This window comes from Burkholderia sp. SRS-25 (assembly GCF_004343765.1).
Taxonomy (GTDB): Bacteria; Pseudomonadota; Gammaproteobacteria; order Burkholderiales; family Burkholderiaceae; genus Burkholderia; species Burkholderia contaminans.
Genome location: NZ_PTXM01000013.1, coordinates 56,464 through 169,899, shown reverse-complemented (window position 1 = coordinate 169,899; position 113,436 = coordinate 56,464). Strand labels below are relative to the sequence as shown.

The 113,436-nt window shown below is 67.9% G+C and carries 103 protein-coding genes and 3 pseudogenes (2 of these 106 cut by a window edge); 61 read left to right on the top strand and 45 right to left on the bottom strand.

Annotation, left to right across the window (positions count from 1 at the left end; translation table 11 throughout):
- The 5 genes from C5O79_RS18985 to C5O79_RS18965 form a co-directional block, all read left to right on the top strand.
- On the top strand, positions 1-140 hold the 3' portion of the coding sequence (locus C5O79_RS18985; protein ID WP_122475695.1) for a substrate-binding domain-containing protein. Its footprint begins 889 nt before the window's first position; the window shows 140 of its 1,029 coding nt (coding positions 890-1,029); its start codon lies beyond the left edge, outside the window; the stop codon is at positions 138-140.
- 416 nt (positions 141-556) lie between these two features.
- A complete protein-coding gene (locus tag C5O79_RS18980) occupies positions 557-1,243 on the top strand; it encodes a type 1 glutamine amidotransferase domain-containing protein (RefSeq protein ID WP_046547696.1) in 687 nt (228 codons plus the stop codon).
- 142 nt (positions 1,244-1,385) lie between these two features.
- A complete protein-coding gene (locus C5O79_RS18975) occupies positions 1,386-2,495 on the top strand; it encodes an NADH:flavin oxidoreductase/NADH oxidase (RefSeq protein WP_122475697.1) in 1,110 nt (369 codons plus the stop codon).
- 129 nt (positions 2,496-2,624) lie between these two features.
- Positions 2,625-3,695, top strand: a complete 1,071-nt coding sequence (locus C5O79_RS18970; protein ID WP_122475700.1) for an AI-2E family transporter — start codon at positions 2,625-2,627, stop codon at positions 3,693-3,695.
- 221 nt (positions 3,696-3,916) lie between these two features.
- A complete protein-coding gene (locus C5O79_RS18965; RefSeq protein WP_122477419.1) occupies positions 3,917-4,291 on the top strand; it encodes a hypothetical protein in 375 nt (124 codons plus the stop codon).
- Positions 4,292-4,315: 24 nt separating this feature from the next.
- Here the strand turns inward: C5O79_RS18965 and C5O79_RS18960 are convergent, their stop codons facing one another.
- Complete coding sequence (locus C5O79_RS18960; RefSeq protein WP_122475702.1) at positions 4,316-5,110, bottom strand: SDR family NAD(P)-dependent oxidoreductase; 795 nt, start codon at positions 5,108-5,110, stop codon at positions 4,316-4,318.
- A gap of 182 nt (positions 5,111-5,292) precedes the next feature.
- Between C5O79_RS18960 and C5O79_RS18955 the strand changes: the two genes are divergently transcribed.
- Positions 5,293-6,138 (top strand): AraC family transcriptional regulator, encoded by an 846-nt coding sequence (locus tag C5O79_RS18955; protein ID WP_047850064.1) that lies wholly within the window; start codon positions 5,293-5,295, stop codon positions 6,136-6,138.
- A 10-nt stretch (positions 6,139-6,148) separates the two neighbouring features.
- Here C5O79_RS18955 and C5O79_RS18950 read toward each other — a convergent pair whose 3' ends face one another.
- The 7 genes from C5O79_RS18950 to C5O79_RS18920 form a co-directional block, all read right to left on the bottom strand.
- Positions 6,149-6,736 (bottom strand): LysE family translocator, encoded by a 588-nt coding sequence (locus C5O79_RS18950; RefSeq protein WP_046547701.1) that lies wholly within the window; start codon positions 6,734-6,736, stop codon positions 6,149-6,151.
- Positions 6,737-6,843: 107 nt separating this feature from the next.
- On the bottom strand, positions 6,844-8,283 hold the full coding sequence (locus C5O79_RS18945; RefSeq protein ID WP_047850060.1) for a heavy metal sensor histidine kinase: 1,440 nt from the start codon (positions 8,281-8,283) through the stop codon (positions 6,844-6,846).
- Positions 8,280-8,975, bottom strand: a complete 696-nt coding sequence (locus C5O79_RS18940; RefSeq protein ID WP_021159240.1) for a heavy metal response regulator transcription factor — start codon at positions 8,973-8,975, stop codon at positions 8,280-8,282. Before C5O79_RS18940 ends, C5O79_RS18945 begins: the two co-directional genes overlap by 4 nt.
- Positions 8,976-9,003: 28 nt before the next feature.
- Positions 9,004-10,518 carry an efflux transporter outer membrane subunit gene (locus C5O79_RS18935; RefSeq protein WP_122475704.1) on the bottom strand — a complete coding sequence of 505 codons (1,515 nt, stop codon included), beginning with the start codon at positions 10,516-10,518 and terminating at the stop codon, positions 9,004-9,006.
- Positions 10,519-10,523: 5 nt separating this feature from the next.
- A complete protein-coding gene (locus C5O79_RS18930) occupies positions 10,524-11,753 on the bottom strand; it encodes an efflux RND transporter periplasmic adaptor subunit (protein WP_122475706.1) in 1,230 nt (409 codons plus the stop codon).
- A gap of 36 nt (positions 11,754-11,789) precedes the next feature.
- The gene (locus C5O79_RS18925; protein WP_122475708.1) at positions 11,790-14,957 is read right to left on the bottom strand and encodes an efflux RND transporter permease subunit; all 3,168 of its coding nucleotides are present in this window, start codon (positions 14,955-14,957) and stop codon (positions 11,790-11,792) included.
- 228 nt (positions 14,958-15,185) lie between these two features.
- Positions 15,186-15,941 (bottom strand): Crp/Fnr family transcriptional regulator, encoded by a 756-nt coding sequence (locus C5O79_RS18920; RefSeq protein ID WP_039356700.1) that lies wholly within the window; start codon positions 15,939-15,941, stop codon positions 15,186-15,188.
- A gap of 168 nt (positions 15,942-16,109) precedes the next feature.
- On the opposite strand from C5O79_RS18920, the gene C5O79_RS18915 reads away from it, so the two are divergent.
- Positions 16,110-17,765, top strand: a complete 1,656-nt coding sequence (locus C5O79_RS18915) for an acyl-CoA synthetase (protein ID WP_046547711.1) — start codon at positions 16,110-16,112, stop codon at positions 17,763-17,765.
- 36 nt (positions 17,766-17,801) lie between these two features.
- On the opposite strand, the gene C5O79_RS18910 is transcribed toward C5O79_RS18915, so the two are convergent.
- The 4 genes from C5O79_RS18910 to C5O79_RS18895 all read right to left on the bottom strand — a co-directional run bounded on the left by C5O79_RS18910 (position 17,802) and on the right by C5O79_RS18895 (position 22,389).
- Positions 17,802-19,784 (bottom strand): methyl-accepting chemotaxis protein, encoded by a 1,983-nt coding sequence (locus C5O79_RS18910; protein ID WP_039356694.1) that lies wholly within the window; start codon positions 19,782-19,784, stop codon positions 17,802-17,804.
- A 158-nt stretch (positions 19,785-19,942) separates the two neighbouring features.
- Positions 19,943-20,374 carry a YqaA family protein gene (locus C5O79_RS18905; RefSeq protein ID WP_046547713.1) on the bottom strand — a complete coding sequence of 144 codons (432 nt, stop codon included), beginning with the start codon at positions 20,372-20,374 and terminating at the stop codon, positions 19,943-19,945.
- A gap of 69 nt (positions 20,375-20,443) precedes the next feature.
- Positions 20,444-21,619 (bottom strand): voltage-gated potassium channel protein, encoded by a 1,176-nt coding sequence (gene kch, locus C5O79_RS18900; protein ID WP_047851061.1) that lies wholly within the window; start codon positions 21,617-21,619, stop codon positions 20,444-20,446.
- Between the two features lie 122 nt (positions 21,620-21,741).
- Positions 21,742-22,389 carry a LysE family translocator gene (locus tag C5O79_RS18895; RefSeq protein WP_122475710.1) on the bottom strand — a complete coding sequence of 216 codons (648 nt, stop codon included), beginning with the start codon at positions 22,387-22,389 and terminating at the stop codon, positions 21,742-21,744.
- A gap of 285 nt (positions 22,390-22,674) precedes the next feature.
- Between C5O79_RS18895 and C5O79_RS18890 the strand changes: the two genes are divergently transcribed.
- Entirely contained in the window at positions 22,675-23,157 is a 483-nt protein-coding gene (locus C5O79_RS18890; protein WP_021159229.1) for an Lrp/AsnC family transcriptional regulator, read from the top strand.
- A gap of 814 nt (positions 23,158-23,971) precedes the next feature.
- Here C5O79_RS18890 and C5O79_RS18880 read toward each other — a convergent pair.
- Positions 23,972-25,627, bottom strand: a complete 1,656-nt coding sequence (locus C5O79_RS18880; RefSeq protein WP_122475712.1) for an IclR family transcriptional regulator C-terminal domain-containing protein — start codon at positions 25,625-25,627, stop codon at positions 23,972-23,974.
- Positions 25,628-25,804: 177 nt separating this feature from the next.
- Here C5O79_RS18880 and C5O79_RS18875 point away from each other — a divergent pair, with 177 nt between their 5' ends.
- The 3 genes from C5O79_RS18875 (at position 25,805) to C5O79_RS18865 (ending at position 29,714) form a co-directional block, all read left to right on the top strand.
- Positions 25,805-26,764 carry an MBL fold metallo-hydrolase gene (locus tag C5O79_RS18875; protein ID WP_046547717.1) on the top strand — a complete coding sequence of 320 codons (960 nt, stop codon included), beginning with the start codon at positions 25,805-25,807 and terminating at the stop codon, positions 26,762-26,764.
- Positions 26,765-26,943: 179 nt separating this feature from the next.
- On the top strand, positions 26,944-28,287 hold the full coding sequence (locus C5O79_RS18870; protein WP_122475714.1) for an MFS transporter: 1,344 nt from the start codon (positions 26,944-26,946) through the stop codon (positions 28,285-28,287).
- Positions 28,288-28,373: 86 nt separating this feature from the next.
- Positions 28,374-29,714: an MFS transporter gene (locus tag C5O79_RS18865; protein WP_122475716.1), complete on the top strand. Its 1,341-nt coding sequence runs from the start codon at positions 28,374-28,376 to the stop codon at positions 29,712-29,714.
- A gap of 20 nt (positions 29,715-29,734) precedes the next feature.
- Here C5O79_RS18865 and C5O79_RS18860 read toward each other — a convergent pair whose 3' ends face one another.
- The 3 genes from C5O79_RS18860 to C5O79_RS18850 all read right to left on the bottom strand — a co-directional run bounded on the left by C5O79_RS18860 (position 29,735) and on the right by C5O79_RS18850 (position 33,091).
- Entirely contained in the window at positions 29,735-30,031 is a 297-nt protein-coding gene (locus C5O79_RS18860) for a hypothetical protein (protein WP_122475718.1), read from the bottom strand.
- 111 nt (positions 30,032-30,142) lie between these two features.
- Complete coding sequence (locus C5O79_RS18855; protein WP_236862382.1) at positions 30,143-31,963, bottom strand: diguanylate cyclase; 1,821 nt, start codon at positions 31,961-31,963, stop codon at positions 30,143-30,145.
- Positions 31,964-32,290: 327 nt separating this feature from the next.
- Positions 32,291-33,091, bottom strand: a complete 801-nt coding sequence (locus C5O79_RS18850; protein WP_122475722.1) for an SDR family oxidoreductase — start codon at positions 33,089-33,091, stop codon at positions 32,291-32,293.
- A gap of 136 nt (positions 33,092-33,227) precedes the next feature.
- Here C5O79_RS18850 and C5O79_RS18845 point away from each other — a divergent pair, with 136 nt between their 5' ends.
- Entirely contained in the window at positions 33,228-34,187 is a 960-nt protein-coding gene (locus tag C5O79_RS18845; RefSeq protein WP_047850047.1) for a GlxA family transcriptional regulator, read from the top strand.
- Between the two features lie 76 nt (positions 34,188-34,263).
- Positions 34,264-35,412 carry an epoxide hydrolase family protein gene (locus C5O79_RS18840; protein WP_122475724.1) on the top strand — a complete coding sequence of 383 codons (1,149 nt, stop codon included), beginning with the start codon at positions 34,264-34,266 and terminating at the stop codon, positions 35,410-35,412.
- Positions 35,413-35,505: 93 nt separating this feature from the next.
- Here the strand turns inward: C5O79_RS18840 and C5O79_RS18835 are convergent, their stop codons facing one another.
- Positions 35,506-35,997, bottom strand: a complete 492-nt coding sequence (locus C5O79_RS18835) for a 2,4'-dihydroxyacetophenone dioxygenase family protein (protein ID WP_047850045.1) — start codon at positions 35,995-35,997, stop codon at positions 35,506-35,508.
- A 168-nt stretch (positions 35,998-36,165) separates the two neighbouring features.
- Between C5O79_RS18835 and C5O79_RS18830 the strand changes: the two genes are divergently transcribed.
- From C5O79_RS18830 to C5O79_RS18820, 3 genes are read left to right on the top strand one after another with little or no spacing between them, the layout of a single operon-like run.
- Entirely contained in the window at positions 36,166-36,636 is a 471-nt protein-coding gene (locus tag C5O79_RS18830; protein WP_089427573.1) for a MarR family transcriptional regulator, read from the top strand.
- Positions 36,637-36,684: 48 nt separating this feature from the next.
- Positions 36,685-37,020, top strand: a complete 336-nt coding sequence (locus C5O79_RS18825) for a hypothetical protein (RefSeq protein WP_046547726.1) — start codon at positions 36,685-36,687, stop codon at positions 37,018-37,020.
- On the top strand, positions 37,017-38,255 hold the full coding sequence (locus tag C5O79_RS18820) for an MFS transporter (protein ID WP_046547727.1): 1,239 nt from the start codon (positions 37,017-37,019) through the stop codon (positions 38,253-38,255). Before C5O79_RS18825 ends, C5O79_RS18820 begins: the two co-directional genes overlap by 4 nt.
- 146 nt (positions 38,256-38,401) lie before the next feature.
- Here C5O79_RS18820 and C5O79_RS18810 read toward each other — a convergent pair whose 3' ends face one another.
- Positions 38,402-39,352 (bottom strand): LysR family transcriptional regulator, encoded by a 951-nt coding sequence (locus C5O79_RS18810; protein WP_046547728.1) that lies wholly within the window; start codon positions 39,350-39,352, stop codon positions 38,402-38,404.
- A gap of 105 nt (positions 39,353-39,457) precedes the next feature.
- Here C5O79_RS18810 and C5O79_RS18805 point away from each other — a divergent pair, with 105 nt between their 5' ends.
- Together C5O79_RS18805 and C5O79_RS18800 are read left to right on the top strand one after the other, a co-directional pair.
- Positions 39,458-40,813 carry an aspartate aminotransferase family protein gene (locus C5O79_RS18805; protein ID WP_122475726.1) on the top strand — a complete coding sequence of 452 codons (1,356 nt, stop codon included), beginning with the start codon at positions 39,458-39,460 and terminating at the stop codon, positions 40,811-40,813.
- Positions 40,814-40,863: 50 nt separating this feature from the next.
- Positions 40,864-42,381: a CoA-acylating methylmalonate-semialdehyde dehydrogenase gene (locus C5O79_RS18800; RefSeq protein ID WP_046547730.1), complete on the top strand. Its 1,518-nt coding sequence runs from the start codon at positions 40,864-40,866 to the stop codon at positions 42,379-42,381.
- 158 nt (positions 42,382-42,539) lie between these two features.
- On the opposite strand, the gene C5O79_RS18795 is transcribed toward C5O79_RS18800, so the two are convergent.
- The 3 genes and pseudogenes from C5O79_RS18795 to C5O79_RS18785 all read right to left on the bottom strand — a co-directional run bounded on the left by C5O79_RS18795 (position 42,540) and on the right by C5O79_RS18785 (position 44,457).
- Positions 42,540-42,914: a hypothetical protein gene (locus C5O79_RS18795; RefSeq protein WP_021159211.1), complete on the bottom strand. Its 375-nt coding sequence runs from the start codon at positions 42,912-42,914 to the stop codon at positions 42,540-42,542.
- 290 nt (positions 42,915-43,204) lie between these two features.
- Positions 43,205-43,354 (bottom strand): annotated as a pseudogene (locus tag C5O79_RS38945) (EamA/RhaT family transporter); the annotation flags it as partial.
- Positions 43,355-43,512: 158 nt separating this feature from the next.
- Positions 43,513-44,457 (bottom strand): helix-turn-helix domain-containing protein, encoded by a 945-nt coding sequence (locus C5O79_RS18785; RefSeq protein ID WP_047850041.1) that lies wholly within the window; start codon positions 44,455-44,457, stop codon positions 43,513-43,515.
- An 87-nt stretch (positions 44,458-44,544) separates the two neighbouring features.
- Between C5O79_RS18785 and C5O79_RS18780 the strand changes: the two genes are divergently transcribed.
- Complete coding sequence (locus tag C5O79_RS18780; RefSeq protein ID WP_122475728.1) at positions 44,545-45,972, top strand: cytochrome P450; 1,428 nt, start codon at positions 44,545-44,547, stop codon at positions 45,970-45,972.
- Positions 45,973-46,204: 232 nt separating this feature from the next.
- Positions 46,205-46,510, top strand: a complete 306-nt coding sequence (locus C5O79_RS18775; RefSeq protein WP_039367252.1) for a hypothetical protein — start codon at positions 46,205-46,207, stop codon at positions 46,508-46,510.
- 80 nt (positions 46,511-46,590) lie between these two features.
- On the opposite strand, the gene C5O79_RS18770 is transcribed toward C5O79_RS18775, so the two are convergent.
- Both C5O79_RS18770 and C5O79_RS18765 read right to left on the bottom strand, forming a co-directional pair.
- Positions 46,591-47,094: a hypothetical protein gene (locus tag C5O79_RS18770; protein ID WP_236862384.1), complete on the bottom strand. Its 504-nt coding sequence runs from the start codon at positions 47,092-47,094 to the stop codon at positions 46,591-46,593.
- A gap of 18 nt (positions 47,095-47,112) precedes the next feature.
- Complete coding sequence (locus C5O79_RS18765; protein WP_122475730.1) at positions 47,113-47,913, bottom strand: helix-turn-helix transcriptional regulator; 801 nt, start codon at positions 47,911-47,913, stop codon at positions 47,113-47,115.
- 141 nt (positions 47,914-48,054) lie between these two features.
- Between C5O79_RS18765 and C5O79_RS18760 the strand changes: the two genes are divergently transcribed.
- Positions 48,055-49,461 (top strand): APC family permease, encoded by a 1,407-nt coding sequence (locus C5O79_RS18760; protein ID WP_122477421.1) that lies wholly within the window; start codon positions 48,055-48,057, stop codon positions 49,459-49,461.
- 71 nt (positions 49,462-49,532) lie between these two features.
- Positions 49,533-50,642, top strand: coding sequence for a P1 family peptidase (locus tag C5O79_RS18755; protein ID WP_122475732.1), 1,110 nt, complete (start codon positions 49,533-49,535; stop codon positions 50,640-50,642).
- A gap of 144 nt (positions 50,643-50,786) precedes the next feature.
- Here the strand turns inward: C5O79_RS18755 and C5O79_RS18750 are convergent, their stop codons facing one another.
- Both C5O79_RS18750 and C5O79_RS18745 read right to left on the bottom strand, forming a co-directional pair.
- On the bottom strand, positions 50,787-50,999 hold the full coding sequence (locus C5O79_RS18750; protein ID WP_039367272.1) for a hypothetical protein: 213 nt from the start codon (positions 50,997-50,999) through the stop codon (positions 50,787-50,789).
- 137 nt (positions 51,000-51,136) lie between these two features.
- Positions 51,137-53,320 carry an FUSC family protein gene (locus C5O79_RS18745; RefSeq protein WP_131931569.1) on the bottom strand — a complete coding sequence of 728 codons (2,184 nt, stop codon included), beginning with the start codon at positions 53,318-53,320 and terminating at the stop codon, positions 51,137-51,139.
- A gap of 200 nt (positions 53,321-53,520) precedes the next feature.
- On the opposite strand from C5O79_RS18745, the gene C5O79_RS18740 reads away from it, so the two are divergent.
- Entirely contained in the window at positions 53,521-54,468 is a 948-nt protein-coding gene (locus C5O79_RS18740; protein ID WP_039367279.1) for a LysR family transcriptional regulator, read from the top strand.
- 126 nt (positions 54,469-54,594) lie between these two features.
- Here the strand turns inward: C5O79_RS18740 and C5O79_RS18735 are convergent, their stop codons facing one another.
- Positions 54,595-54,897 carry a DUF4148 domain-containing protein gene (locus C5O79_RS18735; RefSeq protein WP_039367282.1) on the bottom strand — a complete coding sequence of 101 codons (303 nt, stop codon included), beginning with the start codon at positions 54,895-54,897 and terminating at the stop codon, positions 54,595-54,597.
- 215 nt (positions 54,898-55,112) lie between these two features.
- Positions 55,113-56,255 carry a porin gene (locus C5O79_RS18730; protein WP_122475736.1) on the bottom strand — a complete coding sequence of 381 codons (1,143 nt, stop codon included), beginning with the start codon at positions 56,253-56,255 and terminating at the stop codon, positions 55,113-55,115.
- A gap of 429 nt (positions 56,256-56,684) precedes the next feature.
- Here C5O79_RS18730 and codA point away from each other — a divergent pair, with 429 nt between their 5' ends.
- From codA to C5O79_RS18705, 5 genes are all read left to right on the top strand, one after another.
- Complete coding sequence (codA, locus tag C5O79_RS18725) at positions 56,685-57,926, top strand: cytosine deaminase (protein WP_122475738.1); 1,242 nt, start codon at positions 56,685-56,687, stop codon at positions 57,924-57,926.
- 175 nt (positions 57,927-58,101) lie between these two features.
- Entirely contained in the window at positions 58,102-59,436 is a 1,335-nt protein-coding gene (locus tag C5O79_RS18720; RefSeq protein ID WP_046547741.1) for a chloride channel protein, read from the top strand.
- A gap of 300 nt (positions 59,437-59,736) precedes the next feature.
- Positions 59,737-60,174, top strand: coding sequence for an STM2901 family protein (locus tag C5O79_RS18715; RefSeq protein WP_122475739.1), 438 nt, complete (start codon positions 59,737-59,739; stop codon positions 60,172-60,174).
- Positions 60,167-60,514, top strand: a complete 348-nt coding sequence (locus tag C5O79_RS18710; RefSeq protein ID WP_053060228.1) for a DUF1493 family protein — start codon at positions 60,167-60,169, stop codon at positions 60,512-60,514. The genes C5O79_RS18715 and C5O79_RS18710 overlap by 8 nt, the downstream gene beginning before the upstream one ends.
- Positions 60,515-60,872: 358 nt before the next feature.
- Complete coding sequence (locus C5O79_RS18705) at positions 60,873-62,195, top strand: TIGR00366 family protein (RefSeq protein WP_046547743.1); 1,323 nt, start codon at positions 60,873-60,875, stop codon at positions 62,193-62,195.
- 65 nt (positions 62,196-62,260) lie between these two features.
- On the opposite strand, the gene C5O79_RS18700 is transcribed toward C5O79_RS18705, so the two are convergent.
- The 4 genes from C5O79_RS18700 to C5O79_RS18685 form a co-directional block, all read right to left on the bottom strand.
- Positions 62,261-63,589: an MFS transporter gene (locus C5O79_RS18700; RefSeq protein ID WP_122475741.1), complete on the bottom strand. Its 1,329-nt coding sequence runs from the start codon at positions 63,587-63,589 to the stop codon at positions 62,261-62,263.
- 222 nt (positions 63,590-63,811) lie between these two features.
- Entirely contained in the window at positions 63,812-64,744 is a 933-nt protein-coding gene (locus C5O79_RS18695; protein WP_122475743.1) for a 3-keto-5-aminohexanoate cleavage protein, read from the bottom strand.
- A gap of 35 nt (positions 64,745-64,779) precedes the next feature.
- Positions 64,780-65,586, bottom strand: a complete 807-nt coding sequence (locus C5O79_RS18690; RefSeq protein ID WP_122475745.1) for an SDR family oxidoreductase — start codon at positions 65,584-65,586, stop codon at positions 64,780-64,782.
- Between the two features lie 71 nt (positions 65,587-65,657).
- Positions 65,658-66,368 (bottom strand): GntR family transcriptional regulator, encoded by a 711-nt coding sequence (locus tag C5O79_RS18685; protein WP_039367302.1) that lies wholly within the window; start codon positions 66,366-66,368, stop codon positions 65,658-65,660.
- Between the two features lie 46 nt (positions 66,369-66,414).
- On the opposite strand from C5O79_RS18685, the gene C5O79_RS18680 reads away from it, so the two are divergent.
- Together C5O79_RS18680 and C5O79_RS18675 are read left to right on the top strand one after the other, a co-directional pair.
- A complete protein-coding gene (locus C5O79_RS18680) occupies positions 66,415-66,846 on the top strand; it encodes a type VI secretion system amidase effector protein Tae4 (protein WP_082138653.1) in 432 nt (143 codons plus the stop codon).
- On the top strand, positions 66,843-67,295 hold the full coding sequence (locus C5O79_RS18675; protein WP_047850030.1) for a type VI secretion system amidase immunity protein Tai4: 453 nt from the start codon (positions 66,843-66,845) through the stop codon (positions 67,293-67,295). Before C5O79_RS18680 ends, C5O79_RS18675 begins: the two co-directional genes overlap by 4 nt.
- 54 nt (positions 67,296-67,349) lie before the next feature.
- On the opposite strand, the gene C5O79_RS18670 is transcribed toward C5O79_RS18675, so the two are convergent.
- Positions 67,350-68,141: an IclR family transcriptional regulator gene (locus tag C5O79_RS18670; RefSeq protein WP_122475747.1), complete on the bottom strand. Its 792-nt coding sequence runs from the start codon at positions 68,139-68,141 to the stop codon at positions 67,350-67,352.
- Positions 68,142-68,302: 161 nt separating this feature from the next.
- Between C5O79_RS18670 and C5O79_RS18665 the strand changes: the two genes are divergently transcribed.
- From C5O79_RS18665 to C5O79_RS18645, 5 genes and pseudogenes are all read left to right on the top strand, one after another.
- Entirely contained in the window at positions 68,303-69,079 is a 777-nt protein-coding gene (locus C5O79_RS18665; protein WP_047850028.1) for an ABC transporter substrate-binding protein, read from the top strand.
- A gap of 88 nt (positions 69,080-69,167) precedes the next feature.
- Positions 69,168-69,824, top strand: coding sequence for an amino acid ABC transporter permease (locus tag C5O79_RS18660; protein ID WP_046547751.1), 657 nt, complete (start codon positions 69,168-69,170; stop codon positions 69,822-69,824).
- Positions 69,821-70,576 carry an amino acid ABC transporter ATP-binding protein gene (locus C5O79_RS18655; protein WP_046547752.1) on the top strand — a complete coding sequence of 252 codons (756 nt, stop codon included), beginning with the start codon at positions 69,821-69,823 and terminating at the stop codon, positions 70,574-70,576. Before C5O79_RS18660 ends, C5O79_RS18655 begins: the two co-directional genes overlap by 4 nt.
- A complete protein-coding gene (locus tag C5O79_RS18650; protein ID WP_122475749.1) occupies positions 70,573-71,883 on the top strand; it encodes an FAD-binding oxidoreductase in 1,311 nt (436 codons plus the stop codon). The genes C5O79_RS18655 and C5O79_RS18650 overlap by 4 nt, the downstream gene beginning before the upstream one ends.
- A 79-nt stretch (positions 71,884-71,962) precedes the next feature.
- A pseudogene (locus C5O79_RS18645) lies at positions 71,963-72,582 on the top strand (methyltransferase domain-containing protein).
- 34 nt (positions 72,583-72,616) lie between these two features.
- On the opposite strand, the gene C5O79_RS18640 reads toward C5O79_RS18645, so the two are convergent.
- Both C5O79_RS18640 and C5O79_RS18635 read right to left on the bottom strand, forming a co-directional pair.
- Positions 72,617-74,038: a cytochrome c peroxidase gene (locus C5O79_RS18640; protein ID WP_131931567.1), complete on the bottom strand. Its 1,422-nt coding sequence runs from the start codon at positions 74,036-74,038 to the stop codon at positions 72,617-72,619.
- A 95-nt stretch (positions 74,039-74,133) separates the two neighbouring features.
- Positions 74,134-75,807, bottom strand: a complete 1,674-nt coding sequence (locus C5O79_RS18635) for an alkaline phosphatase family protein (protein ID WP_122475753.1) — start codon at positions 75,805-75,807, stop codon at positions 74,134-74,136.
- Between the two features lie 350 nt (positions 75,808-76,157).
- On the opposite strand from C5O79_RS18635, the gene C5O79_RS18625 reads away from it, so the two are divergent.
- Complete coding sequence (locus C5O79_RS18625; RefSeq protein ID WP_046547757.1) at positions 76,158-77,069, top strand: EamA family transporter; 912 nt, start codon at positions 76,158-76,160, stop codon at positions 77,067-77,069.
- 30 nt (positions 77,070-77,099) lie between these two features.
- On the opposite strand, the gene C5O79_RS18620 is transcribed toward C5O79_RS18625, so the two are convergent.
- On the bottom strand, positions 77,100-77,573 hold the full coding sequence (locus C5O79_RS18620) for an Lrp/AsnC family transcriptional regulator (RefSeq protein ID WP_039367332.1): 474 nt from the start codon (positions 77,571-77,573) through the stop codon (positions 77,100-77,102).
- Between the two features lie 319 nt (positions 77,574-77,892).
- Here C5O79_RS18620 and C5O79_RS18615 point away from each other — a divergent pair, with 319 nt between their 5' ends.
- From C5O79_RS18615 to C5O79_RS18590, 6 genes are all read left to right on the top strand, one after another.
- Positions 77,893-79,278 (top strand): amino acid permease, encoded by a 1,386-nt coding sequence (locus C5O79_RS18615; protein WP_046547758.1) that lies wholly within the window; start codon positions 77,893-77,895, stop codon positions 79,276-79,278.
- Between the two features lie 46 nt (positions 79,279-79,324).
- On the top strand, positions 79,325-80,527 hold the full coding sequence (locus C5O79_RS18610; protein ID WP_122475755.1) for an amino acid aminotransferase: 1,203 nt from the start codon (positions 79,325-79,327) through the stop codon (positions 80,525-80,527).
- 163 nt (positions 80,528-80,690) lie between these two features.
- On the top strand, positions 80,691-81,089 hold the full coding sequence (locus C5O79_RS18605; protein WP_047850022.1) for a DUF488 family protein: 399 nt from the start codon (positions 80,691-80,693) through the stop codon (positions 81,087-81,089).
- A gap of 138 nt (positions 81,090-81,227) precedes the next feature.
- Positions 81,228-81,518 carry a DUF1488 domain-containing protein gene (locus C5O79_RS18600; RefSeq protein WP_046547761.1) on the top strand — a complete coding sequence of 97 codons (291 nt, stop codon included), beginning with the start codon at positions 81,228-81,230 and terminating at the stop codon, positions 81,516-81,518.
- A 16-nt stretch (positions 81,519-81,534) separates the two neighbouring features.
- Complete coding sequence (locus C5O79_RS18595; protein WP_122475758.1) at positions 81,535-81,774, top strand: UDP-glucose 4-epimerase; 240 nt, start codon at positions 81,535-81,537, stop codon at positions 81,772-81,774.
- A 155-nt stretch (positions 81,775-81,929) separates the two neighbouring features.
- Complete coding sequence (locus C5O79_RS18590) at positions 81,930-82,280, top strand: metal ABC transporter ATPase (protein WP_131931565.1); 351 nt, start codon at positions 81,930-81,932, stop codon at positions 82,278-82,280.
- A gap of 39 nt (positions 82,281-82,319) precedes the next feature.
- Here C5O79_RS18590 and C5O79_RS18585 read toward each other — a convergent pair whose 3' ends face one another.
- The 3 genes from C5O79_RS18585 to lhpI form a co-directional block, all read right to left on the bottom strand.
- The gene (locus tag C5O79_RS18585; protein ID WP_046547763.1) at positions 82,320-83,099 is read right to left on the bottom strand and encodes a helix-turn-helix domain-containing protein; all 780 of its coding nucleotides are present in this window, start codon (positions 83,097-83,099) and stop codon (positions 82,320-82,322) included.
- A gap of 16 nt (positions 83,100-83,115) precedes the next feature.
- Positions 83,116-83,520, bottom strand: a complete 405-nt coding sequence (locus tag C5O79_RS18580; protein ID WP_122475760.1) for a response regulator transcription factor — start codon at positions 83,518-83,520, stop codon at positions 83,116-83,118.
- Between the two features lie 168 nt (positions 83,521-83,688).
- Positions 83,689-84,624, bottom strand: coding sequence for a bifunctional Delta(1)-pyrroline-2-carboxylate/Delta(1)-piperideine-2-carboxylate reductase (gene lhpI / locus C5O79_RS18575; protein WP_122475762.1), 936 nt, complete (start codon positions 84,622-84,624; stop codon positions 83,689-83,691).
- A gap of 263 nt (positions 84,625-84,887) precedes the next feature.
- Here lhpI and C5O79_RS18570 point away from each other — a divergent pair, with 263 nt between their 5' ends.
- The 7 genes from C5O79_RS18570 (at position 84,888) to C5O79_RS18540 (ending at position 92,876) form a co-directional block, all read left to right on the top strand.
- Positions 84,888-85,625 (top strand): GntR family transcriptional regulator, encoded by a 738-nt coding sequence (locus C5O79_RS18570; RefSeq protein WP_046547766.1) that lies wholly within the window; start codon positions 84,888-84,890, stop codon positions 85,623-85,625.
- A gap of 120 nt (positions 85,626-85,745) precedes the next feature.
- Entirely contained in the window at positions 85,746-86,867 is a 1,122-nt protein-coding gene (locus C5O79_RS18565) for a branched-chain amino acid ABC transporter substrate-binding protein (protein ID WP_046547767.1), read from the top strand.
- 65 nt (positions 86,868-86,932) lie between these two features.
- Positions 86,933-87,940: a trans-3-hydroxy-L-proline dehydratase gene (gene lhpH, locus C5O79_RS18560; protein ID WP_046547768.1), complete on the top strand. Its 1,008-nt coding sequence runs from the start codon at positions 86,933-86,935 to the stop codon at positions 87,938-87,940.
- Between the two features lie 174 nt (positions 87,941-88,114).
- Positions 88,115-90,709 (top strand): transglycosylase domain-containing protein, encoded by a 2,595-nt coding sequence (locus C5O79_RS18555; protein WP_046547769.1) that lies wholly within the window; start codon positions 88,115-88,117, stop codon positions 90,707-90,709.
- Positions 90,710-90,788: 79 nt separating this feature from the next.
- Complete coding sequence (locus C5O79_RS18550; protein ID WP_122475764.1) at positions 90,789-91,670, top strand: PilZ domain-containing protein; 882 nt, start codon at positions 90,789-90,791, stop codon at positions 91,668-91,670.
- A 223-nt stretch (positions 91,671-91,893) separates the two neighbouring features.
- Positions 91,894-92,223, top strand: a complete 330-nt coding sequence (locus tag C5O79_RS18545; RefSeq protein WP_039367376.1) for a DUF4148 domain-containing protein — start codon at positions 91,894-91,896, stop codon at positions 92,221-92,223.
- A 248-nt stretch (positions 92,224-92,471) separates the two neighbouring features.
- Complete coding sequence (locus C5O79_RS18540) at positions 92,472-92,876, top strand: lysozyme inhibitor LprI family protein (RefSeq protein ID WP_046547772.1); 405 nt, start codon at positions 92,472-92,474, stop codon at positions 92,874-92,876.
- Between the two features lie 100 nt (positions 92,877-92,976).
- On the opposite strand, the gene C5O79_RS18535 is transcribed toward C5O79_RS18540, so the two are convergent.
- Both C5O79_RS18535 and C5O79_RS18530 read right to left on the bottom strand, forming a co-directional pair.
- Entirely contained in the window at positions 92,977-93,624 is a 648-nt protein-coding gene (locus tag C5O79_RS18535) for a response regulator transcription factor (RefSeq protein WP_039367385.1), read from the bottom strand.
- A complete protein-coding gene (locus C5O79_RS18530; protein WP_122475766.1) occupies positions 93,621-95,729 on the bottom strand; it encodes a PAS domain S-box protein in 2,109 nt (702 codons plus the stop codon). The genes C5O79_RS18535 and C5O79_RS18530 overlap by 4 nt, the downstream gene beginning before the upstream one ends.
- Positions 95,730-96,053: 324 nt before the next feature.
- On the opposite strand from C5O79_RS18530, the gene C5O79_RS18525 reads away from it, so the two are divergent.
- The 5 genes from C5O79_RS18525 (at position 96,054) to C5O79_RS18500 (ending at position 101,590) form a co-directional block, all read left to right on the top strand.
- A complete protein-coding gene (locus C5O79_RS18525) occupies positions 96,054-96,524 on the top strand; it encodes a universal stress protein (protein WP_046547774.1) in 471 nt (156 codons plus the stop codon).
- Positions 96,525-96,891: 367 nt separating this feature from the next.
- A complete protein-coding gene (locus C5O79_RS18520; protein WP_046547775.1) occupies positions 96,892-97,398 on the top strand; it encodes a cupin domain-containing protein in 507 nt (168 codons plus the stop codon).
- A gap of 185 nt (positions 97,399-97,583) precedes the next feature.
- Positions 97,584-98,609 (top strand): DedA family protein/thiosulfate sulfurtransferase GlpE, encoded by a 1,026-nt coding sequence (locus C5O79_RS18515; RefSeq protein ID WP_122475768.1) that lies wholly within the window; start codon positions 97,584-97,586, stop codon positions 98,607-98,609.
- 443 nt (positions 98,610-99,052) lie between these two features.
- Entirely contained in the window at positions 99,053-100,435 is a 1,383-nt protein-coding gene (locus tag C5O79_RS18505; RefSeq protein WP_047850010.1) for an amino acid permease, read from the top strand.
- A gap of 219 nt (positions 100,436-100,654) precedes the next feature.
- A complete protein-coding gene (locus C5O79_RS18500) occupies positions 100,655-101,590 on the top strand; it encodes a universal stress protein (RefSeq protein WP_047850009.1) in 936 nt (311 codons plus the stop codon).
- 556 nt (positions 101,591-102,146) lie between these two features.
- Here C5O79_RS18500 and C5O79_RS18495 read toward each other — a convergent pair.
- Positions 102,147-102,581 (bottom strand): hypothetical protein, encoded by a 435-nt coding sequence (locus tag C5O79_RS18495; RefSeq protein ID WP_131931562.1) that lies wholly within the window; start codon positions 102,579-102,581, stop codon positions 102,147-102,149.
- A gap of 555 nt (positions 102,582-103,136) precedes the next feature.
- Between C5O79_RS18495 and C5O79_RS18490 the strand changes: the two genes are divergently transcribed.
- Together C5O79_RS18490 and C5O79_RS18485 are read left to right on the top strand one after the other, a co-directional pair.
- Positions 103,137-103,391 (top strand): DUF3562 domain-containing protein, encoded by a 255-nt coding sequence (locus C5O79_RS18490; protein ID WP_046547780.1) that lies wholly within the window; start codon positions 103,137-103,139, stop codon positions 103,389-103,391.
- A 326-nt stretch (positions 103,392-103,717) separates the two neighbouring features.
- A complete protein-coding gene (locus tag C5O79_RS18485; protein WP_046547781.1) occupies positions 103,718-105,517 on the top strand; it encodes a methyl-accepting chemotaxis protein in 1,800 nt (599 codons plus the stop codon).
- Positions 105,518-105,547: 30 nt separating this feature from the next.
- Here the strand turns inward: C5O79_RS18485 and C5O79_RS18480 are convergent.
- A pseudogene (locus C5O79_RS18480) lies at positions 105,548-106,595 on the bottom strand (sigma-54 dependent transcriptional regulator).
- 383 nt (positions 106,596-106,978) lie between these two features.
- Between C5O79_RS18480 and C5O79_RS18475 the strand changes: the two are divergent.
- Entirely contained in the window at positions 106,979-108,970 is a 1,992-nt protein-coding gene (locus C5O79_RS18475; protein ID WP_131931560.1) for an ATP-binding protein, read from the top strand.
- 106 nt (positions 108,971-109,076) lie between these two features.
- Positions 109,077-109,688 (top strand): DUF4142 domain-containing protein, encoded by a 612-nt coding sequence (locus C5O79_RS18470; protein WP_046547783.1) that lies wholly within the window; start codon positions 109,077-109,079, stop codon positions 109,686-109,688.
- 12 nt (positions 109,689-109,700) lie between these two features.
- Here C5O79_RS18470 and C5O79_RS18465 read toward each other — a convergent pair whose 3' ends face one another.
- From C5O79_RS18465 to C5O79_RS18455, 3 genes are all read right to left on the bottom strand, one after another.
- Positions 109,701-110,216, bottom strand: coding sequence for a PRC-barrel domain-containing protein (locus tag C5O79_RS18465; RefSeq protein WP_124471953.1), 516 nt, complete (start codon positions 110,214-110,216; stop codon positions 109,701-109,703).
- A 59-nt stretch (positions 110,217-110,275) separates the two neighbouring features.
- A complete protein-coding gene (locus C5O79_RS18460) occupies positions 110,276-110,707 on the bottom strand; it encodes a CBS domain-containing protein (protein ID WP_039367417.1) in 432 nt (143 codons plus the stop codon).
- A 377-nt stretch (positions 110,708-111,084) separates the two neighbouring features.
- Positions 111,085-111,333, bottom strand: coding sequence for a hypothetical protein (locus C5O79_RS18455; RefSeq protein WP_047850006.1), 249 nt, complete (start codon positions 111,331-111,333; stop codon positions 111,085-111,087).
- 138 nt (positions 111,334-111,471) lie between these two features.
- On the opposite strand from C5O79_RS18455, the gene C5O79_RS18450 reads away from it, so the two are divergent.
- The 3 genes from C5O79_RS18450 to C5O79_RS18440 all read left to right on the top strand — a co-directional run.
- The gene (locus C5O79_RS18450) at positions 111,472-111,771 is read left to right on the top strand and encodes a hypothetical protein (protein ID WP_046548529.1); all 300 of its coding nucleotides are present in this window, start codon (positions 111,472-111,474) and stop codon (positions 111,769-111,771) included.
- 303 nt (positions 111,772-112,074) lie between these two features.
- Positions 112,075-112,386, top strand: a complete 312-nt coding sequence (locus C5O79_RS18445; protein WP_046547786.1) for a hypothetical protein — start codon at positions 112,075-112,077, stop codon at positions 112,384-112,386.
- Positions 112,387-112,589: 203 nt separating this feature from the next.
- Positions 112,590-113,436: the 5' portion of a MipA/OmpV family protein gene (locus C5O79_RS18440; protein ID WP_122475770.1), read on the top strand. 32 nt of this gene lie beyond the right edge of the window; only the first 847 of its 879 coding nucleotides appear in the window; its start codon is at positions 112,590-112,592; its stop codon lies off the right edge, out of view.

Here is a 113,436-nt window from a genome sequence, read left to right as displayed (position 1 = left end):
TCGTGCAGCCGACCGGCCACGCGTCGGGGCGCGCGCTGGCGGAACTGATGCTGCGGCTGCTGGGCGACGGTGTTCGCGAGCAGCGGCTCGAAGCACCGGCGATCGAGGCGGGTGACACGGACGGTCCGTTGCGCGGCTAGCCGCCACGGCGCAGGTGAGGGGCGCGAGCGACGGCAGATGCCGGCGGTTCGCGCTCCACCGAAAAGGCCATGACGACGGCAGGGGCGATTGTTCGTTTACTAGACGACCGGTCTAATCCGGGGCTATCATCCGTTCCGATGAATGCGACGACGTCCGCGGCGCATGCAACGAAGACACGAAAATGCCATCCGGATGCCATTTCGCGCTGTGATGCTGATGATGCAGCGAGACGCCGTCGTTTTATTTCGAATTGTTCTAGACGACTGGTCTAATAGATGCGGGCCGCATTCGGATGCACGGGTCGCACGTTGACGCGTCACAGCTGACTAACCGACAGGCGTGCCGCGCCGACCGGGCGGATTTGCCGGTCGAGCGGCCCCGTTCCCGTCATCCATTTTCGAAGGAGTGTCCGATCATGAAGATTCTGGTTGTCCTGACCTCGCACGACACGCTCGGCGACACCGGCAAGAAGACCGGCTTCTGGCTCGAGGAACTGGCCGCGCCGTATTACACGTTCAAGGATGCGGGCGTCGAGCTGACGCTCGCGTCGCCGAAGGGCGGCCAGCCGCCGCTCGACCCGAAAAGCAGCGACCCGACGGCCCAGACCGACGCGACGCGCCGCTTCGACGCCGACGCGGCGGCCAAGGCCGAGCTGGCTTCGACGCGCAAGCTCGCCGACGTGTCCATCGACGACTACGACGCCGTGTTCTATCCGGGCGGCCACGGCCCGCTGTGGGATCTTGCCGAGGATCTGCATTCGATCGGCCTGATCGAGCGCGCGCTGGCGGCCGGCAAGCCGGTCGCGGCCGTGTGCCACGCGCCGGGCGTGCTGCGTCACGTGAAGAACCCGCAGACCGGCGAATCGGTCGTGCGCGGCAAGCGTGTGACGGGCTTCACCAACAGCGAGGAAGCGGCCGTCGAACTGACGGAAGTCGTGCCGTTCCTGGTCGAGGACATGCTGAAGACCAACGGCGCGGAGTTCGAGCGCAGCGCCGACTGGGCGCCGCATGTCGTCACCGACGGGCTGCTGATCACGGGGCAGAACCCCGCGTCGTCGGAGCCTGCCGCCGAGGCGCTGCTCGCGCAGCTCGGCCGCCGTTGAGCCAGGGGCGCCGGCCGGGCCGGCGCCATCCCGCATCCGTCGTCGGGTGCAAGCCGGCCCGTCGACGGCCCGAATCGTTCCGTCGTGCACGTTGCACGACGTGTTCCCAGTCGTTTTGCAGAACCAAGCAAAGGAGCCGTGGATGTCTGCCCTGTTCGAACCGTTCAAACTCAAGGATGTCACGCTGCGCAACCGCATCGCGGTGCCGCCGATGTGCCAGTACGTCGCCGAGGACGGCGTCGTCAACGACTGGCATCACGTGCATCTGGCCGGCATCGCGCGTGGCGGTGCGGGCCTCGTGATCGCCGAGGCGACGGCCGTGTCGCCGGAAGGGCGCATCACGCCGGGCTGCGCGGGGCTGTGGAACGATGCGCAGGCCGAAGCGTTCGCGCCGTCGGTCGCGGCGATCAAGGCGGCCGGTGCGGTGCCCGGCATCCAGATCGCGCACGCGGGCCGCAAGGCGAGCGCGAACCGTCCGTGGGAAGGCGACGACCATATCGCCGACGGCGATCCGCGCGGCTGGCAGACCATCGCGCCGTCGGCCGTGCCGTTCGGCGCGCATCTGCCGAAGACGCCGCGCGCGATGACGCGCGACGACATTGCACGCGTGCAGGCCGACTTCGTTGCGTCGGCGATGCGTGCGCGCGACCTGGGCTTCGAATGGCTCGAACTGCACTTCGCGCACGGCTATCTCGGCCAGAGTTTCTTCTCGGTGCATGCGAACCAGCGTGACGACGAATACGGCGGCTCGGCCGAGAACCGCGGCCGCTTCCTCGTCGAGACGCTGGCGGCCGTGCGCAAGGTGTGGCCCGAGCATCTGCCGCTGACCGCGCGCTTCGGCGTGATCGAGTACGACGGCCGTGACGAGGAGACGCTCGCCGAATCGATCGCGCTCACGCAGCGGCTGAAGCAGGAAGGGCTCGACATGCTGAGCGTGTCGGTCGGTTTCTCGACGCCCGACGCGCAGATTCCGTGGGGCCCGGCGTTCCTCGCGCCGATCGCCGAGCGCGTGCGCCGCGAGGCCGGGCTGCCGGTGTCGTCCGCGTGGGGGATCGACACGCCGCAACTGGCGAACCGCGTGGTGGCGGAAGAGCAGCTCGATCTCGTGATGGTCGGCCGCGCGCATCTGGCCGATCCGCACTGGCCGTACTACGCGGCCAAGCAACTCGGCGTCGAGCGTCCGTCGTGGACGCTGCCCGCGCCGTACGCACACTGGCTCGAGCGTTACCGGACCGCCGACAAGGTGGCCTGAGCGGGCGGGATGCCGGGGCGGCGCGCGCATCACATGCGCCGCCGATCCGGCGCCGATGGATAGAATGGCGGTTCGCGCAGGCCGGTTGCCTGCGCGGACCGCCTTTTTTTTCATTTCGACAGAGGTGCCATGGGCGCACATGTCCCGTCGTCTCCCGAGCCCGCCGCACGGCCGCGCACGCAGCAGGTCTCCCGCGCCGTGCTGGTTGCGGCGCTGCTGGTCATCGCGCTGTGGGTGATCCGCGATTTCATTCCCGCCATCGCGTGGGCCTGCGTGATCGCCATCGCGATGTGGCCGATGCTCAAGCGCTTCGAATCGCACCGGCTGTTCCGCAACCGCCCGACGCTCGTCGCGCTCGTCATCACGGCGGCGATCTCGTTGCTGGTCGTGCTGCCGGTGGCCGTCGCGGCGACCCAGGCGATCGGCCAGGTGCATGACCTGCGCGAGTGGCTGCGCACGATCCAGGAAAACGGCATCCCGGTACCGGACGTGGTCGCGAGGCTGCCTTACGGTGCGGCGCAGATCACCGAATGGTGGCAGGCCAACCTTGGCCATCCGCTGCATGCGGCCACCGCGATGCACGGCGTCAACAGCGAGAAATTCCTCGCGTTCGGGCGGCAGTTCGGCACGAAGCTCGCGCACGCGCTGCTCGAATTCGGCTTCATGCTCGTCACGCTGTTCGTGATCCTGCGCGCCGGCCACAAGCTGTCGGGGGCGTTGCTGCAGGGCGCACGGCGCGCGTTCGGGCACAGCGGCGCGGAGCTGATCGAACGGATGGTGTCGGCCGTGTTCGGCACGGTGACGGGGCTCGTCGTCGTCGGGCTCGGCGAGGGCGCGCTGCTCGGTGTCGCGTATGCGCTGGCCGGCGTCCCGCATGCGGCGCTGCTCGGCCTCGTCACGGCGATCGCCGCGATGCTGCCGTTCTGCGCGCCCGTCGTGTTCTGCAGCGCGGCGCTGTGGCTGTTCGTACAGGGCGCGACCATGTGGGCCATCGTGGTGGCCGTGCTCGGGTTCGTCGTCGTGTTCGTGGCCGAGCACTTCGTGCGGCCGGTGCTGATCGGCAGTTCCGCGCGGCTGCCGTTCCTGCTGGTGCTGTTCGGCATCCTCGGCGGCGCCGAGACGTTCGGGCTGATCGGGCTGTTCGTCGGCCCCGCACTGATGACGGTGCTGACGATGCTGTGGGCCGAATGGATCGCGTGACAATGCGTGACGATGCGTGTCGAGGCCGCAGGAAGCGATGGTACGGATGCGTGTTCACGCGCGCATCGGCCGCCGCGACGGGCGTCGATCATGCTCGTGCCGAAGCATGCAATGCGAGGATTCGGATAAAGATCTCTACATTTCTTTTCGATCCGGACCCAAAGGTCGAGTAGCATGGGGCTTTCGATGACGCCGGCATGGCGCGGCAGATTTTCCCAAGCATGCGATTGATTACGATGTCCCGTCCCGCAGCGGCGCTGTCCCTGGCCGCCAGCTGCCTGATGTTGCACGGTTGCGCGTGGTTCGACTCGTGGCTGCCGTTTTCGTATTCGCGCACGCCGCTCGCGAGGGCCGCGTCGCGACACGGCGCGACGCGCGCCGATGTCGTCCGGGCCGCAGGCAATCCGCGCAGCGTATGGATGGTCCGCAACGGCAACGGCGTCTGCTACAACTATTTCATCGAGCACGGCAACGATCACCGCGAGTATTTCGTCGTGTTCGACAGGGCCGGCGTCGTCACGCAATACGGCTTCGATTCCTGCATGAATGCCGACCGCAAGGGCACGCTCCAGCCGGGCAAGGCCGCCTCGCGCTAGCGCGGCGGCCTTGCCCGTTCGCCGTTACGCGATCGTGTCGACTACGCCGCCGTCCACCCGCAACGCGGCGCCCGTCGTTGCCGACGCGAGCGGCGAGCACACGTAGACCACCAGGTTCGCGACTTCCTCCGGTGTTGCCGGCCGCTGGATGATCGAGCTCGAGCGGTGGTTGCGCACGAAATCCACGGCCACGTCCTCGACGCTGCGGCCGGTTTCGTCGGCCGTTTCCTTCAGTAGCGCCCGCACGCCGTCCGACATCGTCGGCCCCGGCAGCACCGAATTGACGGTCACGTGGGTGCCCGCCGCGAGCTTCGCGAGGCCGCGTGCGATCGACAGCTGCGCCGTTTTCGTGAACCCGTAATGAATCATGTCGACCGGGATGTTCAAGCCGGATTCCGACGAAATGAACACGACGCGCCCGGCATTGCGTTCGATCATCCCCTTCAGGTAATGCCGCGCGAGCCGCACACCGGACATCACGTTCGTCTGGAAGTAATGTTCCCACTCGGCGTCGTCGATCTCGAAGAACGCCTTCAGGCCGTAGATGCCCGCATTGTTGACGAGGATGTCGGCATCCGGCGTGTGCTGCGTGATGCGCGCGACGCCGGCGGCATCGGACAGGTCGGCCGCGACGCCGTCGAAGTCTGCATTGGGGATGGCGGCGCGCAGGTGCGCGAGCGCGGACTGCACCGACGCATCGCTGCGGCCGTTGACGACGACGCGCGCGCCGGCGCGCGCGAGCCCTTCGGCTATCGCGAGCCCGATGCCGGCGGTGGAGGCGGTGACGACCGCGGTCTTGCCTTTCAGATCGATATGCATGTGCGTGACGGGAGAGGAATGAACGGAATCGCTGCGGGTGCCGCGGCGGACGGAATTCAAAGCTTAGGCGAAACGGCGCGATCCGGTATTGAAGCTGCAACTGGCGATCCGCCGATCCGGTTGCGCGGTGTCGCACAGTCTTGTACGGTGAGCGTTCGCCGTCCGAACCGGGAGCCCGCCGCGTGAGCCGTACCGCCAACCGATCCGTCGTACCGTCGCCGTTCTGGCGTAATGCCGCGCTGCCGTTCATCGAGGCGCGCACCGTCGACGACGGCCGCGCGATCTGTTATGCGAAGCACACGCACGACACGTTTTCGGTGGGCGCGATCGTCGGCGGCACGAGCACGTACGTGAACGGCGCGACGAACGAGCAGGTCGGGCGCGGCGTGCTCGTGATCATCGATCCGGAACAGGTGCATGCGTGCAATCCGTACGGTCCCGACGCATGGGCGTACCGGATGGTCTATGTCGACGTGCCGTGGCTCGCGCGGCTTCAGCATTCGCTGGGCCGCGATCCGAACAGCGATTTTCACGGCTTTTCGCAGAAGTTGACTGAACGGCGCGACCTGTTCGCGCAATTTGGCGGCTTCTATCGCACGCTCGTCGCACCCGGCATCGATCCGCTCGGCAAGGAGAGTGCGGCGGTCGAGTTCTTCACGGCGTTGCACGGCGCGCTCGATCGCGAACTGCCCGGCCCGCGCTCCGGTGATGACAACGCGCGGCTCGCGCGCGCGGCCGACTACATCGCCGCACACTGCCGTGAGGGCGTCACGCTCGATGCGATCTGCGCGGCGGCCGATCTGTCGCCGTCATACCTGATCCGCGCGTTCAACGCCCGCTACGGGATGACGCCGCATGCCTTCCTGATCGATCGCCGCGTGCAGTACGGCCGCACGGAGCTGCGCCGCGGCCGGCCGATCGCCGACGTCGCGCTGGACGCGGGCTTCGCCGACCAGGCGCATTTCCAGCGCGCGTTCCGGCGGATCGCAGCCGCGACGCCCGGACAGTACCGCAGCGCGACGAGCTGAACGGCAGGCACTAGACGTCGAGCAGGAAGAGTGCGCTGCCCGCGAGCAGCAGCGCCATCAGCCGGTTGAACACGCGCATGTGCCGCGCGTTCGCGAGCCGGTGCCGCAGCGACGCGCCCGCATACGACCAGCACGCGATCGACGCGAAACAGATCACCAGGTACAGCGCGGCGAACTGCCAGACCTGCGCGCGGTCACCATCGGTCGCATAGGCGCCCATCGCGGCCACGCATGCGAGCCACGCTTTCGGATTCAGCCACTGCATCGCCGCGCCGGCGGCCGCCGACGGGCCGGCCACGTCCGGGTCGGCCGACAGCCGCCCGTCGTCGAGCGCGAGCCGCAGCGCCATATAAAGCAGGAACGCGATCCCCGACCACTGCGTGGCGGTCGTCAGCACCGGCCAGCGCGCGAGCGCCGCGTGCAGCCCGAGGCCGATCAGCAGGAACAGCGCGACGAAGCCGAGCGTCGCGCCGGCCGCATAGCGCAGGCTCGCGCCGAGGCCGTGGCGTGCGCCGGCACTGAGCGCGACGATGTTGACGGGACCGGGGGTGATCGACGAGGCGAGCGCGAACGCGGCCATCGAAACCAGCATGCTCATTGGATGTCTCCATGCGAAATGTCGAAAGTCGCATCGAGACTACGGGCGCCGCACGGGCCCGTATTGAAGAAAACTGCCCTCGGCGGGCGGCCTCGTCGCGCCGGCCGTCAGTGCAGCGCGCGCGGCGCGTGGGCCGGCCGCGCATCGCGCGCGTCGGCCGGGCGCAGCGGGGCGCCTGCGCGGGCTTGGGTCGATACCGAGAACCCGAACGTATTGACGCCGCCCGAACACGCGACGAATACGCTGCCGCCGTGCATCTCGGCCACGGCCTTGACGATCGACAGCCCGAGCCCGTGGTTCTCCTTGCTGTTCGCGCGCGCTTCCTCGAGCCGGTAGAAGCGCTCGAACACGTGCGAGCGCTGCACCGGGTCGATCGGCTCGCCGGGGTTCGATACCGCCATGTCGACGAGCGTGTCGCGGCGCGTGATCGTCACGTTCACCGTCGCGCCGGGCGCCGAATGCTGGATCGCGTTGATCAGCAGGTTCGTCATCGCGCGGCGGAACAGCGACGGATCGACGGCCGCGCGCGCATCGCCGTGCAGCTCGGCGCGCAACTGCGCTTCGTCCAGCGGGATTTCGAGGAAGTCGAGCATGCGCCGCACTTCGTCGGCGAGCGACACGTCCTTCAGGTCGGTCGCGCGTTCGCCGCGGTCGCTGCGCGACAGGAACAGCATGTCGTTGATGATCACGCGCAGCCGCTCGAATTCCTCGAGGTTCGACTGCAGCGTCCGCTCCATCCGCTCGACCGTGCGGTCGCGGCTGGTCAGCGCGACCTGGGTCTGGCCGATCAGGATGCTGATCGGCGTGCGCAGCTCGTGCGCGACGTCCGCGTTGAACGCCTCGAGCCGCGCGTAGGTTTGCTGGATGCGGTCGAGCGCACCGTTGAACGACGTGGCGAGGTCGCGCAGCTCGGGCGGCAGCGCGTCGGTCTGCAGCCGCTGGCGGCGGTTCGCGAGACTGATCGCCGACGCGTCCTGCGACAGCCGGTCGAGCGGCGCGAGCCCGAAGCGGGCCACCGCGCGGCTCAGCAGCAGCGTGATGATCGTGGCGATCGTGATCAGCCCGGCGAGCGTCCAGCCGAAGCGGCGCAGCATCCGCTGCGTGCGCTCGCACGAGCTCGCGACGATCAGCTTCAGCGCCGGCCGCTCGCCGTTACCGGCCACCGTGACGGTCTTCGTCATCACGTCGTAGGTGCTGTGGTTCAGCGCGTAGCGCTGGAACGCGCCGAACGGTGCACCGACGGGCACGCCGTCGACGGGCGTGCCGAAGCGGAAATCCGGATTCGGGCTGTCGACCTGGTAGTGCGTCGAGCCGTCGGGCGGTTCGAGGTCGGCGAGCTTTTCCTGCATGAGACGCCCGCGCATGGCCGTGGTCGCATGCGACACGATCATCTCGGCCACCTTGGTGCGCGTGTCGAGCGTCGCGCGCAGCTCGGCGAACAGCTGGCGCTCCATGATCACGAACAGCCCGCAGCCCACCAGCGTGAACACGAGCAGCGACACGATGCCGAACATCGCCGACAGCCGCAGGACGATCGAGCGTTTCATGCGGGCCTCTCGGTGTCGCCGTCCTCGCGCGCCTCGAGCACGTAGCCCATGCCGCGGATCGTGTGCAGCAGCTTGTCCGCGAACGGGCCGTCGAGTTTCGCGCGCAGGCGCTTGATCGCCGTTTCGACGACGTTTGCGTTGCTGTCGAAGTTCACGTCCCACACGAGTTCGGCGATGGTCGTCTTCGACAGCACCTCGCCGCTGCGGCGTGCGAGCACGCCGAGCAGCTGGAATTCCTGCGCGGTCAGGTCGAGCCGCGTGCCGTCGCGCGTCGCGCGGCGGCCGATCAGGTCGACGCGCAGGTCGCCGATCGAGATCAGCGTCGATTCCTGCACGCGTGCGCGGCGCGTCAGTGCGCGCAGCCGCTCGATCAGCTCGAGGAACGAGAACGGCTTGGTGAGGTAGTCGTCGGCGCCGCCGCGCAGCCCGCGCACGCGGTCGTCGACGCGGTCGCGCGCGGTCAGCATGATGACGGGCGTCTGCTTCTGCGCGCGCAATGCACGCAGCACGCCGAAGCCGTCCAGCTTCGGCAGCATCACGTCGAGCACGACCACGTCGTAGTCGAATTCGACGGCTTTCCACGCGCCGTCCTCGCCGTCGAGCGCGGTGTCGACGACCCAGCCTTCCTCGGTCAGGCCGCTCTTCAGGTATTCAACGACTTTCGGTTCGTCTTCGACGATCAGGACTTTCATGTTCGAATCCGTTGTCCGGGTAATCCGGTTAAGGGCTCGGGTGCGCCGCGGCCGCCGCCGGCGCTGTCGTGGCGACCTCGGCCGGTGCGGCGCCGCCCGCGGTATGGCCATCCCAGCCGCCGCCCAGCGCCTTCGCGAGAAACACGACGAGCGCCGCGCGCTGGCCCTGGATCTGCACGGCCTGCCGCTCGCTCGTCAGCAACTGCTGTTGGGCCGTCAGCACGTCGATGAACGGCGTCAGGCCGCCCGCGTAGCGATCCTGCGCGAGCGACACGAGCTTGCGCGCATCGTCGACGGCCGCGGAGGCCTGCTGCGCGGCGTCGGCGAGCACCGACAGTCCCGTGACCGCATTCTGCACCTCCTGGAACGCGGTGAGTACGGTCTGCCGGTAGCTGGCCTGTGCGGCGACATAGCCGGCCTGCGCGAAATCGACGCCGGCTTTCAGCTTGCCGCCTTCGAACAGCGGCTGGCTGAGCGACCCGCCGACCGACCACAGCAACGCCGGCACGGTGAACAGGCCGGCGAAGCGCGTCGCGTCCCAGCCGATATCGGGCGACAGCGTGATGCGCGGGAAATACGCGGCGCGCGCGACGCCGATCTGCGCATTCGCGGCGGCCATCGCGCGCTCGGCCGATGCGACGTCGGGGCGCCGCTGCAGCACGTCGCTCGGCAGGCCGGTCGGCAGCGCCGGCGCGTTGATCGGCACGACGCGCGGTGCGATCGAGAAGGCGGGGGCCGGCGTGCCGACCAGCGTCGCGATCGCGGTTTCGACCTGCACGCGCTGCTGCAGCAGCAACTGCGCCTGCGTTCGCGTCGCGTCGAGCTGCGCGCGCTGCTGCAGCAGGTCGAGGCCCGATACCGCACCGAGGTCGTGGCGCGCGCTCACGTAGTCGAGCGCTTTCTGCTGCAGGTCGATCGAACGCTTGACGACGTCGATCTCGGTGTCGAATTCGCGCAGCGCGAAATAGCTCGACGCGAGATTCGCGGTCAGCACCAGGCGCGCGTTCGCGAAATCGTCGCCGGCCTGCTCGGTGGTCGCCTGCGCCGATTCGACGCTGCGCCGCACGCGGCCGAACAGGTCGAGCTCGTAGCTGACGGCCGCGCCGACCTGGATCTCGTTCTGCACGGTCGACGCGCTTTTCGTCGCGTAGTTGGTCTGCGGCCGGTCGGCGGAGATCTTGAAGCGCTGGCCGCTCGCGTTCAGGCCGACGGCCGGATACTGCGCCGAGGCGACCGACGCGAGCGTCGCCTTCGCCTGGTCGTAGCGCGCGGCGACGGCTTTCAGGTTCTGGTTGTTGCGCAGCGCTTCGGCTTCCAGCGCATCGAGCTGCGGATCGCCGAACGCGGTCCACCACGCCGGGTCGAGCGGCGCGCGGGCCGGCGCGGCCGGGTGCCAGTACGCATCCGCCGGATCGAGCCGCCACGCGGCCGGCGTGTCGACGTCGGGCCGCTTGTAATCGGGGCCGACCGTGCAGCCGGCGAGCGCGGCGGCGAGCGCAACCGACGTGATGGAGACGGCGGCGGGCCGCCGGCGGACGCGCATCGCGATCACGATTTCGCCTCCGCAGCGCCGGAGGCCGGCTTCGCGGCCGGCGCCTTGACGATCACCGGGTCGCCGTTCGCGAGCGCGTCGCTCGGGTTCGTGACCAGACGGTCGTTCGGCGTGAGCGGGCCGTCGACTTCGAGCGTCTGCCCGATCGTGCGCACGACCGTCACCTGCTTCAGGCGCACCTGGCCATTCGCATCGACGGTGGCGACCGTCGGGCCTTCGGCGCGGAACAGCAACGTATTGGCCGGCACCTGCAGGCGGCCGACCGGCGTCATCGGCAGTGTCGCCTGCACGTACGAGCCGGGCAGCAGCCGGCCGTCCGGGTTCGGCAGCGTGATCTCGATCTGCAGCGAGCGCGTCGCGACGTCGATCGCCTCGGACGTGCGCGTGACCGTCCCGTCGAAGGTCCGGCCCGGCAGCTCGGCCTGCGCGACGCTCACGTGCTGGCCGACCTTCACCTGCTGCGCATACGCCTGCGGCACCTGCACGTAGAGGCGCAGCCGGTCGGCCTGCACGACCGTGAACAGTGAGCGGCCCGCGTTGCCGGAGCTGACGAGATCGCCCACGTCGACGTTGCGCTGCGTGACGATCCCGTCGATCGGCGCGACGATCCGCTGGAAGCCTTTCAGCTCGGTGAGGCGGCGCATGTTCGCATCGGCCGCCGCGAGGTTCGCGGTGCCCTGGTTGAACGCGCCTTGCCGGTCGTCGAGTTCCTGCTGCGAGACGGCATCGCGCTGGCGCAACTGCTGCGCGCGGTCGAACGACGTCTTCGCGAGCGCGAGCGCGGCTTGCGCCTGCTGGCGCTGTGCGGTGGCCTGCGCGAGTTCCTGGTTCAACTCGGGCGTGTCGAGTTCGGCGAGCGTCTGGCCCTGCTTCACGTGCGCGCCGATGTCGGCCTGCCAGCGCAACACGTAGCCGCTCGCGCGGGCGTAGATCGGCGCCTCGACGAAACCGCGCAGCGTGCCGGGCAGCGTCAGCTTGCCGCCGGTGGCGGCATCGGCCGGATGCGCGATGGTCACGTACTGGCGCGTGTTCTGCTCGGCGACCGCGTCGAGCCGGTTGTGGTTCAGCACGTTGACGACGACCGTTCGCGCGGCGCCGGCGGCCAGCAGCACGCCGATCACGATCAGGACGATTTTCCCGCGTCGCGATACCGACGACCGTGTCGGCAGGTGCATGCCGTGTTCGTCCACCTGGATGCCGACGGCGCTGTGATGTTTCTCTTCCATGAATTCAACCAAATCAACCGGGTAGTGGGACGAAAGTCAGTGGCCGGCCGGGCGCGCACGCCGGCGGGCCAGCCGCGCATGCACGCCGCCGAACACGAGCGGCACGAACAGCAGGGTCGACACGGTCGCGAACAGCAGCCCGCCGATCACTGCGCGGCCGAGCGGTGCATTCTGCTCGGCGCCTTCGCCGAGACCGAGCGCCATCGGCACCATCCCGATGATCATCGCGAGCGCCGTCATCAGCACCGGCCGGATCCGCGTCGCGCCGGCTTCCAGCGCGGCCGTGAGCGGCGGCGCGCCGTCTGCGAGGCGCTGGCGCGCGAACGACACGACCAGGATGCTGTTCGCGGTCGCGACGCCCACCGTCATGATCGCGCCCGTCAGCGCGGGCACGCTCAGGTGCGTGCCGGTGATGAACAGCATCCAGACGATGCCGGCGAGCGCGGCCGGCATCGCGCTGATGATGATCAGCGGGTCGAGCCACGACTGGAAATTGACGACGATCAGCAGGTAGACCAGCACGATCGCCATCGCGACGCCCGCGCCGAGGCCGATATACGACGTGCGCATCGTCTCGATCTGGCCGCGCATCGTCAGCTCGGTGCCGCGCGGCAGCGTCGCGCGCGCGTCGGACACGATGCGGTCGATCTCGCCGGCCACCGCGCCGAGGTCGCGGCCTTCGACGCTCACGTACACGTCGATCGCCGGGCGGATGTTGTAGTGCGTGATCACGGCGGGGTTCGCGGTGCTGCGTACCTGCACGAGATTGCCGAGCAGTTGCGGCGGCATGCCCGTGCGGCCGCTCGCCGAGATCGGCGTGCCGAGCAGGTCGTCGACCGACGAGATGTTGTATTGCGGGGTCTGGATCTGCAGCGGGTACTGGACGCCCGTGCGTGGGTTGATCCAGAACGACGGCGTGGTCTGGGAACTGCCGGACAGCGAGATCAGCATGTTCTGTGCGACGTTCTGCGCGGAGAGGTTGAGCTGCTGCATGCGCGTACGGTCCATGTCGGCCAGCAGGGTCGGTTCGTCGTTACGTTGCAGCACGTGCACGTCGACGGCGCCGGGGATTTGCCTGATCTTTTTCATCAGGCTGCTCGCGATAGTCATGTTACTCGCGAGATCGTTGCCGAGCACCTGCAGGTCGATCGCGGCCGGTTGGCCGAAGTTGAGGATCTGCGTGATGATGTCCGACGGCTGGAAGAAGAACTCGACGCCCGGGAAGCGCCCGGGCAGCACGTTGCGCAGCGCCTGCACGTAGCGCTGGGTCGCGCGGTGGCCGGGCTTCAGCGCGATCAGCAGCTCGCCGTCGAGCGTGCCGATCGTGCCCGCGTTGCTGTACGACAGGTTGATGCCGCTCACCGGCAGGCCGAGGTTGTCGACGATCGCGCCGAGTTCGTCGGGCGGCACGGTTTCGCGGATCACGCGCTCGACCTGGTCGGCGAGGCGCGCGGTTTCCTCGATCCGGTAGCCGGTCGGCGCGCGCATGTGCAGCCGGATGTTGCCGGAATCCGCATTCGGGAAGAAGTCGCGGCCGAGCACGAACACGAGGCCCGTCGACAGCACGCAGAAGCCGAGGAAGCACATCGCGTAGAAGCGGCGGCGCACCAGCAGGATGCTGAGCAGCACGATGTACCACGCGCGCAGCCGCTCGAACGCCGCGTTGAACGCGTGATGGATGCGCGCGAAGCGCGACGTCGCTTGATCGGGGCCGGTGCTCGCCTGCTGCGGGCGGAACAGCAGCATCGCGAGCGTCGGCACCAGCGTGCGCGACAGCACGTACGACGCGAGCATCGCGAACACGACCGCTTCCGCGAGCGGCACGAACAGGAAGCGCGCGACGCCGGTCAGGAAGAACATCGGCACGAACACGATACAGATGCACAGCGTCGACACGAACGCCGGCACCGCGATCTCGCCGGCGCCTTCGAGGATCGCGTCGTGCAGGTTCGTACCGAGATGCAGGTGCCGCTCGATGTTCTCGATCGTCACCGTTGCATCGTCCACCAGGATCCCGACCGCGAGCGCGAGGCCGCCGAGCGTCATGATGTTGATGGTCTCGCCGAGCGCGGACAGCGCGATCAGCGACGTGAAGATCGACAGCGGGATCGAGATCGCGATGATCAGCGTGCTGCGCCAGTTCCCGAGGAACAGCAGGATCATCATCGCGGTCAGCACGGCGGCGATCAGCGCCTCGTGGATCACGCCCTGGACGGCCGCGTTGACGAACACCGACTGGTCGAACAGCGGCGTGATCGTGAGCCCTTCCGGCAGCGTCGGGATCACCTTCGGCAGCAGCGCCTTCAGGTCCGCCACGACCTTGAGCGTCGACGCGTCGCCGCTTTTCAGGATCGAGATGAGCACGCCGCGCTGGCCGTTCTGGCGCACGACGTTGGTTTGCGGCGCGAAGCCGTCGCGTACCGACGCCACCTCGCGCAGGTAGGTCGTCGCGCCGTTGATCGTCTGGACCGGCAGGCTGCTGATGTCGGCGACGGTGTCGGCCGACGCGTTCGTGTCGATCCGGTATTCGGTCTGGCCCATCTTCGCGGTGCCGGTCGGCAGCACGAGGTTCTGCGCGTTGACCGCGTTGACGATGTCGGCGGGCGTAAGCCCCTTCGCCTGCAGCGCCTGCGGATCGAGGTCGATCGCGACCACGCGCGTGCGGCCGCCGTACGGGAACGGGATCTGCACGCCCGGCACCGTGATCAGCTGCGGGCGCAGGAAGTTGAGCGCGATGTCGGCGAGCGACTGTTCGCTGAGCGTGTTGCTCGACAGCCCGAGCTGGATCACCGGGATGCTCGACGCCGAATAGGTGATCACGAGCGGCGGCGTCGCGCCTTGCGGCATCTGCCGCACGATCGCCTGCGCGGACGACACCGTCTGCGCGATCGCCGTCTGCACGTTCGCGCCCGGCTGCAGGAACACCTTCACGACCGCGATGCCGGGCAACGACGTCGATTCGACGTGCTGGATGTTGTTGACGGTCGTCGTCAGGATCCGCTCATGCACGGACGTGATGCGGTTCGTCATCTCGGTCGCGGAGAAGCCGCTGTAATTCCAGATGACGCTGATCACGGGAATGTTGATCGCGGGCAGCACGTCGACCGGCGTGCGCATCAGCGCAAGCGGGGTGGCCAGCACGATCATGATGGCCATCACGATGAACGTGTAGGGGCGCTTGAGCGCGAGATTGACGATCCACATGGAGGCGGCGGGACAGGCGGTGATCAGGCGTGGGTAAATGGAACCCGAATGATAGGCGTCGGCGTGGAACGGGTTACTGTCGCGAAACTGGCGGAATTGTCAGGTGGAGGCGGAGCGGCCGATGGCCGATTCAGCAGAGGAAACGCAGCGCGGCGCGATGGCCGGAAAACGGCCGCGATACCGGATGGGCACGCTGCGTCGGCGGCGATTCCGTTCATCGTCTCGCGCTCAGATCTGCTCCATCCCGACGCGCGCGAGCGCACCGAGATCGACGACGTCGATCTGGTTGTACGCGAGCCGCAACGCGCCGAGCTTCTCGAGCTGCTGCAGCGCCTGGTTGATGCGCTGTCGCGATACGCCGACGAGCATCCCCAGTTCCTCCTGCGAGATCGACAGCGACGGGCCGGTGTCCGGGTACAGGTCGGGATTGAAGAGCTGCGCGAGCGCCTGCGCGACGCGCGCATCGACGTCGAGCAGCCGGCTGTTCTGGATCGACGCGATGAACTCGCCCATCCGGTTGTTCAACTGGTGGATCACGAAGCGCGTGAACGGCAGGCTCGTGTCGAGCAGCGCGTGGAACGTGTCGACCGGCACGAACAGCACGGTCGAGCGCTGGATCGCGACGACCTCGTACTTGCGCAGCTCGCGCTTGATCACGCTGCCTTCGCCGAACCAGCCGCCCGACGGCACGCCGGAGAACGTGCAGCCGCGCCCCGACGCGTTGAAGATCGCGAGCTTCAGCAGCCCGCGGTGCACGCCGATCCAGTATTCGGACGGCGCGAGCCGATGGGCGATCACGTCGCCGGCCTCGCACTGCTCGACGCGCGATTGCGCGAGCACGAGCGCCTGGTGCTCGGGCGCGAGCGTGCGGAACCACGCGCACTGGCCGAACAGCGTGGCCAGCGCCGGCAGCGGGCCCGGTTCGGGCAGGGCGTCGGCAGGGGCGGCGGGCGCGTCGGGCGGGGCAACGAGAGGGTCGTGCATGGGTGCGGGTTTGCGAGGATAGGGATAACACGCAGCGCGTGAAAGGCACTCTGTCGTTTCGATGACAGACGGCTCACAATAGCGCCCGTTAGGCTGTCGGCAATTGAACCACATCAAAACGATCCGGGGTGGATGCGCCCCGGTCGACAGGACACGGGAGACAGGATCATGACGCAGATGTTCGAGGCCGGACTCGGCCGCCGCGACGCGAATTACGTGCCGCTCACTCCGATCGACTTCCTGGTCAGGACGGCCGAAGTCTACGGCGAGCGCCTCGCGATCGTGCACGGCGACGTGCGGCGGACCTGGGGCGAGACCTACACGCGCGCGAAGCAACTGGCGAGCGCGCTCGCGCGGCTCGGCGTCGAACGTGGCGACACGGTCGCGGCGATGCTGCCGAACATTCCGGCAATGGTCGAGGCGCACTTCGGCGTGCCGATGGCCGGCGCGGTGCTGAACACGATCAATACGCGGCTCGACGTCTCCTCGGTGCTGTTCATGCTGCGTCATGGCGAGGCGAAGGTGCTGATCGTCGACACCGAATACGCGGAGTTCGCGCATCGCGCGGCGCTCGAGGTGCCGGGCCTGAAGATCGTCAGCGTGGCCGATGCGATGCCGGCGGATCCCGCACGCTTCGCGGGCGCGACCGACTACGAGGCGCTCGTCGCGAGCGGTGACGCCGACTACGCATGGACGCCGCCCGCCGACGAATGGGATGCGATCGCGCTGAACTATACGTCCGGCACGACCGGCGACCCGAAGGGCGTCGTCTACCACCATCGCGGCGCGTATCTCGCGGCGATCAGCAACCTCCTCGAATGGGACATGCCGAAGCACGCCGTCTACCTGTGGACGCTGCCGATGTTCCATTGCAACGGCTGGTGCTTCCCGTGGGCCGTCGCGGCGCGCGCGGGCGTGAACGTCTGCCTGCGCAAGTTCGATGCGAAGACGGTGTTCGACCTGATCCGCCGCGAGCGGATCACGCACTATTGCGGCGCGCCGATCGTGCAGAGCGCGATCGCGAACGCGCCGGCCGAGTTCCGCGAAGGCATCGGCCACACGGTGCACGCGATGGTCGCGGGCGCTGCGCCCGCGCCGGCCGTGATCGCGAAGATGAAGGAGATCGGCTTCGACCTGCTGCACGTGTACGGGTTGACCGAGGTCTACGGCCCGGCGACCGTGTGCGCGAAGCAGTCGCACTGGGAGGAACTGAGCGACGAGGAGCGCGCGCGGCTCAATGCGCGCCAGGGCGTGCGCTACCACCTCGAAGCGGGCGCGACGGTGCTCGATCCCGACACGATGGCGCCGGTGCCGGCCGACGGCGAGACGCTCGGCGAGATCATGTTCCGCGGCAACATCTGCATGAAGGGCTACCTGAAGAACCCGAAGGCGACCGACGAGGCGTTCCACGGCGGCTGGTTCCATACCGGCGATCTCGCGGTGCTGATGCCGGACGGCTATATCCGCATCAAGGACCGCAAGAAGGACATCATCATCTCGGGCGGCGAGAACATCTCGAGCATCGAGGTCGAGGATGCGCTGTACCGGCATCCGGCGGTGGCGGTCGCGGCCGTCGTCGCGATGCCCGACCCGAAATGGGGCGAGGTGCCGTGCGCGTTCGTCGAGCTGCGCGAAGGCGCGAACGTGACCGAGGAGGAGATCGTCGCGCATTGCAAGGCGCTGCTCGCGGGCTTCAAGGTGCCGAAGGCCGTGCGGTTCGGCGAGCTGCCGAAGACGTCGACCGGCAAGATCCAGAAGTTCCAGCTGCGCAACGCGGTGGGATCGGACAAGGCGATCGATCTGGCGGGCGACGACAAGAAGTAGCTGACGGGCCGGCCTGGGCCGGCCATCCGCTCTCCGTCATGCACTCCGTTCGAGCCGGAACACGCTGACCGCGTCCGACAGGTGCGCGGCCTGGTCGCGCAGCGCGACGGCCGCGCGTTCGGCATCCGAAATCAGCATCGCGTTCTGCTGCGTCGCGTCGCCGATCTGCGTGACGGCCAGGTTGACCTGCTCGATGCCGGTCGACTGTTCGCGCGACGCGGCGCTGATCTCGCCGATCAGCGTGCGGACCTGGTCGACGCGCGCGACGATGTCGCGCATCGTGCCGCGGGCGGCCTCCGCGATCCGGTAGCCCTGTTCGACGGTTGTCGACGATTCGGCGCTCAGCGTGTCGATCTCCTTGACCGCGGCCGCGCTGCGCTGCGCGAGCGCGCGCACTTCGGCCGCGACCACCGCGAAGCCCTTGCCGTGTTCGCCCGCGCGCGCGGCCTCGACGGCCGCGTTCAGCGCCAGGATGTTGGTCTGGAACGCGATGCCTTCGATCGCGCCCGTGATCTCGGCGATCCGGCGCGTCGCGCGACCGATGTCGTCCATCGTCGTGACCACGCGCTGTACCGCGGCGTCGCCGTTCGTCGCGGCGGCCGACGCATCCGCGACCAGCGCATTGGCTTGCGCCGCGTGCTCGGCACTCTGCTGCACGGCGGCGGTGATCTGTTCCATGCTGGCGGCCGTCTGTTCGACGCTGCTCGCCTGCGTCGCGATCCGCGCGGCGATGTCGCTGCTGCCGGCTGCAATGTCGACCGTGCCGCGTGCGATGTCGGCGGAGCTGTTGCGCACCTGCGCGACGATCCGCGCGAGGCCGTCGCCGATCCCGTCGACCGCCTGCACGAGCCGGCCGATCTCGTCGTCGCCCGCATGGCCGCGCGTGGCCGCGCCGTCACGGATGCGCACGCTGAGATCGCCCGCCGCATAGCGCTCGGAGGCCCGTGCCGCCGCATCGAGCGGCCGGCTCACGACGCGGCGTACCACGATGACGAACAGCGTCGCGAACGCCGCGACGAGCACGGCGCCGATCATCAGGAAGCGGTTGCGGGTGGCGCGCATGGTGGCGAGCAGTTCGTCGTCGAGCGCGATGCCGCCGACGAGCCACTGCCACTGCGGAATCGTCGTGAACGACACGAATTTCGCGGTCGGGCCGCCATCGTGCGCGGCCGGGTCGGTCGACGTGTACGCGAGCCGCCCCTGGCCGGCCGCGAGCATCTGCGCATACGGCGCACGCGTGTCGTCGGCAGGCCGGCCGTCGGCATCCGGATGCACGACGAAGGTGCCGCGCGACGGGCCCTGCGACGCATCGAGCACGAAGTAGTAGCCGTTGTCGCCGATCTTCAGCGCGCGGATGCCGTCCTCGACGAGCTTGAGTTCGGCGCCGATGTCGAGGCCGACGAACAGCGCGCCGATCACGCGGCCGGTCGCATCGGTCACCGGCTTGTACTGCGTGATGTACGACCGGCCGAACAGCTTCGCGAGGCCCGTGTAGCTGCGCCCGGCGACGAGCGGTGCGTACGCGGGCCCGGCGCGGTCGAGCCTGGTGCCGACGGCACGCGCGCCGTCCTGCTTCTTCAGCGACGTCGTGATGCGCACGAAATCGTCGCCGTCGCGCGCGAAGATCGTCGCGATCGCGCCGCTTTTCTTCAGGAACTGGTCGGGAATCGAATAATCGAGGTCGAGCGGCTGGCCGCCCGCGAGCAGGGTCGGCGCGGCGACGCCGCCGATGTCGACGGTGCGCGCCGGGTCGAGCGAGAAATCAGGCGGGAGGAAGCTCGCGAACAGCGACATCGAGCGGTTGGCTTCGGCCGTCAGCGCCTTGTCGAACAGGTCGACCATCGCGCGGATCGACTGTTCCTTGTCGACGATCCGCATGTGTGCTTCTTCAGCCAGCTGCTGGCCGGCGAAATGAGCGAGCGTCCACGCGAAAACGGTAAACAGTACGGCGACGAGTGCGCACGCCAGCGCCGCAAGACGCGCGCCGACGCTCACCCGGCCCAATTGGGTCAATCTCATGGAACATCCTGAGTGGGGAGGGAGAGGGGGCGGAACGCACGCGTCACCGCTAGTCGCCCGGTTAATACGGCAACTTCGGCGAAATCTTTAGCGGCGCGTCGTCGATGGCGGCGGCAGCCGGTGCCACCGTCGCGCGAGTGGGCGACGAGAAGCGCGTGTCAGTGCGTCACGAGCCACGCGATCACGAGATACCGCGCGACCTTCGCGACCGTGACGATCGCGAGGAACGACGGCAGCGGCTCGCGCAGCACGCCGGCGATCATCGTCAGCGGATCGCCGATCACGGGGGCCCAGCTCAGCAGCAGCGACCAGCGGCCGTAGCGCGCATACCAGCGCTCGGCGCGCGCGAGCGCGGCGGGCTTGACCGGAAACCAGCGGCGTTCGCGGAAGTGCTCGATGCCGCGCCCGAGCGCCCAGTTGATCACCGAGCCCGCGACGTTGCCGATGCTAGCGACGAGCACCAGCGCCCACACGGGTTCGCGCCCGGCGATCAGCAGGCCGGCAAGCACGGCTTCGGACTGGAGCGGGAACAGGGTCGCGGCGACCATCGACACGGCGAACAGGCCGCCGTAAGTGAGCAATTCGGACATCGCGCGATTGTACCGGGCGCGTGCCGGCCAATCCGCGGCACAGCGTCATGCGCTCATGCGTTCAGGCATTCAAGCGGCGTCGGCCGTGCCGAACAGCAGGTGCGAGATCAGCGACTTGTCGACGGGTTCGTCGTTGAGCGTGCTGGCCAGCAGTTCGCCGGCGAGTTGCTGCGGCGAGAACACCATGTCGGGCTTCAGCAGGCGCAGCCGTTCGAGGTTGCGCTGGTGGTTCACGAGCGCGACCGTGCGCACCGTCGGTGCGATCTCGCGGATCGCGAGGATGATGAACGCGTTCTCGGCATCGTCGGAGCGCAGTGCGAGCACCGCACGCGCGGTCGCCGCGCCGGCGCTTTCCAGCAACGCGTGGTCGGTCGCATCGCCGACGATCAGGTCGGTCGTCGCGGGATAGTTGTGCTCGACGCCGGCCGGCACGACGACGGTCACCGCGTAGCCGCGCTTGCGCAGCCCGTCGTGCACCGCATGCGCGACGGGTGTCGCGCCGACGATCAGGTAATGATGCTTGCGGATCACGTTCGAAATGCCTCCCTTGACGATTCGTTTCAGATTGCCGCCGATCACGGGGCCGACGACCGCGCTGATCGACGTCGCGAATACCGTGATGCCGAGCACGATCACCGATGCGGTGAACAGGCGCGCGGTCGGCGCGTGCGGAACGATGTCGCCGTAGCCCACCGTCGACATCGACACGATCGAGAAATAGACGGCCGTGGCGAGATCGTGGACGGGCGGCGTGAATTCGTCGCCGAGATACAGCACGCCGAAGGTCGCGTAGATCAGCAGCGACACGATGCTCAGCAACGCGAACAGGCTGCTCGCCGCGACGCTCGCGCGGTCGAAGTGCCGCCAGTAGTACAGCAGCGCGACGGCCAGCACGGCCGTGTAGACGAACACCGCGTGGCTGCGGTAACCGCCGAGCACGCTGATCGCGGCGGCCGCGACCAGCAGCAGGATCGACAGCACCCACGCGACGCGGGCGCGCAGCACGATGCCGATGGCCATCGTCGCGAGGCCGGCGGCGACGACCACTTGCGGCAACACGACGAGCCCGGCGTTGTCGACGAGATTCAGCGCATCGGCGAGCCACGCGTGATGCACGCCGAGCTTCGCATGCTCGACGACGGGGCGCAGCACCATGAGCGCATCGAGCGCGAGGAGGAGAGCGAGATACCAGTGCAGGCCGATCGGCGCGAACAGGCGCCGCAGGCGGGGAGTGAGGGGCTTCATCCAGTCGCCCGGCTGGCGGGGCATGTCCAACGAAACAGCCGCTACCCTAAAGCATTCGGCGATCGGCTGCTTTTTCGAGGGGCTTTGCGGCGGCCGCGATGGAGCCGGCCGCCCGGCCGCTTTCAGTTCCAGCCGACCATGATCGCGCCCATCCCGACGAGCAGGCCGCCGGTGACGCGGTTCATCGCGCGCATCCGTGCGGGCCGCTGCAGCGCGCGGCTCAGCCGGTGCGAGAACAGCGCCATCGACGCGACGCCGCCCGCGAACAGCACCGCGAACGTCGCCGCGAGCAGCAGGAACTGCTGGTTCAGGCTCCAGTCGGCGCTCGGGATGAGGAACTGCGGAAAGAACGACGGGAAGAACAGCAGCGTCTTCGGATTCAGGCCCGAGGTCGCCACGCCGCGCCAGAACAATGCGCGGTGCGAGTCGGTGTCCGGCGCGGCCAATCCGGCAGGCCCGGCCGGGGCGGCGGGTGCGCCGGCCGGCGTACGGCTGAGCCATTGCTTGCAGCCGAGCCAGACGAGGTAGGCCGCGCCGGCCCAGCGCAGCACGGTCAGCGCGCGCTCGTCGAGATGCACGAGCGAATTCAGGCACAGCGCGGTCAGCGCGAGTTGCAGCAGCACGGCGAGCGTGCCGCCCCAGACGCACGGCAGCGCGCGGCGCCAGCCGGCGCGTAGCGCGTGGTTCATGGTGAGGAGGTTGACGGGGCCGGGGGCGTAGACGAGAACGGCGGAAGCGGCGAGAAACGAGAGGTAAAGCCTGAACGACATGACGGGTAGGGCGGGAACAGGAGCACGGGCGCCGAAACCGCGCGGCCGGATAGGCGCGCGGACGGCGGGGAATCGCATGCCTGCTGGCCGGCACCGCAACTCGTGATTGCGGCCGTGCGTCCCGGTGCGAAGGGGTTGTCGCGGGGAGCGTGCCGGACAGCAGGCATGGGTAAAAATATATCAAGGGGCCGGATTAAAAGGCTTCCGCTTTTCCACACAAACCGACACGAATCAGGAATGTCGTTCAGATAGAATTCCGGTTTTCAGTAGAAGATTCTTTTTGCCATGGCCACACGTGAACGCTCGCCGAAAACGCTCGACAGCCAGGACCGCAAGATCCTCGGCGCATTGCAGAAAAATGCGCGCCTGTCGAACGCCGAACTGGCCGAACAGATCGGCATGTCGACTACCGCGTGCTGGAACCGCACGCGGCAACTGGAGGTGGACGGCTACATCGACGGTTACGTCGCGCTCGTCAACCAGCGGAAGCTGGGCTATGCGGACATCGTGATCCTCGAAGTCACGCTCGATCGTCACGAGGACGACGCGCTCGCGCGCTTCGGCGAGGAACTCGCCGCGTTGCCCGAGGTGCTCGAGGCCTATCTCGTGTCGGGCGAGTACGACTACTGGATCAAGGTCGCGGTGGACGGCACGGCCGGCTACGAGCGGTTCCTGCGCGAAAAGCTGTACAAGATTTCGAGCATCCGTCACAGCCGTTCGATGTTCGCGCTGCGCTGCATGAAGGACGTGCCGTCGATCCAGGTGTGATCGGGCGGGGATGGGTGTGCGGCCGTCGTTGATACGACGGCGCATGGGGTTGCGCATGTGCGCGGAGCGAGCCGGCAATCGCGCGAGGAGCCACGCATGAGGCGCGGTTCGGCGCCTGGCCTGCAACGCGGATGAATCTTCCGTCCGCGGCGATCCGGCGTACTCACGCGCTGGCGAGACAACGGCTGTCCGCCCGGGCAACCGGCAGACAAAACCGCGCCGAGGTTGATCGGCGCCGGCATCCGCTTTGAAGCAACTTCAGGGCAACTTCAACGCGCGCCCGAAACAGGGCGCGCATTCAACAGGAATACCCGGCCTGTTTCCGAAGACTTGCCTTGCAACCCGTTGCCGGACACCGCGGCCTCATGGCGCGCGTCCGGGCAGGGCATCGTGCGGCCAACCTGTTGGCGGCTGGCCATTCCGCGTTCAGCGCGGCAGGCGTGCGTGTGCTTCAGCGATGACTTCGCAGTTCTCGAGGTGGAGTGCCCAAGCTTCTGCAATCAGCTCGCCCATACGTGCGAGCCAGCCAGCGGATTCGGTGGAACGGTCGGAGGTGTTAGACGTTTGCATGACGAAGCCCCATATAGGTGGCGAGTTAGGGATAACCCTAATCATAGCGAAACGGCTTCGCTTTGTGAAATGCGATTTCGTTATATGAGAATTACTGACAATCTGTGTTGCTGCTTCGCAACATGAATATCGGCTGCCTGCGCGCGGCTCACAGGCGTGACGAGGCCGCGCCTGCACGGCCTCGCATGGAATAAGAGAGGGGATTCGACCGGTCGGGAGAATGAGGGGCGGGGCGGCCGGCGGCTTACCCGCCGATCCACCCGAACCGCCACGACAGCCGCCGCGTCGCGGCGAGCAACGCCTGCGCGAGGTCGCTGTCCGGCCCGCGCGGAAAGCCGCGCGATGAGCCGATGATCGCGATCACGAGCCGGATGCTGCCGGTGTGATCGAACACGGGCGCGGCGACCGTTCCGATGCCCGGCACCGGCGCGTCGAACGCGAAATCGAGTTCGTCCGTGCGGATCGTCGCGAGCCGCGCGCGGAAGGCCGCGTCGTCCGGCGCGGTGGGGCGGCCCGCGAGGCGCACGGGCTCGTTGGCGAGGAGGTCGGCCAGCACGTCGTCGGACATGCCGGCCGCGAAGATCCGGCCGATCGCCGTATTGACGAGCGACATCACCGTGCCGACCTGCAGGCTCACGTGCTGCGGTCGCGCTGACTCTTCGAGGCGGATCACGGTCGGGCCGAGCGGCCCGAGCGTCGCGGCCGCCACGCTCATGTCAGTCGCGCCGGCCAGCGCGACGATCTCGGCTTCCGCGTCGCGTGTGGGCGACACGCGCTGCATCGCGATCAGGCCGAGCGCCTGACCGAGCGGGCCGCCGCCGAAGCAGCCGGCGTCGTCACGGCTCAGCAGGCCGATCTTCTGCAGGCTGACGAGATGCGGAAAGGCCTTCGCGGCCGGCATGCCGGCCGCCGCCGCCAGATCGCGCAGCGGCAGCGCGCGGCCCGCCGAGACCAGCGCGAGCAGCAGCTCGCCGGTGCTGTCGAGCGCATTGATCCCGCGCTGCGCTTTCGCATCGTCGGCGAGCCCGGGCGGCACACGCGGGGCGACCGGGGCCGAGGCCGGGCCGGACGCCGGCGGAGGCGCATCGTGCGCCGCGCCCAGCGATGCGCTGGCCTGCCGTGCGGCCTCGCGCAATGCCGCTGCGATCGGGCCGTCCCAGTCGACGTCGATCGAGCCCGTCGAACCGATCACCGTCAACGCGAGCTGCAGCTTGCCGTCCGCATCGAACACCGGCACGCACATCGCGCTGACGCCGGGGCTCGGCAGATCGACGCCACGCTCGATACCGCGCGCGCGGATCGCGTCGAGTTCCGCCTGCGGCACGCCGGCGTCCGGCACGGGCTGCTCGGCGCCCGCGAGCGTGGCGCCCGCGCCGGCCTGGCTGGCCGCCATCGCGTCGAGTTGCGCGGGATCGCCGAATGCGCGGAACACGCGGCCGGTCGCCGTGGTGTCGAGCGACATCACCGAGCCGACGTGCAGGTTCACGTGCAGCGGATAGCCGCCGTGCTCGATACGCACGATCGTCGGGCCGAGCGCGCCCGGCACCGACAGCGCGACGCTCAGGCCGACCGCTTCCGCGAGCCGTGCCGCATGCGGCAGCGCCGCGCGATAGGCCGGCTGGCGCTCGATCGACATCAGCCCGAGCCGCAGCGACAACGGGCCCGGCTCGTAGTTGCCGGTGATCGCGTCGCGCTTCACGAGCGCGAGCCGCGTCAGGCTGACGAGATAGGTGTGCGCCTGCGCGGTCGACAGGTCGGCCGCCGCGGCCAGCTCCGACAGGCCGAGCGGCTTGCGCCGGCGCGCGAGCGCGTCGAGCAGCCGGCCGCCGACCTCGACACTCTGGATCCCGCGCTGCGCCTTGGGCGGCGCGTCGTCCGCGCTGACTTCGTGGTTCTGCACGCGATGATTCTTCCGTTGACGAAACCCCGCATGGTATCCGACGCCATTTATCGCGCCAGCCCGCAGGTTTACCCGTATTAAACAATAGCAAGCGACTTTGTCATTGACAAATATTCGGCGCGGGAAGATGATCCGCTCACTCCCCTCAACACATGGCTCGCAGCCACGGAACGCAACATGGCCAAAGCATTCGCCTCCCAAGCCGATCTGGAAGAGAAGAAAGTCACCTGGACGAAGCTGTCCGAGAACGCCTACGCGTACACCGCCGAAGGCGACCCGAACTCGGGCGTGATCATCGGCGACGACAGCGTGCTGATCGTCGACACGACCGCGACGCCCGCGATGGCCCAGGACCTGATCGCGAAGATCCGCAGCGTGACCGACAAGCCGATCAAGCACGTGGTGCTGTCGCACTACCACGCGGTGCGCGTGCTCGGCGCGTCCGCGTATTTCGACGAAGGCGCGCAGCACGTGATCGCGAGTCGCGGCACGTACGAGATGATCGTCGAGCGCGGCGAGGCCGACATGAAGTCGGAGATCGAACGCTTCCCGCGCCTGTTCGCCGGTGTCGAGACGGTGCCGGGCCTGACCTGGCCGACGCTCGTGTTCGAGCGCGAGATCACGCTGTTCCTCGGCAAGCTCGAAGTGAAGATCATGCACGTCGGATCGGGCCACACGAAGGGCGACACGATCGTCTGGATCCCGTCGCAGAAGGTGCTGTTCTCGGGCGACCTCGTCGAATACGACGCCGCGTGCTACTGCGGCGATGCGCAGCTCGAACAATGGCCGGCCACGCTCGAGGCGCTGCGCGCGCTCGGCGCCGAGAAGCTCGTGCCGGGCCGCGGGCCCGCGCTGCTGAACCCGGCCGACGTGAACAAGGGCCTCGACTACACGAAGGATTTCGTCACGACGCTGCTCGCACAGGGCCGCAAGGCCGTCGAGCAGCAGCTCGACCTGAAGGCGTCGATGGCACTGACGCGTGAAGCGATGGATCCGAAGTTCGGCCATGTGTTCATCTACGAGCACTGCTTGCCGTTCGACGTGTCGCGTGCATTCGACGAAGCGAGCGGCATCACGCATCCGCGCATCTGGACCGCGGAGCGCGACAAGGAAATGTGGGCCGCGCTGCAGGACTGAGCGGCTTGCATGGGCGGGGTGTCCGGCAGGGCGCTCCGCCTTTTTTCTGAAGCGGCGACTGGCCACGGCTTCCTGCCGGCTTTCCGTCCGCCGTATCCGATCCCACAAGAAAGCAGGGCGCACGTACGCCCCGGGAGACGGTTGCGCGCTCGAATCGCGCAGCCTGTTTGGAGAGAGACATGCCTCAATCGCTTCCCGCCGAAGCGACGCTCGCGCACGCGAGCGCTTCGGCTTCCGCCGCCACGGACGACGCGCTGCTGTTCCGCAAGATCGCCTGGCGAATCGTGCCGTTCCTGTTCCTCTGCTACGTCATCTCGTTCCTCGACCGGATCAACATCGGCTTCGCGCAGTTGCAGATGAAGCACGACCTCGGCTTCAGCGACGCGATGTACGGCCTCGGCGCCGCGGTGTTCTACGTCGGCTACGTGTTCTGCGAAGTGCCGAGCAACCTGCTGCTCGCGCGTTTCGGCGCGCGCCGCACCTTCACGCGGATCATGCTGCTGTGGGGCATCGCGTCGACCGGGATGATGTTCGTGTCGCAGCCGTCGCATTTCTACGTGCTGCGCTTCCTGCTCGGCGTGTTCGAAGCGGGTTTCTTTCCCGGCATCGTGCTGTACCTGACCTACTGGTTTCCCGCGAACCGGCGGGCGGCCACGATCTCGGTGTTCTTCGCGGGCGTCGCGGTGGCCGGCGTGCTCGGCGGCCTGATGTCGGGCTGGATCATGCGCGACATGAGCGGCGTGCTCGGGATGCACGGCTGGCAGTGGATGTTCGCGATCGAAGGCGCGCCGGCGATCCTGCTCGCGTTCGCCGCGTTCACGTTGCTGGTCGACCGGCCGCAGGACGCCACGTGGCTCACGCCCGATGAAAAGGCGCGGGTTGCCGCGCTGTGCACCGACGGCCGCGGGCACGGCCACGCGCACGACGGGCGCAGCCTCGTGGCGGCGCTCGCGAACCCGCGCGTGTACCTGTTCGCGTTCATCTATTTCTCGCTGACCTGCGCGTCGCTGACGCTCAACTTCTGGATGCCGCTGATGATCCGCGACTTCGGCGTGACCGACGTCGTGGCCGTGAGCCTCTACACGGTCGTGCCGAACGCGGTCGGCGCGGTGGGGCTGATCCTGATCGCGCGCCGGTCGGACCGCACCGGCGAGCGGCGCAAGCACTTCGCGTGCTGCACGATCGGCGGCGGGCTCGCGCTCGCGGCATTGACGCTGCATCTGCACAGCTTCGCGGCGATGCTCGCGTGCCTGTCGGTCGCGGCGACGCTGATCTTCGCCGCGCTGCCGATCTTCTGGGCCGTGCCGACCCGTTACCTGTCGGGCAATGCGGCCGCGGCCGGGATCGCGCTGATCAGCAGCATCGGGATCACGAGCGGGATCGTCAGCCCGTGGGTGATCGGGATGATCCGCACGCGCACCGGCAGCATGGATCTCGCCGTGTATCTGCTGGCCGCGCTGCTGGTGGCGAGCGGCGTCGCGCTGATGCTCGGCGTGAAAGGCGAAGCCGCGCCGCGCGACTAGGCAAGCCAACGCCGGTCGCCGCTGGCGGGCAGTGGCGACCGGCGCTACGCATGGACCCGTATCCGAATTCATCGAGGAGACGATCGATGTCAGCCCCTCTTCAAGCGGACGCCGCGCGTGCCGTCGCGTCCGGTGTCGCATCAACGGACGACGACGCGCTGTACCGCCGCATCGGCGCACGGATCGTGCCGTTCCTGTTCATCTGCTACATAGTGTCGATCCTCGATCGCAGCAACATCGGCTTCGCCCAGTTGCAGATGCGGCAGGACCTCAGCCTGACCGACGCGATGTACAGCCTCGGTGCGGTGTTGTTCTTCGTCGGCTATGTATTGTTCGAGGTGCCGAGCAACGCGCTGCTGCGCCGCTTCGGCGCGCGCCGCACGTTTGCGCGGATCATGTGCCTGTGGGGCGCGGTGTCGGTCGCGATGATCACCGTCGACAGCGCGAAGCATTTCTACGTGCTGCGCTTCCTGCTCGGGCTGTTCGAGGCAGGATTCTTTCCGGGTGTGGTGTTCTACCTGACGTACTGGTATCCGGCACGGCGGCGCGCGTCGGTGCTGTCGATCTTCTACGCGGGCGTCGCCGTGGCGGGGATGGTCGGCGGGCTGCTGTCGGGCTGGCTGATGCGCGGGATGTCGGGCGTGCTCGGGCTGCACGGCTGGCAATGGATGTTCGCGATCGAGGGGGCGCCCGCGATCGTGCTCGGCGTGATCGCCTGGTTCTGGCTGTGCGATCGTCCCGAGCAGGCGAGCTGGCTGTCCGACGCCGACCGCCAGCGGCTCGCGGCCGACCTGGCGGCCGACCGCGCCGGTACCGATACGCCGGCGCCGCATTCGCTGCGACAGGTGCTGGCCGAACCGCGCACGTACCTGTTCGCGTTCATCTATTTCTCGCTGACCACCGCGCTCCTGATGCTGCTGTTCTGGATGCCGCTGATGATCCGCGAATTCGGCATTCACGACGTCGTGCAGATCAGCCTGTTGTCGGTCGTGCCGAACGCGATCGGCGCAGCCGGCCTGATCGCGATCGCGCGGCGCTCCGATCGCAAGCGCGAACGGCGCTGGCATTTCGCCGCATGCGCGTTCGGCGGCGCGGTGGCGCTCGCGCTGCTGACGCTGCACCTGTCGAGCATCGTTGCGATGATGGCGCTGCTGTCGGTCGCGGCGATGCTGATCTTCGCCGCGCATCCGGTGTTCTGGGCCGTGCCGTCCGCGTATTTCTCCGGCGCGGGCGCGGCGGGCGGGATCGCGCTGATCAGCAGCATCGGCGTGTCGAGCGGCATGATCACGCCGTGGCTCGTCGGGCTGATCCGCACGAGAACCGGCAGCATGGACCTGGCGATGCTGATGATCGCGGCGCTGCTGGCCGCGTGCGCGGTCGCGATGATGCTGGGTGTGCGGGCGGCGCCGCGTGCGGAATCGGCGTGACGCGGGCGGGGCGGTGCGCGTCAGTGGAAGTACAGAAACAGCCCGGGCAGGACGATCAGGCCGTGCAGCGCCAGCGCCCAGTAGATCGTGCCGCCGCGCGCCTGCTGGTCGATCGACAGGCACGCGATCGTCGCAATGACCCCAATGATCGACAGGCCTGCCGCCCAGAAGAGCGCGGTGATGAGCACGCGAAGGCCCATGTACGGATCGTCCATCGAACTGGCGAACCCGTAGCCGAACAGCAGCGCCAGCAGTTCGATGACCGCAATGACGAGAAGACCTGACGCGAGACGCGCGGTCAGTTTGGTATTGTCCATGGCAAATCGCGGTGAGTAGGGCCCGGAGCGCTAGCCTACACGATCGGTCCCGAATATGTCGCGCAATGGAGGCGGGACGCCGGACAGGAGCGGGCGCTGCCTGCCCGAAATCTACGCCCGATACACCTCGATCCGGTTGCGGCCGCGCTCCTTCGCGAGATAGAGCGCCTTGTCGGCGCGCGACAGCGGCTGGTAGGCGCCGAAGTCCGACGCCCGCATCGCGTCGATGCCGATGCTGACGGTCAGCGTGACCTGCTGGTCCTCGTGCATGAGCCGCGCCTGCATCGTGCGTTGTTGCACGCGCTGCGCGAAGGCCAGCGCGCGGTCGAGATCCGCGCCCGGCAGCACGACCGCGAATTCCTCGCCGCCGACGCGTCCGACGATGCCGTCCGGCCCGGTTTCCGCGAGCAGCAGCCGCGCGAAATGCCGGAGCGCGCGGTCGCCGACCGGGTGGCCCCAACGGTCGTTCAGCGCCTTGAAGTGATCGAGATCGAGCATCAGCACCGCGGCGGCCTGGCCGGTCGTGCGCACGGCGCGCAGCGCGGCTTCGCTTTGCCGCATGAACGCGTGGCGGTTCGACAGCTGCGTGAGGTGATCAGTCGTGGCCATCCGGTGCAGTTCGGCCTCGATATGCTTGCGGTCGGTCGCGTCGGTGATGAAGCCGTGCCACACGGTGCCGCCGTCGGGCGTGCGCTGCGGGCGCGCATCGCCTTCGCGCCAGCGCAGGCCCTGGCCCGGCAGCAGCACGCGATAGTCGAGGCGCCACGGCGTCAGTCGCACCGACGACTCGTGCAGCGACAGCCGGTAGGCGACCAGGTCGGCCGGATGGATGCGCGTCTCGACCGTCTCCGCGCTGCCGGCGATCTGCTCGGGCGTCAGTTCGTAGATGTCGCCGACACCCGCGCTCGCGTACGAAAAGAAGCGGCGCCCGTCGGGCGCCTGTCGCAACTGGAACACGAGCCCGGGAACCTGGTCGGTGAGGTCCGTGACGAGCGCGGCCGAGTCGCGCAATCGCGCGGCGAGCTCGCGCAGCGCGGTGATGTCCGTGGTCGTCCCGACCATCCGGAGCGCGCGGCCGCGACTGTCGCGGTCGATCACCTTGCCGCGGCTGCAGATCCATTTGTACGAGCCGTCCTTGCAGCGGATGCGGTGCTCGACCGCGTAATGGTCGGTGCGGTGCTCGAAGTGCGCGAGCATCGCGGCCTTCACGTCGGCGACGTCGTCCGGATGCAGCCGTTCGTACGCATCCTCGATCCGCGTGCTGAGCTCGTGCGGCGCGTAGCCGAGCAGCGCCTTCCAGGCCGGCGAGTAATGGATCTCGCCGGTTTCCACGTTGCGATCCCACACGCCGGTGCCGCTTTCGGTGAGCGCGAGCGTGGTCAGCGTGCTGTGTTCTTCGACGGAGCGGAGGCGTTCGCGCAAGGTCACGGTTTCGATTGCGCGGCCCAGCGCGCTCGAGGCAAGTGTGGCGAGGTCACGTAGCAGCGCGCGTTGCGTGGCATCGAGCGCCGCTGCTTTATCGTCCACGACGCACAGCGTGCCGAAGGTCGCGCCATCGGGCGCGGCGAGTTCGCAGGCCGCGACGACCCGAGGCGCGTGACGCGCACCGTCGTTGCGTTTCCCGCTGGCGTGCGCGCGCCACGGGGCGAACCGCGAATCGGCGGCCGGCGTCGGCTCGGCTTCGGGCGGCAAGAGATCGGCGGCCAGCGGGTCGGGAAGCGGATCGGGCAATGCGCCGTCGGCGGCCAGCACGCGTTGCGCATCGGCGTCGGCGCGCGCGATGAACGCGCCGGCCGCACCGAAATGCGCACGCGCGACACGGCAGACGGTGTCCAGTTCAGGCAGGGTTGGGAGCGCGGGCCGACGGTCGGCCGACCCGCGTGCGGAGGCCGGCGCGTCGCCGGTCTCGGTGATGAACATACGGGCCTGCATGGTCGAATTCCGCAACGGACGATTGCCCTCGTGATCGGACGAGGGCCGGTCGAACGAGGTCGCTTGGGGACTGCAATCGCAGAGCTTACTGTTGCGCGGAATGCGTGGCAAGCGAACCGGAATCGTCGGTCGGCGCGCGACATTTATGCCGACCGGGAAACAATCCGGCGCGTGTTTCCGCAGACGAATTCACCCATCCGCATCTGCCCGTAAATGTGCCGCGGAACCCCGGATGATGGCGGCCGGTTCGCCGCGTATCACCGTGTTCCGCAACTGCTCCCAGGGTTCGACGTGCGTGGTGCTTGCGACCGGCGAGGCGTAGCGTTATCAGCCTGCCGTCGAATAGCGCGGCGCGGGCGTGTCGGCCGACAGGTGCGGCGCCATCGTGTGGCGGGCGGCCTCGTACGCGGCCCATTCGTCACCCGCGTGCAGCGACGGGATCGTCACGAGTTCGCCACGGTCAAAGCCGACCAGCGCCGCGTCGACCATGTCGGTCGCCGACATCACGATTTCCTTCGGCAGGTGCTCGAGCGGCAGGCCGCCCGTCTGCCAGAAATCGGTGGCGGTCGCGCCGGGGAGCACGGCCTGCACCTGCACGCCCTTGTCGGCGAGTTCGTGATGCAGCGACTGGCTGAACGCGAGCACGAACGCCTTGCTGCCGCCGTACACGCCGTTCAGCGTTTCCGGCGAGATCGCGACGATCGACGAAATGCTGATCACCGCGCCGTTGCCGCGGGCGACGAAGCCGGGCACGGCCGCGTAGGTGAGGCGCGTCAGCGCGGTTACGTTCAGGTCGATCATCCGCGTCATCGCGTCGACGTCGCTGTCGAGCAGCGGCGTGTGCGTGCCGATGCCCGCGTTGTTCACGAGCAGCGTGATGCTCGCATCCTGCTTCAGCTTCGCCTCGACGGCGGCGAGTGCCGCGCGGTCGTTGAGGTCGGCGTCGACGATCTCGACGCTGCGCTGCGTATCGTTCGTGATGCGGTCGGCGAGGGCGGCCAGGCGGTCGCGGTTGCGCGCGACCAGGATCAGGTCGTAGCCGCGGCGCGCGAGGCGGTCCGCGTAGACGGCGCCGATGCCCGACGAGGCGCCGGTGATGAGGGCGGTACCGCGATGTGCTTGCGTCATGAGGTGCTCCGTTTCGATGGAAATGGCCGGATGGCGTGAAGCCATTCTGGTCCCGAATCGCTGCGACACAAATGACGTAGATGGGTATGATTCAGGACATCGGGCCGATCCATTCGCCCGGGACGGGAGAACCCACATGCACCGCATCGGCTTTCTGATCAGCGACGGCTTCCAGATCATGGCGCTCGCCGCGCAATCGGTGTTCGAGTACGCGAACATGGGCATGAGCGAGCCGTTCTACGTGATGGCCAACTATTCGGTCGACGGCGGCGACGTGCGCTCGTCGCTCGGGCTGCCGGTCGCCACGCACGCGCTGCGCGGGCGGATCGCCGTCGATACGTGGATCGTCGCGGGCGTCAACGATCCGCTCGCTTCGCCGGCGCCGGCCGGCGTCGTCGCGTTCCTGCGCCGCACCAGCGCACGCGCGCGGCGGATCGCCGGCATCTGCACGGGCGCGTTCGTGCTGGCCGAAGCCGGGCTGCTCGCGCAGCGCCGCGCGACGACGCACTGGGCGTTCGGCCGCGACATGCAGCGGTGCTATCCGGAGATCCGCGTCGAGGACGACCGGATCTACATCGTCGACGGCCCGATCTGGACGTCGGCGGGGATGACGGCCGGCCTCGACCTCGCACTCGCGATGGTCGAAAAGGATCTCGGCGCCGATGCCGCCCGATCGGTCGCGCACAAGCTCGTGATGCACCAGCGGCGCGCCGGCGGCCAGTCGCAGCATTCTGAAATGCTGGAACTCGCGCCGAAATCCGACCGGATCCAGAACGCACTGAACTACGCGCGGCAGAATCTCGGCCGCGCGCTGACCGTCGAGGATCTCGCCGAAGCGGTCCACCTGAGCCCGCGCCAGTTCAGCCGCGTGTTCACGCACGAAACGGGTCAGTCGCCGGCGAAGGCGATCGAGCGGCTGCGGCTGGAGGGGGCGCGGCTGATGATCGAGCAGAGCCGCCATTCGCTCGACGTGATCGCGAAGGAAAACGGCTTTCGCGACCGTCGCCACATGCGCGAGGCGTTCGTGCGTGGGTTCGGCGTCCCGCCGCAGGCGATGCGGCGCGATGCGCGTGCGGACGAGCGGGAAACGGGCTGACACCCGTGGGCGCGAGACGCCTGCAGCCAGCGGAAAAATCGCGCAGAATCTCCGGCACGTTTCGAGAGGAGACACCATGCACGCCGAGCCGTTCGACATTGCGATACCCGATCAAGCGCTGGATGACCTGCGTCGGCGCCTGCGCGCCCGTCGCCCGCCGGTGCTCACGCCCGCCGAGCCGTGGCAGCAGGGTGTGGACGGCGCGTGGCTGAGCGAACTGACCGAGTACTGGGCCGAGCGCTTCGACTGGCGCGCGGTGGAGCGTGCACTGAACCGGTTGCCGCAGTTCGTCGCGGATGCAGGCGGGCAGCGCGTGCATTTCATCCATCGGCGTGGGGCGGGACCGAAACCTTATCCGCTCGTCATCACGCACGGCTGGCCGGGCTCCGTATTCGAATTCGACGCGCTGATCGATCGCCTTTGCGATCCGGCGGCATTCGGCGGTGATCCTGACGACGCATTCGACGTGGTCGTCCCGTCGCTGCCCGGTTTCCTGTTCTCGCCCGCGCCAACGGCACCCGGCATGTCGGCATTGCAGGTCGCCGACTGCTGGGCGGCGTTGATGTCCGGCCTCGGCTATCGACGCTTCGGCGCACAAGGCGGCGATCTCGGCGCAGGCGTGTCGATCGCGCTCGGCGCGCGGCATGCCGACAGGGTGGACGGCATTCATCTGAACTACCTGCCCGGCAGCTACGAACCGCCGACCGACGCGGCTGCGCCGCTGACCGACGACGAACGGGCCTTCCTGACGCAGCGCGGCGAATGGGCCGCGCTGGAAGGCGGATACGCGCATTTGCACATGACGAAGCCGCAGACGCTGGCCGTCGCGCTCAACGATTCGCCGGCCGGACTGGCCGCCTGGATCGCCGAGAAATTCCGTGCATGGAGCGATTGCGACGGCGACGTCGCACGGCGGTTTTCGCACGATGCGCTGCTGACCGGCATCTCGCTCTACTGGTTCACCGGCTGCATCGGCTCATCCATGCAGATGTATTGGGAAAACCGCCTGCAGCCCATGCGCTTCGCGGCCGGGCAACGCGTGAAGGTGCCTGTCGCGTTCGCGCGCTTTCCGAAGGAAATCAGCCGTCCGCCGCGCAGCTTGCTCGAACGCGTGTTCGACGTCGTGCAATGGACCGACATGCCGAGCGGCGGCCATTTCGCGGCGATGGAAGAGCCGGATCGGCTGGCCGACGATATTCGGACATTTTTCCGGCGCTTTCGGTGATGATCGGGTCGGCCGGCGAAGCGCGCCGGCGGCCATCCGGTCGACAGGAAGCGCGAGCGCCACGCGGATCGTGACGCGACGGTGGCGCGTGCGCTACCGCGTGACGAACGGCGCGGCGTCGTCCGGCGCCGTACGCGCATGCTTGCGCTGGCGCAGCAGCGCGACGCGGCAGTTCTCGCGCGCGGTTTCGCGGCCGTCGTCGTCGAGCAGCACGAGATCGCCGCGCATCACGTTGAGCGTGATCACGTCCTCACCCGGTGCGCCGAGCGTTTCCGGCGTATGCACCGAGCCGGCCGGTTCGAGCACCGTCGAGCCGGCGTGCGCCACCCAGTCGTATTCGCGGTAGCGCCACGCCCCCTGCAACGTATGGACGAACACCTCGCCCTCATGACGGTGGCGCGGCAGCGTGCCGCCGGCCGGCATCTTCAGCAGCGCGGTGAGGGTGTCCTCGGCCGCATTGATGTGCAGGTACTTGATCGCCAGACCCGGCAGGTCCGCGCTCATCGGCAGCCACGGCAGCGCGTCGCCGGGCAGGCACGAGATCGGCGGCAGGTCGGTGGAGAGCGGGGCGGACGGCTGCGTCATGGCGGGCGGCGGAGCGGAAATGGGGAGCCCGCATTATCGCAGAGCCGGCTCGCGCAGCCGAACGGGGCATTTCGCATCGGCGCGAGCGCATGCGACGACGCGCTCCTTACAGCTTGAAATATGCAGCTAAACTGTACAGTTTGACTGTATATCTGCTATCTTGATTTCATGAACACGCCATTGCCTCCCTCCGAAGCGCTCCCGCTGGCCGGCCTTGCCGGCGAACTCCGCATCTCGGTCGGCAAGCTGATGCGGCGGATGCGCGAGCAGGTCCACCCGAACGACCTCACGTCATCGCAGAAATCGGTGCTGTTGCGGCTCGACCGCGACGGCCCCGCGACCGTGTCGGCGCTCGCGCGCGCCGAAAGCGTGCGCCCGCAGTCGATGCGCGTGACGGTCGCGACGCTCGAGACGCTCGGCGCCGTCAGCGGCGAGCCCGATCCCACCGACGGCCGGCAGACGCTGATCGCGCTCACGCCCGGTTTCCGCAAGGCGCTGCAGGCCAACCGGGCGGCCAAGGACGACTGGCTGTTCCGCGCGCTGCATGCGCAACTGTCGGAGGCCGAGCAGGCCGAGCTCGCGTCGGCCGTGAAGCTCCTGCAGCGGCTCGCCGAATTCCAGGAGCCGGCGCGTCCGTAACCGCTGTCGACCCGCATCGACCCGTTAGCCGAAAAGGACCACCCGCACATGAACCTCCCGTATCTCGTGTCGTATTTCTTCGGCGGCGCGTTTCTCGCGAACGTCGTGCCGCATCTCGTCAGCGGATTGCGCGGCGAGCCGTTCCAGACCCCGTTCGCGAATCCGCCGGGGCGCGGGTTGTCGTCGTCCACGGTAAATGTCGTGTGGGGCGTCGCAAACCTGGTGATGGCTTATGTGCTGGTGTGCCGGGTCGGCGATTTCGACCTCCGGGTGACGGCAGACGCGGCAGCGTTCGGCCTCGGCATCCTCGCGCTCGGCCTGTTCCTCGCGCGGCACTTCGGCGCGCTGCACGGCGGCAACGAGCCCGACCGGGAGCGGCCATGAGCGTGCCGGCGGCGGGCGTCTTCCGCTCGCTTCGCAGCTTCAACTATCGCGTGTGGGCGATCGGCTCGCTCGTGTCGAACATCGGCACGTGGATCCAGCGCACCGCGCAGGACTGGCTCGTCCTCACGCAGCTCACGCATCACGACGCGTCGGCCGTCGGCATCGTGATGTCGCTGCAGTTCGGCCCGCAGCTTCTGCTGCTGCCGTGGACGGGTTACGCGGCCGACCGTTTCGACCAGCGCAAGCTGCTGATGGCGACGCAGGCGCTGATGGGCGGGCTCGCGCTTTTGCTGGGGCTGCTGACGGTGACCGGCGTCGCGCAGCTGTGGCACGTGTATCTGTTCGCGTTCCTGTTCGGCTGTGCGTCGGCGTTCGATGCGCCGGTGCGGCAGACGTTCGTCGCCGAGCTGGTCGCCGATCGGGAGCTGGCGAACGCCGTCGCGCTCAATTCGACGTCGTTCAACGCGGCGCGGATGATCGGGCCGGCGGCGGCCGGCTTCATCATCGCGTCGGTCGGCACCGGCTGGGCGTTCCTGCTCAACGGCCTCAGCTTCGTGGCGGTGCTGGCGTCGTTGTCGATGCTGCGTGCCGACGAGCTGCGTGCCCATGCGCGGGCCGACCGCACGCGCGGGAGCCTGCTCGACGGGTTCCGATACGTATGGCAGCGCCCGGACCTGAAAGCGATCCTCGTGATGCTGTTCCTGATCGGCACGTTCGGGCTCAATTTCCCGCTGTTCATCTCGACGATGGCCGCCAGCGTGTTTCATGTCGACGCGCGCGGCTTCGGCGTGCTGTCGTCGATGATGGCCGTCGGCACGATCACCGGTGCGTTGCTTGCGGCGCGCCGCGACCGGCCGCGCTTCCGGCATCTGTGGATCGGCGCGGCGCTGTTCGGGCTCGGCTGCACTCTGGCTGCGCTGGCGCCGGGATATTGGCTGTTCGGCGCCGCGCTCGTGCTGACCGGGATCGCGGCGATCACCTTCATGAACTCGACCAACAGCCTCGTGCAGCTGTCGACCGAGCCGGCGATGCGTGGCCGCGTGATGGCGCTGCGTCTCGCGGTGGCGCTCGGCGGCACGCCGATCGGCGCGCCGGTGGCCGGCTGGGTCGCAAATCATCTCGGCCCGCGCTGGGCGCTCGGCGTCGGCGCGATGTCGGGTTTTGCGGCGGCGCTGGTCGCAACGCATTTCATGAAGCGGATGCGTGCGCAGGCGGGCAGCAGCGAGGGTGTCTGATTGACCGCTGAGCCGTCGCAGGCTGCGTAGCCGACTACTTCGCCAATCAGCCAGCCACTCGGCCAGCCAATCAGCCAGTCAGTCAGCCAATCAGCCAGTCAGCCAGTCAGCCAGTCAGCCAGTCAGCCAGTCAGCCGCGACAGTCGTTACGCAGCCGGCCGCGCCGCAGCATGCGCGGCTTCGAGACACGACTGAAACAGCAACGCCGCCCGCGACGGCCGCGGCGAGCGCCGCAGCAGGCTCACGAACCGGCACCGGTAATTGAACCGGTGCGGCGCGATCGGCTGCATCAGCCCCTTGTTTTCGAAGCTTTCCGCGTAATGATCAGGGAGGAAGCCGAGATAGCGGCCGGACAGGATCAGCGTCGCGATCGACTCCTGGTCCGACGCGGTTGCGCTGCGCGTGAGCTTCGCGCGATGGCTCAGCTCCATGTTCGGCGAATGGAAACCGAGGCCCGCGAACGCATGGTTGCGGATCGTCGTCCACGTGAGCTTGCCGTGCGGTGCATCGTAGAGCGGATGCTGGCGGCCGCAGTAGAGCAGCATCCGTTCGTCGAACAGTTCCGAATACACGAGGCTGCCCGAGTTGCGGTGCGCGGGAATGATCCCGACCTGATAGCTGCCGTCGATGATTCCGCGCTCGACCTCGTTGATCGACGCGACATGCAGGTTCAGCGCGACGTCGGGCGCTTCGTCGGTGAACTGGCGGATTGCGTCGCCGAGCCGGGCGTTCGCGTTGGTGGCCGTCTTGTCGAATACCGCGATGTGCAGTTCGCCGCCCATCCGGTCGTGAATGCCGTCGATCCTGCTGCGAAATGCTTCCATCGACGCGAGCAGCCGCAACGTCTCCTCATACACGGTCTGGCCCTCGGGCGTCAGCGTGAAGCCCGCTCGCCCGCGCCGGCACAGCACGAGGCCCAGGCGCGTTTCCAGATCCTTCACGTGCCGGCTGATCGTCGAGATGCCGATATTCAGTTCCAGTTCGGCGGCCGCCATCCCGCCGCACTGCACGACGCCCTTGAAGACCCGCAGCAGGCGGAGATCCATGTCGCTGAGCTGCCCGAGCAGCGCGCGACTCTTCGGTTTCTTTGCTTGCATGAATGCGCAAGTGAACATTGATATTGCGATATTCAAAAGACTAATTGGCCTACCGACAATGTGCAATATCAACATAAGGAGGAGGGGCGCCCCGCGCCGACCGACATGACCGACATCACCACCGCCCAGCAGGACGAAACCAACCTCCGCACCGACGCCGCGTGGCTCGACGCGCACTGGATGCCGTTCACGGCCAACCGCCAGTTCAAGGCCGATCCGCGCATGATCGTGTCGGGCAAGGGCGCGTATTACACGGACGCCGAAGGCCGCAAGATCTTCGACGGCCTGTCGGGTCTCTGGTGCACGGGCCTCGGTCACGGCCGCACGGAAATCGTCGAAGCCGTGAGCCGCCAGGTCGCGCAGCTCGACTACGCGCCGGCATTCCAGTTCGGCCATCCGAAATCGTTCGAGCTCGCGAACAAGATCAAGGACCTGACGCCGGCCGGCCTCGACTACGTGTTCTTCACGGGTTCGGGCTCGGAAGCGGCCGATACCTCGCTGAAGCTCGCCCGCGCTTACTGGCGCGCGAAAGGCAAGGGCACGAAGACGCGCCTGATCGGCCGAGAAAAGGGCTATCACGGCGTGAACTACGGCGGTATCTCGGTCGGCGGGATCGGGCCGAACCGCAAGCTGTTCGGCCAGGGGATCGACGCCGACTTCCTGCCGCACACGCAACTGGCCGAGAACAAGTTCTCGCGCGGGATGCCCGAGCACGGCGCCGAGCTGGCCGATCGCCTGCTCGACCTGATCGCGCTGCACGACGCATCGAACATCGCGGCCGTGATCGTCGAGCCGTTCTCCGGTTCGGCGGGCGTGGTCGTGCCGCCGAAGGGCTATCTGAAGCGCCTGCGCGACATCTGTACTGCGCACGACATCCTGCTGATTTTCGACGAAGTCATCACGGGCTTCGGCCGGGCCGGCGCGATGACGGGCGCCGACGCGTTCGGCGTGGTGCCGGACATCATGAACTTCGCGAAGCAGGTGACGAACGGCGTGCAGCCGCTCGGCGGCGTGATCGCGACGAAGGAAATCTACGACACGTTCATGGCCGCGGGCGGCCCCGAGTACATGCTCGAGTTTCCGCACGGCTACACGTATTCGGCGCACCCGGTGGCGTGCGCGGCCGGCGTCGCGGCGCTCGACCTGCTGGTGAAGGAAGACGCGGTAGCCCGCGTGCGCGATCTCGTGCCGCATTTCGAAGCCGCGGTGCACGGGCTGAAGGGCCAGCGCCACATCACCGACATCCGCAACTACGGGCTGGCCGCCGGCCTGACGATCGCGGCGCTGCCGGGCGAGCCGGCGCGGCGCCCGTACGAGATCGCGATGCGCTGCTGGGCGAAGGGCTTCTACGTGCGCTACGGCGGCGACACGATCCAGCTCGCACCGCCGTTCATCTCGGAGAAGCGCGAGATCGACAACCTGGTCAACGCGTTGTCCGATGCACTGAACGAAGTGGACTGAGCCGCCGCGCGTCCCCCGCGATCACCGAATTCACGAAAGAGCCTCAACTGATGAAACACGACAGCAACGTAACCTCCACCGTCGGCCACCTGATCGACGGCAAGCGCGTCGACGGCGGCAGCCGCGTCCAGCCGGTGTTCGACCCGGCCACCGGCGAATCGCACAAGAGCGTCGCGCTCGCCGACAAGCTGACCGTCGAAGCCGCGATCGCGTCCGCACAGGCCGCGTTCCCGGCGTGGCGCAATACGCCGCCGCTGAAGCGCGCCCGCGTGATGAGCCGCTTCAAGACGCTGCTCGAAGAGCATGCCGACGAGCTGTGCGCGCTGATCACCGCCGAGCACGGCAAGGTGCTCGCCGATGCGATGGGCGAACTGCAGCGCGGGATCGAGAACGTCGAATATGCGACCTACGTGCCCGAGCTGCTGAAAGGCGAGCACAGCAAGAACGTCGGCCCCGCGATCGATTCGTGGAGCGAGTTCCAGGCGCTCGGCGTCGCGGCCGGCATCACGCCGTTCAACTTTCCGGTGATGGTGCCGCTGTGGATGTGGCCGATGGCCGTCGCATGCGGCAACACGTTCGTGCTGAAGCCGTCGGAGCGTACGCCGTCGTCGACGTTGCGCATGGCCGAGCTGGCGCTCGAGGCCGGCCTGCCGCCGGGCGTGCTGAACGTCGTGAACGGCGACAAGGAAGCGGTCGACACGCTGCTGACCGACCCGCGCGTGAAGGCCGTGAGCTTCGTCGGCTCGACGCCGATCGCCGAATACATCTATTCGACCGGCTGCGCGCACGGCAAGCGCGTGCAGGCGCTCGGCGGCGCGAAGAACTTCGCGGTGGTGATGCCGGACGCCGACATCGGCAACGCGGTGAACGCGCTGATGGGCGCGGCATACGGCTCGTGCGGCGAGCGCTGCATGGCGATTCCGCTGGTCGTCGCGATCGGCGACGAGACGGGTGATCGGGTCGTCGCGGGCCTGAAGGCCGAGATCGAGAAGATGAAGGTCGGCCCGGGCAACGGCGCGGGCGTCGACATGGGCCCGCTCGTCACGCAGCAGCATTTCGAGAAGGTGACGGGCTTCGTCGAGGCCGGCGTGGAAGCGGGCGCGACGCTCGTCGTCGACGGCCGCAGCGTGAAGGTCGACGGTCACGACGGTGGTTACTACCTCGGCCCGTGCCTGTTCGACAACGTGAAGCCCGGCATGCCGATCTACCAGCACGAGATCTTCGGGCCCGTGCTCGGCGTGATCCGGCTGAAGTCGCTCGACGAGGCGATGGCGCTGATCGACGCGCACGAGTACGGCAACGGCACGTGCCTGTTCACGCGCGACGGCGAGGCCGCGCGCTACTTCAGCGACAACATCCAGATCGGCATGGTCGGCATCAACGTGCCGCTGCCGGTACCGGTTGCGTACCACTCGTTCGGCGGCTGGAAGCGTTCGCTGTTCGGCGACCTGCACGCGTATGGCCCGGACGCCGTGCGCTTCTACACGAAGCGCAAGACGATCACGCAGCGCTGGCCGTCGGCCGGCGTGCGCGAAGGCACCGTGTTCAGCTTCCCGTCGAACCGCTGACGCGCCACCCGGCTGCATGCGTCGTCCGCCTGCCTGATGGCGGGCAACAACGCAACGCAATGCGGCCGGCGTGACCGCGAGGAGGCCCGCCCGGATCGGCGATCCGCGCGGGCTTTTTTACGTCTGCGCGGCGGGCGCGGAAGACGGCGGAAGGACGGTTACGGGGCGACCACGTGCCACATGTCCTTGAAGTTGTCGCCGTTGCGGTCGCCTTGTTTCATGTCCTTCGAGAAGAAGTACAGCGGCTTGCCCTTGTAGGCCCATTGCGGGCTGCCGTCGTCGCGCTTGACGATCGTGTAGGGCCCGACCGGAACGTCGGTCGCGCTGGCCTTGTACGGTGGCCAGAAGGATTCGCATTGGCCCGTGCACGCGCTGGTGCCGGCGTTGGCCTTGTCCTTGTCGAACGTGTAGACGGTCATCCCGTTCGCGGCGACGAGCGAACCGTTTTCGACTTTCGTGATCGAGCCTTGGGCCGACGCCGAAGCGGATGCGATGGCGAGCAGGGCGGAGCTGACGAGCAGCGCGGCTTTCATGGGGGCCTCCTGTAATCCGGTGGGCGGCCGCGATCGTGCACGGGCGAGCGTGCGCCAGGATCGCGATGAATGGTGCCGGAACGCGGTGCCGTTTCCGCCGGTGCGAGCGACGCAGGGTCGAATGGCGATGAACGGGGCGCTCAATTCACGATAGGCGGTTTTTGGCGGTGCTGCGAGAACATCGGGGGGCGTATCGGCCGCGCGTATGCGTCACGCAACGGCGCAGTGATTGCCGCCGTGCTTCGCTCCGGTATTTCACATCCGTCCCCGAAGCGCGCATTCCGAGGCATCAGCGCCGCACCCAGCGTGAAGCGTTCGCCCGAGCCGAACGTGTTGCCGAGATCGGTCAGCACACGCAGCAATTCTCCGCGACCGATCACGCCCAGCGCGCCGAACGGCGCGACGGCGATGCCGGCCCAGCGTGACAGCGACCAGCGTTCTGAATGCGCGTAAAGACCTGGGTGAGCCGATGTGAGAGGAGGGATCGACCGCAGACGGCAGGCGTGCGAAGGGGCCGCGTCCATCATGCCCGCGCGGGTCGGAACGGGCAATCGGGAGCCGGTAGAGCACCGACGGTCGACGCGCGATTACCGCCGCGTCACACCCACAGCCGATACATCCAGAACGATTCGTCCTCGATGAAGCGTTGTGTGAATTCGCTCGGCGAGAACCCCGTGATGCGCTTGACCTCGCGGCTCAGGTGCGCCTGGTCCGCGAACCCCTCGTCCAGCGCGAGCGTGGCCCAGTTGAACGCGGCGCCGGCTTCGAACCGGTCGCGCGCCGCAAAGAACGCGCTTTCCGTCCTGACGAGCGTTTGCCATTCGCGCAGCGATCGACCGCTGTAGGTCTTGATGCGCCGCTCGACCTGGCGCGGGCTGTGGGTATGCCGCCATTCGCGCGCCTGCAGGGCGAGGCGCTCGACCCAACTGCGTCCCGCATTGCGTAGCGACGACAGCGGCGTCGCGGGCCGTAACGCCTGCCAGCGAGGCGCAAGATGACGTTCGATCGCCGCCAGCGCATCGGCGTCGCGGTCCGCGCCGACCAGCGCATCGAGCAGCGGGTGCCAGTCGTGGCCGAGGCACGCATGTGCGTCGAGCACGCGGTCGTGGATGTCCGCCAGCGCGATGCCGAACAGCGTCCGTGCCGCATCAGCGGCGAAGCAGATCATGCCGATTCGTCCGCCCGTCGGCGCCCAGGCCACGGTAGGGGCCGAATGGCTGCCCGACAGCGTCACTGCGGCACCGAAGGGGCGCCACCGGGGCCCGTCGGCCGTGGGTTCGACGAAGCCCACGTCGAGATCCCGATACCACGACACGCATACGAGCGGCGTGGCCGGAAAATGCGAGAGCCGCTGCGCGTCGCTCAATGCGACCCCGCGCGTGTCGTGCAACACGATCGCGACCACCGCGCCCTGCAGGGCGGCCGGCGCGGGGTACAGCCGTCCATGCGGCGACCGCCCGTCGCCCGGCACGCGAGGCGCGCGAGGGGCGCGTGCCAGCGGATCGGGGCATGACAGCGGGATCGATGACGGGTCGGAGAACATGACGCTGGAGTATAGGGAGCGGCCCGACGCGTGTCGATGTCGTTTGCGTTCAAGACCGCCGGCATGCCGGTGCGGACAATCCGTCCCATGAACACCCGATCCACATCCTCATGTCCATTCCATGCGGGCGCTGCTGCGGTGGCGCCCGTGCTTCACCCGCCCGGCGTATGGCCGCCGGGGCCGCGTGCCGGCCTGACGGGTTGGGGGCTGCTGCGCGCGATGTCGCGCGACCTGCTCGGCACGCTGGCCGGCTGGCAGCGCGCATACGGTGACGTCGTGCACGTGCGCGTGTGGCCCGAGCACGCGGTGGTGGTGACCGATCCCGCACTCGTGCGCGAACTCCTGGTCACGCATCACGATGCGCTCGGGCGCTGGGAGCGTGCCGTCCGCGTGTTTGCGCAGGTCCACGGCCATAGCGTGCTGATCGCCGAAGGCGACGCGTGGCGCGACAAGCGGCAGGCATTGCAGCCGAATTTCATGCCGAAGGCTGTGCAGACGTTCGTGCCGTCGATCGCGGCGACGGCCGGACATGCGCTCGCGCAGTGGCCCGCGCACGATCCTGACTGGCCGATCGAAAGCGCGCTGACGTCGCTGGCGATGGACGTGATCATGCGCACGATGTTCTCCAACGCGATCGGCGACGATGCACGTGCGGCCGAGGAAGCCGTGCGGGCGGTGAGCGCGGCGGCCAACGCCGATTTTTACTGGCCCGCGAGCACGCCGGACTGGGTGCCGTGGAAGCGCGGCAAGGCTAGGGCGATGGCCGTGCTGAACGGGCTGATCGACCGGCAACTGCATGCGCGTCTTGACCTGCCTGCGCGTGCGTGGCCCGACGATCTGCTGTCGCGCCTGTTGCGGCTGCATCGGGACGACGCGCGGCGATGGCCGCTGCGAGCCGTGCACGACGAATGCATGACCGCGTTCCTCGCCGGCCACGAGACGACGGCCGGGGCACTGACCTGGTGGGCGTGGTGCATGGCAACGAATCCGGCGGCGCAGGCCGCCGCGCGCGATGAAGTGTCGCGCGCGCTGGGTGGTTGCGCACCGTCCGCCGAGACGCGATCGTCGTTACGCTACCTGACGCACACGCTCGAGGAAACGCTGCGCCTGTATCCGTCCGCCCCGATCCTGATCAGCCGTCGCGCGTCGCGGCCGATCGTGCTGGGGCCGTGGCAGTTTCCCGCGCGGACGCTGTTCATGCTGCCGCTGCAACTCATGCAGCGCGATGCGAGATGGTTCGACGCGCCCGACGTGTTTCGTCCCGAGCGCTTTGCCGACGACGTGCCGGCCGCACCGCGCGGAACCTACATGCCGTTCGGCACGGGCCCGCGCGTGTGTCTCGGGCAGCATCTGGCCATGACCGAAATGACGGTCGTCGCGGCGATGATCCTGCAGCGCTATGTGTTGTCGGCGCCGCCCGGCGGGGTGCCGCCGCGGCCGGTGCTGAACGTGACGCTGCGGCCGGACCGGCCGCTGCATCTCGCGATCGCGCCGGCGGGTGAGCGTTCCGCGTGATGCGGACGGCGCGGCCGGGGCGAGCGGGCGACTGAGTCGACGGCAGATCGAACGCGACGGCAGGCGCGGCTGATTCGCGCGTCGCGAACGCTTGCGATTTGCGACACGCAACGAAATCGAATCGTCGGAACGTAAATGCGTGCCTGCCGCTGCGTTCGGCGCCACTGGCGGGGCCTCGCGCAGCACCTATGCTTGAAGGGCCCAGGCCGGGCGGAGCCCAAGGAGGATGGTCATGCGCATGCTTCTCAACATACGAATCCCTCATGAGCCGTTCAACACGCTGGTGCGCGACGGCAGCGTCGGCGACGTGATCGGGCGAATACTCGAAGCGGTCAAGCCGGAGGCCGTGTATTTCACCGAGCAGAACGGCGGGCGCGGGGCTGTCGTGATCGTCGACGTGAATGATCCGTCGCAGATCCCGGCGCTCGCGGAGCCGTGGTTCCTGATGTTGAATGCCGACTGCGAGTTCCGCGTGGTGATGTTGCCGGACGATCTCAAGAACGCCGGGCTCGCGCAGATCGGCGCGAAGTGGAAGTAGACGTGGCGGGAAGCAGCGCATGACGATGCCCCGGCTCGAGAACGGGGAGGCGGCATGGCGCGCCGTCGTGCGCGTGCCGGTTATCGCGCCGGTTGCGACGGTCCGGCGTTCGCTGCTTCCCCGTGTTTCGGCCGCAATAGCAACAGCAGTCCGCTCAGTGCCGCAGCAGCGACGAACACGAAAAAGAACTGTTCGTTCCATTGGCGCAGGCTGTCGGACGCCACGCCGCCGTGACTCCCGGCCGACGCGCCGGCTTCCAGCAGGAACGTGAAGACGGCCGGCACCGGCGCTGAACCGAGGTAGGCCAGGAACGCGAACTGCAGCCGGCCGCGGGTCAGGATCGACCAGACGTTCTTGCCCGTCAGGCAACTGACCAGCACCACCGGCGGGACGAGCACGATCGATGCGGCACTGATCGCACACAGCAGCAGCCAGCCAAGTCCGATGATCGGAATGAGCGACATGAGTCGGGGCTCCTGGTTTAGGGCAATCCTGTTGTCGACGGCGCCTGCGCATCGGTGTGACCGGATGACCCCGGCATGCGGCACTTCACGGAGTGTGCCCGATTCCACGCCGGTTGCCATCCACCGGGATCGATGCAGTCATCCGGCCGCGTCTTCCCCCAGCGCCTGGATGAAGCGCGAAAACAGCTCCGGCTGCGACGAAATCCCGAGCTTCGCGTACAGGTGCCGCCGGTGCACCTTAACCGTTTCGGGGGATATCGCGAGCCGCTCGGCAATCGCCTTCGACGAATTGCCGCGCAGCACCATTCTCGCGATCGACATCTCCCGATCGGTCAGCACGCCCGCGCCGAAGCGGGCAAGCGCCTGCTCGACCCGTGCACCGAGATCGGCATCGGGCGTCGCGCGCGCCGCGTCGCCCACCAGCCGCCAGTGCTGGCGGATCGCCGCGAGCACCCACGGCATCGCGGCCGTCAGCTTGCCGAGCGGCTCGACGTCGAACCGCGTGCCCGCGCCGAGCGACAGCGACAGCAGCAGGTCGGCGCTCGGCCGCGCGAGGATCTGGATCTCGTCGTCGCCGACTGCATCGCGGAAATAGCTCAGGAAATATTCGCTCTGCCGGAACAGGTCGGGCGCGACTTCCTCGAGCCGGTAGCAGCCGTCGGCGAGCCCGTCGTGCGCGGCCTGCAGGAAAGGGTCGAGCAGATACACGCCGTTCAGGTAGAGCGGCACGGGCGATGCGGCATCGGTGCCGCCCTTGTCGTATTCGTCGAGCACGAGCGGTACGCCGTCGGGCCCGATCGCGGTTGCAAGCGCGTTGTCGAACGGCACCATTTCATTGAGCAGCAGCACCAGGAACCGCCAGAAGCGCGGCTGGCCGAGATGATCGATTGCGCGGCCGAGTGCCTGGTGCATCGCGATTTCGGAAAAGAGACGATCCATACCACCACCGGAAGGGCGTAACACGAAGGGGGAATAGCGGTCCTGAAATTGGCTTCCTAGACTGCCACGCAATCAATCGGGCCCGAGTATGGGCGTTCAAAAATAAGTGGCAAAGGATTGGTCCAAGCACAGGAGAACGAAATGGCGATGATGTCGGAATCGACGGGCACGCTGCAAGCGGCGCCTGCAACGGAAGACGCGCCGCGCGCGCTATCGCAGACGCTCAGCGTGCGCGATGCGGTGATGATCACCGTATCGGGCGTGACGCCCGCGAGTTCGATCTTCGTGATCGCGCCGTTCGCGATCCAGCAGGCCGGCAGCGGCGCCGTGCTGTCGTTCCTGCTCGGCGGCATACTCGCGCTGGCGTTCGCGCTCTGCTATGCGGAGCTCAGCGCCGCGCACCGCAGCGCGGGCGGCGAATACGTGATGGCCAAGCGCGTGTTCGGCACGCTGCCCGGCTACCTGACCTTCATCACGGTGCTGTCCGTGAGCGTGTTCATCCCGGCGGTGCTCGCGAGCGGCGCCGCGCCCTACCTGAACAACGCGCTCGGCACGCATTTCGGCAACCAGACGGTCGCGCTGACGATCGTGCTGGTCAGCTATCTGCTCGGCATGCTGAACATCAAGACGAACGCGTGGATCACGGGTGCGTTTCTCGTCGTCGAGATCGGCGTGCTGATGCTGATCGCGGGCCTCGGCTTCGGTTCGCCGCATCGTGGCGCCGACGCGCTGATCGCGCCCGTCGTCGCGAGCGGCAACGCGCTCGTGCCGGCGACGCTCGCCGCGATCGTCCCCGCGATCGGCACGGCGATCTTCTGCTACAACGGCTTCGGCTCGGCTGCCTATCTCGCTGAAGACCTGCGCGGCGGCAACCGCAATGTCGCGAAGGCGGTGATCTACTCGCTGCTCGTGATCCTCGTCGTCGAACTGATTCCGCTCACCGCGATCGTGCTCGGCGCGCCGTCGCTGACCGAGCTGACGAAGAGCGCCGACCCGATCGGCTACGTGGTGCGTTCGTTGAGCAATCCGGCCGTGTCGCGCGTGGTCAGCGGCGGGATCTTCCTGTCGGTGTTCAACGCGATCATCGCGATCGTGATCACGATGGGCCGGCTGCTGTACAGCAGCGGCCGGCACGCGCTCTGGTCGCGCACCTGCAACCGCGCCTTCTCGACGATCCATCCGCGCTTCGAATCGCCGTGGCTCGCCACGATCGCGCTCGCGGTGCCGTCGGCCGGGCTCGTGTTCGTGTCGAGTCTCGACGAGCTGACCGCATTCACGGTCGACCTGCTGCTGCTGATCTATCTGGTCGTCGGGCTGGCCGCGCTCGCGAGCCGCTTCGTGCGCCGTGACGTCGAACATCATTACCGGATGCCGTTGTGGCCCGTGACGCCGCTCGTCGCGGTAGCCGGCGCCGCGTATACGCTCTACACCACGCTCGCAACGGCAACGAAACCCACCGACCTGATCATCATCGCGGGGCTGCTGGTCGCGGCGCTCGTGATGTATGCGGTCTGGGCGCGCCACAGCGAAGCCTTCCGCACGCTCTGAGCGGCGGATCAAGGCTTGCCGTATCGAGACACTGACACACCGAACCATTGAGAGACTGGAGGAATTGCATCATGCGCACGAGGGATCTCGGCATCCGCATCGGACTCGGCACGCCGGGCCGCTTCAACGCGATCACGGACGTTCCGGGCGTGCGGGTCGGACATTGCACGCTGAACGTCGAGAACGGCGATGCATCGATCCGCACCGGCGTCACCGTCATCGAGCCGCGCGCGGGCGCCGCGCACGATTCGCCGTGCTTCGCGGGCGTGCACGTGCTGAACGGCAACGGCGACGCAACGGGGCTCGAATGGATCCGCGAGGCCGGCCTGCTGACCACGCCGATCGCCTATACGAACACGCACAGCGTCGGCGCGGTGCGCGATGCGCTCGTCGTGAACGAGCGCGAAGCGGCGGCCGGCCGCGTGTACTGGTGCATGCCGGTCGTGATGGAAACCTACGATGGCTTGCTGAACGACATCTGGGGGCAGCACGTGAGCGCCGCGCACGTGCAGCGCGCGCTGGCCGCCGCGCAGTCGGGGCCGGTTGCCGAAGGCGGCGTGGGCGGCGGCACGGGGATGATCTGCCACGAGTTCAAGGGCGGCATCGGCACCGCGTCGCGCGTGCTCGCGGCCGATGCGGGCGGCTGGACCGTCGGCGCACTCGTGCAGGCGAACTACGGCGTGCGCGAGATGCTGCGCGTGGCCGGCTACCCGGTCGGCGAAGTGCTGCGGCACGTGCCGTCGCCGTTCCGCACGCCGGACGCGCAAGGCGAGGCAGGGATGGGGTCGATCGTCGTGACGATCGCGACCGACGCGCCGCTGCTGCCGCACCAGTGCACGCGTCTTGCGCAGCGCGCGAGCGTCGGGCTGGCGCGGGCAGGCGGCGGTACGGAGGATTCGAGCGGCGACATCTTCCTGGCGTTCGCAACGGGCAACGACGGCCTGCCGGCGGCGAACTACGGCAGCAAGGGCGCACCGACCACCGGCGTGAAGATGGTCAACAACGACCATATTTCCGCGCTGTTCGTTGCGGCGGCGGAAGCGGTGGAGGAAGCGATCGTGAATGCACTCGTCGCGGGCGGCGACGTCGAGTCGCGCGGGGCGCGGGTCGAAGGGCTGGGGCAGGCGCGCTTGCTGGATGCGTTGCGCGAGGTGGGCTGGCGGCCGGGGCGCGGCGCCTGAAACGGCATGCGCCGCTTCAATCGAAGCGGCGTGGGGCGGCGTGGCGATGCGGCGATCGGCCGGGCCGCGATCGGCCGGGCCGCTGCTCGCCCGCGCATGCAACGCGGGCGGTGCGGGCCTGGCCGTGACGACGCGGCGTCATGCTCAGCTGCCGAAGTAGATGTTGCAGAAGCTGACGGGGCCGACACACGCGTTCGGGTCTTCCTGCTTCGATTGCGAACGATCGACGCGGCCTGCGGCCTTCACGGCTTCAGCGCGGTTCGCCGGTTGCTGTGCGGCGTCTGCCGGCGCCGGCTGTGCGTGAGCAACGGCAGCGGTGAGCGACAGGGCAACGAGGGCGAGGTGCAGCGGCTTCATTTTGGTTTCTCCGGGGTGAGTGCCAGTCTCGCTGGCAGTGAGGAAACTATAGGCTCGCACTGCTTAAAGATTAATCACCGCGGCTGTAGAGCTTATTTCCATCCGGAACAAGGATCCCGTTGCGCACGCACCGATCGTCAATGGCGGTGCCGGTTGAACGGTGCGTCCTTGTCCAGCAGCGCGCTGCGCATGAAGTGCAGGCAGCCGACGATCCGCTGCATCCGGTGCCGCTCGTCGGGCACCGCATACCACGCCTGCAGCGTGTGCTGCGCCGCGCGGATCGCCAGGTTCACCGATTTCAGCGTGCGCGCGTGGTGGCCAGGCGTCGGATCGTCGAAGAAGCGCGGCAGCTCGTGCAGCACCGCGTCGATCGAACCGGTCCAGCGCAGCGTTTGCGGCGGCTTCGATTCGCAGAACGCGTTCAGCTCGTCGCGCAGGTCGATCACCGCATGGCCGACCTCGAGCGTCGACAGCATCCAGCGGAGCGCGTCGCGATGCTGTCGCGTGCGCCGCACGAGCAGCGTGCGCAGTTGTGCCATCAGGTCGTGCGTGCTCGACTGGAAGCGCTGCGCGAGACGCTCCGTCGGCCCTTCGCACGCCAGCGTGACCTGGCGGCGCAGGTCGTGCGCGATGCGGCTCGTGAGCCACGGCATGTGGGCGGGGAACACGACCGCGAACACGAGCGAGCACGCGAGCATCGCGATGACGATCGCCAGGCCGTTGTTGATCAGCACCTCGGGCGTATACGCGATCGCGTTGTCGGGCCCCGCGAGCAGGCAGAAGAACACCGCGAAGCCGATTCCGTAGCCGGACAAGCCCGGCCGCATCGCGAGAAACGCGCCGAGGCCGAGCACCGGCGCGAGCGCGGCGCACAGCAGCGGGAATCCCTCGATGTTCGGATACACGTAGCACAGGAACACGTAGCCGACCGCGGTCGCGAACGCCGCACCGACGCCCATCTGCGCGACGAACTTCGGCGCGCGCGGCGACGTCGAGCTGAGCGCGCACGCGATCGCGGTGGCGATCACGGCGAGCGGGCCGCTCGGCCATTCGGACGCAATCCAGAACGCGCTCATCGCGCCGACGGCGACGATCGTGCGCAGGAACGCGAAGCCGACGAAGAACGAATTGGTCTTCACCGCGTAGTGCGTGACCGAGCGCTCGAACGCGTGATCGTCCTGGTCGAGCGACGCATAGGTGTCGGCGTAGCCGAGATATTCGCCGATGAAGCGGTACAGCAGTTCGATCGCGGTATCGAAGTCGAGCAGGCCGCCGGCCGCGTGGGCTTCGATGTCGCGCCGCGATGCGCGCGCGGCTTTCGGCAACGCGCTGTGGAAGCGGCGCAGTTCGAGCAGCGCGCCGGAGGCCGGCGCGATGCCGCGCTGCCGCTCGTCGCGCAGTGCGGCGAAGCGCTGCGCGAGCGCGTCGACGTGCGGCGCCAGCGCATCGAGCACCGCGTCCGAGCCATTGGCACGCAGCCGCTTGACGAGCTGGTGCAGCGCATGCAGCCGCGTGCACGCGTTCATGAACTCGCTGTTCAGCCGCGCGAGGCGTCGGCTGCGCGCGCGAATGTGCGGATCCTCGAACGACGCGAACGCGCGGTTGGCCTCGAAGCCGACGATGTCGTCGACGAAATCGGCGAAGCGCCGCTCGAAATCGCCGCGCGCGACGTCGCCCGCGAGTGCGCCGGCCGTGAACGCCGCGAACGTCGCATGGCGGGTGCCCAGCGAACGCATCAGCGCCTTCGCGGAGCTGAGCGGCAGGATCAGCGCGCTGACCGCGCCCGAGCACGCGATGCCGAGCGCGACTTCCGCGGCGCGCGTGAGCGCGGACTGGAACAGCGTCTGCGGGGTCATCACGGCCGGCAGGCCGATCAGCGCGGCCGTGTAGCCGGCGAGCACGAAGCCGTACCAGCGGAAGTGGCGGTTGCGCACCGCGAGCGCGATGCAGGTGCCGATCCACAGCGTGATGCCGGCCATGTACAGCTCGGGCTGCTGCGCGAACAGCCCGCCGAGCGCGAGCGCGGCGACGAGGCCGGCCGCCGTGCCGAGCACGCGGTAGAAACTCTTCGCGAACACCATCCCCGACAGCGGCTGCATCAGCACGAACACGGTCGTCATCGCCGTGCGCGGCTGCGACATCTCCAGGCGCATCGCGATGCCCATCGCGAGGAGCGCCGCGAACACGGTTTTCGCGAGGTGCAGCCAGATCAGCCCGTCGCTCGCGGCCCAGTCGCGCGCCGCGTCGCCGAGTGGATCGAGCCAGGTTCTCCATCGTGCCGGTTCGATGGAAGGACGCTCGATCGCAGGTTGTGGCTTCATGAAAAGAGGGGGCCGGTACGGGGCCAGGCACGGTGCGCGGCGCGTCCGAACGGGTCCGTTCGACTGTTGAGGCGCCGATTGTAGGAGGGCGGCGCCCGCGCATTAACGCAGCTGCCGGGAAACGATAGTTGCAGCCGGAGTAACAATCTGTCGCATCCCGTGGAGGAAAATAGCGGCTCCGCTACAGGTTGCTCACAGGAATGGATACGCTACAAAACATGCGGGTGTTTTCGCGCGTCGTCGAGACGGGCAGTTTCACCGCCGCCGCGCAATCACTGAATTCGACGACGGGCGCGATGTCGCGCGCGGTGTCGGAACTCGAGGCGCGTCTGCGCACCCGTCTGATGAATCGTTCGACGCGCCGTCTCGCGCTCACGTCGGCCGGCGAAAGCTATCTGCGGCGCTGTCGCCAGATCCTCGCCGACGTCGATCGCGCGGAAGAAGAAGCGAGCTGCGCGCACGAACGGCCGGCCGGCGTACTGCGGATGCACAGCTTCGCGAGCGTCGGTCATCACTATGTGTTGCCCGCACTGACGCGCTATCACGCGCAGTTTCCGGGCGTGTCGATCGAACTGTCGCTGTCGCAGCGCATGCCCGACCTGTTCGACGGCACGAGCGACATGGCCGTCGTGACAGCGTCGTCGCTGCCCGATTCGGAACTCGTGTCGCACCTGCTCGGCTCGACCTTCAGCATCCTGTGCGCGTCGCCCGACTATGTGAAACGCCACGGCGCACCGGTACGCCCGCAGGATCTCTCTGCGCACGCGTGCCTGACGCTGTGCACGCCGGCATTCCCGACGCACGAATGGGTGCTCGAGGGGCCGGAGGGTGTCGAGCAGATCCACGTCGCGGGGCCGGTGCAGACCAATACGGCCGAATCGCTTGCCCTCGCAATCCGCGACGGCATCGGGATCGGCATGCTGCCGCTGTACTCGGCGATCGACGCGCTGCGCGACGGCACGCTCGTCCGCGTGCTGCCCGCGCATATCCTGCAGAAGATGAACGTGTACGCGCTGTATCCGTCGCGCCGCTTCGTCGATGCGAAGGTGCGGACCTGGGTCGAGATGCTGCGTGCCCAGGTGCCGGGGATGATCGCGCGCGACGTCGAGATGCTGAACGCGATCGATCGCGAACCGCAGGCCGCCTGAGCGGCGGCCTTGCACCGGCGCATGGCCGCACTGCCGGTGTCTTCCCTTCAAGCCAATCGAAGCCAACGCAACCCGCGCCGCGCCTGCATGACGTCGTTCATGCGGGCGCGGCGCGGCGTCATGCCGTTACAACGCAGGCTTGGCAGCCGCGCCCGATTCCGTCGTCGGTTCGCCGGCGTGGCCGTAGGCGGCCTGCGCAGCCTTCCGTTGCGCGAGACGCTTTTCGTGGAGTCGTTCCTGTGCCGCCATGATGTCGTCCGGATAGTTGTTGACTTCGCCGCGCGCCGGGTTGTAGCCGACCGACTCGAGATCGATCAATTCCTGCAGCACTTGTGCGCGCGTGACGGGCGACTGGGCCGACTGGGCGAAAGACAGGGCCGGTGCAGCGAGCAGGACGGCAGCGGCGGCGGTAACGACGAGCGATTTCACGAGGTTCTCCTGGGGCGGGGTGGGCGGCCGGTTCGACGCGCGATGCGTGACCCCGACCTTTGCTGGCAGTCTACGCAGCGCCCGCGCGCGTAAAAACCCCGATTCCAGGCAGGCTGCCTTCCAGATGGAACAACATTGGGGCAGGCCGCCCGCGGCCGGCGAACCCGTGTGCGGACGCAGGTTCGTGGCCGTCGGGCGACGAGGCATCGCACCGGTCAGAAGCGCGTGCGCATGCCGATCGTGCCGACGATCTGGTTCGCGGTGCTCGATGCGCCGCCCGAGCCGGTGATGAACGCCTGGTAGCCGCGGCCCGCTGCGTGCTGGTACATCGCTTCCGCATAGACGTCCGTGCGGCGCGACAGCTTGTAGACGGCCTGCAGGTCGACCTGGTGCCACTTCGGATCGGTGCCGTGCTTGCTGTCGGGGTTCGACACGCTGGCGTCCGTGTACACGTAGGCTGCGCCGAGGCTGACGGCCGGCGTCACCGCATAGCGCACGTTCACGTCGTAGTTGTTGAACGCGACCTGGCCGGTCGAGCCGAACGAACCCGTGTTGTCGTACTGCGAACGCGTATAGACGAAGCCGACGGTGGCCGGGCCGAACCCGTAGCTGATGCCGCCGCCGTACGAACGCATGCGGTCCGAGCCGATCGACCAGCCGCCCTGGTTCAGGCTCTTCGCTTCGGCCGCATCGGTCGCGCCGGGGCTCGCGCTCGTCGAGCCCTTCGTGCCGTTCATCTGCAGGTACGCGCCGGCCAGCTTCAGCGGGCCGTTCGTGTAGCTCGCCGCGACGCTGTACGCGCGGTTCGCGCCGAAGTTGGTCGCGTTCGAGAACGCATACATCGCGCCGACCTTGAAGCCCGCATAGGTCTCGCTCGTGTACTTGACCGCGTTGTTGATGCGCAGCGAGTGGTTCAGGTTGTCGTTGTCGAACGGATGCGCGAAGCTCGTGTCGCCGAAGTCGCCGGCCGTGGCCGACAGCGGCGCGACGAAGTCGACCATCGTGTCGTACTGGCGGCCGAGCGTCAGCGTGCCGTAGCCGTTCTGGCTCAGGCCGACGTACGCGTGGCGGCCGAACAGCTTGCCGTCCTGCCCGAGCCCGCCGTTGTTCACGTTGAAGCCGTTCTCGAGCACGAACAGCGCCTTCAGGCCGCCGCCGAGATCCTCGGTGCCGCGAAACCCGACGCGGCTGCCGTTGACGGTGCCGCTGTTCAGGCGCCACAGCGATGCACCGTTGGCGTTGTTGGTGTAGACGATGCCGGCGTCGATCAGGCCGTACAGCGTGACCGAGCTCTGTGCGTGAGCGAGCGGGGCGAACAGTGCGGCGGTGCATGCGCCGGCGATGAGGGTTTTTTTCAAGTCAAGGCTCCTGCGTGTGGGACTGGGAATGAAAGCTGGGCGCAAGTATAGAAACGCATGGCGCGCGCAAGGCCGCCGGCGCCGCGAGCGCACCTTTCCGGATCCGGCAAGAGTCCTTCACAGAACTGACACGATGTGGCGCGCGCGCCTGATGGCGGCGGTTTTTGCGCGATTGCGCACGGATGGCATCCGTTCGTCCGTGACCGGCTGTCGCGTCGTTGCAACGTGCGCGGGGCGCGGCACGGCGGTTGATCGGCGTGACCGGCGCGCGGAGAATGAGGCGTTCGCGCCGACGACGGGTGTCACACGCATGAGAAGACGCGTGCGTATCACCGATCGCCGCGTTTCATCGATACTCGTCAACTGGATCGCACGGCCGCCGACGCAATGCGCGCGGCTGTTCTCATGGATGCCACGGGGAGACTTCACATGAATCTGTTCAACGTACGCCTGCGCGGCCGCGACGGCCTGTTCACGATCGGCATAGACGGCGGCACGATCGCGCGGGTCGACGCCCAGCCGGCACCGGTCGCGCCCACGGGCACAGCGGACCTCGACGCGGGCGGCCGCCTGGCGATTGCGCCGCTCGTCGAGCCGCATATCCACCTCGACGCGGTGCTGACGGCCGGCGAGCCCGCGTGGAACATGAGCGGCACGCTGTTCGAGGGCATCGAGCGCTGGGCCGAACGCAAGGCGACGATCACGCACGAGGACACGAAGACGCGCGCGCATGCGGCGATCGGCATGCTGCGCGATCACGGGATCCAGCACGTGCGTACGCACGTCGACGTCACGGATCCGACGCTCGCCGCACTGAAGGCGATGCTGGAAGTGAAGGACGAGGCACGCGGGCTGATCGACCTGCAGATCGTCGCGTTTCCGCAGGAAGGCATCGAATCGTTCGACGGCGGCCGCGCGCTGATGGAGCAGGCGATCGACCTGGGCGCGGACGTCGTCGGCGGGATTCCGCATTTCGAGAACACGCGCGAGCAGGGTGTCAGCTCGATCCGCTTCCTGATGGATCTCGCGGAGCGCACCGGCTGCCTCGTCGACGTGCATTGCGACGAAACCGACGATCCGCATTCGCGCTTCCTCGAAGTGCTCGCGGAAGAGACGCGCGTGCGCGGGATGGGGGCGCGCGTGACGGCGAGCCACACGACCGCGATGGGCTCGTACGACAATGCGTACTGCTCGAAGCTGTTCCGCTTGCTGAAGCGCGCAGGCCTGAACTTCATCTCGTGCCCGACCGAGAGCATCCACCTGCAAGGGCGCTTCGACACGTTTCCGAAGCGGCGCGGCGTCACGCGCGTCGCGGAGCTCAACCGCGCGGGCATCAACGTGTGCTTCGGGCAGGATTCGATCAAGGACCCGTGGTATCCGCTCGGCAACGGCAACATCCTGCGCGTGCTCGATGCGGGCCTCCATATCTGCCACATGATGGGCTACCAGGACCTGCAGCGCTGCCTCGACTTCGTGACCGACCACAGCGCGACGACGATGCATCTCGGCGACAACTACGGCATCGCGGTCGGGCGTCCGGCGAATCTCGTCGTGCTCGACGCGGACAGCGACTACGAAGCAGTGCGCCGGCAGGCCAAGGCGACGCTGTCGATCCGTCACGGGAAAGTGATCCTGCGGCGCGAACCGGAGCGCGTCACGTATCCGGATTGACGCGGACGTGACGCAGGCGGCGGGCGATCCCGGCCCGTCCGGCGTCATGTATTCACGAAATGCATCAGTCGATTCGAAAAATACGTTTGTCTCATGATGGGCGCCGGCCTACGATGCGGTCCTGACGGCGGCGTGCGTGTTGCGCGCCGTTTTTTCGATTCCAATCGCCGACCCCATGCGCCCCGATCTCCCGTCCGCTCCCGCATCCTCCTCGCCGGCCGCCAGCCCGTTCGCGCGCGTGGCCGTCGTCACGATCCTGACCGGCGTCGGCGCGGGCCTCGGCGGCATGCTGCTCGCGCTGCTGTTGCATGCGATCCAGCACGTCGCGTACAGCTACAGCGTCGCGCACGTGATCGGCACCGAGAGCTTCCTGACCGGCGTGACCGGCGCCGATCCGCTGCGCCGGCTCGCGGTGCTGGTCGCCTGCGGGATCGTCGCCGGCGGCGGCTGGTGGGCGTTGTACCGGTATGGCCGGCCGCTCGTCAGCATCCGCCGCGCGGTGCGCGCGGCCGACCCGCGGATGCCGGCCGTCAGCACGACGGTTCACGCGCTGCTGCAGATCGTCACCGTCGCGCTCGGCTCGCCGCTCGGCCGCGAAGTCGCGCCGCGCGAGATCGGTTCGCTGCTTGCCGGGCGGCTGGCGCATGCGGCGGGGCTCACGCCCGACGACTGCCGGCTGATGGTCGCGTGCGGTGCGGGCGCGGGCCTCGCGGCCGTCTACAACGTGCCGCTCGGCGGCGCGATCTTCGTGCTCGAAGTGCTGCTCGGCACGTTCGAACTGCGTGCGCTCGTCATCGCGGTCGCGACGTCGGCGATCGCGGCGGCCGTTGCGTGGATCGGCCTCGGCAACGAACACCAGTACACGGTGCCGCCGTTCGTGCTCAGCACGCCGCTGGTGATGTGGTCGATCGTCTGCGGGCCGCTGTTCGGTCTTGCCGCGTACGGCTTCGTGCGGCTCACGACCCAAGCCCGCGCGAACGCACCGAAAGACTGGCGGCTGCCGGTGCTCGCGCTGGTCAACTTCGCGGTGATCGGCGTGCTCGCGATGCGGTTTCCGCAATTGCTCGGCAACGGCAAGGGCCCGGCATCGCTGGGCTTCGACGGCACGCTGACGATCGGTCTCGCCGCGGCGCTGCTCGTGCTGAAGGTGCTGATCGAGGCCGGCAGCCTGCGGGCGGGTGCGGAAGGCGGCCTGCTGACGCCGGGCCTCGCGAACGGCGCGCTGCTCGGCGTCGTGCTCGGCGGCCTGTGGAGCCTCGTGTGGCCGGGCGCGTCGATCGGCGGATGCGCACTGATCGGTGCGACCGCGTTTCTCGCCGCGTCGATGCAGATGCCGATCACGGCGGTCGTGCTGCTGCTCGAATTCACGCGCGCGGATCACGACAGCCTCGTGCCGATGCTGCTTGCGGTGGCCGGCTCGCTCGTCGCGTACCGGTTCGCGCAGCGGCTGGCGGAGCGGCGGGAAAGTGCGGTTGCGACGGTGCGCGAACACGCAGCGGCTACGCACTGACGCGCATGAGCTGTCAGGAAGCAGGAAACGCACCGGCATCAGAAACCGGCGAGCCACCAGAGAAATTAACGGCTTGCATCCGTTCTGGTGAATACCGTTGCCGCGATGCGCGTGCTGGACGACGAAGCCGTAACGATCGGAGGTGCAAGCCGAACATCGCTGAAACGAACCACGCGTGATCGATCTATTGCATCCCGACACGGTTCTGCAGCGGTCGCCGACCCGGCGGGCGCGTTGTCCTCCCTGCGTTATTCACGATAGCTTTGCCAGTTCGCTCAAACTCAAGCTGTCAGAGAGAAAATGGCAACTTCGTACAAGTACGGCATTCATGAGGGCCTGCGCCGTGAAGAATTGCTCTTGCTGATCTTTATCGAAGAAACCGGCAAGGCGTTGGGTGTAGATGATGCGGTTGGCATTGCGATGGTATTGCTGGGGCAGCGTTTCATCCCCACGCGCGGCAAGTTCGCGAACGCGGTCAAGGACACCTCCATCGCGTCTGTCGTTTCGCGTCGTATGTTGCCGTACGAGCTAAAGCACCGGATATTGCCTACCGTCACCTCGTTCACTAGCCTTATCATGTTGCGCATCAAATTCACGCGGAATATCGGCGCGTTCGTCGGGCGCGCGATTCCCGGCGTCGGGTGGGTAATGCTGGCAACGGATGTATCGCTGATCACTTATTACACGGTCAAGACCTACAACGGCATGGTGAAGCCCGAGGATCGTCTGTATGGCTGACACATGGAAGCGTCTCGAAGCATTTATCACGAGCGATATCGGCGGGCTTCCGGTCCATCGAATCGAACTGAGTCGGGACACGGATCTCTATCACGATCTCGACATGGAGCCGGACGCTATCGACACGCTTATCAAGCGATGGGGGGGAGCGTTCGGTGTCGACCTGTCCGCGTTCGACATTCACTATTACTACCCGTCCGCGAAGCTCGGCATGGGTTCGTTTCTCGCTGCGGTCGTCAAATCGCCGTTTAGCCTTGATGCGCGGGAGAAGTTGGGCGGCAGGTCGCTGACACTCGGAATGCTGAAAGAGGCGATGGAGCGCGGGCGCTGGGAATCGTAATCTTCTGAAGGTCGCAGGCTGCTGGCCTGACACCTGTTCATGCGAACCACGCCGGATCGCCTCGTAAAACGCAGAACGCCCGCCAGATTCATATCCAGGCGGGCGTTTTTGCGTTTGCACTTTCCGCCATCCATTCCGGTTTGCGCCGGCGGTCGGCGGTGCTTCACAGATGGGTGTTCCGACGCCCGAATTCCGTGACGCCCCGGTGACGGATTCGAGAACCTGAAATTGACCGGCGCAATGACCGCCGAAGGCATCAAGGCAGACTGCGCGGTTCTGTGCAAGAATCCGCGCGTTTCCGCGCCTCAACCAACAACGACACGCGCGGACGTCCCTATCAGGAAACGAGGAGCTCAAGTTGATTCAGCGCATTTCCCAATTCTTCACGCAGGTGGTCCACCGCGTGTTGCCCGACCCGTTGATTTTCGCGATCCTGCTGACGATCGTCACGTTCGCGCTCGCGTTCGGCCTCACGCCGAACACGCCCGTGCAACTCACGACGATGTGGGGTTCGGGTTTCTGGAACCTGCTCGCGTTCTCGATGCAGATGGTGATGATCCTCGTCACCGGTCACGCACTCGCGAGTTCGCCGCCCGTGAAGCGCATGCTCGTGGCGCTTGCGAGCACCGCGCGCACGCCCGGGCAGGGCGTGATGCTCGTCGCGTTCGTCGGCGCGCTCGCGTGCGCGATCAACTGGGGCTTCGGCCTCGTGCTCGGCGCGATGCTCGCGCGCGAAGTGGCGCGCCGTGTCGCCGGCAGCGATTACCGGCTGCTCGTTGCGTCCGCCTACATGGGCTTCCTGAGCTGGCACGGCGGCTTGTCGGGATCGGTCCCGCTCGTCGCGGCCACGAAGGGCAATCCGATGGAGAAAACCATCGGGCTGATTCCCGTGTCGGAGACGATCTTCACCGGCTACAACGCGTTCATCACGATCGGCCTGATCGTGATGTTGCCGTTCCTCGCGCGCATGATGATGCCGAAGCCGGGTGACGTCGTCAGTGTCGATCCGGCGCTGCTGGCCGAACCGCCGAGCGTCGAGCGCCAGCTCGGGCCCGATGCGACGTTCGCGGAACGGCTGGAGGAAAGCCGCTTGCTGTCGGTCCTCGTCGCGGCGCTGTGCGCGGCGTTCCTCGTGCTGAAGTTCGTGCAGAAGGGCTTCGCGCTCGACATCGATACCGTGAACCTCGCGTTCCTCGCGGCCGGCATTCTGCTGCACCGTACGCCGATGGCCTATGCGCGCGCGGTGGCCGGCGCGGCGCGCGGCGCGTCGGGGATCATGATCCAGTTCCCGTTCTACGCGGGCATCCAGGCGCTGATGGATCACTCGGGGCTCGCGGGCGTGATCACGAAGTGGTTCGTCGATATCGCGAACGTGCACACGTTCCCGCTGCTCGCGTTCCTGAGCTCGGCCGTGATCAATTTCGCGGTGCCGTCCGGCGGCGGCCACTGGGTCGTGCAGGGCCCGTTCGTGATGCCGGCGGCCCAGGCGCTCGGCGCCGATCTCGGCAAGGCCGCGATGGCGATCGCGTACGGCGAGGCCTGGACCAACATGGCGCAGCCGTTCTGGGCGCTGCCCGCGCTGGCGATCGCCGGGCTCGGCGTGCGCGACATCATGGGCTATTGCGTGACGACGCTGCTGTTCTCGGGCGTCGTGTTCGTCGCGGGGATGTATCTGTTCTGACGGGGCGACGCGAGAGGCGGGCTGCCTATGCGTCCGCCTCTCGCGATCCCGAATCCGGCCTGCCGTCAGCCGAGCGACCGTGCGTCCGGCCGCTCGTGTCCGTGCCGCAACGCGAGGCTGGCGAACGCCGCGATGACGAGCGCGGTCGCCAGTAGCGTCAGCCCGTTCTTCGCGTTGCCGGTCGCCTGTTCGATTGCACCGACGACGGTCGGCCCGACGAACCCGCCGAGCAACCCGCACGTATTCACCAGCCCGAGTCCGCCTGCCAGTGCGTTACCGGCGAGCCGCGACGCGGGAAACGTGAAGACGATCGACTGAACGACGAAGAACATGAATGCGGCCACGCACACGCACAGGAGCCCCGCGGCAGGCGACGCATGCGCGGCGCCGACCATCCCGGCCGCCATCACGACCAGCCCCGCACACAGCATCCGGCGCGAATGCCGCGACTCGCGCGCAAAGCGCGGCAGTGTGGCGGCGCCGCACGCGGCGGCAAGCCAGGGCAGCGCGGTCAACAACCCGACCGCGAACGGCGAGAAGCGTCCCGATGCGCCGATGATGCCCGGCAGGAAGAAAATCACCGTGTAGATGGTCAACTGGTGGCAGAAGTACACGAAGATCGCGAGCCAGATCTGCGGATCGCGCAGCGCGGTGCCGAATGCATGGCCGCCGTGCGCGCCGGCCCCCGCATCCTGCTCGGCGGCCAGCGTGCGTTCGAGTGCACGCCCGGTTTCCGGGGCGAGCCACGGTGCGGTGCTCGGACGATCCGGCAGCCGTGTCCACACGACGAATGCGAGCAGGATCGCCGGAATGCCTTCGACGACGAACAGCCATTGCCAGCCGTGGAAGCCGAGCGTGCCGTCGAGCTCGATCAGCGCGCCGGCCAGCGGGCCGCCGACGATGTTCGCGATGCACACGCCAAGCAGGAAATAGCCGGTTGCACGCGCACGCTCCTCGCGGCCGAACCAGTACGTCAGGTACAGCATCACGCCGGGAAACAGGCCGGCTTCGGCGGCCCCGAGCAGCAGGCGCATCACGTAGAACGACGTCTCGCCGCGGACGAACGCCATGGCGACCGACAGTGCCCCCCACGTGATCATGATCCGCGTGATCCAGAAGCGCGCGCCGACGCGATGCATGATCAGGTTGCTCGGAATTTCGAAGAGCGCATAGGTCAGGAAGAACAGCCCCGCGCCGAGTCCGTACGCGGCCGATGAAATGCCGAGATCGACCCCCATCGAATGTTTGGCGAACGCGATGTTGGTGCGGTCGAGGAAGCTGATCACATACGCGGCGATCAGCAGCGGCAGGAGTTTGCGGAACAGCAGCCGGTTCAGCGACGCGCTCGCGTCGCCGGCGGCGGAAGACAGGGCCTGGGCGTGATGAGTGGACATGCGGACGACTCCGGTAAGGGCGAACCGGCGCGCACGGCAAGCACGGTGCGCCGCGTTCGGCAGATGCCGCTGCGATGCACGCAGCGGATGGGCAGACGACGGAGCCGCGCCGGCAGCGCTCGAACGGAGCGGGGCGATGATGGGCGTCCTGGCGCCGGCCGGCTCGGGCCGGCGCCTTGTCACTGCGCTTGCGGATTCTGGTGTTGGGGGGCTACCCGGCGATCAGAAATTCACCGCGTCGCCGCCCTTGAGTGCGAGCATCGCGCGCGCCTCGGCCGGTGTCGCGATCTCGAGCGACAGGCCTTCGAGCACCTGCCGCATTTTCAGGACCTGCGCGGCGCTCGATTCCGCGAGCTTGCCCGGCGCGATCCACAGCGAATCCTCGAGCCCGACGCGCACGTTCGCGCCTTGCGCCGCACCGATCGTCGCGAGAGGAATCTGGTTGCGGCCGGCGCCGAGGATCGACCACACGTAATCGCTGCCGAACAGGCGGTCGGCCGTGCGGCGCATGTGCATCAGGTCTTCCGGGTGGGCACCGATCCCGCCGAGCAGGCCGAACACGCTCTGCACGAAGAACGGCGGCTTCGCGAGCCCGCGGTCGACAAAATGCGCAAGGTTGTACAGGTGCGAGATGTCGTAGCACTCGAATTCGAAGCGCGTGCCGTTCGCCCCGCAGCGCGTGAGAATCGTTTCGATGTCGGCGAACGTGTTCTTGAACACGAGGTCGCGGCTCTTCTCGAGATGTTCGCGTTCCCACGGATGCTTCAGCTCGCGAAAACGCTCGAGCATCGGGTACAGCCCGAAGTTCATCGAGCCCATGTTCAGCGATGCGACTTCGGGCTGGAAATGCAGCGCGGGCTGGAGGCGTTCGTCGACCGTCATGTGCGGGCTGCCGCCCGACGTGAGGTTGATCACCGCATCGGTTTGCGCCTTGATGCGCGGCAGGAATTCGGCGAACACGGCCGGATCCTGGGTCGGCTTGCCGTCGGACGGATTGCGTGCGTGGAGGTGCAGGATCGCCGCGCCGGCCTCGGCGGCCGCGATGGCGGCCGTTTCGATCTCGTGCGGCGTGACAGGCAGGTACGGCGACATCGACGGCGTATGGATCGCGCCGGTCGGCGCACAGGTGATGATGACTTTGCGAGCGTTGGCCACGGATGGATTCCTTTCGGTGAACGATGCAGGGTGCGTCAGAGCACTTCGACGTTGCCGCAGACGGAGATGGCCTGCCCGGTGATTCCGTGCCCGCCCGGCGAGCACAGGAACAGCGCGGTCGCGGCGATCTCGGCCGGATCGGTCATGCGTCGCAGCGAAATCTTCTCGAGGTAGCGCGTCTCCATCTCGTCGTAACCGATGCCGAGCTGCTGTGCACGCGCCTGGATCACGCGGCGCATCCGCGGGCCGCGCACGATGCCGGGTTGAATGGCGTTCACGCGAATGCCGAGCGGCCCGAGTTCGATCGCGAGGCTCTTCACGAGACCGACCACGGCCCATTTGGTGGCCGCATACGGTGTGCGGAACGCGTAACCGAGCCGGCCTGCGACCGACGACAGCGCGATGATCGCGCCGCCGTGTTTCGCGTCGCGCAGCAGCGGCACCGCGTGGCGTGCGAACTGGAATTGCGCGGTCAGGTTGATCGCGACCGTTTGTTCCCACTGCACGGGGTCGATTTCGTCGATGCCGCCGGTCGGACCGGCGATGCCGGCGTTGTTGACGAGCACGTCGAGGCCGCCGAGCGTGGCCGATACGTCGGCGAACACGCGTTCGACGGCGGCCGGATCGGATACGTCGGCCAGCGTCGCACTGAGCGCGCCGGCTCCGGCGCGCGGCGGCCGGTCGGCGAGCGCTGAAATCGCGGCTTGCGACGCGTCGCATACATGCACGTGCGCGCCGCATTCGGCGAACGCGTCCGCGATTTCAAGACCGATGCCCGATGCGCCGCCCGTCACGAGGACGCGCAGGCCGTCATAGGGTTTCAGCAGGTCGGAAGCTGTCATGCCGGGTTGTCTCCATCGTTGATGTAGTCGGATCGCGGACGCTCGCGACGGGCGCCCGCGGCAGGCGGCCGCTACGGCTTCGCGTTCACGGTCCGCGGGGCCTGTTCCGCCCGCAGCGTCTCGGCGAGATCGTGTGCCGCGCCGCCGATGTCGAGCGCGATGCCTGCCCGCACGCCTGCGCCGTCGCGCCGTTCGAGCGCATCGACGATGGCGCGGTGCGCATCCATCGAGCGCCGCATGTGCGGGATATCGAGCGCGACCATGTTGAGGAAGGGACCGACGCGCATCCACAGGTTCTCGACGATCGCGAGCGTGCTTTCGCTTGCGCCGTGCGCGTAGATCGCGCTGTGGAACGCGAAATTGCTTTGCAGGTAAGCGCGCGAGCGGCCTGCCTCGACGTGCGCCTGCATCGTCTCGCAGATCTTGCGCACGGCCGCGATCTGCGCGTCGCTCATGCGTCCGCACGCGCGTTCGGCGATGCAGCCCTCGAGGGCGATGCGCACGTCGCGCAATTCGTCGAGCATGTCGAGCGTCATCGGCGGCACGACGAGCGCGCGATTCGGGCCATCGACCAGCGCGCGCTCCGCGTGCAGTCGGGTGAGTGCGGCGCGCACGGGCATCGTCGACGAGCCGACCGCCTCGGCAACGCTGCGCAGGCTCAACGCCTGGCCGGGCGCGAAACGGCCGCTCATCAACGCTTCGCGCAGTTGCTGGTAGACCTTGTCGGCCATCGTTTCCTGTTCAACGGCTTTCAGTGCGGGCGGGACGATGCGAGGCGCCAAGACGGGTTCTCCGGGGTTTGATCTGTGATGTGTGATCACACTTGCGATGTGCGAAGTGTTGACGATCGAAGGCATCGAGTCAAGTCGAACGGGATCGGGGAAAACGCGGGGGAGTAGAAAGGAATCGGTGTCCGGGAAGTTGGGTTATATCCTAGGCGAAGCAGGGATGGTGATGCCGCGAATCCCCGGGCAAACGGTATCGGGCGGAGACGATCGGCAATACTTTTTTCGTGTCAGGGATTTGATTCGTTTGCTCGAACAACGGTGGGGGAAAGCCGAGCGCGTCGAATATCCACCATCAAATGGCGGGTCGCTCGCAGGGCGACAGGGTGTCATCCTGTTCGAGGTGTCGGGATGGAGCGACGCACAGGGCCACGCCACACTATTCAACGGGCGCACGTGTTACGACCATTGCTACTTCAACGAGCCGGGTGCGCGGTATCGTACCGATCGCGCAAATTTCTGGAGTCTGTCATGAGGGAAGCCTGGGTCGCTGCCGCGTTGGCCTGCTTCGTGTTTCAACCGGCGATAGCCGTGGCGAAGGACGTCGCACAAGCGTCGCCGGAGGCCGGTTCACGGACTTACATCCAGAATTTCAAGGACATGGTGCTCGCCAACTGCCTGGCTACCGCTTACAAGCGCGAGCCTGGCGTGAGCAAGGACATCGGCAGCAGCACCAGCGCGTTGCGCGACTGGACCTACTACGACATGGAGCGTGCGCCGGACGTCATTCAGGCGCTGGTCTCGAAGTATCTGGCCCGCGATTATCGGAATCCGGTGGTTGAATCGGAAGTCAGGGACGTGAAGTTCGACTTCCTGAAATGCATCGATCTGTATCACGGCAAGGAACTGGACGCCGCAGCGAAGAAGCTTGTATTGCGCCCGAACAGCACCTATCGAACCGAGCATTCGCCAAAGCCGCAGTAGCGATCGAACGCCGTTGCGCCATGCAACGGCGCGCGGTGTGCCATTTCGCCGACGCTACTCGAGCGTCCGGATCGAATTGCTGATCCCGCGCGCGCAGTCGATCACGGCCGGCGCGAGCTTGCGGCGCGCGTCGTCGAGCGTCCAGCGGCTCGTCGGCGCCACCACGTGCACGGCGGCCACTGGCTGCCCCTGGCTGCCGAGCACGGGCGCTGCAATCGACATGTCGCCGATGAACAGTTCCTCCTGGTTCGTGGCGTAGCCTTCGAGCCGCGCGCTGTCGAGCAGCGCGACGAGTTCGTCGAGCGCCGTGACCGTGCGCGGCGTATGCGGCGTGCGCGCCATGCCGTCGAGCCGCACACGCGCTTCTTCCGGCGGCAACGCGCTCAGGAACGCGCGGCCGGAGCCGGTGCAGTACATCGGGATGCGGCTGCCGATCGGCATGTGGATCGGCACGAACTTCGTCGACACGAAACGCGCGACGTACACCATTTCATCCTCGTCCGGCTCGGTGAGGTTGGTGGTTTCGCCGGTCAGGTTCGTGAGTTCGGACAGGAACGGATTCGCGACGTCGATCAGCGTATCGGCCGCGAGATAGTTGAAGCCGATCCGCATCACGTGCGGCGTGAGCTGGTAGCGCCGCGTAACCGGATGCTTGCGGATGTAGCCGAGCTTCTCGAGCGTATAGACCATCCGCTGCGCCGAGCTTTTCGTCATGCCGGCCGCATCGGCCACTTCCGCCAGCGTCATCGTGCGCCGCTTCGCGCTGAACGCGCTCAATACGTTCAGCCCTTTCTCCAGCGACTGGTTGAACAGCAGGTCGTTTGACTGGTCGGGCGACGTTTCCATGGGCAAGGGGCTGAATCGATTCGATATCGCATCATATCGTATCGCATATCGATACGCATAAATCTTTTGGCGATATTTTTGATTCGTTTTAAGATCGGGTCATCGTCGCAGTGTCGATCCGCGACCGGCCGGCGCACCGAAGTACCCGAGAAGGAGACACCATGGTTTCGTTCATCAAGCGGTTCGGCGCACTGGCCGCCGGTTTCGCCACCTGCATCGCTTTCTCCACCGCATCGGCCGGCGCCGTCGCGGCCGAGCCCACGCTGAAGGTCGGCGCGACGGCCACCGGGGTGCCGTTCACGTTTCTCGACGTCAAGAGCAATTCGATCCAGGGGATGATGGTCGATGCGATCACCGCGGCCGGGAAGTCGGCCGGGTTTCGCGTCGACGTGCAGCAGACCGTGTTCTCGGCGCTGATCCCGTCGCTCACCACGCAGAAGATCGACATCATCTCGGCCGCGATGCTGAAAACGCCGGCGCGCCAGCAGGTCGTCGACTTCTCCGACACGGTCTATACGTTCGGCGAAGGCCTGATCGTGAAGGCGGACGACCCGGGCCGCTATACGTCGATGGACGATTTCAAGGGGCAGGTGGTCGGCGCGCAGGTCGGTACGGCGTTCGTCGACGCGCTCAACAAGAAGGGCATCTTCAAGGAAGTCCGGACCTACGATTCGATCGCCGACATCATGCGCGACGTCGCGCTCGGCCGCATCAAGGCCGGCTTCGCCGACCAGCCGATCGTCGCGTACCAGATCGAACACGGCGTCAGCCGCCAGGTGCGGCTCGTGCCCGAATACCAGAGCGTCGTGAAGGGGCAGGTCTGCTTCATCGTGCGCAAGGGCGACACGGCGACGCTCGAGCAGCTCAACGGCGCGATCCGGAAAATGAAGGGCGACGGCACGCTGCAGCAGATCCTGCAGAAGTGGCACATGAGCTGAGCGCGCGCCCGGAATTCCCGAGCGGTATCGCCCGCGCATCGCGGGCACCCACTGCGACGTGCCGCCGGGCCGTCGCATAGGAGACCTCATGTTTTTTCAGAACGCGATCGATTTCCTGCCGATCCTGCTGAAGGGGGCGGTGGTCACGATCGAGATCACGGCATGCGCGTTCGTGCTCAGCTCGGTGCTCGGGCTGATCCTCGCGTTGCTGAAGGTGTCGCCCAACCGTGCCGTGTCGACGGTCGGGAGCACGGTCGTCAACGTGATTCGCGGCCTGCCGATCATCGTGCAGCTGTTCTACATGTACTTCGTGTTGCCCGATCTCGGCATCCAGCTGTCGGCGTTCCAGGCCGGCGTGCTCGGTCTCGGCATCGCGTATTCGGCATACCAGGCGGAAAACTTCCGCGCCGGCATCGAGGCGATCGACCGCGGGCAGATCGAAGCCGCGCACGCGATCGGCATGCGCGGGCCGATGATCATGCGGCGCGTGGTGCTGCCGCAGGCGTTCCGCATCGCGCTGCCGCCGTACGGCAACACACTGGTGATGCTGCTGAAGGATTCATCGGTCGCGTCGACGATCACGGTCGCGGAGATCACGCGCGCCGGCCAGTTGATCGCGTCGTCGACGTTCCAGAACATGAGCGTCTATACGCTCGTCGCGTTGCTGTATCTCGCGCTCGGCCTGCCGCTGATGTTCGGCGTGAACCGGCTCGGCAAGCGACTCTCGCTGAGGAGAAGCGCATGATCCGGATCGATGCGATACACAAGCGCTTTCAGCAACACGCCGTGCTGAAGGGCGTCAGCCTCGACGTGCAGCAGGGTGAGGTCGTGTGCCTGATCGGGCCGTCCGGCTCGGGCAAATCGACCGTGCTGCGCTGTATCAACGGCTTCGAGACTTATGACGAAGGGGCGATCACGATCGACGGCGTGAAGGTCGACGCGCATTCGAAACGGATCCACGAGCTGCGGATGCGGGTCGGCATGGTGTTCCAGCGCTTCAACCTGTTCTCGCATCGCACGGCGCTCGAGAACGTGATGGAAGGGCCGGTCCACGTGCGCCGCACGCCGGCCGCGCGAGCGCGCGAGCAGGCCCGTGCGCTGCTCGACAAGGTCGGCCTCGCGCACCGGATGAATGCGTATCCGTCCGAGCTGTCGGGCGGGCAGCAGCAGCGCGTCGCGATCGCACGCGCGCTGGCGATGGAGCCGCAGGCGATCCTGTTCGACGAACCGACGTCGGCGCTCGATCCCGAACTCGTCGGCGAAGTGCTCGGCGTGATGCGCGGACTCGCGCGCGACGGCATGACCATGGTCGTCGTCACGCACGAAATGGCATTCGCTCGCGAGGTGGCCGACCGCGTGTGTTTCCTGCACGACGGCACCATCTGCGAAAGCGGATCCGCACGCGACGTGCTCACGCAGCCGAAACATCCCCGCACGCAGGAATTCCTGCGTCGACTGCTGGCGTCGGACGACGCCGCCACCCCGGATCGAACATGAGTGCAAGCAACGCGGCACCCGGATGGCCCGACTCCCGGTGGCCGGACTCGCTGTGGGCGGCGACCGCCGCGCCGGCGCCCGATACTCCGGCGCTCGACGCGTCCGCGTCGTGCGACGTGGCGATCGTCGGCGCCGGCTTCACGGGCCTGTCGACCGCGCTTCACCTGGCCGAGCGCGGCGTGAACGTGCGCGTGATCGACGGCGCGCAGCCGGGCTGGGGCGCGTCCGGCCGCAACGGCGGCCAGGTGATCCCCGGCCTGAAATACGACCCCGACGAACTGGTCCGCCGGTTCGGCGACGAAGCCGGCGAGCAGCTTGCCGCCGTGGTCGGCGGTGCCGCCGACACGGTATTCGACCTGATCGCGCGGTACGCGATCGACTGCGATGCGCGACGCCACGGCTGGATCCAGCCGGCGCCGACTGCCGCGATGCTCGACACGGTCGCCCGGCGTGCGCAGCAGTGGGCCTCGCGCGGGGCACCGGTCGAACTGCTCGGTCGCGACGACGTCGCGCGCCGGCTCGGCACGCATGCGTATGCGGGCGGCTGGATCGATCGCCGCGCCGGCAGCGTGCAGCCGCTCAGCTATACGCGCGGCCTCGCGCGCGCGGCGCAGGCGAGCGGGGCGGTCGTGCACGGCCTGACGCGCGCCGTCGGGCTGACGCGTGCCGACGGCCGCTGGCAGGTCGCGACGGCCGGCGGCGCGACGGTATCGGCGGACCGCGTCGTGATCGCGACCAACGGGTACACGGACGGGCTGTGGCCCGGCTTGCGCCAGTCGGTGATCGCCGCGAACAGCTTCATCGTCGCGACGCAACCGCTCGCGCCGGAACTCGGTCGCGACATCCTCGCCGGCGGCGAGGTCGCATCGGATGCACGGCGCCTGCTGCTGTACTTCCGGCGCGATGCCGCGGGACGCCTGCTGATGGGCGGCCGCGGCCCGTTTGCGGAGCCGCGTGCGACGAGCGACTGGCGCCATCTCGAGCGCGCGACGACGCTGCTGTACCCGCAACTGAAGGGTGTCCGCTTCGAGTATCGCTGGGCGGGGCGCGTCGCGATCACCGCGGATTTCATGCCGCACGTGCACGAACCCGCGCCGGGCGTGACGATCGCGCTCGGCTACAACGGGCGCGGCATCGCGATGGCGACGACGCTCGGCAAGCATCTGGCCGCGCACCTGTCGGGCGATGCGCAACTGCCGCTGCCGTTGCGGCGCACGCCGATCCGGCCCATTCCGTTTCACGGGCTGCAGCGTTTCTATATCGCGGCGGGCGTGGCCTGGTATCGGCTGCTCGACAGCCTGTCGTGACGCATGCGGGACGCCGAGTCGCCATCCGGCATCCGATCGGGCAGAATCGGCACCTTCAGTTTCCGCCGACGGAGCCTGCATGACCGATCCGAACGAACCACCCGGCCGCCAGGCGTACGCAAGCTTCGCGCAACGCTACGCCGACATCGCGCCGACGAAGGCGCACAACGCGCTCTACGAGCGTCCGGCAACGATGGCGCTGCTTGGCGACGTAGATGGCCTGACGGTGCTCGATGCCGGCTGCGGGCCGGGCATCTGCAGCGCGCACCTCGCACGCCAGGGCGGCTGCCCGACGCAGCATTCGACAAGGTCGTCTGCTCGCTCGCGTTCGACTACGTGCGCGATCTTCTGCCGACGCTGCGCGAATTCCGGCGGGTCGCCCGGCCGGGCGCCACGCTCGTGTTTTCGATGGCGCATCCGATGCGCGACTGGATGGACGAACGCACGCGCGGCGAGGGCACCTATTTCGATACGTCCCGCTTCGGCTTTCACTGGTCGGGTTTCGGCGAACCGAAACCCTATGTCGAAGCGTGGCGGCGGCCGCTCGCCGACATCCTGAACGCCGTGGCCGACAGCGGCTGGCGGCTCGACCGGTTCGTCGAGCCGAAGCCGCTGCCCGAGATGAAGGCCGCCTCGGAGCGGCTTCATGCGGAGCTGTCGCTGGCCCCGGCTTTCCTCTGCATCCGCGCGCGCTGCTGACGCGACGCGCCCCGACGCGGCGGCCAACCGGCACTCAGTGCCGCACCGGCTCGTCGCTCAGCGTGCCGAGGAACGCTTCGATATCCTTGATGTCCTGCGCCGTCATCGCGGGCTTGTCGCCCGGCTTGCGATCGAACGGCGCATCGGTCACGTCGACGTTCGCGCGATACTTCGGCGGGATGTCGTCGTACTCGTCGACCTTGCCGTCCGCGCCGCGCGAATAGAACTTCTGCGGCGCGATGCTGCGCTCGTTGTAGAACGCCATCACCTGGTCGAGCGTGTGGAACACGCCGTTGTGGAAGAACACGTGGCGCGTCGCCGAGTTGCGCAGCGTCGGCGTCAGGAACATCCCGCAATACTGCGTCTGGTCCTTCAGGTCGTCGCGGAACGGCCCGCACACGCCGAGATCGTAGAACGCCGGGTTGCGGTTCTGCGCGAGCGCCCGGTTGCGCGGCGCGCCGAGCGCCTCGTACTGGTAATCGGTAAACATCGGCGGCAGCCCGTCCTTGCCGGGTTTCGACAGGTGGCAGCCCGCGCAATTCGCCTTGTCCGGGTCGTTGAACAGGCGCAGCCCGCGCAGTTCGGCCTGGGTGAGGCGCGCGCGGCCTTCGAGCCAGCGGTCGTACTTGCTGTCGTACGGATGGAACGACGGATCCTCCACCTGGTAGCGCGCGATCGCGAACATCGCCTCCGACACCGCGAGCTGCGGCGTGGAGAACACGCGCGCGCCGAACAGCTGCTCGAATTGCGCGCGATGCGACGACTGCGCGAGCTTGCGCGCGACGTCGTCGACGCTCGCGTTCGCCATCTCGACCGGATTCAGCAGCGGGCCGAACGCCTGTTGCTGCAGCGTATCGGCGCGGCCGTCCCAGAACATCCCGCCCTGCGGCACGAGCTGCGGCGCGGCCGACGTGCCGGCTACCTTCTGCGCCTTGACGACGCCGGCCGCCGACGCGGCCTGCTGCGCGACGCTCGGCGCGGCGTCGTTTTCACCGGCATCGGGGCCGATGCTGAAGTTCGGCTGGCGGTACAGGTACATCAGCGACGGCGGCGGGCGATAGCCCTGCTGCGTCATCGCGAGGCCGCCCGGCTGCACGTCGAGCGCGTTCGGCGGGCCATACGCATGATCGGGGCTGTGGCACGACGCGCACGACTGCTTGCCCGACGCGGACAGCGAAGGATCGGCGAACAGCGCGCGGCCGAGCTGCGCGACCGCCGACAGCGGTTGCGCAGCGGGCCGCTGCAGCACGACCGGATGCGGATTCGCGCCCGTCCAGTCGGCGACCACGGTGCCGATCGCCGCCGGCACGCGTGCGGGAAACGCGATCGCGAATGCGCCATAGCCGATCACGGCCGCGCCGAGCACGAACGCCGCGCGGCGCAGCAGGCGGGAAGGGGCGCGCGGCGCGGGCGCGCCGGCGGCATCGGGAGACGGAAACGCGGGGCGAGCTGTCATGCTGTCGGTCGAAAAACGGGCGTCGCACGAAGCGACGCGTTGAAATGGAAACGGCCGGCGCGTGATGCGCCGGCCATGCGGTCAGGCAGTACCGGTCAGATCGCCGGGGCCGCGCTCAAAGCGGTGCCGAGCGTCGGGTCGAGATACAGCGGCGTCGTGTTCGGCTTCGACGTGAAGTCGAACAACGCGCGCAGGTCGCCTGCCGTCGCATCGAACGAGCCGCCGCCGATGCGCTGGCCGCCGAGCCAGTTGTCTTCGATGAAGCGCACGACGGACGCCTGGTCGAGCATCGTGTGGTCGACGTAGTTCTGCTTCGCGTACGGCGAGATCACGACGAGCGGAATGCGCACGCCCGGGCCGCAGCGGCCGTTCACGGTCGCGCCGTTCACGCCGGTGGTGCCGCCCGTGCCGCACTTGCCGCTGCCGTTGAGCTGGTCGACCGCGTCCGACGAGGCGTGCGTCGGCGGCGTGTACACGTGGTCGTACCAGCCGTCCGAATCGTCATAGGTGACGATCACGGCCGTGTTCTGCCAGTCCGGCTGCTGCTGCAGGAAGTTGACGACCTTCGTCACGAACGCCTGCTCGTCGAGCGGATCCGAATAGCCCGCATGCCCGTCCTGCGCCGCCGGCGCCTTCAGGTAGCTGACCGACGGGAAGTTGCCGGCCTTCACGGCCGCGAAGAAGTCGTCCGAGTCGTACTGGTGGTTCGCGGGTTCGGCGGTCTTGCCGTCGGCCTGGAAGCTCGAACCGATCGCCGCGACCGAGCTCGGGCGCGTGTGCTGCGGGTTCGCGGTCGATGCGTAGTACTGGAACCAGTTGTGGTGCGGGATGTAGTCGGCCGTCGCGGCGTTCACGGCGGTGGCGACCGTGCTGCGCGCGCAGCCCGTCGTACCGTTGCCGTTCGTCGTCGACAGGTTGAAGCCGCCCATGAAGCCGCCCCACGTGATCTTCGCGCTGTTCAGCAGGTCGCCGATGTTCTTGCCGGTCATCATCGCCTGGTCGGTCGTGCTCGAGCACACGTCGTAGCCCGGATCGACGTCGTTGATCATCGTGAGGCCGCCCTGGCCGTCATTGATGTAGTACGAGGTCGCGGCGAGCGTCGACGGCTGCTTCGACGTCTTGACGATCTGCATTCCGTTGGTCTGGCCCGACACGACGTTCAGCGCGCCCGGCGTCGACGGGCCGTAGACCGTCGTGAACGTGTTGTCGCTCATCGCGAAGCGCTGCGCATAGTTCCACAGTGCCGTCACGGTGTTGCCGTCGAAGTAGCCCATCACCTGGCCCTTCGTGCCGAACGCGCCGGCGCCGCCGGACGAGCCCTTGCCGGTGTATTTCGGGAACAGGTCGGCGAGGCCGTTGTCCTCGGCCTGCTGCTCGGCCGTGTACGCGTGGTTCTGGTCGGCGGTCGCGGCCTGCGTGCGGTCGAGGCGGAACGGATTCGCCGCGTCGGTGCCGTTGGCCGTGTTCGTGAAGTTCGGGTTCGCGGTGAGCAGCGTGCCCGTCAGCCCGTTGATCGTCGGCGTGCCGGACTTGGCGGTGAACGCCGGTTCGCCCGACGGGTTCGTCGCGTTCGGGTAGGTGCCGAAGTAGTGGTCGAACGAGATGTTTTCACCGTAGATCACGACGACGTGCTTGATCGGCGTGGCGGTCTGCAGCGCATCCTGCGACGACACGGCAGGCGTCGACGTGGGATCGTCGCTGCCGCCGCAGGCGAACAGCGCCAGCGCCGCGGCTGCGCAGGCGGTGACGAGCAAGGCTTGACGGAACATCGGGAAACTCCAGGTAAGGTCTTCGATGGTGGAGAGCGGCCCCGTTCGCCGTGTCGGTTCGGCGCGGAGCTCGTGAGAGAGCACGCGCATTGGAACAGCCCCGCATGAAGATATGGGGACGGAGTGGTTTCATCGCGATTGCGCTGCGGTATCGATTTCATTACGGCGGAATGCGATGCGAAAGTGAATGGAAAGGGGGAGGCCGCATGCCACCTTCGCGTCACATATCGAGGCGCGCGGGCCGGTCGCCGCGGATGCCGCGCGGGGCGGCGGACACGGCGCGATCGACCGGTTGGCGCACGGTGCGGCGCAGCGCCGGTATTTTGACAATCGGATGACGTATTCCTACGATGAACGCCCTGCGGCGACGATTTCGCGTGGCCGACCGTCAGCGAGAATTCATCGTGCCGATCCCCGTCCTGTTTGCCGTTCTGTGTGCGGCGTTCCTGCACGCGTCATGGAATGCGCTCGTCCGCAGCAGCGGCGACCGGCTCCGGTCGGCCACGGTGCTGCAGATCGCGATCGGGCTGTTCGCGCTGCTGTTCCTGCCGGCCGCGGCGCCGATCTCGGCGGCGAGCTGGGCGTGCGTCGTCGCGTCGGCCGTGCTGCACGTCGTCTATACGCTGCTGCTGGTGCGCGCGTACGAGCACGGCGACCTGAGCGTCGCGTATCCGGTCGCGCGCGGCACCGCGCCGCTGCTCGTCACGCTCGGCGCGGCGGCGTTCGCGGGCGAGCACCTGAATGTCGGCGCGCAATGCGGGCTCGTGCTGATCTGCGCGGGCATCCTGGCGATCGGCCTGGAGCGCGGGCGCGGCGCGAAGCACCGGATGATGCAGGTGCTGCCGACCGCGTTCGCGACCGGCGTGTCGATCGCGGCCTACAGCGTGGTCGACGGGATCGGCGTGCGGGAAAGCGGCAACACGGTCGGCTACACCGCGTGGATGTTCGTGCTGACGGGCGCGATGATGGCCGCGTACTACCGGCTGCGGGCGGGGCCGTTGCGGCTGACGCAGGAGGTCGGCGAGACGGCGAAGGCCGCGTGCGGCGGCGTGTTCGCGGCGCTCGCGTACGGCATCGTGATCTGGGCGATGAATCGCGCGCCGATGGGGCCGGTGTCGGCGCTGCGGGAAACGAGCGTGGTGTTCGCGGCGCTGATCGCGCGCGTGTATCTCGGCGAGCGGCTGACACCGCGCCGCGCGGCCGGTTGCACGGTGATCGCGGCGGGGGCGTTGCTGATCAGTGCGTTCGAAGTGGCGAGATAACGGGGCCGGCCCGGCGCGCGGCCCGCTACATCAGGCCTCGACCGGCATCGCACTGGTGCACTTGATCTCGTCGAGGCACACGCTCGAGTGCACGCCGCTCACGCCGGGAATGCGCATCAGCGTCTCGAGCAGGAATCGCGACAAGCCTTTCAGGTCGTGTGCGACGACCTTCAATACATAGTCGATGTCGCCTGTCACCGAGAAGCATTCCTGGATCTGCGCGAGATCGGACACCAGTTTCTGGAACTTCGACAGGTCGCGGATATGCCCGCGCTCCATCGTCACGTGCACGAAAGCGGTCACGCCGAAACCGAGCGTATCGGGGCAAAGCCGGGTTTCGTAGCGGCGGATCGCGCCGATCTCCTCCAGCCGCCGGTGGCGGCGCAGCGTCTGCGCGGGCGACAGGCCGACGGCCTTCGCCAGGTCGAGGTTCGACGCGCGGCCGTTCTCCTGCAGGATCGCGAGCAAGTGGCGATCGAGGCGATCCAGAACCGGTTCATGCATTTTTGTTTCCTCATCCGTCTCCTGGATGCAATCTTATCTCATAATGTAGGGTTTGCATGAACGGGTTACGAAACCCGATTTCGCCGTCGCGACGCTAAACTGACGCCGGATTTTCGTGTGCGAACGCAGCAATGCGGGCGCGGCGACAGTCGGCGGCCGGTCTGGCGGGCACGCCGACGCGAATCGGGCGCCGCCACGCGAAGATTGCAGTCCCCAACCCGGCGGCTCCACGAACGGCCCCGGCACACCAAAACAGCGCCCGGCACACCGAGGCGCGCCGCACCCCGCTGCAGGCGGGGGCGGACAGAGTGGAGAAGACATGGTTTCTGGAAACGAGAGCGACGGCCTGAAGCGCGGGCTGAAGAACCGGCACATCCAGCTGATTGCGCTCGGCGGCGCGCTCGGCACGGGGCTGTTCCTCGGCATCGCGCAGACGATCAAGATGGCGGGCCCGTCCGTGCTGCTCGGCTACGCGGTGGCCGGCATCGTCGCGTTCTTCATCATGCGCCAGCTCGGCGAGATGGTCGTCGACGAGCCCGTCGCCGGCTCGTTCAGCTACTTTGCCAACAAGTACGTCGGCCACTTCACCGGCTTCCTGTCGGGCTGGAACTACTGGGTGCTGTACATCCTCGTCAGCATGGCCGAGCTGTCGGCCGTCGGGATCTACGTGCAGTACTGGTGGCCGGGCGTGCCGACCTGGGTGTCGGCGCTGGTCTTCTTCGGCGCGATCAACCTGCTCAACCTGGCGAGCGTGAAGTCGTACGGCGAGACGGAATTCTGGTTCTCGATCATCAAGGTCGCCGCGATCGTCGGGATGATCGGCTTCGGCGGCTGGCTGCTCGCGAGCGGCCATGCGGGGCCCGAGGCGAGTGTCCGGAACCTGTGGCAGCACGGCGGCTTCTTCCCGAACGGCGTGTCGGGGCTCGTGATGTCGATGGCCGCGATCATGTTCTCGTTCGGCGGGCTGGAGCTGATCGGCATCACCGCGGCCGAGGCCGACGATCCGAAGCGCAGCATTCCGCGCGCGACCAACCAGGTGATCTACCGCATCCTGATTTTCTACATCGGCGCGCTCGCTGTGCTGCTGTCGCTGTATCCGTGGGAAAAGGTCGTCACCGGCGGCAGCCCGTTCGTGCTGATCTTCCACGCGCTGAGCAGCAACGTGGTGGCCAACGTGCTGAACGTGGTGGTGCTGACGGCCGCGCTGTCGGTCTACAACAGCGGCGTGTACAGCAACAGCCGGATGCTGTTCGGCCTCGCGCAGCAGGGCAACGCGCCGAAGGTGCTGTGCTCGGTGAACAAGCGCGGCATTCCGCTCGCCGCACTCGGCGCGTCGGCGCTCGCGACCGGCCTGTGCGTGCTGGTCAACTACTTCATGCCGGGCAAGGCGTTCGAGGTGCTGATGGGCCTCGTCGTGTCGGCGCTGATCATCAACTGGGCGATGATCACCCTGATCCACCTGAAGTTCCGCCAGGCGAAGCGCGCAGCCGGGGAGGAGACTTCCTTCCGCAGTCTGGGCTATCCTTTCACGAATTACCTGTGCCTGGCATTCATGGCCGGCATTCTCGTCGTGATGTACCTGACGCCGGATCTCCGCCTGTCGGTGTACCTGATCCCGGTATGGCTCGCGGTGCTCGCGGTCGGGTATCGCTTCCGTCAGAAGAATGCAGGCTACGCGATGCACGACGGCGCATCCGCACGCTGACGCAGGCCACCACCGATCATTCTTCCAAACGAGACCGACTCAAGCCATGTTCGAACACATCGACGCGTACCCGGGCGACCCGATCCTGACGCTCAACGAGAACTTCCAGAAAGATCCGCGCGACCAGAAGGTCAACCTGAGCATCGGCATCTACTTCGACGCCGAAGGCCGGATTCCGGTGATGGGCGCCGTGCGCGAAGCCGAAACCATGCTGCAGCGCGACAGCGGCGCGAAGCCGTACCTGCCGATGGTCGGCCTGGCCGCGTATCGTGACGCCGTACAGGCGCTCGTGTTCGGCGCCGATCACCCGGCCCGCGCGGCCGGCCGCATCGCGACGCTGCAGACGCTCGGCGGCTCCGGCGCACTGAAGGTGGGCGCCGATTTCCTGAAGCGCTATTTCCCGGATTCGCAGGTGTGGCTCAGCGATCCAAGCTGGGAAAACCATCGCTTCATCTTCGAGCGCGCCGGCTTCACGGTGAACTCGTACCCGTACTACGACGAGGCGACGGGCGGCCTGAAGTTCGACGCGATGCTCGCGGCGATCGACGCGCTGCCGGCGCGCAGCATCGTGCTGCTGCACGCGTGCTGCCACAACCCGACCGGTGTCGACCTCGACGAAGGCCAGTGGGAGAAGCTGATCGACGTGATCGAGGCGCGCGGCCTGCTGCCGTTCGTCGACATGGCGTACCAGGGCTTCGGCGCGGGCCTCGACGCGGACGCGTTCGCGGTGCGCGAGCTGGCCCGCCGCGGCGTGCCGGCGCTGGTCGCGAACTCGTTCTCGAAGAACTTCTCGCTGTACGGCGAGCGCGTGGGCGGCCTGAGCGTCGTCTGCGAGGATGCCGCCGCGGCCGATCGCGTGCTCGGCCAGCTGGCGGGCGCCGTGCGCTCGAACTACAGCAATCCGCAAACCTACGGCGCGAAGGTCGTGGCAACCGTGCTCGGCACGCCTGCGCTGCGCAAGCAGTGGGAAGAGGAACTGGCGGCGATGTGCCGCCGCATCGCGCGGATGCGCCAGTCGATCCATGACGGCCTGCGTGACCACGTCAGCGGCGAGGCACTGACGCGCTACGTGAAGCAGCGCGGGATGTTCACGTACACGGGCCTGACCGAATCGCAGGTCGATGCGCTGCGCGAAGTGCATGGCGTATACGTCCTGCGTTCGGGCCGGATGTGCGTCGCGGGCCTGAACGACTCGAACGTCGGCATCGTCGCGGATGCCATCGGCAAGGTGCTGAAGAGCGGCGTCTGAGCGCGGCGTGCCCCGGCGCGCAACGCGGCTGGCCGAACCGGCTGTCTCCGCAAGGGGGCAGCCGGTTTTTCGTTGTGCGGCCGCAATGTGCGCCACCCGGGCTGACGCGGAGGCGGGCGCAGGGGTACGATCACGGCATCCAACGCGACTCGGAAGGAAGCATATGGGCATCCGGATCATCCAGCTCGGCACGCCGCGCGCGGCCGGCGAGGGCCTGCGGATCGGCACGGTGCGTCGGCCGCCGCGCGGCGTGCCGAAGGCGGAATTCGCGTCGCGCAACTACTATGATGTATGGCTGCCGACGTTGTCGCCGAGCCCGGAACTCGTCGCCCAGGCGCAGGCCGCCGAAACCGATGCCGAATGGAACGCGTTCCGGCGTCATTTCCGCGCGGAGATGGCGCAGGGCGATGCGCCGAAGGTGCTCGACCTGCTGGCGGCGCTGTCGGCGACCACCGCGTTTTCGATCGGCTGCTATTGCGACGACGAGCGCCATTGCCACCGCAGCGTGCTGCGCGAGCTGCTCGCGCAGCGCGGCGCGGCGATCGAGCCCGACGCGGGCTGAAAGCCGTTCGTGGCGGTGCCGCGCAGCCGCGCCGGCACGCTGCCGCGCCGTTATCGTGCGGCGCAGCGAACCGGTTGACGTGGGTCAAGCGTGCGGGCGCGCGCGCCACTATGCTCTTGTCATGGAGCGATCACGACGATGACAGGCGGACAGATGCAGATTGCCTTCCCGCCGGAACCACCCGAATACTGCGCACGCGATCTGGTCGTGGCGTTTTCGGCACTGGTCGACGGACGTTGCGTACAGTGCGCGGTCACGGCCGAGGCGCTGGAAGATCATTTCGGCGCGCCGTCGCTGCTCGAACGCGACTTGCTGGCTGCGTTCGACGCGCACCGGTCGGCGATCGAGGCGATGGCACGACGCATGCTTGAGGAAATCGGCGGCCGGCCGGTGCTGCTGCACAGCGGCCACTTCCGGCTCGTAGACTGATACCGCAGGAGGGAGCATGACACTGCAGGGCAACATCCACGAACGCGACTGGTCCGTCGAAGTCGAGACGCGCCCGTGCGAGTCGGGCGAATTCCGCTGCCGCGTGTCGGTCGAGCATGGCACCGGCGCCGCGCGTTTTCATCACACGTTCGAGCACAGCCATGCGTATCTGACTGAACGCGAGGCGATGATCGAAGGGCTGCGGGCCGGCATGACGTGGATCGAGATGAAGACGTCGCAAACCTTCAACGTATGAACGGACCCGCGCCGGTGGGGGCGCGGGCAGACTATCGGCCGGGCAGCGATCGCAGAAATCGCGCCGTGCCACGGGCAACACGTGCCGCCGCCTTTCGGTGCGGGCGGCACATGCAAGGCGGTCGACGAGCGGGCGGCCCCGTCAGGAGACACGACATGGGCGTGGGCATGCAGATCGCCTGCCTTGGATTCGCGGGGACCGCCGCGGTTGAAGCCGAAGCCGGCGCGCAGCTGGTGCGGCTCGAACGGTTTCGCGCGCTGATCACCGGTTGCCATCTTACGATCGAGTCGCTTGCCGCCGCCGATGGCGCACGTCGTTACGACGCGCGGCTCGAGCTCATCATGCACGACATGGCGCGCTGGCCGCTGCCGCCGTGCGTTGGCGACGACATGGACGACGTGCTGCGCCGTGTGTTCACGCAGGCCGGACAGGCGCTGATCGCGTGCCAGACGGCCGGTGCAAGGGTGGGGCTGCGCAACGCGGCGGCCGGTGGCGCGGTGCGATGATGCATCGCGCGTTGCGCCGCCAGACGTAGCCCGGATCCGTCAGACCCGTGCGAGCGCTTGCGAGTCGATGATGCGCACGCGCTTGCCGCGCGTTTCGACCAGCGCTTCGCGATGGAATCGCGAGAACATCCGGCTCACGGTTTCGAGCTTCATCCCGAGATAGCAGCCGATTTCCTCGCGCGTCATCCGCAGGTTGAATTCCGTCGCCGAATAGCCGCGCGCCTCGAAGCGCGACGACAGGTTCAGCAGGAAATGCGCGACGCGTTGTTCGGCCGACATCGTGCCGAGCAGCAGCATCTGGCTCGATTCGCGAACGATCTCGCTGCTCAGCATCTGGTAGAGGAAGTGCTGCATCGGCTTGATCTCGCGGCACGCCGCTTCGAGCGCACCGAACGGGATGATGCACACGACGCTGTCCTCGAGCGCAATCGCGTCGCAGCAATGCTGGCCGCTGCCGATGCCGTCCATTCCGAGCGTTTCACCGGCAATCTGGAAGCCCGTTACATGCTCGCGGCCGTCGCGATGCATCATCACCGTCTTGAACGAACCCGCGCGCACTGCATAGATGCTCTGGAACGGGTCGTCGGTGCGGAACAGCGCGTCGCCCTGGCGCACCTGCCGGGTCGTGCAGATGATCGAGTCGAGGCGGCCGTATTCGGCCGCGGTCAGGTGCGGCGGCAGGCACATCGAGCGCATCGCGCATACCGAGCAGCGTGCGGCGGGATGTTTGGCGGCGTCGGCACGCGTGACCGCGCGAAGCGGAATCGTCGGCCGAGGTGTGATGGATACGTCGGCGGCGCAGGGGGTGGCTGTTGACATGAGTCACTCCGGCTCGTCAGGGGCGATGCACGCGAGCGTGCACCAGGGATTCGATGACTTGGCATGCGGCGTCGAATTCGACGGTCTTGTCAAAGAAGTAGTCGGCTCCGGCCGATGCGCATGCCTCTCTGAATGCCGGCGCCGAATGATTCGTCAGCACGATCGTGACGACGCGCGGCGCGGCCTTCGACAGCGTCCCGATCAGGTCGAGGCCGCTGCCGTCCGCCAGCCGCAGGTCGACGATCACCACGTCCGCCTGGCTGCTGCGGATGTGCGCCAACGCTTCCTGGCCGTCTTCCGCCTCGCCGACGACGGCGACACCGCGGATCGCGCCGACGAGCAGCGCGATCCGCTGCCGGACGGCGGCGGCATGATCGACGAGAAACACCCGGAGCGCGGCGGGTAACTGGCTGGCATTCATGCCGGCAGTATCGTGTTGCGCCGCCGAAAATGAAATCGGCCGAATTGGAAGTTGATGTAGGCCGCTGCGACGCGTTGTAGGGCGATTCCTACAACGCGTACGGGAAATCGCCGGAGCGGCCTCGAGGTGGCGATGCCGCGAGCGCGGCTGACGGGGGACGTTGCGGGATCAGCCGGCCTGACGCGCGGCCAGCGCATCGCGCGCCGTGCGGCACGCGGCGAGATCCCACGCCGCGCAGCCGACGCTCTTGAACAGCAGCGGCCCGTTGCGGTCGAATGCGCCGCCCAGCACGTCGGCGAGCGACGCGACGTGCTGCCAGTCGACCTGCGCGACGATCAGGTCGCCGGCTTCGTGGCGCGCGCCGGCCGGATCGTCGACGACCAGCCGGCTGGCGCGCACCGTGTTCGCATCGATCTCGGCCGCGTCCGCGGTAAACGCGCCGACGCCGACCACGAGCCGGCCTTCGCGCGCGGCTTCGCGATAGACGGGCGTGCGGCTCGTCGTCAGCGTGACGACGACGTCGATCGCATCGGGAATCGCGTCGCCGTCGAGCGGGACGAGACGCGGCGCCTGCGCGCGGTGCGCGGCACAGAATGCCGCTGCGCTGTCGGCGCTCGTGCCGCGCACGTGGAGGCGCGCTTCGGGAAAGATCGCGGCGAGCGCTTCCGCATGATTGGCCGCCTGTTTCCCGGTGCCGATCAGCAGGATGTCGCGCGGCGCGGCGCCATGCAGCGCCTGGATGCCGAGCGCGGTGATGGCCGCCGTGCGGCGCCCGGTGACCGTCGGGCCGTCGAGCGCGAAGCGCATCTCGCCGGTGGTCGCGTCGTATGCGGTGACCTGGCCGAGGATCGTCGGCAGCCCGCGCGCGCCGTTGCCCGGGCATACGTTCACGAGCTTGTGGGTCGCGAGGTCGCGCGCGCTCGACGGCATCGACAGCATCACGCCGCCCGCCTGCAGCGGCACGACCAGGCGTTCGGGGCTGACGATCTCGCCTGCCGCATAGTCGGCGACGGCCTGCCTGAGCGTGGCGAGCAGCGCCGGGTAGGCGAGCAGCGCGGCCGTGTCGGCCGCATCGAAAACGGGAATCGGGGAGAGAGCGGTCATCGTGTACGTCGCATGCGTCGGTGAGCGTGGACGACGGGCGCATGCCGCGCCCGCCACAGGGCTGCCGGATACCGTGACACAGGGCAGTGTGGATCGAATCTATACCACTTGATGGCTCGCTCGCAACCCAGAAAATAAAGCACCTCGCCGGTTTTGGTTCTAATATCTGTCCAGAAGGGCCGCCATGGCCTCGATGCCGGCGCGCTCCGGTATAGTGCGAACCCATTCCAGATTCACGCCCGCGACCGGGCAGGAGCCATACGATGATGTCCGCGCGTCCCGACACACTCGAAGGCGGTTTCAGGCCGCTGCAGATCTACGAGCAGGTGGCCGAGAAGATCCGCGACGAGATCCGCGCGGGGCGCTACGCCGCCGAGTCGCGGCTGCCGTCCGAGCGCGAGCTCGCGGTGCTGTTCCAGGTCGGCCGGCCGGCCGTGCGCGAGGCGCTCGGCGCACTGCAGAACGAAGGGCTCGTGTTCACGAAGCGCAATTCGGGCACCTACGTCGTCGCGTCGCCGCTCGACGTGCTCGCGGAGCGCGGCGACACGCACCGGGCGTCCGAGCCCGATTTCAGCCCGACGTCGACGCTCGACGTGCGGCTGATCCTGGAGCCCGCGATCGCGCGCCTCGCGGCCGCACACGGCCGCGCCGACCCCGGCGCCGAACGCTACCTGGCTCAGATGGAGACCATTACCGACGTCGACGATCCGCATCAGCGCGCGCTGTGGAACGAGAGCGACCGGCTGTTTCACCGCCAACTCGCGTTGATGACCGGCGACGCGCTGATCGTGAAGATCGCGGACGAAGTCGCGAAGACGATGGACCAGCCGCTGTGGAAGCGGCTGAAGGACGACGGTATCTACGATGCGGGCCGGATCCGGCTCTACGTGTCCGAACACCGGCTGATCTACGAGGCGATCGTGTCGGGCGACGCCGACGCGGCGGCGTTCTATGTCGAGCAGCACATCCGCCGCGTGCGGCGCGACATCACGCCGAAGTGACCGTGCCGGGCTCGTTCTGGTCTGAATATGACCAAAATCGAAGCGTTTATTTTGAAATTGCTTGCATGGTGACCACGCGTATCCTACATTGGTTTCACACAAAACCAATCAGGAGACATCATGCGACACCTCGTTACCGCGCTCTCGGTGGCCATCGCCGCCGGCGCGCTGACTTCCGCGCACGCGCAGGAAGTCGTGATGATCGGCCATTCGGCGCCGCTGACCGGCCCGCAGGCCGCGAACGGCAAGGACAATGAAAACGGCGCGCGCCTGGCCGTCGACGAACTCAACAAGGCCGGCATCAAGGTCGCCGGCAAGACCGTCACGTTCAAACTGGTCTCCGACGACGACCAGGCCGACCCGAAGGCCGGCGTGCAGGTTGCGCAGAACCTCGTCGACAAAGGCGTGGTCGCGGTGCTCGGGCCGTACAACTCGGGCGTCGCGATTCCCGCATCGCGCGTGTACTCGACTGCCGGCGTGCCGATGCTGCCGGTCGCGTCGAACCCGGCGCTGACCAAGCAGGGCTTCAAGAACATCTTCCGGATCGGCGCGAGCGACGAACAGCTCGGCGGCACGATGGCCACCTTCGCCGCGAAGACGCTGAACGCGAAAACCGCCGCCGTGATCGACGATCGCACCGCGTACGGGCAGGGCGTGGCCGAGCAGTTCATGAACGTCGCGAAGGCGAACGGGATCAAGATCGTCGACCAGGAATACACGAACTCGTCGGCCACCGATTTCCTCGGCATTCTCACCAAGATCAAGGCCAGCAACCCCGACGTGATCTTCCTCGGCGGCTATGCGGCCCAGGGCGCGCCGATGGCCAAGCAGATGAAGCAGCGCGGCCTGCGCGCGAAGCTGCTCGGCGGCGACGGCATCTGCTCGGCCGACATGGGCAAGGTCGCGGGCGACGCGGCGTCGATCGTCTATTGCGCGCAGGGCGGCGTCGCGCTCGAGAAAACGGCGGCCGGCCGCGAATTCCTGAAGAAGTACCACGACACGTATCACACCGATACGCAGGTCTATGGCGTGAACTACTACGACGGGATGAAGCTGCTCGCCGACGCGATGGTCAAGGCCGGCACGACCACCGACAAGGCGAAGCTGATCGCGCAGCTCGCGAAGTCGAACTACACGGGCGTCGCGGGCACCTATTCGTTCGACGCGAACGGCGACCTGAAGGGCGCGCCGACCACCGTCTACGTGATCCGCAACGGCCTGCCGGAACCGTACGCGAAGTAACGGCCTGCCTGCCATCGGACGGCGGCGCGGCCGCCGTTCTTCGTTTCAACGCTTTAGATTCCCCCATGAAAATTTCCCGATCCCTTTCCACCGTCGAAGTCCATACCGGCGGCGAAGCGTTCCGCATCGTCACGAGCGGGCTGCCGCGCGCGCCCGGCGACACGATCGTCCAGCGCCGCGCGTGGCTCAAGGACAACGCCGACGAGATCCGCCGTGCGCTGATGTTCGAACCGCGCGGCCACGCCGACATGTACGGCGGCTACCTGACCGAGCCCGTGTCGTCGAACGCGGATTTCGGCGTGATCTTCGTGCACAACGAAGGCTACAGCGACCATTGCGGGCACGGCGTGATCGCGCTGTCGACCGCGGCCGTCGAGCTCGGCTGGGTGCAGCGCACGGTGCCGGAAACGCGGGTCGGCATCGATGCGCCGTGCGGCTTCATCGAAGCATTCGTCAAGTGGGACGGCGAGCATGCGGGGCCGGTGCGCTTCGTCAACGTGCCGTCGTTCATCTGGCAGCGCGACGTGTCGGTCGAGACGCCGTCGTTCGGCACCGTGACCGGCGACATCGCGTACGGCGGCGCGTTTTACTTCTACGTCGACGGTGCGCCGTTCGACCTGCCGGTGCGCGAATCGGCGGTGGAAAAGCTGATTCGTTTCGGCGCGGAAGTGAAGGCCGCCGCGAACGCGAAGTACCCGGTCGTGCATCCGGAGATCCCGGAGATCAACCACATCTACGGCACGATCATCGCGAACGCGCCGCGCCATCCGGGCTCGACGCAGGCGAACTGCTGCGTGTTCGCGGATCGCGAGGTCGACCGCTCGCCGACCGGCTCCGGCACCGGCGGCCGCGTCGCGCAGCTCTACCAGCGCGGGCTGCTCGCGGCGGGCGACACGCTCGTCAATGAATCGATCGTCGGCACGGTCTTCAAGGGGCGCGTGCTGCGCGAAACGACGGTCGGCGACTTCCCGGCCGTGATTCCGGAAGTGGAAGGCAGCGCGCATATCTGCGGGTTCGCGAACTGGATCGTCGACGAGCGCGATCCGCTGACCTACGGTTTCCTCGTGCGCTGAGTTGCCGCGCCGATCGGCCGCGCCCGGCGCGGCCGCCCGTTTGTCGTACCAGGCTTGGCGCGTCGCTCCCGTCACGGGGCGCGCGCCTTTTTTGCGTGTGAACGGCCGCTCAGCCGCCCGGTGTGTGCCGCTGCCACGCCATCGCCGTTCGGCGGCCCGCGCGAGTTTGGTACGATGCACCCTTTTCAGCCGAGCTCCACCCGCGTGAATCGCCGAAACGTGTCGTCAGTGCGTGCCTTCTGTGCCAGATGGGTCGCGCGCGCCCAACCCGTCGCGGCTGCCGCCGTCGCGCGGGTCAAGCCCTTCGCCGCCACCGCGTGGCAGCATGTCCGCCACCCGACGCGCCGCGGCGTCCTGCTCGCCGGCGCCGCCGTACCGGCGCTGTTCGTCGTGTACGTGGTCGTGCTCATTCCGTTCACGCCGGGCATCGGCGACATCCGCAAGGCGCGCGTCGACCAGCCCGCGCAGGTGCTGTCCGCCGACGGCAAGCTGCTGGCCGAATTCAAGCCGTCGAACCGCGAATGGGTGCCGCTCAAGCAGATCTCGCCGCACATGGTCGACGCGCTGATCGCGACCGAGGATCACCGCTTCTACGAGCACCACGGCCTCGACTGGAAGCGCACGGCATCGGCCGCGCTCCATACGTTCTCGGGCAGCCGCCAGGGCGGCTCGACGATCACGCAGCAGCTCGCGCGCAACCTGTATCCGGACGAGATCGGCCGTGCGCCGACGCTCACGCGCAAGGTGAAGGAGGCGATCACCGCGCTGAAGATCGAGGCGGTCTACAGCAAGGACCAGATCCTCGAGACCTACCTGAACACGGTGCCGTTCCTGTACAACGCGTACGGCGTCGAGATGGCCGCGCGTACCTATTTCGACAAGTCGGCCGACGAGCTCGACGTGCTCGACAGCGCGACGCTGGTCGGGATGCTGAAGGGCAACAGCTACTACAACCCGGTGCTGAACCCCGAGCGTGCGCTGCAGCGGCGCAATACGGTGCTCGGCCAGATGGTGAAGTACGGCAAGCTGTCGCCCGCGCAGTTCGCGCAGCTGCAGCGCCGCCCGCTGCGGATCGACTTCGAGCGCCAGAAGGAGCCGCCGGGGCCGGCGCCGCACTTCGCGCAGCAGTTGCGCAAATGGCTGATCGCGTGGGCCGACCGCAACGACTACAACATCTACTCGGACGGGCTGATCGTGCGCACGACGATCGACTCGCGGCTGCAGCAGATGGCGACGCAGGCGCTCACGCTGCAGGGCAACCAGTTGCAGGGCATCGCGAACAACGCGTGGAGCGGCCGCGACGGCTGCGGCACCGACAATGAGGTGTTCCGCACCTTCATGCGCGAGTCGCCCGAGTACAAGGCCGCGCAGGACGCCGGCAAGGACGACGCGGCCGCGATGAAGCTGCTCGCGGCCGACCGTGGGTTCATGCGCGCACTGTGCAAGACGAAGACCGACGTGCAGGCCGGCTTCCTCGCGATCGATCCGCGCGACGGGCAGATCCGTGCGTGGGTCGGCAGCCGCGACTTCACCAACGAGCCGTTCGACCACGTCGCGCAGGCGCGGCGCCAGCCGGGCTCGACGTTCAAGCCGTTCGTCTATGGCGTCGCGTTCGCGAACGGGATGAAGCCGGACGACACCTTCATCGACCAGCCGGTCGAGATTCCGCTGAAGGGCGGCGAGATCTGGCGGCCGAACGACGACGTGCCGCCCACCGGCAAACCGATGACGCTGCGCGACGCGGTCGCGCTGTCGCGCAACCGGATCACCGCGCAGGTGATGGAGAAGGTCGGGCCGGCTGCCGTGGCCAGGCTTGCACGCGACATGGGCGTGCGCGAAAGCCCGCTCGAACGCGTGCCGTCGCTGGCGCTCGGCACGAGCCCGGTCACGCTGAAGGAGATGGTCGCGTCGTACGCGACGATCGCGAACGGCGGGCTGTACGTCGAGCCGCAGATGGTCACGCGCATCGAGAACCGCCAGGGCGACGTGCTCGCCGAATACGCGCCGGCGCCGCCCGAGCGCGCGCTCGACGCCGAAACCGACAAGACGCTGCTCAGCGTGATGCGCGACGTCGTGACGCGCGGCACGGGCGGCAGCATCCGCACGCGCTTCGGGATCCGGGGTGACGTGGCCGGGAAGACGGGCACGACGCAGGACAACGCGGACGGCTGGTTCATCCTGATGCAGCCCGGCCTCGTCGCCGGTGCGTGGGTCGGGTTCGACGACGGCCGCGTGACGCTGCGCAGCGACTACTGGGGGCAGGGCGCGCACAGTGCGCTGCCGATGGTCGGCGATTTCTTCCAGCGTGCGCAGCGCGCCCGGATCGTCGACACGAAGGCGAAATTCGATACCGAGCCGTCGCCGGGCTGGTTCGCGTCGCTGCGCGAGCGCGTGACGGATCTGGTCGACACGTGGTTCCCGCCCGAGGCGAAGAAGGCGCCCGCACCGGCCAGGACGCAGCGGGTGGAGCATGCGCCCGACGCTGATACGGGCGCGGCGTCGGCCGCGTCAGCCGCATCGGCGCCCGAAGCGGCATCGGGCGGCATCGTCGAGGAATGGGTGCCGGCGTCCGAAGTAGCCGCGTCGGCCGCCGCGCTGTCGGCGGGCGCATCGCAGCCGCAGCCGCAACCCGCGCAGCCGCCTGCGGGGGCGAGCGCGGCGGGCGGAAGCAGCACCGGCCTCGGCGCCGCACCGGCTGCCGCCCCTTCGGCTGCACCGTCTCCGGCGCCGGTGCAGGCCACACCCGACGCGCCCGGCGCTTCGCAGTAGCGGAGCCGTTCAGAATTCGCGCGATGCTGCCGTAATCATGTTGTCATGACAGCTCGCGCGGTCGCTCCGCGCCGCCCCGATGAGGCTATCTACCGACTACGTCCCGCTCACGCGCGACGATCTCGCCGCCGGCGTCCCGCTCGGCTTCGATCTCTACGATGCCGACGGCGCCGCGCTGCTTCCGGCCGGCACGACGCTGCACGATGCCGCGCAGCATGCTTTCCTGTTCGACCATTTCCGTCCGGTACGACGGCGCGACGACGCCGAAGCCGCGGCCGAGCCGCGCATGCCTGACGCGGTGCCTCACTCGCTGCGGATGGGGTTGTCGCCGGGCGCTTCGATCGGCATCCGCCGCCGGGTCGGCACGACCCGCGGGCTGCAGCGCTGCAGGTTGATCGGCATCGCCGCATCGGGCGCGCTGTTCGTCGAGCCGCAGCCGGTGGCCGCGCTCGACTTCGCGCGCGGCGACGACATCGAGGCCGTGGCAATCGGCCGTGCCGCGGTGTCGCGTTTCGGCGCGACGGTCGAGTCGGTGCAGGCGGCGGGCGCTGCGCAGTACCTGGTGCTGTCGCCGCCCGGCTTCGTCGACCGGCTACGCTCGCGTGCGGAGCCGCGCGTGCCGGTGCGGATCGCCGCCTGCTGCGCGGGCGGGTCGGAGGGCGCGGAAGGCATCGGGATGGTGCGCGACGTCAGCGTGAGCGGCCTGTCGATTGCCGTCGACCGGCCGATCGCCGCCATCGGCGAGCCCTTGCGCGTGCAGCTTCCGTACGCGGTGGGCGACCGGGTCGAGCTGCTGGCGCTCGACGGCACGGTGCGGGCCGTTCATGCCGATCCGGCCGCGCCCGCGCTGACGCTGCATCACGCGGCGTTCGGCGAGACCGGCGCCGACGACCTGATCCGCCTCAAGGCGCTGCTGTTCGACCGGCTGATGGCGTCGTCGGATACCGGCCGGCGGGGCTGATTCAGGGCTGGACGCACCGGGCGCCGAGCCACGGTATTCGGTGCGTGAATGCCGATAATCATCTGATGATTCGGTATATTCCGCGGCGATTGTATGGTTTCCGTCAACAGTGAATTCGCGATTTAAGTATTTACCCTGATAACGTGGCCTCCTAGACTTCTACTCATGCGCAACGACCCCGAGTCCGAAGCGCCTGACAAAACAATCCTGGAGGTAACGCATCATGAAATCGCTGATCAAGGCAGTTGCACTGGCCGCCCTGGTGGCTGCACCGGTCGTCTCGTTCGCCCAATCGAACCAGCAGCCGCTGACGCGCGCGCAAGTGCGCGCCGAGCTGGTCCAGCTCGAAAAGGCCGGCTACAACCCGAACGACTGGATCAATTACCCGGAAAACATCCAGGCCGCACAGGCAAAGATCGCTGCCGCACAGAACACCGGTGCGCAAGCTGATGCAACGGGCTACGGTTCGAACCCTGCCGCAGCGTCGCAGTCGGGCCAGCGCGTGGTCGTCCCGGCCGCAACCGACCGTTCGTCGGTGTTCTTCGGCCACTGAGCCCGTTGCCGGACGGCGGCCTTCGGAGCCGCCGCCTTGGCCGTATCGAGAAGCCCGCACCCGGTTCATTCGAGTGCGGGCTTTTTTGCGCCGAAACGTGCCGGCCGCCGATGGTCGCGGGCGCCCCTGACAATCCGGCCCGCGTGCGCTAGCATCGCGGTCGATGTCACTGCCGCAGGGTGACCGATGCAAACGGGGCGAAGCAACGCACCGGATTCCACGACTTCAACGAACAACAAGGAGCATCCATGCGTGTCTTGACTGGTCTGCTGTGCTCGCTCGCGCTGGCGGCGAACGTCGCCCATGCGCAGGCGAATTGTGCCGACGCGACGGATCAGGCGGCGATGACGGCGTGCGCCGATCGCGCGTACAAGAAATCCGACGGGGAACTGAACCGGACCTACCAGGCCGTCACCGCGCGCCTGCGCGATGCGCGACCGCTCGCCGACAAACTCGTGAATGCGCAGCGTGCGTGGATCGCGTACCGCGATGCCGAATGCAACTTCTCCAGCGCGAACGTCGAGGGCGGCAGTGCGTATCCGATGGTCGTGTCGACCTGCCTCGACGATCTGACGAAAGCGCGCACCGAAACGCTGAAGAGCTATCTGTCGTGCGAGGAAGGCGATCTCGCGTGCCCCGTGCCGGCCAAGTAAGCGGGTAAGCGGGGGGCGCCGCCAGGCCGGGCGCATGCCGGGCGGCCGGCGGCGCCTGCCATCCAGCCGCTGCCGGGCGTCGTCCGCTACACGTCGTCCGTTACACGTCGTCCGTTTCGTCGAGCAGCTTGTGCCGCATCGCGTAACGCACCAGCGCCGCTTCGTGCGGCATCTGCATCTTTTCCAGGATGCGCGTCTTGTACGTGCTGACCGTCTTCGCGCTCACGCACAGCGCGTTGGCGATCTCGGTCAGCGTCTGGCCGGCGGCGATCCGCCGGAACACGTCGAATTCGCGGTCGGACAGCCGCTGGTGCGGCAGCGTCTCGGCCGGCTCGTTCAGGCTCTGCGCGAACTGCTCGGCCATCGCGAGACTCACGTAGACGCCGCCCGACGCCACCTTCGTGACCGCGCCGACCAGCTCGGCGCTCGCGCTTTCCTTCGTCAGGTAGCCCGACGCGCCGGCGCGGAACGCGCGCACCGCGTATTGCTGCTCCGCGTGCATGGTCAGCACGAGGACGCGCAGCGCGGGCTTCTCGTCCTTGATCTGCTTGATCAGTTCGACGCCGTTGCGGCCCGGCATCGACAGGTCGAGCACGAGCACCTGCGCGGGCGTGGCGCGTATGAGCGCGATCGTCGACGGGCCGTCGCAGGCTTCGCCGGCCACTTCGAATCCGGTGGCGTTCTGGAGGATGTGCCGCAGACCGTCGCGTACGAGCGTATGGTCGTCGGCGATGAGCACCTTGATCATGTGATTGGCGTTTCCTGTTGGACGGTACTGAGCGGGAACGCGACGGTGATCGAGAAACCGCGCGCGAGCGCGGTGTCGATCGTCACGGAGCCGCCCAGCATGTGGGCGCGTTCGCGAATGCCGATCAGGCCGAACGATTTGTCTTCATGGGCCGGGCCGCCGGGCGCCGAGCCGCGGCCGTTGTCCGCGACGCGCAACACGCAGAAGCCTTCCTCGACGTCGAGCCGCAGTGCGACGCGCGTCGCATCCGCGTGGCGCGCGACGTTCGTCAGCGCTTCCTGGACGATCCGGAACAACGTGGTCGCGCCCGCGCTGGTGAACGTGAGCCCGCCGGTTTCGATGTGCCGCTCGACATCGATCCCGTAGCGGTTCGTGAAATCGTTCGCGAGCCATTCGATCGCGGGCACGAGGCCGAGATCGTCGAGCATCACGGGCCGCAGGTCGGCCGCGATGCGCCGCACCGACGCGACCGTCGCGTCGATCAGCCGCCGCATGCCCTGCAGGTGCGTCTGCACGTCTTCGTCGGGTTGTGTGCGACCCGGCACGCGCAGTTGCTGTTCGACCACCGACAGATCCATCTTCAGCGCGGTGAGCTGCTGGCCGAGGTCGTCGTGCAGTTCGCGCGCGATGCGGGTCTTTTCCTCTTCGCGCACGTTCTGCAGGTTCGCCGACAGTTCGCGCAATTCTTCACGCGACTGCTTCAGCGCGTTATCGGCGCGCTGCCGCTCGGTGATGTCGCGCAGCATCACCGTATAGAGCTTGCCCGACGCGTCGCGAATCTGCGAGATCGACGCCTCGATCGGGAATTCCTCGCCGTTGGCGCGCAGCCCGAACAGCACCCGCTGGCGGCCCATCTGCCGCTCGGACACGCCCGTCACGCCGAACTGGTCGACGTGCTTGGCGTGCGCGGCGCGGAACCGCTCGGGAATGAAGCGCGACAGCGGCGCACCGATCGCCTCCATCGCGGACACGCCGAACACCTGCTCGGCCATCGGATTGAAGATGACGACCGTCTGCTTTTCGTCGATCGTGATGATCGCTTCCATCGACGAACGGATGATGCCCATCATCCGCGCCTCGTTGAGGATGCCGCGGCTGCTCGCGCCCGGATCGGCGGCGGAGCGGCCGCGCAGCAGCGCATGGATCAGCACCGCGAACGCGATCGACGCGATCAGGCCCGCGGCGAGCACGGTGCCGGCCGCGCGCTGCGCGCCGGTGGCGCTCGGGCGGCCGTCCGCGGAATACGCGAGCGTCAGCACGGTGCCGCCGAAATTCAGCTCGTCGGTGCGCCGCATCAGGTCGGGCGAAGCCGACGCCTCGTCGGTCGTCGTTTCGACGCTGACGATCGCGCGCCGATCGCCGCCGGCGGTGATCCACACGTCGATCCCGCGTTCCGCGTCGAGCGCACGCTCGACCAGGCGCCGCGGGCTCAACGCCGCGAACAGCACGCCGTCGGCGCCGGTTTCGCGCGGGCCGGGCGGTGTGGCGGCCGCACGCGGCGACGCGGCAACCGGCAGGAACAGCGTGAAGGTGCGGGCGTCGCGGGACGTGTCGTCGTCGGCCGGGTGGACGCCGAGCGCGACGTCGCCGGTCTGCAGCGCGCGCGCAAGCGGCGCCGCGTCGGGCGCGCCGAAGCGCACGACCGGTGAATTCGACGCCGGTGCGCTGAGCGCGGCGGTCGCGAGCGTGCCGGCCGGCAGCGGCTTCGCGCCGGCGAGGGCGGTGCGCGTCGCGGGCGGCAGCGGGGCATAGCCGATCTGGCGGACCGGCGAGCGGCCACTGTCGAGGTCGAGCATCTCCGCATACCGGCGCCATTGTTCGGGCGTCATGCCCGGGGCGAGGCTGAACGCGCCGCGCGCGCCTTCGAGCACGGCCACGCCGGATTGCAGCTCATGGCGGAGCATCGCCGTCACATGCGTCGTGCGGCGTTCGAAACGCGTATGGACGGCGCCTTGCCACTGCTCGCGCACGAGCAGCGCGACGCCGAGCGACAGCACGGCGCCGGCGCACAGTGCAACGACGCCGGCCGCGAGCGGCTGGCGTAACATGATCTGGAGGCGCGTAGGCCCTCGGGCGTCCCGCGTCGGGGTTCCACTTGCGGTCATTCGATGGCCATTCTGTTGTCGGGGGCCGTCCCGCGGCACGGGGGCGGCGCAGCAAAACCGGGCAAAACTCGCACGAGCTGCACGAAACGTCTTATTTTCAAGATGAAATTGTGCGCGATTTACACGGTTTTTGTAATGGGGTCACTAGAAATTGCGGCAACCAGGCGTGAAGCAGCGGGCGCGCCGGCCGCGCTTGACCCGCATCAACGGGCGCGTCGGCACGTGGGGCAGACTGTTCGGCAGGCCACCTGGCACCGGGCCGGGGGGCGATAACGGGCCGCCGTCGCGCGACGCGCGATGCGTGCCCGGTCGGAGGGACGGACCATGTACAAGCGGATTTTCGTCGGGCTCGACGGCAGCCCGAGCGCGCGTCTCGCGCTGAACGAGGCGATCCGGATCGCGGCGGCGTCCGGCGGCGAAGTGACCTGCGCGTACGTCGTCGAGCACCGGCCGCAGCTTGTCGACGTCGACGCGGGCTTCGCGGCCGCGCGCGACGGCGATGCGGCCGCGACCGATGCGGCGACGCCGGTGCTCGACGATGCGAAGGCGGCGCTCGCGCACGAGCAGGTGCGAGGCACCGTGCGTGCGCTCGACGCCTACGGCGAGGATGTCGCCACGGTGCTGATGCGCACGGCGGCCGAAGCCGATGCCGACCTGATCGTAATGGGCACGAGCGGGCGGCATGGCCTGCGCCGGCTGCTGCTCGGCAGTGTCGCCGAATCGCTGCTGCGCGCGGCCGACCGGCCCGTGCTGCTGGTGCGGCACAGCGAGCCCGGCACGTCGGCGGCTGCGTGACGCGCGCGGCACAGCGCGGATGTCGACGCACGGGCGGTCGCGGGCGGCGACCGTCTCGCGCATTCGTCGGATGACGGCCGGATGAAACGGAAACGCCCCGCGCACGGCGCGTGAGCGCGGCTGTCGCTGCCGTCGCATCGACCCGCGAGGGCGGCACGCCCGATGCCCCCGCGCGCACAATCGCGTGCCGGCGGTTGCATCCGGACACGCAGTTCTGGCAGCATCGACCGGTGTCCGCTTGTTCGCCGCGCGCATGGCCGCGGCGATCGACGCAGCAGCATCCGGCGATATGCGGTCGCGTTCGCGATGAGCGAAGCGAGGCCGTGCGCCGGGTGCCCGGTTCCTTACCTTACCGACGTCATCCGCCATGCCGATCTCCGCTACCGACCTGATTCGCCAGTTCGACCTGCAGCCGCATCCCGAAGGCGGCTATTTCCGCGAAACCTACCGTGCGACCGATTCGGTCGTGCGTCCGGCCGACGGTGCGCCACGCGCCGCGTCGACCGCGATCTACTACCTGTTGTGCGACGGCGCGTATTCGTCGTGGCACCGGATCCGTTCCGACGAAGTCTGGCATTTCTACGCGGGCGACCCGATCGAAGTGTGGGTGCTCGACGAGCGCGACGGGCTGACGATCCACCGGCTCGGCAACCCGCTCACGCATCCGGGCACCGTGTTCCAGGCGGTCGTGCGGGCCGGGAGCTGGTTCGGCGCGCGCTGCGCGTTGCCGGAGCATGTCGCGCTCGTCGGCTGCACGGTGGCGCCGGGCTTCGAGTTCGCGGAATTCGAACTGGCCGATGCGGCCGCGCTGGCCGCCGCGTTTCCCGATTACGCGGAACACGTCGGGCAGCTTGCCCAGCGCACCGACATGTGACTGTCACGACGGTGCCGCCAAGGGCGCCAAGCCCGTGCCGACGGTGCGTGTTCAGCGCGGTCGCGGCCAAACCCGTTTAGAATGCCGTGGTGCATCGGGTCGGCTGCGGGCGTGCCGCGGCGGCCGTTGCCCAGCCGTGCCGACGGCCCCCGTCGCGCCACTGCATGCCTTCCAGGAGCGCCGCCGTGTGGCACTTTCCCATCGCTATTCCATCGTCGCTCGGCCCATGGGCCGTGTTCGCGAGCGTGTTGATCACGCAGCTCGGCGTACCGGTGCCGGCCGTGCCGATGCTGATTCTCGGCGGCACGATGGCGGCAATGGGGCAGGCGTCCTGGGTCAGCATGTTCGCGGCGGCGATCGGTGCGACGATGCTGGCCGATTCGCTGTGGTTCTTCATGGGCCGCACGCGCGGCCGGCGCCTGCTGAACGGCCTCGTGCGCTTTTCGCTGTCGCTCGACACGACGCTGCGTTTCGCACGTAACGTATTCGAAAGATACGGCGCGCCGCTGCTCGTACTGTCCAAATTCCTGCCGGGCCTCGGCCTCGTGTCGGCGCCGCTGCTCGGCACGACCGCGATCGGCGTCGGCGTATTCCTGTTCTGGGATCTGGCCGGCGCATCGCTGTGGGCCGCGTTCTGGCTGATCGGCGGCGCGGCCATTCACGACCAGATCGTCCAGTTCGTGCTGTGGGTGCGCGCGAGCGGCGGCACGATCCTCGATGCATTCCTCGCGATCTTCATCACGTTCCTGTTGTACCGCTGGGTGCGTCGCGTGCAGTTCCGCCGCTATCTCGCGCAGCTGCGCATCTCGCCGCCGCAGCTCGTCGAAATGATGACGTCGGACGAGCCGCCGCTGATCTTCGACGCGCGGCCGAAGGCGATCCGCGAGCGCGAACCGTACCGGATCGCCGGCGCGGTGCCGGTCGATCTCGATTCGCCGGACCTGCTCGATCCGGAAATGCTGAAGCGGCCGATCGTCGTGTATTGCGTGTGCCCGAACGAGGCCACCGCGAAGCGCCTGATCGCGAAGATGCAGCGCAAGAAGATGATCCACAACATCCGCGCGCTGAAGGGCGGACTCGATGCGTGGGAGAAGCACGGGTATCCGGTCGAGCCGATGCCGGCCGATCTGGATTCGTCGCGGTATTTCGTGCGCCCGGATCACGGTGCGATCGAAGGCGAATATACGGTGCGCGCGACGCTGTCGAAATAAATCCGCACGCGAGAGTCGCGCGCATTCGAATTCCACTACCGGTTTCACGCCCCGCGATTCTTCCGAAAATCGACTGGCGCGAAACCGCTGATCCTCCATATAATCCCGCCTGCATATTGCGTGCGCCTGATCGCGCACATTCGACGCGTGTTCGTTCGCGCCGAAAGCGATTGATCCCGTCGCCGTCCGTCACGCGCACAGCCGCGTCACACGGGCCGCGCGGGCGTATTCCGTGAAAGGCCCGATCCGTTTTCCGGATTGTTCCGGAACATACGGATAATCCGCGGCAATTCCAATCGGATTGACGCAGTATCCGTGTCGTTTCTAATTTGGAAAACGACGGCGGAGATTATTTCGTTTTCGGCATGCCGGGATCGGCATGAACGGTCGCGCATTGATATCGACAATGACGGCGGCCCGTTCGCGGCTGCCAGGAGACGGACTTGAAACAACCAGAAGACCAGTTGCACCGCGGGCTGGAAGAGCGGCACATCAACCTGATGGCGCTCGGCGCGACGATCGGCGTCGGCCTGTTCCTCGGCTCGGCCACCGCGATCCGCGTCGCCGGCCCGGCCATCCTGCTGACCTACCTGCTGGGCGGCATCGCCATTTTCCTGATCATGCGCGCACTCGGCGAGATGGCGATCGCCAATCCCGTCGCCGGCGCGTTCAGCCGCTACGCACGCGATTACCTCGGACCGCTCGCCGGCTACCTGACCGGCTGGACCTACTGGTTCGTGTGGATCGTCACCTGCATGGCGGAAATCACGGCGGTCGGCGTCTACATGCACATGTGGTTCCCCGGCGTGCCGAACTGGATCTGGGCGCTCGCGGCGCTCATGGCGATGGGCTCCGTGAACTTCATCGCGGTCAAGCTGTACGGTGAATTCGAGTTCTGGTTCGCGCTGATCAAGATCGTCACGATCGTGCTGATGATCATCGGCGGCGGGCTGATGATCGCGTTCGGCATCGGCAACGGTGGTGTCGCGATCGGCCTGTCGAACCTGTGGGCGCACGGCGGCTTCATGCCGAACGGCATCAACGGCGTGGTCGCTGCGTTGCCGATCGTGATGTTCGCGTATCTCGGCGTCGAAATGCTCGGCCTCACCGCCGGCGAGGCGCGCAACCCGGAGAAGTCGCTGACGAAGGCCGTGAACTCGGTGTTCTGGCGCGTGCTGATTTTCTACATCGGTGCGCTGTTCGTGATCATGTCGCTGTATCCGTGGGACCAGATCGGCACGCAGGGCAGCCCGTTCGTGATGACGTTCTCGCGGCTCGGCATCCCGGCCGCCGCCGGCATCATCAACTTCGTCGTGCTGACCGCGGCGCTGTCGTCGTGCAACAGCGGCCTGTTCAGCACCGCGCGGATGCTCTACAACCTCGCGCAGCAAGGCCAGGCGCCGAGCAAGCTCGGCCAGGTCAACCGCAACGGCGTGCCGGTGTACGGCGTGATCGTGTCGGTCGCGCTGCTCCTGATCGGCGTGCTGCTCAACTATCTCGCGCCGCAGCACGTGTTCACGTGGCTCACGTCGGTGTCGACGTTCGGCGCGATCTGGACGTGGTGCGTGATCCTGATCGCGCAGATGCGCTTTCGCCGCACGCTGTCGGCCGACAAGATCGCGCGCCTGCCGATCCGCGTGCCGTTCTATCCGCTCGGTTCGTTCGTCGCGCTCGGCTTTCTCGTGCTGGTGGTCGTGCTGATGGCGTTCACGCCCGATACGCGCGTCGCGCTCGTGATCGGGCCGGTTTGGATCGTGCTGCTCGGCATCACGTATGCGCTGTTCTACGCGAACCGTCCGGCGGCATCGGTGCCGACGAAGTCGTAGGCGGCAAGGGCAGGGACCCGCGCGACCCTTGATCGCAATCATGCACGCGCGGGCCGGACGATCTATGCTGAACGAATCGATTGTCCGCGCTTCGCGTGGCAACCCGCCGATTCCCGTGACCGCCCGCGACCGCGGCGGTTGTCCGGTTGCCGTGCGCCGCTTCCGCGCGAAGCTCCCGGCGTCGTTTCGCGACGACGCGCACGCACGGAGGCCTTCGCCATGCAGCCTGCCCAGCCCATCCCGACGCTTGCGCGGATCGCGCTGGCCGTCGATCCGACGCCCGAATCGCTGTCCGCCGCGCGCTATGCGCGCACGCTGCTGCGCCCCGGCATGCGATTGCGCATCGTCTGCGCCATCGACAACCCGCGCCTCGTATTGCCCGACATCCCGCGCATCGACGCACTGCTGACGTCCGCGCGCGAGGATCTGATGCGCGAAGCGCAGGCCATCAACGAACGGATCGCGGCGTTGTTCGCCGACAGCGGCATCGAAGTCGAGCAGGCCATCATCGATACGTCGGTGACGGGCGGCTCGGTAGCCGATGCCTTGGTGAGCGATACGTCGGCATGGCAAGCGGACGTGCTGGTGGTCGGTGCGAATCCGCATCACGGGCTGCTGCGGCTCGTCGAAGGCGCGATGTCGGACACGTTGACGACACGCGTGCGCTGCGCGCTGCTGATCGTGCCAGCCGCCTATGCGCGGCCGTCGGACGGCGGCCTGCAGCGGCTGATGTTCGCGGTCGACGGCAGCGAGCCGTCGCTGCACGCGGTGCGCGTCGGGCTCGGCTTCGCGACGCCGACGACGTTGCTGTACGCGGCCTACGTGATCGATCGCGCGGTTCGTCTGACGGATATCGTGCCGGTGCGCGCACTCGAGGATGCCTATCGCGCGGAGGGCGAGGATGCGCTCGCGAAGGTCGGCCCGCTGTTCCATGCGACCGGGAACCCGAGCAAGCGCAGTGTCATTGAAACCCGCCCGACCAGCGACGACGTGGCCCATGCGCTGATGCGGGACGCCGTGCACTGGCGCGCCGAACTGCTGGTGGTCGGCACGCATGGCAGGCGCGGCATCGCCGCCTGGCTGATCGGCAGCGTTGCGCGCCGCATTGCGCATCTTGCACAGGTGCCGGTGCTGCTCGTGCGCGGTACCGAATAATTCGCGCGGTGTCGCGGCCGAAGCGCGCTTGGCTTGACCTGCATCAGAAACCGCGCGCTTCGCGCGTGAGACATTGACGGAACATCCGGCACCGCAGTCGGTCTGTCGTGCATGTACCGCACAGCCACGCAGCGACACGCGAGTTGATGGCGGTGATCGACGGTGCATTCACAGCCGTTACGTCAATTTCCGGAGCCGCAACGTGCGATGCACCGTGCGCCATCCGGCCGAGAACTCTCTGGCACGAGGGTAGGCAGCTACGGCTGCCTTGGAGGACGGGCGGGGTGCTAGTCACCCCGTCCGCTTTCCTCGTTCGTGTTGTGTTGTCGTTGGCCCCGTCTGGATTGCCTTCCCCGCAGGAATCGTCGTCATGGCGGCCGTGTCGAACGGCGCGTCGCGATGCGTGATGGCGCGCGGCGGCGCCGATGCGGATCGGTGAGGGTCGCGGCATGCGCACCGCTGCCGTACAGGCACGGCGTGCGGCAGGCGCTGCTGACCTTGTGAGATGTGCAGCCGTTGCACGGCCCCCGTGCCGTACAGCGGCATGCTTGCATGCTCAGGTGAAGCGAAGCATCGACCTCAGGTCGTGCCGTCGGCCGGCACCGCGGCGCACCCGCGGACGCTGGTGCCCGACATGCAGCGGCGTGCACGCGCTGCACATGCGGTTGCGCAAGCGGTTCGCGTGCGGCCAGCCGGGGCGCGCCTTTCGACGTGGCTCGGCATCGGCCGACGCGTCGGGTGCGGCCCGCGCGCAGAGTGCCGCGGCGAACCGTTGCAACGCGAGCACCGAGCCCGCGACGCTCTGGTACTTTTCGCGGCCGATCTGCCCGTCGAGCGTGACCAGCAATCCGGCTTCGCGTGCAAGCGCAAGCAAGGCGTCGATATTGTCGGACGGAAGGTTGCCGGCCGACACGGTCTGGGTGGGCTGGGCGCGCGCTTTTCCCGACGCGCGCCGCTGGCCGTCCCGGCCCGGTAAGTTGCGATGTGCCATGGTTGGTCTCCTGCGCCAGGCCCCGCATGCCGGCTCGACGGCCGGCTGAGCGATGACCCGTATGAACGTTTCGTCCATGTCACCAGTATCGTGTCGCGCCCGTGCGCTGCCAAGCAGCGCGCGCTGAAGTCGCTGTCAGGTATTGCGCGGCGCCTATCGGAATCCGCTGACACGCAGGGCGGCCGATCGGCTGTCCCCGGCGACGCGCCAGCCCGTTCGTTCCGATGAATGGGCGGCACGTGGAGGAGGTCGCTTGACGCATGATTTCGTCCGTTCTAAGTTGCCCGGTGCATCGGCGTCGAGCAGCGTTCCATCGCTCGCCTGTCGGCCGATGCCGCGCCCCGGGGTGGCGTGGCAGGGCTTCCAGTCTCGTTCGCGGGCAGTTTGCGCCGCGGACCTTGCGCGGCCGGTTCGGGACGAACCGGCACGGCGGCACGCAACGTGCCGTTGATCGCGCGCAAACACGCGCCGGCGCATCGCACGCCGCGCCGCCGTTCAGTCTTTAAGCTTCCGGTACCTTCTTCTTTTCGTTCCTCGACCGTCAGGAGCCCGTCGATGTCCAAGGACAATTTGCTCGATTCACTCAAGGAAGCCGCCAAACAGCGCGCGATCGGTTCGGATGAGTTGCGTGCGATGCTCGATGACGAAGTACGCATACTGTCGTCCGGCGCGCGGGTGCACGACTACATCCACGTATTCGCGATCCGCCACCTTCGCGAACGGATGCGCCGGCAGGACGATCTCCACGACGACACGCGTGCCGATGCGCCGTCCGCGGACGCCGATCCGCGTCCGAGCCATCGCCTGTAACGGGTGAGCGCGCGGCCGATGCCGCGGACGTAATACGATCCGTCGCCGGGCAGGGCATTCATGCGTTGGTCGACAGCAAGCCGGCCCGTTCCAAAGCCCTTTTTGATCGCCGTGCCCAGGGTTGGCGGTACTGCCGTCGCGTCCGCGGGTAGTGCACGCACCGCGCCGTGCATCGCGGTCATCCTGACGATCCGCTGACAACCCGCCTTGCGTTTTGCTATACGTTTCACCGAATTGTCACAGCAGCCTCAAGTAAGTGGCGCGATTGCCGTTTACCCGGTGAATTCGTCCACCGGGCGTTCCCGCTCCCTTACCGAGTCGTTGCCATGCTCTCGTCCATCCGCGCCCGCATCCTTGCCGCGTGCGTCGCCATCGTCGTATTCGCGCTGGTCGCCACCACGCTCATCAACTATTTCATCGCGCGCTCGTACAACGACGACGCAATCGACCGCAACCTGACTTCCGTCGCCAGCGGCCACGTGGTCGGGATCGCCGACTGGGTCGCCACCCGGAGCCGGATGATCGCGTCGCTGCAGGACGCCGCACTGACGCCCGATCCGCTGCCGGTGTTCAAGCAGATGGCCACGGCCGGCGGCTTCACGAACGTCTACGCGGGCTACGCCGACAAGGCGTTCCACTTCTCCGACCCGACCGGCATCCCGCCCGACTACGATCCGACCGGCCGCCCGTGGTACAAGCAGGCCGCGCAGGCCGGCAAGCCGGTCGTCACGCCGCCGTACGTCGACGCCGGCACGGGCAACCTCGTCGTCACGTTCGCGGTGCCGATCCTGCGTGACGGCGCGCTGAAGGGCGTCGTCGCGGCGGACGTCGCGATGGACACCGTGATCGCGAACGTGAAGTCGATTCATCCGACGCCCGCGAGCTTCGGGATGCTGATCGACAGCAACGGCCATGTGGTCGCTCACCCGGACCCGAAGCTCACGCTGAAGCCGGTCGCCGACGTGTCGCCCGAACTCGGCGCGACGAACGGCGCGACGATCGCAGCCGCGACCGCGCCCGTCGAGGTGACGGTCGGCGGCGACGCGAAGCTGGTGCGCGCGCGCCCCGTGCCGGGCACGGACTGGTACGCGCTGGTGCTGCTCGACAAGAACGAAGCGACGGCCGGGATGCGCTCGCTGCTGACCGCTTCGCTGATCACGCTGCTCGTGATCGTCGGTGTGGCCTCGCTGATCATCGGTGCGATCACCGCGACCGCGTTCCGTCGCCTGTCGCAAGTGCGCCAGGCCATGGCCGCGATCGGCTCGGGCGCCGGCGACCTGACGCAGCGCCTGCCGGTCGACGGACGTGACGAAGTGGCCGACATCGCGCGCTCGTTCAACAGCTTCGTCGAGAAGCTGAACGACGTGATGCGCCAGATCCGCGATGCGAGCGAATCGGTGCGCACGGCCGCGAACGAGATCGCGGCGGGCAACCAGGACCTGTCGTCGCGCACCGAATCGGCGGCGGCGAGCCTCGAGGAAACGGCCGCGTCGATGGAAGAGATCACGGCGACGGTTGGTCAATCGGCAGCCGCTGCCGGCCAGGCCGACGAACGCGCGGCGGCCGCGTCGCGGATCGCGTCGCACGGCGGCGTGGTCGTGTCGGACGTCGTCGCGACGATGGAGAAGATCGAGGAAGCCTCGGGCCGGATCGGCGACATCATCGGCGTGATCGACGGGATCGCGTTCCAGACCAACATCCTCGCGCTGAACGCGGCCGTCGAAGCGGCGCGCGCGGGCGAGCAGGGTCGCGGCTTCGCGGTCGTCGCGCAGGAAGTGCGCAGCCTTGCGCAACGCAGCGCGCAGGCCGCGCGCGAAGTGAAGGTGCTGGTCGAATCGACGGTCGCGAGCGTGTCGGCCGGGTCCGGGCAGGTGCGTCAGGCGGGCGACACGATGCGCGAGATCGTGTCCAACGTGTCGAACGTGACGACGATCATCTCCGAGATCACGCACGCGGCGAACGAGCAGACGCGCGGCATCCAGGAGGTGAATCGCGCGGTCACGCAGCTCGACGAAATGGTGCAGCAGAACGCGGCGCTCGTCGAACAGTCGACCGCCGCCGCGACCGCGCTGCAGTCGCAGGCGAACGCGCTGGCGACCACGGTCGGGCGGTTCAAGGTCGCTTGACGCGGCTCGTGGGAAAGTCGGCCGCGCCGCTCAGGAGCGGCCGTTGTCGCGCATCAGCGCGAGCCGGTTGTAGAGCGTTTTCAGGCTGATCCCGAGCGCTTTCGCGGCGCGCGGCTTGTTGCCGTCGAAGTGGCGCAGCGTCGCCGCGATGAAGCGCTGCTGCGCATGGTGCAAGGTCGCGCCGAGCGGCAGCGCCATCGTGCTCTCCGACAGGCGTTCGGGCGGCATCGCCGGCTTCGGCAGCGTGACGTCGATGCCGTCGTCCGCCAGGATGTAGGCGCGCTCGATCGTGTTGTGCAGCTCACGGACGTTGCCGGGCCACGAATAGGCACGCAGCGCCGCGATCGCGGCCTCGGTCAGCTGCTTGTGCGCACGGTGCCGCGCGTTGAGCGCGTCGACGAATTCCAGTGCGATCGTCTCGATGTCGGTATCGCGCTGGCGCAGCGGCGGCACGTACAGCGCAAACGCGGCGAGGCGATAGAACAGGTCCTCGCGCAGCCGGCCGTCGCGCACGGCTTCGGCCGGGTTGTGACGCGTGGCCGACACGATGCGTACGTCGAGCGGAATCGGCTCGGTGCCGCCCACCCGCACGATCACGTTCGATTCGATCGCCCGCAGCAGCTTCACCTGCAATGGCGCGGGCATTTCCGCGATCTCGTCGAGCAGCAGCGTGCCGCCGCGCGCGGCTTCGAAGAAGCCTTCCCGCTGCGCAATTGCACCTGTGAAGCTGCCTTTCTCGTGCCCGAACAATTGCGATTCCGCGATCTCGGGGGGAATCGCGCCGCAGTTCACGGGGACGAACGGGCCGTCGCGCCGGGCACTGAGATCGTGCAGCCGGCGTGCGACGATATCCTTGCCGACCCCGCTTTCGCCGGCAATCATCACGCTGGCGCGGGTCGGGGCGATCTTTTCGATGCGGCCGAGCAGCGTGCGCATCGCGGTGGACCGGCCGGACAACCGGCGGCCGTCTGCACGCTGCTTCGACCGGTTTGCAGTTTCTCCCATTGGCATGGATCGACATTGGCGGGGCCGTTTTGAAAATCGGCACCACGCGCTCCGTTGATTGCAATATTTTCATCGACAGCAAAACGACCACGAAGGTGCCGCGAAATAGAAATTTCCAATGTGCGCGGCGGGGACAGAAGAGACAGGCCATCGATTCCCAATGCGAATGGGCGCGTTTCTGGCTATCCGGGGTCGTATCGGTGCTTTTTTACAGACTTTCGATGAAAAAACGGTCGTGACCATCGTGCGGTGATGCGGCGCGCGACACCGGCCGGCGCTCGACCGGTCACGGCACCCCCGGCAGCCGGCGAGTCAGGCAGGCGGCCATCCTCGACCCGCGTCAGGCATGCCGTTTGCGGCGGCCATCAGGCTCGCCCGGCACGCTCGACGGCAGGCCGGATGGTCGACCCTCGGCATGACGCCGTGCGACCGGAGCCGGCGCGAGGCAAGGATGCAATGAGGACCCTGACCCGTGAGTTGTCACGGCAGGGCGCATGGATCGTGCTGGCCGTCGGGCTGGCGTCCGCGCTGCAGGCGTGGGCGGTTCACGTCGTCGGCGAGCACGCGCCGTTTGCGCCGCTGCCATTTTATGCAGGCGTTGCGGCTGCCGCATGGCTGACGTCGTTCGGCGGCGGTCTGGTCGCGGCCGCGTTGAGCGTGGCCGTGATCGCCACGCTGTGGTGGCGTGATGCGCCGCTGGCCGCGCTGCTGACACAGGCCGGCACGTTCGTCGCGATCAGCTTCGTCGAGTGCATGTTCGTGATGGCCGTGAAGCCGCTGCTCGCAAACGATCGTCTGCGCGAAAACGATGACGACGCCGACGCCGATGGCCGCGAGCCGCATCGCGAACCGACGCCGGCGGCACGCGTACCCGTCCCTGACGACCGCCTGTTGCGCCGTGTGGTCGACGCTTCGCCCGACGCGATCGTCGGGGTCGATGCCGCGCGGCGGATCACGAGCTGGAATCCGGCCGCGCGGCGGATCTTCGGCATCGACGCGGCGCAGGCCGCCGGGCGCGACGTCGCCGCGATGATCGCGCCGCGCTGGTTGCGGCGACATCCGTTGCCCGCGTCGCTCGCGAACCTGCACGAGTCGGTCGGTCCGCTCGACGTGCTGTGCGTGCGACGCGACGGGGGCCGCTTTCGGGCGACTTTCGCGGCATCGCCGATGGCCGATGCGCAGGGCAACTGCTTGGGTCTGTCGATCACGCTGCGCGACGCGCACGAACGGCGCCGCGGCGAGCGGCGCAACCTGCGCTCGCTGCGCGGCGCGCGCGACGCACGCGCCCAGGCGGACACGTCGAACCGGCTGAAGGACGAACTGCTGGCCACGGTGTCGCACGAGCTGCGTACGCCGCTGAACGTGATCTACGGCTGGGTCGAGGTGCTGCACAACGTCGACGGGCAAGGGCTCGCGCAACAGGCCGTCGACGCGATCGATCGCAGCGCGCGGTCGCTGTCGCACATGGTCGCCGACCTGCTCGATGCGTCATCGCTCGCGACCGGCCGGTTGCGCCTCGAGCGCGTGCCGGTCGATCTCGTGCGGGTCGTGCGCGATGCCACGCGTGAACTCGACGCGACGGCACGGGCGAGCGGGCTCGATCTGTCGACCCAATACGCGATGCCGACCTGCGTGATTCCGGCGGACCGCGAGCGCGTGCGCCAGGTCCTGTCGAACCTGCTGTCGAACGCGATCAAGTTCACGCCGCCGGGCGGGCGCATCGTCGTGTCGCTGGCCCGGGCCGGCGAGCGCGTGCGGCTGTCGGTCGCCGATACCGGGCAGGGCATTGCACCGGAAAACCTGCCGCACCTGTTCGAGACGTTCAGCCGGCCGGAACGCGCATTTGCATCGCCGGCGCGCGGCCTCGGGCTCGGCCTGCCGATCGTGCGCAACATCGCGCAACTGCACGGCGGCGATGTCGTCGCGACGAGCCCCGGTATCGGGCGCGGGACGACCGTCACGGTCACGTTGCCGGCTGGCTGGGACGTCGACGATCCGGTCGAAAACCTGCTGCACGCGGCGGGCACGCCGGACCCGGTGACGCTCGACGGCCAGCGCGTGCTCGTCGTCGACGACGATGCGACATCGCGCGCGAGTCTCGCCGCGGCCCTCGAAACGATGGGCGCGCAGGTATCGACCGCGCAGTCGGGGCATGACGCGCTCGACGCGGTGGAACGGCAGCCGCCGAACGTCGTGCTGTCGGATCTGGCGATGCCGGACGGTGACGGCTTCTGGCTGCTCGACCGCATCCGTCATTTGCCGGGCAGCAGCGGGCATCTGCCCGTCGTCGCGGTCACGGCCCACGCCGGCAACGCCGACCGGCACCGCGTGATGGCGGCCGGGTTCGACGCGTATCTGCGCAAGCCGGTGGACATGCCGACGCTGGCGAGCGTGATCGCCGATGTCGCGCCGGACGCCGCCCACGATCGAAAAGGGCGAGGCCGGTAGCAGCCGGCGTGGCCGCTCGCCCGGTCATGACGACGGAAGGCTGCGCGATTGACGCAACGGCAACCCGCGCGGCCGGCCCGCTCCGTCGCGACACACGGAGGTCCGGATGAACACGAATCGAATCCATCGGCCGGCGGCGATCGTGCTGGCCGCGACCGTCGGCGCATCGATCGCCGTAGTCGCTCATGCGCAGGCGTTGCCCGCTTCGTCGGCACAGGTCGCGCCGGGCGTCATTCGCCCCGGCACGACGGCCGACGAGGCCGGCATGACGCAGCGGCCGACCGGTATCGATGTCGAATTCGTCGACAAGGCCGGCATGATCGGCAAGGTGGAGCGGCAGGCCAGCCAGCTCGCGCTCGACCGCTCGTCGAACCCGGACGTGAAGGCGTTCGCGCGCCGGATGGTCGACGATCACGGACGGATTGCCGGCGAATTGCGGCAGCTTGGCGCGACCAAGGGCGTACCCGTCCAGTCGCGGATGCTCGTCGATCCGGCGGTAACCGCGTTGCGAACCAAGGAAGGTCATGCGTTCGACACGGCCTATGTCACGCTGGTGGGTCCGCGCGCGCATGAAGCGGCGATCCGGATCTACGAGACAGAAGCGCGGGACGGCCGCGATCCGCAGCTTCGCGCGTTCGCGGCCAACGCGTTGCCGACGCTGAAGGCGCACCTAGCCGCCGCCCGGCAACTCGCGCAGACGGTGGCGGCCGCGCACTGAGCGCCGATCGCGCTACCGCTTGCCGCCGTCAGGTCTTTCAGGGGCTTCGGGGCCGCCCGGCGACGCCTCGTACGGCGGGGAGTCGAGCGCCGTTTCGCCTTCCTCGATCAGCCAGTACGGAGAGCTGCCGTAGTACGCATGCAGCGCCTCGGCCCACTCCGGATCGGCCATGGCGGGCCAGCGGTTCCTGTCGAAGCCGGGGGCTTCGCGCACGCGTTCGGTCGCGACGGGCAGCACGAAGCAGCGGCGCTCGATGTCGAGCACGAGCACGTTCCACGGCACCGCGAGCAGCTTGTCGCCGATCCCGGGCGGGCTGCCCGCCGACACGACCGCATACGCGATCCGGCCGGAGCGCACGTCGAGCATGATGTCGGCGACCTGGCCGATGTCGTCGCCGTCCATCGTCAGGACGCGATCGCCTTCGAGCGTGCGGGCGGCCATCACGTCGGGTCCCGGCCCGGCGCCCGTGCTGCGTCGGTTGCCGCCGACGATGCGCGTAACGTCGCGCGACGGTCTGTCCGTTGTCATCGAACACCTCCTGATCGAAGCGGCACCCGGATGGGCCACGCGATTTCAACGCGCGCCGGTCAGCGCCGGCGCGGCAGCGACACGTCCTCGAGTGTATTGGCCAGCTCGTCGCGCTCGGGGCCGCCCGCGCGCGTCGCGATGTCGCCGAGCGACACGATGCCGACCAGCCGCCGGTTGCGGTCGAGCACCGGCATCCGATGCAGCTGCACGTCGGCCATCCGCTGCTGGACGTCGCCGACACCGTCGTCCTCGACGCACCACTGCACGGGTCTGGACGCGACCGCCTGCACGGGCGTATCGGACGAATGGCCGTGCGACAGCCCGCGCACCGCAAGGTCACGGTCGGTCACGATCGCGACGAGCTCGGTGCCGTCGCAAACGGGCAGCACGCCGATATCGAAGCGCCGCATCAGTTCGGCCGCGTGGCGAATCGTGTCGGTCGGCGCGACGCACACCACGTCGCGCGACATGATCTCGGTAACGCGATACATGAACGCCTCCTTCGTGAACAAGACTTTCCGGGAGCAGATGGCGTGCCGCGCGCGTGCCGCACGCGGGCCCAGGACTAGCGCAAGCCCGTTATCAGCGTTGAACAGACGCCGGCCGGCCAGGCGACGGAGAAATTTGCCAGCCCGCTTGTACATCTTCCACGGCGGCAGCTGCGAACGGGCTGAGCACGACGTCAGTGGCCGATGCCCGTCATCGCGACGATCGCGAGCACCACTGCGCTTTCGATTGCCGCCAGCGCGGCGACGCCGGCGGCGCCGCTGATTTCATGCCATCTGCGTTCAAGGCGTTTCATCACATCAACTCCGGATTGCTCCGGCACGCCGCTGCGCAGCCGCGCAGCGCGGGCCGGTTGCCGCCGTCAGCCGTGATCGCGGGGCGGTGAAGGGACGTGCGGCGAGCGGCGCTCGTGCTCGCCGGACGGCTTGGCAGGATCGATGCGGGTCGCGCCGCCCACGGCGGGCGGGTCGCTGGCCGGAAACGTCTCCTCGAGTCCCTCGTCGATGCGTTCCTCCGTCTTGTCTTCGGACGGCGGGCGCGACGCGGCGAGCCAGAGCAGTCCGGCAGCCGGTGACACGGCGTCGTGGCGGCCGGGGGCGTGAACGGTCATGGTCGAACCTCCTTGGTGATGGATACGGGCGCAAGCGCCATGCCTGCGCGGGCCGGCGGCACGACGCTTGCGCGTTCGCGAAACCGCACGGGGCGCGACGCAGCCACGCGCCGTCGGCGTGGACAAGAGGACATCGTGATGAATGCACCCAGGGAAAGAATACGTTACGACGCGAACGTATGCGGCGGCGATTTCGCCCACGTGCGCGAGCGTTTCGATACGTGGAAGCGCGAGTCGCTGGTCTATCGGCCCGAGCGGCGCATGTTCGACGGCAAGGACGAGGTACGCGAACTGAACGACACCGTCTACGACGGCCCCGAGCGCGCGCAGCGGGCGCTCGTCGCGGAATGCACGCCGTCCGACCGATTCGCGCTCGCGGTACGGCTGACCGCCGAGGGGCGCACGATGTGGCTGGTGATGGCGGCCTACGACGACTGAGCGCACAGAGCAGCGTCCGACCGGGGCGGGCATGGCGATTGCGGGCGATGCCGACGCCATCGAAATGCGCGCGCCGTCGCGCTGGAGAGACATGAAGACGCCATCCATGCTGCACCGCCCCGAGCCGACGACACCCGACGTGGACCCTGACCCGCCGCCGCCCGGGCACGACGATCCCGTCGATCCGCCCGTGCCGGACGGGCTGCCGGAGGGCGACCCGCCGTCGCACCCGCCACCGATACGGATGCCGGGAGGCGGTGCATCCCAACCGTCCGCGCGAACACTGAAAAAAGGAGGACCCTCATGGACATTCACGTGCAATCGCCAGACAAGCGCGCGATCGCTCAGGTGCTGGGCCGCTATTTCGAATCGCGCTCGTTGCGCTATCACATCGAGGAATTGCCGGGCGGCGTGCTGCAGATCGGCTTTCGCGCCAGCGGCCGCCCGGCCGCCGTCACCGTGTCGTTCGACGATGCCGCGTACGACACCTATACGCACTGGGATGCGAGCCAGAAGCAGCTGGCGCTTGGTCGACTCGCCGACGGCTTCTCGCGGATGATGTCGACGCGCAGTCCGGCCGCGCTGGCCGGCGACTATCACGTCGAGCGATTCTGATTCTCCTACGCTTCACCGGACTGTCCCCGCGTACGGCAAAGTGCCCGCGCGCAGCGGGCGCTTTGCGTCCGCGCGCGTGTCGCGTAGGATGTCCGTTAATTCAGCGCACACTACGTTCGCGCCGCAGGCTGCCAGCCGCTGCAGCCCAAGAGGCGCAATGCGCTTTTCTTCAGGTTCGTTTCGCGCAACCGACGGGGACCTTGATGACTGTTGCTCGCCTTTTGCTGTCACCCGGCGCACGCCGGTTCGTTTCCGGTGTGTCGGCCTGTGCGGCGCTCACCGCGGCCGGCGTCCGAGACGCATCGGCCCAGACCCCTTCGCCGCTTGGCGAGTGGCAATACTCGGCGGGCGTGCCGCTCCGAAAACTGTTCGAGCCGAACGTCTCCACCTGGGATATCAGCATGGGCGCCGCGATGACGCTGCAGCCGCGCTATGCGGGCTCCGATCGCTACCGTGTGATGGGGGGCCCGACTGTCGATATCCGGTATCGCGACCTGTTCTTCCTGTCGACCGGCGAGGGGCTCGGCGCGAACGTGCTGCGCGGGCCGAACTGGCGAGTGAGCCTGTCCGTCGGTTACGACCTCGGGCGGCGCTCGGCCGACGACATCCAGCACCTGAACGGCCTCGACAACATCAACGCGGCACCGGTGATGAAACTGGCGGCCGACTACGTGATCTCGAAGGAATTTCCGCTCGTGCTGCGCGCGGATATCCGGCGCAGCATCGGCGGCTCGAATGGCTGGGTCGGCGATTTCTCCGCATACATGCCGCTGCCCGGCAGCAACGAGCATTTCTTCTGGTTCGCGGGGCCGACCGTGTCGTTCGCCGATTCGCGCTACATGAACAGCTGGTTCGGCGTGAACCAGGGCGCCGCCGCGCGTTCCGGGTTGCGCGCCTATTCGTCGGGGGCCGGGCTCAAGTCGGTCGGCGCGGGCGTGACGATGGCCTGGTTCCTGAACAAGCACTGGTTCGTGACGATCGACGGCGCGATCGAGCAGCTCGTCGGCCGCGCCGCGCGTAGCCCGATCACGCAGCAGACGACCAACGGCG

Excerpts from the sequence above, each read along its gene's own strand:
- C5O79_RS18980 (WP_046547696.1), top strand. The coding sequence starts at position 557 with ATGAAGATTCTGGTTGTCCTGACCTCGCACGACACGCTCGGCGACACC.
- C5O79_RS18975 (WP_122475697.1), top strand. The coding sequence starts at position 1,386 with ATGTCTGCCCTGTTCGAACCGTTCAAACTCAAGGATGTCACGCTGCGC.
- C5O79_RS18970 (WP_122475700.1), top strand. The coding sequence starts at position 2,625 with ATGGGCGCACATGTCCCGTCGTCTCCCGAGCCCGCCGCACGGCCGCGC.
- C5O79_RS18965 (WP_122477419.1), top strand. The coding sequence starts at position 3,917 with ATGCGATTGATTACGATGTCCCGTCCCGCAGCGGCGCTGTCCCTGGCC.
- C5O79_RS18960 (WP_122475702.1), bottom strand. The coding sequence starts at position 5,110 with ATGCATATCGATCTGAAAGGCAAGACCGCGGTCGTCACCGCCTCCACC.
- C5O79_RS18950 (WP_046547701.1), bottom strand. The coding sequence starts at position 6,736 with ATGAGCATGCTGGTTTCGATGGCCGCGTTCGCGCTCGCCTCGTCGATC.
- C5O79_RS18945 (WP_047850060.1), bottom strand. The coding sequence starts at position 8,283 with ATGAAACGCTCGATCGTCCTGCGGCTGTCGGCGATGTTCGGCATCGTG.
- C5O79_RS18940 (WP_021159240.1), bottom strand. The coding sequence starts at position 8,975 with ATGAAAGTCCTGATCGTCGAAGACGAACCGAAAGTCGTTGAATACCTG.
- C5O79_RS18935 (WP_122475704.1), bottom strand. The coding sequence starts at position 10,518 with ATGCGCGTCCGCCGGCGGCCCGCCGCCGTCTCCATCACGTCGGTTGCG.
- C5O79_RS18930 (WP_122475706.1), bottom strand. The coding sequence starts at position 11,753 with ATGGAAGAGAAACATCACAGCGCCGTCGGCATCCAGGTGGACGAACAC.
- C5O79_RS18925 (WP_122475708.1), bottom strand. The coding sequence starts at position 14,957 with ATGTGGATCGTCAATCTCGCGCTCAAGCGCCCCTACACGTTCATCGTG.
- C5O79_RS18920 (WP_039356700.1), bottom strand. The coding sequence starts at position 15,941 with ATGCACGACCCTCTCGTTGCCCCGCCCGACGCGCCCGCCGCCCCTGCC.
- C5O79_RS18915 (WP_046547711.1), top strand. The coding sequence starts at position 16,110 with ATGACGCAGATGTTCGAGGCCGGACTCGGCCGCCGCGACGCGAATTAC.
- C5O79_RS18910 (WP_039356694.1), bottom strand. The coding sequence starts at position 19,784 with ATGAGATTGACCCAATTGGGCCGGGTGAGCGTCGGCGCGCGTCTTGCG.
- C5O79_RS18905 (WP_046547713.1), bottom strand. The coding sequence starts at position 20,374 with ATGTCCGAATTGCTCACTTACGGCGGCCTGTTCGCCGTGTCGATGGTC.
- kch (WP_047851061.1), bottom strand. The coding sequence starts at position 21,619 with ATGAAGCCCCTCACTCCCCGCCTGCGGCGCCTGTTCGCGCCGATCGGC.
- C5O79_RS18895 (WP_122475710.1), bottom strand. The coding sequence starts at position 22,389 with ATGTCGTTCAGGCTTTACCTCTCGTTTCTCGCCGCTTCCGCCGTTCTC.
- C5O79_RS18890 (WP_021159229.1), top strand. The coding sequence starts at position 22,675 with ATGGCCACACGTGAACGCTCGCCGAAAACGCTCGACAGCCAGGACCGC.
- C5O79_RS18875 (WP_046547717.1), top strand. The coding sequence starts at position 25,805 with ATGGCCAAAGCATTCGCCTCCCAAGCCGATCTGGAAGAGAAGAAAGTC.
- C5O79_RS18870 (WP_122475714.1), top strand. The coding sequence starts at position 26,944 with ATGCCTCAATCGCTTCCCGCCGAAGCGACGCTCGCGCACGCGAGCGCT.
- C5O79_RS18865 (WP_122475716.1), top strand. The coding sequence starts at position 28,374 with ATGTCAGCCCCTCTTCAAGCGGACGCCGCGCGTGCCGTCGCGTCCGGT.
- C5O79_RS18860 (WP_122475718.1), bottom strand. The coding sequence starts at position 30,031 with ATGGACAATACCAAACTGACCGCGCGTCTCGCGTCAGGTCTTCTCGTC.
- C5O79_RS18855 (WP_236862382.1), bottom strand. The coding sequence starts at position 31,963 with ATGCAGGCCCGTATGTTCATCACCGAGACCGGCGACGCGCCGGCCTCC.
- C5O79_RS18850 (WP_122475722.1), bottom strand. The coding sequence starts at position 33,091 with ATGACGCAAGCACATCGCGGTACCGCCCTCATCACCGGCGCCTCGTCG.
- C5O79_RS18845 (WP_047850047.1), top strand. The coding sequence starts at position 33,228 with ATGCACCGCATCGGCTTTCTGATCAGCGACGGCTTCCAGATCATGGCG.
- C5O79_RS18840 (WP_122475724.1), top strand. The coding sequence starts at position 34,264 with ATGCACGCCGAGCCGTTCGACATTGCGATACCCGATCAAGCGCTGGAT.
- C5O79_RS18835 (WP_047850045.1), bottom strand. The coding sequence starts at position 35,997 with ATGACGCAGCCGTCCGCCCCGCTCTCCACCGACCTGCCGCCGATCTCG.
- C5O79_RS18830 (WP_089427573.1), top strand. The coding sequence starts at position 36,166 with ATGAACACGCCATTGCCTCCCTCCGAAGCGCTCCCGCTGGCCGGCCTT.
- C5O79_RS18825 (WP_046547726.1), top strand. The coding sequence starts at position 36,685 with ATGAACCTCCCGTATCTCGTGTCGTATTTCTTCGGCGGCGCGTTTCTC.
- C5O79_RS18820 (WP_046547727.1), top strand. The coding sequence starts at position 37,017 with ATGAGCGTGCCGGCGGCGGGCGTCTTCCGCTCGCTTCGCAGCTTCAAC.
- C5O79_RS18810 (WP_046547728.1), bottom strand. The coding sequence starts at position 39,352 with ATGCAAGCAAAGAAACCGAAGAGTCGCGCGCTGCTCGGGCAGCTCAGC.
- C5O79_RS18805 (WP_122475726.1), top strand. The coding sequence starts at position 39,458 with ATGACCGACATCACCACCGCCCAGCAGGACGAAACCAACCTCCGCACC.
- C5O79_RS18800 (WP_046547730.1), top strand. The coding sequence starts at position 40,864 with ATGAAACACGACAGCAACGTAACCTCCACCGTCGGCCACCTGATCGAC.
- C5O79_RS18795 (WP_021159211.1), bottom strand. The coding sequence starts at position 42,914 with ATGAAAGCCGCGCTGCTCGTCAGCTCCGCCCTGCTCGCCATCGCATCC.
- C5O79_RS18785 (WP_047850041.1), bottom strand. The coding sequence starts at position 44,457 with ATGTTCTCCGACCCGTCATCGATCCCGCTGTCATGCCCCGATCCGCTG.
- C5O79_RS18780 (WP_122475728.1), top strand. The coding sequence starts at position 44,545 with ATGAACACCCGATCCACATCCTCATGTCCATTCCATGCGGGCGCTGCT.
- C5O79_RS18775 (WP_039367252.1), top strand. The coding sequence starts at position 46,205 with ATGCGCATGCTTCTCAACATACGAATCCCTCATGAGCCGTTCAACACG.
- C5O79_RS18770 (WP_236862384.1), bottom strand. The coding sequence starts at position 47,094 with ATGGCAACCGGCGTGGAATCGGGCACACTCCGTGAAGTGCCGCATGCC.
- C5O79_RS18765 (WP_122475730.1), bottom strand. The coding sequence starts at position 47,913 with ATGGATCGTCTCTTTTCCGAAATCGCGATGCACCAGGCACTCGGCCGC.
- C5O79_RS18760 (WP_122477421.1), top strand. The coding sequence starts at position 48,055 with ATGGCGATGATGTCGGAATCGACGGGCACGCTGCAAGCGGCGCCTGCA.
- C5O79_RS18755 (WP_122475732.1), top strand. The coding sequence starts at position 49,533 with ATGCGCACGAGGGATCTCGGCATCCGCATCGGACTCGGCACGCCGGGC.
- C5O79_RS18750 (WP_039367272.1), bottom strand. The coding sequence starts at position 50,999 with ATGAAGCCGCTGCACCTCGCCCTCGTTGCCCTGTCGCTCACCGCTGCC.
- C5O79_RS18745 (WP_131931569.1), bottom strand. The coding sequence starts at position 53,320 with ATGAAGCCACAACCTGCGATCGAGCGTCCTTCCATCGAACCGGCACGA.
- C5O79_RS18740 (WP_039367279.1), top strand. The coding sequence starts at position 53,521 with ATGGATACGCTACAAAACATGCGGGTGTTTTCGCGCGTCGTCGAGACG.
- codA (WP_122475738.1), top strand. The coding sequence starts at position 56,685 with ATGAATCTGTTCAACGTACGCCTGCGCGGCCGCGACGGCCTGTTCACG.
- C5O79_RS18720 (WP_046547741.1), top strand. The coding sequence starts at position 58,102 with ATGCGCCCCGATCTCCCGTCCGCTCCCGCATCCTCCTCGCCGGCCGCC.
- C5O79_RS18715 (WP_122475739.1), top strand. The coding sequence starts at position 59,737 with ATGGCAACTTCGTACAAGTACGGCATTCATGAGGGCCTGCGCCGTGAA.
- C5O79_RS18710 (WP_053060228.1), top strand. The coding sequence starts at position 60,167 with ATGGCTGACACATGGAAGCGTCTCGAAGCATTTATCACGAGCGATATC.
- C5O79_RS18700 (WP_122475741.1), bottom strand. The coding sequence starts at position 63,589 with ATGTCCACTCATCACGCCCAGGCCCTGTCTTCCGCCGCCGGCGACGCG.
- C5O79_RS18690 (WP_122475745.1), bottom strand. The coding sequence starts at position 65,586 with ATGACAGCTTCCGACCTGCTGAAACCCTATGACGGCCTGCGCGTCCTC.
- C5O79_RS18680 (WP_082138653.1), top strand. The coding sequence starts at position 66,415 with ATGTGCGAAGTGTTGACGATCGAAGGCATCGAGTCAAGTCGAACGGGA.
- C5O79_RS18675 (WP_047850030.1), top strand. The coding sequence starts at position 66,843 with ATGAGGGAAGCCTGGGTCGCTGCCGCGTTGGCCTGCTTCGTGTTTCAA.
- C5O79_RS18670 (WP_122475747.1), bottom strand. The coding sequence starts at position 68,141 with ATGGAAACGTCGCCCGACCAGTCAAACGACCTGCTGTTCAACCAGTCG.
- C5O79_RS18665 (WP_047850028.1), top strand. The coding sequence starts at position 68,303 with ATGGTTTCGTTCATCAAGCGGTTCGGCGCACTGGCCGCCGGTTTCGCC.
- C5O79_RS18660 (WP_046547751.1), top strand. The coding sequence starts at position 69,168 with ATGTTTTTTCAGAACGCGATCGATTTCCTGCCGATCCTGCTGAAGGGG.
- C5O79_RS18655 (WP_046547752.1), top strand. The coding sequence starts at position 69,821 with ATGATCCGGATCGATGCGATACACAAGCGCTTTCAGCAACACGCCGTG.
- C5O79_RS18650 (WP_122475749.1), top strand. The coding sequence starts at position 70,573 with ATGAGTGCAAGCAACGCGGCACCCGGATGGCCCGACTCCCGGTGGCCG.
- C5O79_RS18640 (WP_131931567.1), bottom strand. The coding sequence starts at position 74,038 with ATGACAGCTCGCCCCGCGTTTCCGTCTCCCGATGCCGCCGGCGCGCCC.
- C5O79_RS18635 (WP_122475753.1), bottom strand. The coding sequence starts at position 75,807 with ATGTTCCGTCAAGCCTTGCTCGTCACCGCCTGCGCAGCCGCGGCGCTG.
- C5O79_RS18625 (WP_046547757.1), top strand. The coding sequence starts at position 76,158 with ATGAACGCCCTGCGGCGACGATTTCGCGTGGCCGACCGTCAGCGAGAA.
- C5O79_RS18620 (WP_039367332.1), bottom strand. The coding sequence starts at position 77,573 with ATGCATGAACCGGTTCTGGATCGCCTCGATCGCCACTTGCTCGCGATC.
- C5O79_RS18615 (WP_046547758.1), top strand. The coding sequence starts at position 77,893 with ATGGTTTCTGGAAACGAGAGCGACGGCCTGAAGCGCGGGCTGAAGAAC.
- C5O79_RS18610 (WP_122475755.1), top strand. The coding sequence starts at position 79,325 with ATGTTCGAACACATCGACGCGTACCCGGGCGACCCGATCCTGACGCTC.
- C5O79_RS18605 (WP_047850022.1), top strand. The coding sequence starts at position 80,691 with ATGGGCATCCGGATCATCCAGCTCGGCACGCCGCGCGCGGCCGGCGAG.
- C5O79_RS18600 (WP_046547761.1), top strand. The coding sequence starts at position 81,228 with ATGACAGGCGGACAGATGCAGATTGCCTTCCCGCCGGAACCACCCGAA.
- C5O79_RS18595 (WP_122475758.1), top strand. The coding sequence starts at position 81,535 with ATGACACTGCAGGGCAACATCCACGAACGCGACTGGTCCGTCGAAGTC.
- C5O79_RS18590 (WP_131931565.1), top strand. The coding sequence starts at position 81,930 with ATGGGCGTGGGCATGCAGATCGCCTGCCTTGGATTCGCGGGGACCGCC.
- C5O79_RS18585 (WP_046547763.1), bottom strand. The coding sequence starts at position 83,099 with ATGTCAACAGCCACCCCCTGCGCCGCCGACGTATCCATCACACCTCGG.
- C5O79_RS18580 (WP_122475760.1), bottom strand. The coding sequence starts at position 83,520 with ATGAATGCCAGCCAGTTACCCGCCGCGCTCCGGGTGTTTCTCGTCGAT.
- lhpI (WP_122475762.1), bottom strand. The coding sequence starts at position 84,624 with ATGACCGCTCTCTCCCCGATTCCCGTTTTCGATGCGGCCGACACGGCC.
- C5O79_RS18570 (WP_046547766.1), top strand. The coding sequence starts at position 84,888 with ATGATGTCCGCGCGTCCCGACACACTCGAAGGCGGTTTCAGGCCGCTG.
- C5O79_RS18565 (WP_046547767.1), top strand. The coding sequence starts at position 85,746 with ATGCGACACCTCGTTACCGCGCTCTCGGTGGCCATCGCCGCCGGCGCG.
- lhpH (WP_046547768.1), top strand. The coding sequence starts at position 86,933 with ATGAAAATTTCCCGATCCCTTTCCACCGTCGAAGTCCATACCGGCGGC.
- C5O79_RS18555 (WP_046547769.1), top strand. The coding sequence starts at position 88,115 with ATGCACCCTTTTCAGCCGAGCTCCACCCGCGTGAATCGCCGAAACGTG.
- C5O79_RS18550 (WP_122475764.1), top strand. The coding sequence starts at position 90,789 with ATGAGGCTATCTACCGACTACGTCCCGCTCACGCGCGACGATCTCGCC.
- C5O79_RS18545 (WP_039367376.1), top strand. The coding sequence starts at position 91,894 with ATGAAATCGCTGATCAAGGCAGTTGCACTGGCCGCCCTGGTGGCTGCA.
- C5O79_RS18540 (WP_046547772.1), top strand. The coding sequence starts at position 92,472 with ATGCGTGTCTTGACTGGTCTGCTGTGCTCGCTCGCGCTGGCGGCGAAC.
- C5O79_RS18535 (WP_039367385.1), bottom strand. The coding sequence starts at position 93,624 with ATGATCAAGGTGCTCATCGCCGACGACCATACGCTCGTACGCGACGGT.
- C5O79_RS18530 (WP_122475766.1), bottom strand. The coding sequence starts at position 95,729 with ATGACCGCAAGTGGAACCCCGACGCGGGACGCCCGAGGGCCTACGCGC.
- C5O79_RS18525 (WP_046547774.1), top strand. The coding sequence starts at position 96,054 with ATGTACAAGCGGATTTTCGTCGGGCTCGACGGCAGCCCGAGCGCGCGT.
- C5O79_RS18520 (WP_046547775.1), top strand. The coding sequence starts at position 96,892 with ATGCCGATCTCCGCTACCGACCTGATTCGCCAGTTCGACCTGCAGCCG.
- C5O79_RS18500 (WP_047850009.1), top strand. The coding sequence starts at position 100,655 with ATGCAGCCTGCCCAGCCCATCCCGACGCTTGCGCGGATCGCGCTGGCC.
- C5O79_RS18495 (WP_131931562.1), bottom strand. The coding sequence starts at position 102,581 with ATGGCACATCGCAACTTACCGGGCCGGGACGGCCAGCGGCGCGCGTCG.
- C5O79_RS18490 (WP_046547780.1), top strand. The coding sequence starts at position 103,137 with ATGTCCAAGGACAATTTGCTCGATTCACTCAAGGAAGCCGCCAAACAG.
- C5O79_RS18485 (WP_046547781.1), top strand. The coding sequence starts at position 103,718 with ATGCTCTCGTCCATCCGCGCCCGCATCCTTGCCGCGTGCGTCGCCATC.
- C5O79_RS18475 (WP_131931560.1), top strand. The coding sequence starts at position 106,979 with ATGAGGACCCTGACCCGTGAGTTGTCACGGCAGGGCGCATGGATCGTG.
- C5O79_RS18470 (WP_046547783.1), top strand. The coding sequence starts at position 109,077 with ATGAACACGAATCGAATCCATCGGCCGGCGGCGATCGTGCTGGCCGCG.
- C5O79_RS18465 (WP_124471953.1), bottom strand. The coding sequence starts at position 110,216 with ATGACAACGGACAGACCGTCGCGCGACGTTACGCGCATCGTCGGCGGC.
- C5O79_RS18460 (WP_039367417.1), bottom strand. The coding sequence starts at position 110,707 with ATGTATCGCGTTACCGAGATCATGTCGCGCGACGTGGTGTGCGTCGCG.
- C5O79_RS18455 (WP_047850006.1), bottom strand. The coding sequence starts at position 111,333 with ATGACCGTTCACGCCCCCGGCCGCCACGACGCCGTGTCACCGGCTGCC.
- C5O79_RS18450 (WP_046548529.1), top strand. The coding sequence starts at position 111,472 with ATGAATGCACCCAGGGAAAGAATACGTTACGACGCGAACGTATGCGGC.
- C5O79_RS18445 (WP_046547786.1), top strand. The coding sequence starts at position 112,075 with ATGGACATTCACGTGCAATCGCCAGACAAGCGCGCGATCGCTCAGGTG.